This window comes from Deinococcus apachensis DSM 19763, assembly GCF_000381345.1.
Classification (GTDB): Bacteria; Deinococcota; Deinococci; order Deinococcales; family Deinococcaceae; genus Deinococcus; species Deinococcus apachensis.
The window spans coordinates 110526-221074 of record NZ_KB906401.1; the positions used below are offsets into that span (position 1 = coordinate 110526).

At 69.8% G+C, this 110549-nt stretch carries 108 protein-coding genes, 2 tRNA genes, 1 other RNA gene and 1 riboswitch (2 of these 112 cut by a window edge); of the genes, 57 read left to right on the plus strand and 54 right to left on the minus strand.

Going from position 1 to position 110549, the window contains the following annotated elements; translation table 11 throughout:
• Together F784_RS0108890 and F784_RS0108900 are read right to left on the minus strand one after the other, a co-directional pair.
• On the minus strand, positions 1 to 116 hold the start of the coding sequence (locus F784_RS0108890) for an adenylosuccinate synthase (protein ID WP_019586378.1). Its footprint begins 1099 nt before the window's first position; 116 of the gene's 1215 nt are visible here — the first part of the coding sequence; its start codon is at positions 114 to 116; its stop codon lies off the left edge, out of view.
• A 434-nt stretch (positions 117 to 550) separates the two neighbouring features.
• A complete protein-coding gene (locus tag F784_RS0108900) occupies positions 551 to 2059 on the minus strand; it encodes an E3 binding domain-containing protein (RefSeq protein ID WP_019586380.1) in 1509 nt (502 codons plus the stop codon).
• A 237-nt stretch (positions 2060 to 2296) separates the two neighbouring features.
• On the opposite strand from F784_RS0108900, the gene F784_RS0108905 reads away from it, so the two are divergent.
• The 4 genes from F784_RS0108905 to csaB all read left to right on the plus strand — a co-directional run bounded on the left by F784_RS0108905 (position 2297) and on the right by csaB (position 7004).
• Positions 2297 to 3331 carry a Glu/Leu/Phe/Val dehydrogenase family protein gene (locus F784_RS0108905; RefSeq protein ID WP_019586381.1) on the plus strand — a complete coding sequence of 345 codons (1035 nt, stop codon included), beginning with the start codon at positions 2297 to 2299 and terminating at the stop codon, positions 3329 to 3331.
• A 94-nt stretch (positions 3332 to 3425) separates the two neighbouring features.
• Complete coding sequence (gene udk, locus F784_RS0108910) at positions 3426 to 4040, plus strand: uridine kinase (protein ID WP_019586382.1); 615 nt, start codon at positions 3426 to 3428, stop codon at positions 4038 to 4040.
• Positions 4041 to 4131: 91 nt separating this feature from the next.
• A complete protein-coding gene (locus F784_RS22730; protein WP_245557801.1) occupies positions 4132 to 6036 on the plus strand; it encodes a DUF5693 family protein in 1905 nt (634 codons plus the stop codon).
• Positions 6033 to 7004, plus strand: a complete 972-nt coding sequence (gene csaB / locus F784_RS0108920) for a polysaccharide pyruvyl transferase CsaB (protein ID WP_019586384.1) — start codon at positions 6033 to 6035, stop codon at positions 7002 to 7004. Before F784_RS22730 ends, csaB begins: the two co-directional genes overlap by 4 nt.
• Positions 7005 to 7098: 94 nt before the next feature.
• On the opposite strand, the gene F784_RS0108925 is transcribed toward csaB, so the two are convergent.
• Positions 7099 to 7566 (minus strand): PaaI family thioesterase, encoded by a 468-nt coding sequence (locus tag F784_RS0108925; protein WP_019586385.1) that lies wholly within the window; start codon positions 7564 to 7566, stop codon positions 7099 to 7101.
• A gap of 21 nt (positions 7567 to 7587) precedes the next feature.
• Entirely contained in the window at positions 7588 to 8541 is a 954-nt protein-coding gene (locus F784_RS0108930) for a CobW family GTP-binding protein (RefSeq protein ID WP_019586386.1), read from the minus strand.
• Between the two features lie 61 nt (positions 8542 to 8602).
• Between F784_RS0108930 and F784_RS0108935 the strand changes: the two genes are divergently transcribed.
• Positions 8603 to 10435: an ABC transporter ATP-binding protein gene (locus F784_RS0108935; RefSeq protein WP_245557803.1), complete on the plus strand. Its 1833-nt coding sequence runs from the start codon at positions 8603 to 8605 to the stop codon at positions 10433 to 10435.
• Here F784_RS0108935 and F784_RS0108940 read toward each other — a convergent pair.
• The 4 genes from F784_RS0108940 to dnaX all read right to left on the minus strand — a co-directional run bounded on the left by F784_RS0108940 (position 10398) and on the right by dnaX (position 15504).
• Complete coding sequence (locus F784_RS0108940) at positions 10398 to 10667, minus strand: hypothetical protein (protein ID WP_019586388.1); 270 nt, start codon at positions 10665 to 10667, stop codon at positions 10398 to 10400. The genes F784_RS0108935 and F784_RS0108940 overlap by 38 nt on opposite strands.
• A gap of 18 nt (positions 10668 to 10685) precedes the next feature.
• On the minus strand, positions 10686 to 11174 hold the full coding sequence (locus tag F784_RS0108945) for a flavin reductase family protein (protein ID WP_019586389.1): 489 nt from the start codon (positions 11172 to 11174) through the stop codon (positions 10686 to 10688).
• 28 nt (positions 11175 to 11202) lie between these two features.
• Positions 11203 to 12882 (minus strand): family 10 glycosylhydrolase, encoded by a 1680-nt coding sequence (locus F784_RS0108950; protein WP_245557805.1) that lies wholly within the window; start codon positions 12880 to 12882, stop codon positions 11203 to 11205.
• A gap of 351 nt (positions 12883 to 13233) precedes the next feature.
• Positions 13234 to 15504, minus strand: a complete 2271-nt coding sequence (gene dnaX / locus F784_RS0108955) for a DNA polymerase III subunit gamma/tau (protein WP_019586391.1) — start codon at positions 15502 to 15504, stop codon at positions 13234 to 13236.
• A gap of 270 nt (positions 15505 to 15774) precedes the next feature.
• On the opposite strand from dnaX, the gene F784_RS0108960 reads away from it, so the two are divergent.
• From F784_RS0108960 to recA, 3 genes are read left to right on the plus strand one after another with little or no spacing between them, the layout of a single operon-like run.
• A complete protein-coding gene (locus F784_RS0108960; protein ID WP_019586392.1) occupies positions 15775 to 16980 on the plus strand; it encodes a CinA family nicotinamide mononucleotide deamidase-related protein in 1206 nt (401 codons plus the stop codon).
• Positions 16977 to 17714, plus strand: coding sequence for an RNA 2',3'-cyclic phosphodiesterase (gene thpR, locus F784_RS0108965; RefSeq protein WP_019586393.1), 738 nt, complete (start codon positions 16977 to 16979; stop codon positions 17712 to 17714). Before F784_RS0108960 ends, thpR begins: the two co-directional genes overlap by 4 nt.
• Positions 17711 to 18790 carry a recombinase RecA gene (recA, locus tag F784_RS0108970; protein ID WP_019586394.1) on the plus strand — a complete coding sequence of 360 codons (1080 nt, stop codon included), beginning with the start codon at positions 17711 to 17713 and terminating at the stop codon, positions 18788 to 18790. Before thpR ends, recA begins: the two co-directional genes overlap by 4 nt.
• 242 nt (positions 18791 to 19032) lie before the next feature.
• Here the strand turns inward: recA and F784_RS0108975 are convergent, their stop codons facing one another.
• Together F784_RS0108975 and F784_RS0108980 are read right to left on the minus strand one after the other, a co-directional pair.
• Complete coding sequence (locus F784_RS0108975; protein WP_019586395.1) at positions 19033 to 19611, minus strand: biotin transporter BioY; 579 nt, start codon at positions 19609 to 19611, stop codon at positions 19033 to 19035.
• Between the two features lie 11 nt (positions 19612 to 19622).
• Entirely contained in the window at positions 19623 to 20546 is a 924-nt protein-coding gene (locus F784_RS0108980; protein WP_019586396.1) for a biotin--[acetyl-CoA-carboxylase] ligase, read from the minus strand.
• Between the two features lie 135 nt (positions 20547 to 20681).
• On the opposite strand from F784_RS0108980, the gene F784_RS0108985 reads away from it, so the two are divergent.
• The 8 genes from F784_RS0108985 (at position 20682) to F784_RS0109020 (ending at position 29783) form a co-directional block, all read left to right on the plus strand.
• A complete protein-coding gene (locus F784_RS0108985) occupies positions 20682 to 21086 on the plus strand; it encodes a Fur family transcriptional regulator (RefSeq protein ID WP_026332378.1) in 405 nt (134 codons plus the stop codon).
• Positions 21087 to 21162: 76 nt separating this feature from the next.
• Positions 21163 to 21816 carry a hypothetical protein gene (locus tag F784_RS0108990; protein WP_019586398.1) on the plus strand — a complete coding sequence of 218 codons (654 nt, stop codon included), beginning with the start codon at positions 21163 to 21165 and terminating at the stop codon, positions 21814 to 21816.
• Positions 21817 to 21915: 99 nt separating this feature from the next.
• On the plus strand, positions 21916 to 25005 hold the full coding sequence (locus tag F784_RS0108995) for a tetratricopeptide repeat protein (protein WP_019586399.1): 3090 nt from the start codon (positions 21916 to 21918) through the stop codon (positions 25003 to 25005).
• Between the two features lie 260 nt (positions 25006 to 25265).
• A complete protein-coding gene (locus F784_RS0109000) occupies positions 25266 to 26894 on the plus strand; it encodes a C1 family peptidase (RefSeq protein WP_019586400.1) in 1629 nt (542 codons plus the stop codon).
• Positions 26895 to 27301: 407 nt separating this feature from the next.
• Entirely contained in the window at positions 27302 to 27952 is a 651-nt protein-coding gene (locus F784_RS0109005) for a MarC family protein (RefSeq protein ID WP_019586401.1), read from the plus strand.
• 115 nt (positions 27953 to 28067) lie between these two features.
• A complete protein-coding gene (locus tag F784_RS0109010) occupies positions 28068 to 28592 on the plus strand; it encodes an HNH endonuclease (RefSeq protein WP_019586402.1) in 525 nt (174 codons plus the stop codon).
• 76 nt (positions 28593 to 28668) lie between these two features.
• Positions 28669 to 29211, plus strand: coding sequence for an HD domain-containing protein (locus F784_RS0109015; RefSeq protein ID WP_019586403.1), 543 nt, complete (start codon positions 28669 to 28671; stop codon positions 29209 to 29211).
• A 125-nt stretch (positions 29212 to 29336) separates the two neighbouring features.
• A complete protein-coding gene (locus F784_RS0109020) occupies positions 29337 to 29783 on the plus strand; it encodes a WGxxGxxG-CTERM domain-containing protein (RefSeq protein WP_019586404.1) in 447 nt (148 codons plus the stop codon).
• 64 nt (positions 29784 to 29847) lie between these two features.
• Here F784_RS0109020 and F784_RS0109025 read toward each other — a convergent pair whose 3' ends face one another.
• Together F784_RS0109025 and F784_RS0109030 are read right to left on the minus strand one after the other, a co-directional pair.
• The gene (locus F784_RS0109025) at positions 29848 to 30303 is read right to left on the minus strand and encodes a response regulator (RefSeq protein WP_019586405.1); all 456 of its coding nucleotides are present in this window, start codon (positions 30301 to 30303) and stop codon (positions 29848 to 29850) included.
• A 235-nt stretch (positions 30304 to 30538) separates the two neighbouring features.
• Positions 30539 to 31204: a response regulator transcription factor gene (locus tag F784_RS0109030; protein WP_019586406.1), complete on the minus strand. Its 666-nt coding sequence runs from the start codon at positions 31202 to 31204 to the stop codon at positions 30539 to 30541.
• Between the two features lie 259 nt (positions 31205 to 31463).
• Between F784_RS0109030 and F784_RS0109035 the strand changes: the two genes are divergently transcribed.
• A complete protein-coding gene (locus F784_RS0109035) occupies positions 31464 to 33137 on the plus strand; it encodes a ribonuclease J (RefSeq protein ID WP_019586407.1) in 1674 nt (557 codons plus the stop codon).
• Between the two features lie 65 nt (positions 33138 to 33202).
• Here the strand turns inward: F784_RS0109035 and F784_RS0109040 are convergent, their stop codons facing one another.
• A complete protein-coding gene (locus F784_RS0109040; RefSeq protein ID WP_019586408.1) occupies positions 33203 to 33394 on the minus strand; it encodes a hypothetical protein in 192 nt (63 codons plus the stop codon).
• 507 nt (positions 33395 to 33901) lie between these two features.
• Here F784_RS0109040 and clpP point away from each other — a divergent pair.
• The 3 genes from clpP to lon all read left to right on the plus strand — a co-directional run bounded on the left by clpP (position 33902) and on the right by lon (position 38329).
• Positions 33902 to 34513 (plus strand): ATP-dependent Clp protease proteolytic subunit, encoded by a 612-nt coding sequence (gene clpP, locus F784_RS0109045; protein ID WP_157465140.1) that lies wholly within the window; start codon positions 33902 to 33904, stop codon positions 34511 to 34513.
• On the plus strand, positions 34510 to 35730 hold the full coding sequence (clpX, locus tag F784_RS0109050) for an ATP-dependent Clp protease ATP-binding subunit ClpX (RefSeq protein WP_019586410.1): 1221 nt from the start codon (positions 34510 to 34512) through the stop codon (positions 35728 to 35730). Before clpP ends, clpX begins: the two co-directional genes overlap by 4 nt.
• Positions 35731 to 35899: 169 nt before the next feature.
• On the plus strand, positions 35900 to 38329 hold the full coding sequence (lon, locus tag F784_RS0109055) for an endopeptidase La (RefSeq protein WP_019586411.1): 2430 nt from the start codon (positions 35900 to 35902) through the stop codon (positions 38327 to 38329).
• A gap of 59 nt (positions 38330 to 38388) precedes the next feature.
• Here lon and F784_RS0109060 read toward each other — a convergent pair whose 3' ends face one another.
• The 5 genes from F784_RS0109060 to F784_RS0109080 all read right to left on the minus strand — a co-directional run bounded on the left by F784_RS0109060 (position 38389) and on the right by F784_RS0109080 (position 43885).
• Positions 38389 to 40125, minus strand: coding sequence for an NAD-dependent malic enzyme (locus tag F784_RS0109060; protein WP_019586412.1), 1737 nt, complete (start codon positions 40123 to 40125; stop codon positions 38389 to 38391).
• Positions 40126 to 40191: 66 nt separating this feature from the next.
• The gene (locus F784_RS0109065; protein ID WP_019586413.1) at positions 40192 to 40578 is read right to left on the minus strand and encodes a hypothetical protein; all 387 of its coding nucleotides are present in this window, start codon (positions 40576 to 40578) and stop codon (positions 40192 to 40194) included.
• Between the two features lie 131 nt (positions 40579 to 40709).
• Positions 40710 to 42458 (minus strand): NAD-dependent malic enzyme, encoded by a 1749-nt coding sequence (locus F784_RS0109070; protein ID WP_019586414.1) that lies wholly within the window; start codon positions 42456 to 42458, stop codon positions 40710 to 40712.
• A gap of 78 nt (positions 42459 to 42536) precedes the next feature.
• Positions 42537 to 43361: a hypothetical protein gene (locus tag F784_RS24500; RefSeq protein ID WP_019586415.1), complete on the minus strand. Its 825-nt coding sequence runs from the start codon at positions 43359 to 43361 to the stop codon at positions 42537 to 42539.
• A 77-nt stretch (positions 43362 to 43438) separates the two neighbouring features.
• Positions 43439 to 43885, minus strand: a complete 447-nt coding sequence (locus F784_RS0109080) for a thioesterase family protein (protein ID WP_019586416.1) — start codon at positions 43883 to 43885, stop codon at positions 43439 to 43441.
• A 94-nt stretch (positions 43886 to 43979) separates the two neighbouring features.
• On the opposite strand from F784_RS0109080, the gene F784_RS0109085 reads away from it, so the two are divergent.
• Positions 43980 to 45176 (plus strand): YihY/virulence factor BrkB family protein, encoded by a 1197-nt coding sequence (locus F784_RS0109085; protein WP_040382876.1) that lies wholly within the window; start codon positions 43980 to 43982, stop codon positions 45174 to 45176.
• Between the two features lie 42 nt (positions 45177 to 45218).
• Here F784_RS0109085 and hisA read toward each other — a convergent pair whose 3' ends face one another.
• A complete protein-coding gene (gene hisA, locus F784_RS0109090) occupies positions 45219 to 45941 on the minus strand; it encodes a 1-(5-phosphoribosyl)-5-[(5-phosphoribosylamino)methylideneamino]imidazole-4-carboxamide isomerase (RefSeq protein ID WP_019586418.1) in 723 nt (240 codons plus the stop codon).
• Positions 45942 to 45980: 39 nt separating this feature from the next.
• On the opposite strand from hisA, the gene F784_RS0109095 reads away from it, so the two are divergent.
• Entirely contained in the window at positions 45981 to 47156 is a 1176-nt protein-coding gene (locus F784_RS0109095) for a glycosyltransferase family 4 protein (RefSeq protein WP_019586419.1), read from the plus strand.
• A gap of 302 nt (positions 47157 to 47458) precedes the next feature.
• Positions 47459 to 48361 (plus strand): phosphotransferase family protein, encoded by a 903-nt coding sequence (locus F784_RS0109100; RefSeq protein WP_019586420.1) that lies wholly within the window; start codon positions 47459 to 47461, stop codon positions 48359 to 48361.
• 48 nt (positions 48362 to 48409) lie between these two features.
• On the opposite strand, the gene F784_RS0109105 is transcribed toward F784_RS0109100, so the two are convergent.
• The 7 genes from F784_RS0109105 to F784_RS0109130 form a co-directional block, all read right to left on the minus strand.
• Positions 48410 to 48494, minus strand: a tRNA-Leu gene (locus F784_RS0109105).
• An 81-nt stretch (positions 48495 to 48575) separates the two neighbouring features.
• A complete protein-coding gene (locus F784_RS0109110; RefSeq protein ID WP_019586421.1) occupies positions 48576 to 50639 on the minus strand; it encodes a prolyl oligopeptidase family serine peptidase in 2064 nt (687 codons plus the stop codon).
• 68 nt (positions 50640 to 50707) lie between these two features.
• Positions 50708 to 50911, minus strand: a complete 204-nt coding sequence (locus F784_RS26095) for a hypothetical protein (RefSeq protein ID WP_157465141.1) — start codon at positions 50909 to 50911, stop codon at positions 50708 to 50710.
• A gap of 246 nt (positions 50912 to 51157) precedes the next feature.
• Complete coding sequence (locus F784_RS0109115; RefSeq protein WP_019586422.1) at positions 51158 to 52156, minus strand: malate dehydrogenase; 999 nt, start codon at positions 52154 to 52156, stop codon at positions 51158 to 51160.
• Positions 52157 to 52246: 90 nt separating this feature from the next.
• Entirely contained in the window at positions 52247 to 53143 is an 897-nt protein-coding gene (locus tag F784_RS22740; protein WP_083939177.1) for an aminoglycoside phosphotransferase family protein, read from the minus strand.
• Position 53144: 1 nt separating this feature from the next.
• Positions 53145 to 53966, minus strand: a complete 822-nt coding sequence (locus F784_RS0109125) for an enoyl-CoA hydratase/isomerase family protein (protein ID WP_019586424.1) — start codon at positions 53964 to 53966, stop codon at positions 53145 to 53147.
• A gap of 38 nt (positions 53967 to 54004) precedes the next feature.
• Positions 54005 to 54601 (minus strand): hypothetical protein, encoded by a 597-nt coding sequence (locus F784_RS0109130; RefSeq protein WP_019586425.1) that lies wholly within the window; start codon positions 54599 to 54601, stop codon positions 54005 to 54007.
• 43 nt (positions 54602 to 54644) lie between these two features.
• On the opposite strand from F784_RS0109130, the gene F784_RS0109135 reads away from it, so the two are divergent.
• Positions 54645 to 55163, plus strand: coding sequence for a DinB family protein (locus tag F784_RS0109135; RefSeq protein ID WP_019586426.1), 519 nt, complete (start codon positions 54645 to 54647; stop codon positions 55161 to 55163).
• A 6-nt stretch (positions 55164 to 55169) separates the two neighbouring features.
• On the opposite strand, the gene F784_RS0109140 is transcribed toward F784_RS0109135, so the two are convergent.
• The 3 genes from F784_RS0109140 to F784_RS0109150 form a co-directional block, all read right to left on the minus strand.
• On the minus strand, positions 55170 to 55781 hold the full coding sequence (locus F784_RS0109140) for a histidine phosphatase family protein (protein WP_026332380.1): 612 nt from the start codon (positions 55779 to 55781) through the stop codon (positions 55170 to 55172).
• On the minus strand, positions 55778 to 56221 hold the full coding sequence (locus tag F784_RS0109145) for an acyl-CoA thioesterase (protein WP_019586428.1): 444 nt from the start codon (positions 56219 to 56221) through the stop codon (positions 55778 to 55780). The genes F784_RS0109140 and F784_RS0109145 overlap by 4 nt, the downstream gene beginning before the upstream one ends.
• A 92-nt stretch (positions 56222 to 56313) precedes the next feature.
• Positions 56314 to 56622: a hypothetical protein gene (locus F784_RS0109150; RefSeq protein ID WP_019586429.1), complete on the minus strand. Its 309-nt coding sequence runs from the start codon at positions 56620 to 56622 to the stop codon at positions 56314 to 56316.
• Positions 56623 to 56945: 323 nt separating this feature from the next.
• On the opposite strand from F784_RS0109150, the gene F784_RS0109155 reads away from it, so the two are divergent.
• The 11 genes from F784_RS0109155 to F784_RS0109205 all read left to right on the plus strand — a co-directional run bounded on the left by F784_RS0109155 (position 56946) and on the right by F784_RS0109205 (position 68880).
• Entirely contained in the window at positions 56946 to 58085 is a 1140-nt protein-coding gene (locus F784_RS0109155; RefSeq protein WP_019586430.1) for an ABC transporter substrate-binding protein, read from the plus strand.
• A 126-nt stretch (positions 58086 to 58211) separates the two neighbouring features.
• Positions 58212 to 59072 carry a branched-chain amino acid ABC transporter permease gene (locus F784_RS0109160; RefSeq protein WP_019586431.1) on the plus strand — a complete coding sequence of 287 codons (861 nt, stop codon included), beginning with the start codon at positions 58212 to 58214 and terminating at the stop codon, positions 59070 to 59072.
• On the plus strand, positions 59069 to 60046 hold the full coding sequence (locus tag F784_RS0109165; RefSeq protein ID WP_019586432.1) for a branched-chain amino acid ABC transporter permease: 978 nt from the start codon (positions 59069 to 59071) through the stop codon (positions 60044 to 60046). Before F784_RS0109160 ends, F784_RS0109165 begins: the two co-directional genes overlap by 4 nt.
• A complete protein-coding gene (locus F784_RS0109170) occupies positions 60039 to 60842 on the plus strand; it encodes an ABC transporter ATP-binding protein (RefSeq protein ID WP_019586433.1) in 804 nt (267 codons plus the stop codon). Before F784_RS0109165 ends, F784_RS0109170 begins: the two co-directional genes overlap by 8 nt.
• Positions 60835 to 61542, plus strand: a complete 708-nt coding sequence (locus tag F784_RS0109175) for an ABC transporter ATP-binding protein (RefSeq protein WP_019586434.1) — start codon at positions 60835 to 60837, stop codon at positions 61540 to 61542. The genes F784_RS0109170 and F784_RS0109175 overlap by 8 nt, the downstream gene beginning before the upstream one ends.
• Before the next feature lie 97 nt (positions 61543 to 61639).
• Positions 61640 to 62128: a hypothetical protein gene (locus F784_RS0109180; protein WP_019586435.1), complete on the plus strand. Its 489-nt coding sequence runs from the start codon at positions 61640 to 61642 to the stop codon at positions 62126 to 62128.
• Entirely contained in the window at positions 62125 to 62658 is a 534-nt protein-coding gene (locus tag F784_RS0109185) for a hypothetical protein (protein WP_019586436.1), read from the plus strand. Before F784_RS0109180 ends, F784_RS0109185 begins: the two co-directional genes overlap by 4 nt.
• An 80-nt stretch (positions 62659 to 62738) precedes the next feature.
• A riboswitch (guanidine-III (ykkC-III) riboswitch) is annotated at positions 62739 to 62807 on the plus strand.
• A 9-nt stretch (positions 62808 to 62816) separates the two neighbouring features.
• Positions 62817 to 63137 carry a quaternary ammonium compound efflux SMR transporter SugE gene (gene sugE / locus F784_RS0109190; RefSeq protein ID WP_019586437.1) on the plus strand — a complete coding sequence of 107 codons (321 nt, stop codon included), beginning with the start codon at positions 62817 to 62819 and terminating at the stop codon, positions 63135 to 63137.
• 307 nt (positions 63138 to 63444) lie between these two features.
• Positions 63445 to 65973: a phosphoenolpyruvate--protein phosphotransferase gene (ptsP, locus tag F784_RS0109195; RefSeq protein WP_019586438.1), complete on the plus strand. Its 2529-nt coding sequence runs from the start codon at positions 63445 to 63447 to the stop codon at positions 65971 to 65973.
• Positions 65970 to 66947 carry a 1-phosphofructokinase gene (gene pfkB / locus F784_RS0109200; RefSeq protein ID WP_019586439.1) on the plus strand — a complete coding sequence of 326 codons (978 nt, stop codon included), beginning with the start codon at positions 65970 to 65972 and terminating at the stop codon, positions 66945 to 66947. Before ptsP ends, pfkB begins: the two co-directional genes overlap by 4 nt.
• A 76-nt stretch (positions 66948 to 67023) precedes the next feature.
• On the plus strand, positions 67024 to 68880 hold the full coding sequence (locus F784_RS0109205; protein WP_019586440.1) for a PTS fructose-like transporter subunit IIB: 1857 nt from the start codon (positions 67024 to 67026) through the stop codon (positions 68878 to 68880).
• Between the two features lie 72 nt (positions 68881 to 68952).
• Here F784_RS0109205 and F784_RS0109210 read toward each other — a convergent pair whose 3' ends face one another.
• From F784_RS0109210 to F784_RS22745, 8 genes are all read right to left on the minus strand, one after another.
• Complete coding sequence (locus F784_RS0109210) at positions 68953 to 70335, minus strand: flavin monoamine oxidase family protein (RefSeq protein ID WP_026332381.1); 1383 nt, start codon at positions 70333 to 70335, stop codon at positions 68953 to 68955.
• A 71-nt stretch (positions 70336 to 70406) separates the two neighbouring features.
• Positions 70407 to 71261 (minus strand): alpha/beta fold hydrolase, encoded by an 855-nt coding sequence (locus F784_RS0109215; protein ID WP_019586442.1) that lies wholly within the window; start codon positions 71259 to 71261, stop codon positions 70407 to 70409.
• A 438-nt stretch (positions 71262 to 71699) separates the two neighbouring features.
• On the minus strand, positions 71700 to 72641 hold the full coding sequence (locus F784_RS0109220; protein WP_019586443.1) for an acetyl-CoA carboxylase carboxyltransferase subunit alpha: 942 nt from the start codon (positions 72639 to 72641) through the stop codon (positions 71700 to 71702).
• Entirely contained in the window at positions 72638 to 73492 is an 855-nt protein-coding gene (gene accD / locus F784_RS0109225; protein WP_019586444.1) for an acetyl-CoA carboxylase, carboxyltransferase subunit beta, read from the minus strand. Before accD ends, F784_RS0109220 begins: the two co-directional genes overlap by 4 nt.
• A 108-nt stretch (positions 73493 to 73600) precedes the next feature.
• Positions 73601 to 74053: a hypothetical protein gene (locus F784_RS0109230; RefSeq protein ID WP_019586445.1), complete on the minus strand. Its 453-nt coding sequence runs from the start codon at positions 74051 to 74053 to the stop codon at positions 73601 to 73603.
• Positions 74054 to 74125: 72 nt separating this feature from the next.
• On the minus strand, positions 74126 to 75058 hold the full coding sequence (locus tag F784_RS0109235) for a phosphotransferase family protein (RefSeq protein WP_083939178.1): 933 nt from the start codon (positions 75056 to 75058) through the stop codon (positions 74126 to 74128).
• 7 nt (positions 75059 to 75065) lie between these two features.
• Entirely contained in the window at positions 75066 to 76373 is a 1308-nt protein-coding gene (locus F784_RS0109240) for a thymidine phosphorylase (protein ID WP_019586447.1), read from the minus strand.
• Between the two features lie 24 nt (positions 76374 to 76397).
• A complete protein-coding gene (locus tag F784_RS22745; RefSeq protein ID WP_019586448.1) occupies positions 76398 to 76925 on the minus strand; it encodes a (4Fe-4S)-binding protein in 528 nt (175 codons plus the stop codon).
• A gap of 77 nt (positions 76926 to 77002) precedes the next feature.
• Here F784_RS22745 and F784_RS0109250 point away from each other — a divergent pair, with 77 nt between their 5' ends.
• The 5 genes from F784_RS0109250 to F784_RS22755 all read left to right on the plus strand — a co-directional run bounded on the left by F784_RS0109250 (position 77003) and on the right by F784_RS22755 (position 79117).
• A complete protein-coding gene (locus F784_RS0109250; RefSeq protein ID WP_019586449.1) occupies positions 77003 to 77491 on the plus strand; it encodes a DinB family protein in 489 nt (162 codons plus the stop codon).
• 58 nt (positions 77492 to 77549) lie between these two features.
• Positions 77550 to 78071, plus strand: a complete 522-nt coding sequence (locus F784_RS0109255) for a DinB family protein (protein ID WP_019586450.1) — start codon at positions 77550 to 77552, stop codon at positions 78069 to 78071.
• Positions 78072 to 78204: 133 nt separating this feature from the next.
• Positions 78205 to 78423 carry a hypothetical protein gene (locus F784_RS26800; protein WP_211211887.1) on the plus strand — a complete coding sequence of 73 codons (219 nt, stop codon included), beginning with the start codon at positions 78205 to 78207 and terminating at the stop codon, positions 78421 to 78423.
• Complete coding sequence (locus F784_RS26100; RefSeq protein ID WP_019586452.1) at positions 78410 to 78577, plus strand: DinB family protein; 168 nt, start codon at positions 78410 to 78412, stop codon at positions 78575 to 78577. Before F784_RS26800 ends, F784_RS26100 begins: the two co-directional genes overlap by 14 nt.
• Positions 78578 to 79117, plus strand: a complete 540-nt coding sequence (locus tag F784_RS22755; RefSeq protein WP_019586453.1) for a DinB family protein — start codon at positions 78578 to 78580, stop codon at positions 79115 to 79117.
• 152 nt (positions 79118 to 79269) lie between these two features.
• On the opposite strand, the gene ftsH is transcribed toward F784_RS22755, so the two are convergent.
• On the minus strand, positions 79270 to 81129 hold the full coding sequence (ftsH, locus tag F784_RS0109270; RefSeq protein WP_019586454.1) for an ATP-dependent zinc metalloprotease FtsH: 1860 nt from the start codon (positions 81127 to 81129) through the stop codon (positions 79270 to 79272).
• A 336-nt stretch (positions 81130 to 81465) separates the two neighbouring features.
• Here ftsH and F784_RS0109275 point away from each other — a divergent pair, with 336 nt between their 5' ends.
• Entirely contained in the window at positions 81466 to 82860 is a 1395-nt protein-coding gene (locus F784_RS0109275) for a tetratricopeptide repeat protein (RefSeq protein WP_019586455.1), read from the plus strand.
• A gap of 52 nt (positions 82861 to 82912) precedes the next feature.
• Here F784_RS0109275 and F784_RS0109280 read toward each other — a convergent pair whose 3' ends face one another.
• Positions 82913 to 83659 carry a hypothetical protein gene (locus tag F784_RS0109280; RefSeq protein WP_157465142.1) on the minus strand — a complete coding sequence of 249 codons (747 nt, stop codon included), beginning with the start codon at positions 83657 to 83659 and terminating at the stop codon, positions 82913 to 82915.
• A 179-nt stretch (positions 83660 to 83838) separates the two neighbouring features.
• On the minus strand, positions 83839 to 86286 hold the full coding sequence (locus F784_RS0109285) for a glutamine--tRNA ligase/YqeY domain fusion protein (protein WP_019586457.1): 2448 nt from the start codon (positions 86284 to 86286) through the stop codon (positions 83839 to 83841).
• A gap of 71 nt (positions 86287 to 86357) precedes the next feature.
• Between F784_RS0109285 and F784_RS0109290 the strand changes: the two genes are divergently transcribed.
• Entirely contained in the window at positions 86358 to 87095 is a 738-nt protein-coding gene (locus F784_RS0109290; protein WP_019586458.1) for a GNAT family N-acetyltransferase, read from the plus strand.
• Positions 87096 to 87439: 344 nt separating this feature from the next.
• Here the strand turns inward: F784_RS0109290 and F784_RS0109295 are convergent, their stop codons facing one another.
• From F784_RS0109295 to F784_RS0109305, 3 genes are all read right to left on the minus strand, one after another.
• Complete coding sequence (locus F784_RS0109295) at positions 87440 to 87922, minus strand: hypothetical protein (protein ID WP_019586459.1); 483 nt, start codon at positions 87920 to 87922, stop codon at positions 87440 to 87442.
• Between the two features lie 147 nt (positions 87923 to 88069).
• The gene (locus tag F784_RS0109300) at positions 88070 to 89236 is read right to left on the minus strand and encodes a S1C family serine protease (protein ID WP_019586460.1); all 1167 of its coding nucleotides are present in this window, start codon (positions 89234 to 89236) and stop codon (positions 88070 to 88072) included.
• Complete coding sequence (locus F784_RS0109305; protein WP_019586461.1) at positions 89233 to 89616, minus strand: hypothetical protein; 384 nt, start codon at positions 89614 to 89616, stop codon at positions 89233 to 89235. The genes F784_RS0109300 and F784_RS0109305 overlap by 4 nt, the downstream gene beginning before the upstream one ends.
• Positions 89617 to 89764: 148 nt before the next feature.
• Between F784_RS0109305 and F784_RS0109310 the strand changes: the two genes are divergently transcribed.
• Together F784_RS0109310 and F784_RS0109315 are read left to right on the plus strand one after the other, a co-directional pair.
• Positions 89765 to 90463: an XRE family transcriptional regulator gene (locus tag F784_RS0109310; RefSeq protein WP_019586462.1), complete on the plus strand. Its 699-nt coding sequence runs from the start codon at positions 89765 to 89767 to the stop codon at positions 90461 to 90463.
• Positions 90464 to 90485: 22 nt separating this feature from the next.
• Positions 90486 to 90935, plus strand: coding sequence for a gamma-glutamylcyclotransferase family protein (locus tag F784_RS0109315; protein ID WP_019586463.1), 450 nt, complete (start codon positions 90486 to 90488; stop codon positions 90933 to 90935).
• A gap of 50 nt (positions 90936 to 90985) precedes the next feature.
• On the opposite strand, the gene rpsO is transcribed toward F784_RS0109315, so the two are convergent.
• Complete coding sequence (gene rpsO / locus F784_RS0109320) at positions 90986 to 91261, minus strand: 30S ribosomal protein S15 (protein ID WP_019586464.1); 276 nt, start codon at positions 91259 to 91261, stop codon at positions 90986 to 90988.
• A gap of 155 nt (positions 91262 to 91416) precedes the next feature.
• On the opposite strand from rpsO, the gene F784_RS0109325 reads away from it, so the two are divergent.
• From F784_RS0109325 to F784_RS0109330, 3 genes are all read left to right on the plus strand, one after another.
• Positions 91417 to 91500: transfer RNA gene (locus F784_RS0109325), tRNA-Leu, on the plus strand.
• 85 nt (positions 91501 to 91585) lie between these two features.
• Positions 91586 to 91684: signal recognition particle sRNA small type (ffs, locus tag F784_RS25235), an RNA gene on the plus strand.
• 31 nt (positions 91685 to 91715) lie between these two features.
• On the plus strand, positions 91716 to 92204 hold the full coding sequence (locus F784_RS0109330; protein ID WP_019586465.1) for an arsinothricin resistance N-acetyltransferase ArsN1 family A: 489 nt from the start codon (positions 91716 to 91718) through the stop codon (positions 92202 to 92204).
• Between the two features lie 14 nt (positions 92205 to 92218).
• Here F784_RS0109330 and F784_RS0109335 read toward each other — a convergent pair whose 3' ends face one another.
• Genes F784_RS0109335 through F784_RS22760 form a run of 3 tightly spaced genes read right to left on the minus strand, consistent with a single transcriptional unit; the run spans position 92219 to position 94034 of the window.
• On the minus strand, positions 92219 to 93151 hold the full coding sequence (locus F784_RS0109335) for an aminoglycoside phosphotransferase family protein (protein WP_019586466.1): 933 nt from the start codon (positions 93149 to 93151) through the stop codon (positions 92219 to 92221).
• Positions 93152 to 93191: 40 nt separating this feature from the next.
• Positions 93192 to 93572, minus strand: a complete 381-nt coding sequence (locus tag F784_RS0109340) for a hypothetical protein (protein WP_019586467.1) — start codon at positions 93570 to 93572, stop codon at positions 93192 to 93194.
• 54 nt (positions 93573 to 93626) lie between these two features.
• Positions 93627 to 94034, minus strand: coding sequence for a helix-turn-helix transcriptional regulator (locus F784_RS22760; RefSeq protein WP_019586468.1), 408 nt, complete (start codon positions 94032 to 94034; stop codon positions 93627 to 93629).
• Between the two features lie 114 nt (positions 94035 to 94148).
• On the opposite strand from F784_RS22760, the gene F784_RS0109350 reads away from it, so the two are divergent.
• The 4 genes from F784_RS0109350 (at position 94149) to F784_RS0109365 (ending at position 98401) form a co-directional block, all read left to right on the plus strand.
• On the plus strand, positions 94149 to 95636 hold the full coding sequence (locus tag F784_RS0109350; protein ID WP_019586469.1) for an NADP-dependent isocitrate dehydrogenase: 1488 nt from the start codon (positions 94149 to 94151) through the stop codon (positions 95634 to 95636).
• A gap of 324 nt (positions 95637 to 95960) precedes the next feature.
• Entirely contained in the window at positions 95961 to 96698 is a 738-nt protein-coding gene (locus tag F784_RS0109355; protein ID WP_019586470.1) for a carbonic anhydrase, read from the plus strand.
• Between the two features lie 25 nt (positions 96699 to 96723).
• Positions 96724 to 97305: a GNAT family N-acetyltransferase gene (locus F784_RS0109360; protein ID WP_019586471.1), complete on the plus strand. Its 582-nt coding sequence runs from the start codon at positions 96724 to 96726 to the stop codon at positions 97303 to 97305.
• Between the two features lie 361 nt (positions 97306 to 97666).
• Entirely contained in the window at positions 97667 to 98401 is a 735-nt protein-coding gene (locus tag F784_RS0109365) for a YebC/PmpR family DNA-binding transcriptional regulator (RefSeq protein WP_019586472.1), read from the plus strand.
• Positions 98402 to 98985: 584 nt separating this feature from the next.
• On the opposite strand, the gene F784_RS0109370 is transcribed toward F784_RS0109365, so the two are convergent.
• On the minus strand, positions 98986 to 100470 hold the full coding sequence (locus F784_RS0109370; protein WP_040382888.1) for an amidohydrolase: 1485 nt from the start codon (positions 100468 to 100470) through the stop codon (positions 98986 to 98988).
• 99 nt (positions 100471 to 100569) lie between these two features.
• Between F784_RS0109370 and F784_RS0109375 the strand changes: the two genes are divergently transcribed.
• The 3 genes from F784_RS0109375 (at position 100570) to alaS (ending at position 105096) form a co-directional block, all read left to right on the plus strand.
• Entirely contained in the window at positions 100570 to 101604 is a 1035-nt protein-coding gene (locus tag F784_RS0109375) for an AfsR/SARP family transcriptional regulator (protein WP_026332386.1), read from the plus strand.
• Between the two features lie 181 nt (positions 101605 to 101785).
• Positions 101786 to 102301, plus strand: coding sequence for a hypothetical protein (locus F784_RS0109380; protein WP_019586475.1), 516 nt, complete (start codon positions 101786 to 101788; stop codon positions 102299 to 102301).
• Between the two features lie 116 nt (positions 102302 to 102417).
• Entirely contained in the window at positions 102418 to 105096 is a 2679-nt protein-coding gene (gene alaS / locus F784_RS0109385) for an alanine--tRNA ligase (RefSeq protein ID WP_019586476.1), read from the plus strand.
• A gap of 70 nt (positions 105097 to 105166) precedes the next feature.
• Here the strand turns inward: alaS and F784_RS0109390 are convergent, their stop codons facing one another.
• Together F784_RS0109390 and F784_RS0109395 are read right to left on the minus strand one after the other, a co-directional pair.
• A complete protein-coding gene (locus tag F784_RS0109390; protein ID WP_019586477.1) occupies positions 105167 to 105526 on the minus strand; it encodes an MmcQ/YjbR family DNA-binding protein in 360 nt (119 codons plus the stop codon).
• A gap of 26 nt (positions 105527 to 105552) precedes the next feature.
• Entirely contained in the window at positions 105553 to 105813 is a 261-nt protein-coding gene (locus F784_RS0109395) for a hypothetical protein (protein WP_019586478.1), read from the minus strand.
• Between the two features lie 71 nt (positions 105814 to 105884).
• On the opposite strand from F784_RS0109395, the gene F784_RS0109400 reads away from it, so the two are divergent.
• The gene (locus tag F784_RS0109400) at positions 105885 to 106844 is read left to right on the plus strand and encodes a metallophosphoesterase family protein (RefSeq protein WP_019586479.1); all 960 of its coding nucleotides are present in this window, start codon (positions 105885 to 105887) and stop codon (positions 106842 to 106844) included.
• Positions 106845 to 106858: 14 nt separating this feature from the next.
• Here the strand turns inward: F784_RS0109400 and F784_RS0109405 are convergent, their stop codons facing one another.
• The 3 genes from F784_RS0109405 to F784_RS0109415 all read right to left on the minus strand — a co-directional run bounded on the left by F784_RS0109405 (position 106859) and on the right by F784_RS0109415 (position 108585).
• Entirely contained in the window at positions 106859 to 107107 is a 249-nt protein-coding gene (locus F784_RS0109405; RefSeq protein ID WP_019586480.1) for a hypothetical protein, read from the minus strand.
• A gap of 69 nt (positions 107108 to 107176) precedes the next feature.
• Positions 107177 to 107575: a hypothetical protein gene (locus tag F784_RS0109410; protein WP_019586481.1), complete on the minus strand. Its 399-nt coding sequence runs from the start codon at positions 107573 to 107575 to the stop codon at positions 107177 to 107179.
• 149 nt (positions 107576 to 107724) lie between these two features.
• Complete coding sequence (locus F784_RS0109415) at positions 107725 to 108585, minus strand: sulfurtransferase (protein WP_019586482.1); 861 nt, start codon at positions 108583 to 108585, stop codon at positions 107725 to 107727.
• A 118-nt stretch (positions 108586 to 108703) separates the two neighbouring features.
• Here F784_RS0109415 and F784_RS0109420 point away from each other — a divergent pair, with 118 nt between their 5' ends.
• The gene (locus tag F784_RS0109420; RefSeq protein ID WP_019586483.1) at positions 108704 to 109147 is read left to right on the plus strand and encodes a SufE family protein; all 444 of its coding nucleotides are present in this window, start codon (positions 108704 to 108706) and stop codon (positions 109145 to 109147) included.
• A 67-nt stretch (positions 109148 to 109214) separates the two neighbouring features.
• Here the strand turns inward: F784_RS0109420 and rdgB are convergent, their stop codons facing one another.
• Positions 109215 to 109802: an RdgB/HAM1 family non-canonical purine NTP pyrophosphatase gene (gene rdgB / locus F784_RS0109425; RefSeq protein WP_019586484.1), complete on the minus strand. Its 588-nt coding sequence runs from the start codon at positions 109800 to 109802 to the stop codon at positions 109215 to 109217.
• A 184-nt stretch (positions 109803 to 109986) separates the two neighbouring features.
• Between rdgB and F784_RS24510 the strand changes: the two genes are divergently transcribed.
• Positions 109987 to 110549, plus strand: the 5' portion of a protein-coding gene (locus F784_RS24510; protein ID WP_019586485.1) for a GGDEF domain-containing protein. It continues 511 nt past the right edge of the window; only the first 563 of its 1074 coding nucleotides appear in the window; its start codon is at positions 109987 to 109989; its stop codon lies off the right edge, out of view.

Here is a 110549-nt window from a genome sequence, read left to right on the forward strand (position 1 = left end):
GCGTTCGCGCCCCCCTGATAGCGCACCACGTAGTTCGCCTGCGGGGCGAGGAAATCGGTGATCTTCCCCTTGCCCTCGTCCCCCCACTGCGCGCCGATGATTGCAATTCCAGGCATCCGAGGCCTCCCGCCGCGCGCTCAGACTGGCTTCTTTTGCCCGATAGGACCAAAAAAAAGCACGGCGCGCGGCACCGTGCCTGAGTGTAACCCGGAGGCGGGGTGGCAGAGGCCCGCTGTCCAGAGGGCTATAGGCGATTGGCCTTGTTGCGCGGGGCGGATGCCCGGGACCGGCTGTCTCCTGAATGGGCCACGCCGAAGTGCGCCGCACTCCCCCACCTCGACTCCCCGCCAGGGCCGAGCGAAGCGCGGGAGTCTTTCACAAAGGAGACGTGTAGAACAACAAAAACGCCTCCCCCTGGAGGGGGAGGCTGGGACTCGCAGAGCTGCTTGCAGAGGGGTGAACGGGCCGGGCGTCGGGGACCAGGAGGAGGAATGAGGCCTCCTGCTCCGGCGACTGATTGAGGAGCCCCACTGGACTCCTCAATTAGTCTTCAAATCACCAGGATGATCGGCTCTTCCAGCGTCGCAGCCACACTCGCCAGGAACCGTGCCGCCCTGACCGCGTCCACGTCCCCGTTCAGGGTCAGCGCCGCGCGGCCGTCCTGCACGCGGCCCACGCTGAGGGTGACCGTGTGGCCCAGGTGCAGGTCGTCGAGGTCGAGGGCGCCCGCGTCGATCACGAGCAGGTCGGGCGTGCCGGAGTGTTCGCCCCTCAGGGCGGCGAGGGCGTCGCGCAGGCTGCCGGACTGCACCGGGCGGGCCTGATTCACGTCCGTGTCCTGCACAGCGACCGTACCCAGGTCCAGCCCCTCGGCGTGACGGGCGGCGGCGCGGGCCACGAGCAGTGCGAGCGGCACGTCCTGCCCGAGCGCCGCGGTGAGCTGGCGGCGCAGCTCGGCGGCAGGGGCGAGGTTGGCGTCGCGGCGCAGGTAGGCGCCGAACCAGACGGCCTCGCGGGGACGGGCCGCCTCGGGGACGGGCTGCACGGCGGGCGCTGCGGGTTCGGGGAGCGCCGCCTCGGGCTCCGCCGCCTGGGCCTCGGGCTGCTCCTCCATGGCCGGGACTGCGGGAACTTCGGGGGCCAGGGCGACCGCCTCGTCGGGCTCCACCTCGGCCACGTCGCGGACCCCGGGCTGGAGTTCGGGAGCTGGGGCGGGGACCTCGACCACGGGCGCCTCGACGACGGGCACCGCGGCCACGGGGGCCTCGACCTCGGGAAGCTGGGGGGTGGGGATGGGCCGAGCGGCGGCTGCCGGGATTTCGGGTAGCAGGGGTGCCGGGGTGGGCGGGGCGGGGGGAGCGGCAGGGGTGGGCTCGGGCTGGGCCGCGGGCTGCTGGTACAGCCGCGAGAGCAGGCCGCCCAGGCCACCGCGCAGGCCACCTGCGGGAGCCGCCGGGGGCGGGGTGGGCTCGGCGCGGGCCGCGACGGGCTCGGGCTGGGCCACGGCCGCCAGGCCGGGGGTGTGCCCTGCGGGGGCGGCTGGCCGCTCGCGACCCAGGACCGGGGCGGGGGGCACGAACTCCGGCGCGGGGGCCGCGAGCGGGGCCACCTCGGCGGCGGGGAAGGCGGGGGCCGCGAAGGCCGGGACCTCGGCGGGTCGGCGCTCCGGCTGCGGCACGGGCGGGAGCTGCTCGTCTTCCTCCAGCTCGAACTCCAGGGCCTCCTCCTCCAGGGTGGCAGGGGCGGGCGCGGTGGGCTGCGGCTGCGCGACGAGCGCGGCGAGGTCCTGGTCCACGCCCGCGCTGCTCAGCATGTCCATGGAGGGCATGCCGGGCGCGAGCAGGCCTCCGCCCGGGGGCAGCTCGGTGCCGTTCCACTCGGGCGGGGGCGCGTCCACCGGGGTGGACGGGGGTTCTTCCTCACCGCTCATGATGCGGGAGAGGTAATTCAGGATGTCCTGTTCGACGATCAGGCCGCCTTCGCCGCTGCCGTGCAGGTTCCGCCAGTCGATGCCGTTCGCTTCCGCCAGGATCTTGGCGAGCGGAGCAATCCGTTCCATTCATGTCCCCCTTTGCGCGCCCCTGGTCGGGGCCTGGTCGCCACCGGACTGCTGTGTCCGTCTGTGGCCGGTGCGCTGTCGCATGGGTGTCAGAGTGCCGCCTCGGCCCTGACAGGCTTCTTTCAGAGGAGGGAGCAGAATCGAACCTCTTTCCCTAACCCCTTCCCGCCAGATGCTAGGCTCGGGGAGTTGCCGCGCCGCCCGCGAGAGGGGGACCCCGCGCGGCCGGGAGTTTGAATGCAGATATTCGAGGAGATCCAGTCACGCGGGCACGAGGCCCTGACGTTACTCCACCACGCCCCCAGCGGCCTGAAGGCCGCGCTCGCGGTCCATTCGACAGTGCTGGGTCCGGCCATCGCGGGGGTCCGGCTGCGCCCGCTGGACGAGGAAAACGCCATCCGGGGCGCCCTGGCCCTCAGCGAGAGCCTGACCCTCAAGGCCGCGCTGGCAGGTCTGAACTACGGGGGCGGCGCCTGCGTCCTGCTGATGCCGGAGGCGGGGGTGGAGGACCCCCACGCCCGCGAGGCCCTGTTCCGGGCACTGGGCCGCAAGGTGCGGGCGCTGGAGTCCCAGGTCGTGCTGACCGAGGACATCGGCGTGACGGGCTCGGACATCGCCTTCGTGGCGCAGGAGACGCCCGCCACGCTGGGCGTGAACACCGATACGAGCAGCGTGACGGGCTACGGCGTGTACCGGGGCATGAAGGCCGCCGCCCGTTACGCGCTGGGGAGCGAGAGCATGCGGGGTGTGCGGGTGGCGATCCTGGGCCTGGGCGCGGTGGGCCGCAGCCTGGCCGGGCACCTGCACCGCGAGGGGGCGCGCCTGACGGTGGCCGACGCCCGGCCCGAGCGGGCGCAGGAACTCGCCGACGATCTCGACGGGATCACGGTCGTGGGGGCGAACGAGTTGCTGGACGTGCCCTGCGACATCCTCTCGCCGTGCGGGTACGGACACTCGGTTCGCAGCACGGACGTGCCCCGCCTGCAGTGCCGCCTGATCGCGGGGGGCGAGCATCACCCCCTCTCCCGCCGGGGCGAGGCCGCCGTGAAGGAGGCCGGGATCATGTACATGCCCGACTTCGCCATCAACGCGGCGGGCCTGATCGCCGCCGCCACCTCGCTGACCCCCGAGCAGGCCGCCGAGCGGGTGTACTCCACCGTCTCGCGCGTCGCCTCCGTCGCCGAGCAGTACGGCAAGGCCCCCCACGTCGTCGCCCGGCGCATGGCCGAGCGGCGCATCGACCTGATCGGGAGCCTCGGGAGGGGGGCGTGAGGAGAGCCATCCGCCGTCAGCTGTCAGCCGTCAGGGATGACTCTTTTTCTGAACGCTGTCTGCTGATCGCTGACCGCTGCCCTGGAGGCGCCCGATGACCTCCCCCTTCGTCATCGGCGTGGCGGGCGGTTCGGGAAGCGGCAAGACGACCGTGACCCGGCGGGTGATCGAGACGGTGGGGGCGCAGGGGGTGGCGGTCCTGAATCAGGACAACTACTACCGGGCGCAGGACGACATCCCCTTCGAGGCGCGGCTGAAGACCAATTACGACCACCCAGCGGCCTTCGACTGGACACTGCTGCGCGAGCAACTGGACGCGCTGCTCTCGGGCGTGCCCATCGATATGCCGGAATACGACTTCACCCAACACACCCGCTCGGCCCAGACGACCCGGATACTCCCCGCGCCCGTCGTGGTGTTGGAGGGCTTCTTCGCCCTGTACGACCCGGACCTGCGCGAGCGGATGCACCTCAAGGTCTTCGTGGACGCCGACGCCGACGTGCGCTTCATCCGCCGCCTGCTGCGCGACACCCAGGAGCGGGGGCGCACCCCGGAGAGCGTGATTCACCAGTACCTGGAGTTCGTGCGGCCCATGCACCTGAGCTTCGTGGAGCCGACCAAGCGGTACGCGGACGTGATCATCCCGCACGGGGGCATGAACGAGCCCGCGCTCGACATGCTCGCCGCCCGCATCCGCACGACGATCTGAGCCCTTCCCCCTTTTGGTGGATGACCGCCTGACCTATCCCCGGCAGGCTGGCCCCTCTCCTCCTCCCCCCAGGCCCCCTCCCCCTTCTAGGATGTCTCCCGTGACCGAGCCGAACCCGACCCGCCCGCCCCTGTCTGCCCGGCCCCCCTCCGGCCCGCTTGTGGCCCCCGCGACCCCCGCACCGCCGCCCACCCGCCACCGCCTGACCGTGCCGCTGCTCGCGGTGATCCTGCTGTCGCTGATCCCGGCGCTCGTGCTCGCGTGGCAGCGGGTGCAGTTCGAGCAGGCACAGAAGACGGTCGCGCTCGTGATGGACTACCCCGCGATGGCGGTACAGGCGCAGCGGGTGGGCCTGACGCCGCAGCAGCTCCTGGACCGCTACAAGGCGCTCGGCGTGAACGGCGCGGCGGTGTACGACGACGTGATCGGCAACCTGGTGCAGCGCGGCGAGATCTACGAGAAGCGGGGCGCCGACCTCGCCGCCGAGAACCCCGGCTCGGGTGCGAACCCGCAGTGGGTGTACCTGCGCTCCCTCAAGCCGGGCGTGGCCGAGGCCCTGCCGCAGCGCTACACCATCCCCACCCGCGAGGTCACGATTGCCGGGCAGAAGTGGGTGGGCTGGCCGACCGACCCCGACTTCCTGCCCGCCGGGCCGCCCCGGGACATCCTCGCCAGTCTGAAGGCGCAGGGCATGGTGATCGTCTACCGCCCCTACGACGACGAGGCGCTGCGCGAGCCGGGCGCCGACTGGCCCGCCGTGCCCTTCGTGGCCTTTACCGGCGACGAGGTGATCGGGGCCCGGACGCCGGAGCGCCTGGAGAAGATTGACGAGCGGCTGGGGAACCGCCTGCCCGCGATCATCGAGAACTCGGAGCAGCTCGGCCTGGACACGCTGGTCGAGACGCACGGCGGCGCGCGGATGTTCGCCCTCAACCCGAGCTGGCAAAATCGCATCGGGCCGGAGGCGACCGCGAGCAAGTACGCCCTGGCGGCCCGCGAGCGCGGCCAGCGCCTGCTGTACCTGCGCCCCTTCCCGACCGTGTACGAGACCGAGCAGTTCCTGAGGCGCACCTCCGACCTCCTCCAGCGCTCGGGGGTGAAGGTCGGCGACCCGGTGGTTCGGCCCTTCCAGCCCAACGACACGCTGCGCGTTCTGAGCCTTTTCGGCCCGCTCGCCGCGCTCGTGCTGCTGGGCCTGAGCTTTCCGCTGCCCCGGCTGGGGCTGGCGGTGGCGGGGCTGGCCGCCCTCGCCGCGGTGGGGCTCAACGGCGGACGGCCCTTCGAGAGTGCTGCGCTGATCGCCGCCATCACCTTCCCGGCGCTGGGCCTCGTGCTGCGCCGCTCGAAGGTCACCGACTGGTTCCTGGCGACGGGCCTCTCGCTGGTCGGCGTGCTGTTCGTCTCGGCGCTGGGGGCCAACCGGGACAGCGTGCTGGGGCTGGAGCCCTTCCGGGGCGTGGGCCTGACCCTCCTCGTGCCGCTGGTGTTCGTGGGCCTGAGCTTCCTGCCGCGTCAGGACATCCGTCAGACGGCGCGCGACCTCTACCACACGCCGCTGCGCCTGGGCGACATCGCGGTGATGGCGCTGGGGCTGGCCGTCTTCGCGCTGGTGTTCCTGCGGCGGGGGAACACCAGCTCGGTGGGCGTGAGCAGCACCGAGGCGCAGGTGCGGCAGGACCTCCAGGACACGATCATCCGCCCGCGCTTCAAGGAACTCGCCGGGCACCCGCTCGCCATCGTGGGCCTGAGCGGCGTGCTGCCCGGCTACTTCAGCCTGCTGCTGATCCTGGGCGGCGTGATCGGGCAGGCCAGCATCCTGAACACCTTCTCGCACTTCCACACCCCGCTGCTGATCAGCGCGGCCCGCTGCTTCATCGGGCTGGGGGTGGGCCTGCTGCTGGGCCTGATCGCCATTCCGGTCCTGAACTACGCCCTGCGCCTGTGGACCACCTTCGGCACCCGCCGCCCGGTCCGCGAGCGCGAGGTGCAGGCGTGAGGGTCGCCGTCAGCGGCTACTACGGCTTCGGCAACACGGGGGACGAGGCGATCGCGCTGGCAATCACCCGGCAATTGAAGAAACAGGGGGCCACACCCCTCCTCCTTTCCAATACACCTGAGGAAACCGCCCGCGCCTATGGCTGCGAGAGCGCCGCCCGGATGCGGCCTGCCGCGCTGCTGGGCGCGCTGGCCCGTTCGCAGGTCGTGCTGTCGGGCGGGGGCGGCCTGCTCCAGGACCGGACGAGTGGGCGCACCCTCACCTACTACCTGGGGGTGATCCGGGCGGCGCGGCTGCTCGGCAAGCGAGTAGTCGTGTTCAACCAGAGCGTCGGCCCACTCAGCGAGGAGGGAGGGCGGCGGGTGGCGGCGGCCTTGAAGGGCGTGCGGGTGATCGTGCGTGACCGGGGCAGCCTCGACACGCTGCGGGGACTGGGGATCGAGGGGGAACTCGGCGGCGATCCGGCCCTGCTCCTCTCCCCCACCCCGAATCTCACGCGCGACCCCGACCGGGTGATCGTGGCGCCGCGCGGGGACGTGACCGACGCGACCGAGGGGCTGCGAACGGTGGTGGGACGGCTGCGTGACCGGGGCCGCCGAGTGACCGCCCTGAGTTTCATGCCCGACCACGACGACGAGGCGGCGCGGAACCTGGGCGCCGACGACGTGTTGAGCACCCGGGACCCACAGGTGGCCCTCGACGCCATTGTGGAGGCGGGCTTCGTGGTCGGGGTGCGGCTGCACGCGGTCATCCTCGCCGCCGCCGCCGGGGTGCCCTTCCTGGGCATCGCCTACGACCCCAAGGTGGCGGGCTTTTGCGCGGACGCGGGCGCCCCCGCCCACCCGACGGCCCTCGACCCCGAGACGGTCTGCTTCCAGGCCCGCAGCCGCACGGCCCCAGACTGGACCGCCGTGGCCGAGATGAAGGCGCGGGCGGAGCGAAGCTTCACGCGGGCGCTGGAGCGGTAGGCGGGGACAGGCAGAGGGGGCAGAGACCAACCGAGTCCTCTGCCCCTCTGTTTTTGGCATCAGGGGACACGAGACAAGGAGGACCGTTTCCCCCTCAATCCCCCCCATGCGTCACCACATTGCAGGTGCAGCGCGCCAGGGTTGTCGTCCGGCCCCGCTCGTCGCGCACCTCGACCGTCCAGACCAGCACGCTGCGGCCCCGGTAGGCAAGGGTAGCCTCAGCCGTCACAAAGCCGCCCATCACGCCCCGAACGTGAGTGCCGTTGACATCCACCCCGACGGCAACCTGCCGCCGCGTGTCCAGATTGAGCCAACTGCCGATGCTCGCCAGTTCCTCCGCCAGGGCGAGGCTCGCGCCGCCGTGGAGCCTTCCGGCGGGCTGGCGGTTGCCCTCGACGGGCATGCGGGCGGTCAGGCGCTCACGGGTCGCCGTCAGCATCTGAATGCCCAACCGCTCCCTCAGCGTGCCCGAGAGGCTGACGAGCCGCGCGGCGAGTTCCTCCGGCGTCAGCAGGTCCAGTTCCTCGGGGGCGGGCAGGTTCAGGTCGGGGTGCAGGGTCATGGGGGGAGGATACCCGCCTCCTCAGGTCGCCACTTCCACCCCGCATCCGGCGAATGCCGCCGCGTACTCCGCCCGGTCCAGGCCCCGCCCGATGAAGACCAGTTCGGTCCTCCCGTCCGCCTCGTCCCAGGCGTCAGCGGTGAAGAGGTCGCGCACGGCCTGGAAGAGAATGCGCTGCGGGTAACCGTGCAGGCTCAGGAAGCCCTTCACGCGCAGCACCTCGGCGGGGCGCGAGAGGATGAAGTCGGTCATGAAGCGCTGCCAGCGGTAGGGATCGAGGGGCGAGCCCGCGCGCAGGGTGAAGGAGGTCAGGCCGGGGGTGTGCCGCACCGGCTCCGCGTCCTCCAGCATGCGCGGGTCGAAGTCGTCGCGGGCGAGGAGGGCCCCCGCGTCAATCTGCCCGCGCTCCACCCGCACGATCCGGGCGAGGGGATTCACGCCGCGCAACACCCCCTCGGCGTGCCCCTGGAGGGCCGGGTCGGCGAGGTCGGTCTTGTTCAGCACGATCACGTTCGCGTAGGCGAGTTGCCGCGCCGCCTCGGGATGGTCTTGCAGGGTCTGGAGGGCGTGCCGGGCATCCACCACGGCGACGAGGGTGGTCACGCGGAAGGCCGCGCGCACGGAGCGTTCCAGCAGCGTGGTCAGCACGGACGTCGGATCGGCCACCCCGCTGAGTTCGACGAGGACGGCGTCCGGCTTCTGCTCGCGCATACCGATGGTCACCAGCGAACGCAGCAGGTCGTCCCGTCCCGTGCAGCACAAGCAACCCGCGGTCAGCTCGGTCACGTCGTCCTGAAGCCGCTCAATCAGGCCGCCGTCCACGCCCGTAGCTCCAAACTCGTTCACGATCACGCCCAGCCGGTGAGGCAGCGAGCGGATCAGGTGGTTGACGAGCGTGGTCTTGCCCGCCCCCAGGAAGCCGCCGATCACCACGACGGGAATACGCTCATCGGGGGCGGGAAGGGAACCAGTCATGCGGGCAGGATAGGGCGCTCGCCCCCTCTCTGACTGCGAGGAGGGGGGGTAGCCTGCCCGGGTGACAGTCCCCGTGTCCCCGGCACCCCCTTCCCCCAGCGTCACCCGCCGCCTCTACGGCCTGCTCGTCCCCTACCGGCGGACCATTGCGCTGGGGCTGGTGCTGCTGGTGGGGAGCGTGGCGGCCGAGCTGTACCCGCCGCTGGTGTGGATCAAGGTGGTGGACAAGGGCCTGCCCGCGCGGGATTTTACCTACATTGCCTGGCAACTCGCGCTGCTGGTGGCGGTGTTCGGGCTTCAGCAACTTCTCTCCGCGTGGCGGGGCCTGCTGCTGGAGCGGGCCGGGCAGCAGCTCACGCTCGACCTGCGGCTCGCCGTGTACCGCAAGCTCCAGGGGCAGTCGGCGGCGTACTTCGAGTCGCAGCGCACCGGGGACCTGATCGCGCGGGTGACGGGCGACGTGGACGGCCTTCAGGACGTGCTCGTGCGCGGGACGGACACGGTCCTGGCGAATGCGCTCCGGCTCGTCGGGGTAGCGGCCATCTTCATCGCGCTGCAACCGCTGCTGGGTTTTCTCGTCATCCTGCCCATGCTCGCGGTCGGGCTGATGCTCTCGCGGTACGCGAAGACGGTGCGGCCCGCCTACCGGGCGGCGCGGACGCGGCTGGGGGACCTCAGCGCCCTGATCACCGACCGCCTTGCAGGCATCCGGGTGGTGCAGGGCTTCGCGCGGGAGGGGGCGGAGCTGCGGCGGGTGGAGGCCCTGGGTCGCGAGCTGTACGACGTGCAGGTGCGGGCGGTCGCCCTGCGAAACCAGGCCTTCCCCCTCGCGCGCTTCGTGGCGAACTTCGGCAACGTGATCATGCTGGGGGGCGGGGTGCTGTTCATCCTGGCGGGGCGCTTCACGCTGGGCGGGCTGCTCGCGTACCGGGGCTACGGGCGCTACTTCTACGGCCCCATCGACGACCTCGTGAACATCGGCGACCTCCTCCAGCGGGCGGAGGCGAGCGGGCGCCGGGTCTTCGAGGTGCTGGACGCCCCGGTGAGCGTCGCCGAGCGGCCCGGCGCGTGGCCCCTCCCCGAACCCGTGCGCGGCGAGGTGCGGTTCGAGGCCGTGACCTTCGGCTATGACCCCGCCCGCCCCGTGCTGGAGGACGTGATCCTGACCATCCCCGCTGGGCAGCGGGTGGCGGTCCTGGGCGAGTCCGGCGCGGGCAAGAGCACCCTGCTCAGCCTGGTAACCCGGGGATACGACCCCCTCTCCGGGCGGGTCCTGCTCGACGGGGTGGATGTACGCGACGTGACCCTGGAAAGCCTGCGGACGCACGCCGTCACCATGCCGCAGGACACCTTCCTCTTCCACGACGCGGTGCTGGAGAACGTGCGCTACGCCCGGCCGGAGGCTTCTCTGGAGGAGGTCGAGGACGCCCTGCGCGCCGCCCACGCCCTCGATTTCGTGCAGGCGCTGCCACAGGGGCTGAATACCGTCGTTGGTGAGCGCGGGGTGCGGCTCTCCGGTGGCCAGCGCCAACGCCTCGCCATCGCCCGGACGCTCCTCGCCCGGCCCGCCGTTCTGCTCCTCGACGAGCCGACGAGCGCCGTGGACGCCGAGAGCGAGGCGCTGGTGGTCGCCGCCCTGGGTGACCTGATGCGTGGGCGCACGGCCCTGATTGTGACCCACCGCCTCAGCCTGGCGCGCGGGGCTGACCGCGTCATCGTCATCGAGGGGGGGCGGGTGGTCGAGGACGGTCCTCCCGCTGTCCTGCGAACCCGAAACGGGGCCTACGCGGCGCTGGAACGCGCGGCGCAGCAACTCGACGGCACCCTTCCCGACACTTCCCCCGACGGAACCGCCCTCAACGCGGTGTCAACGCGCGGATCATCGCCCAGGTGACCAGCGCGGCCGTCAGCAGCCCCAGCACGACGAACCAAGTGGGCGCGCGGCCCCCGTTCACCTGATTCGCCGCCGCCCACCCGAGCCGCAGGTTCACGAGAGCGAACACCAGCAGGAAGGCGTCGAGCGCGTCTAGGCTCCCCCCACTTCCCAGCCTCAGCGGGTACGACACGAGGAACGTCAGGCCCGCCAACGCGAGTGCGATCAGGAGTTGCAGGGCGTAGGGGGGCATAGCGGGAGCCGTCTCCCCTCACCCCAGCTCGTGGTACTGGCCGCGGAAGTACAGGAGGGGATCGTCGTCGGTGTAGCGGGCGTACTCGACCAACCCCAGATAGAGGGTATGGTCGCCCGCCGGGGTGGCCTCCTGCTTGCGGCAGACGAGTTGCGCCACGCTGCCGCCGATCAGGGGCAGGCCCTCGTGGAGGAACCAGGGCACCGCCTCCTCGGGGCCGGGCTTGCCAGAGAAATGGTCGCTGAGGTGGCGCTGGGTGCTGCTCAGGATGCTGACGCCGAAGCGCGTCACGTCCTCCCGCGAGAGCAGGGCATGCATTCCGGCGCGGTGGTCCACGCTCACCAGGATCAGCGGCGGCGTGAGGCTGACCGACACGAAGGCGCTCGCCGTCATGCCCCGCCGCTCCTCGCCGTCCGTGGCCGTGACCACCGTCACACCGCTGGCGAAGCGGCCCAGCGTCTGCCGGAATTCATAGGGGGGAATACCTTCGGAAACGGGGGAGGTCATGGGGGGAGTGTAGCGAGTGACGCGGACCCTACGGCTTTCCGCTCGCCGCGGGCGCGGTGTCCCGCACGAGCAGGTCGGGATAGCGGATTACACCCACCTCCGGCACCGGCTCGGCCCAGCGCTGGCCGCTGACGCGCACCTCCACTGGGCCGGGGGCCAGGTTCAGGAAGCCGTAGTGGCCGCCGCCGTCCGTGACCGTACGGGCGATAACCTGCCCACCCCGCAGGGCCTCCACCGTCCGGCCGCCGGGTGTGGCGGTGCCCACCACGCGCCCCAGCAGGCCATGCATGTTGCGGGGCTGCCCATTCCAGGGCAGCGGCGTGGCGAGGGGAGCGCCGGGAGCCTTCAGGACGGTGCGGATGGCATTCAGCCCCTCCCCGGTGGTCTGGCGGGTGCCGTACACGTCCAGGGTGGGCGTGCGGTACGAGTACCCCACCCAGCCCAGGCCCGAGGCCACCGTACGGGTCGCCTGTGAGGCCGTCACGTCAGGTGGGTTGAGGTACAGGGCCGTGCCGCCCGCGACCTCCGCGTTGCCGCGCACGCTGGCGGCGAAGGCGTTCCAGCCGTCCAGCCAGCTTCCCTGGTCGCCCACCGCGTCGCGCTTGTAGTTCATCAGGACGTTGAGGTCCAGCAGGCCCTCGCGCATCCAGGTCGGCCAGTCCTGAAGCACATCAGCGTAGGTGCGGGTCTTGTGAAATGCCGCCAGGTCGCCGGGCAAGGGCGGGGGGCCGTAGGTAATCGTCGCCGCGCTCACCCAGGCGGTGGGACGCAGGGCCTTGACCTCCAGCGCCACCCGGCGCACCAGGGCCGTGACCTGCTCGCGCTTCCAGTCCTGCCAGCGGGGATCGGCGGGAGCAGGCGTGCCCCGCGTTCCCGTCTCGGCGCGGTAGCGGGCCAGCGTCTTGGGGTCGTAGCCCCACCCTCCCCCGTCGGGGTAGCGGATGCGGTCAAGCTGGATGCCGTCCACCGGGTAGTTCCGCACCAGGCTGACCACACCCGCCACCATGAAGTCGGCGGCGGCGGGGATTGCCGGGTCGAGCCAGCCGTCCAGCCCCTCCTGCCAGGAGCCGTCCGGGCGGCGCGAGAGCCACGACGCCGCGCCCGCGTTCGGCCCGTGCAGCCGTGCGACATGCTGGGGGTTCTTGTTGGGCACCTTCGCGTTGACGGCCCCCGTCACGCTGACCCACGCGATCACCCGCATCCCGCGGGCATGGGCCAGCCGCGTCACGATGGTCAGGGGATCGAAGTTCTTCTCGAAGTCGGCGTCGGTGACCGGCGGCAGGCTGGAGTGCAGGCACAGGCAGTCGCCCCGGCGAATCGCCTGCACAAACAGCGTGTTCACCCCCAGCGCGGCGGCCTCCTCGACCACCTGGGCCACCTGGGCGCGCGTCTTGAGCCCCGGCCCGAAGGCGTCCACCCACAACCCGCGCAGGGTGCTGATGGGCGGGGTGGGCACCACGACTGGGGCGGCCGGAGCCGGGACGGGAACCGCAGGAGGAGGAGCCGCCGTGACCGGAGCTGCGATGACGGGCGCCGTCGTGGCTGGAGTTGGCACAGCCGGAGCTGGCGCAACCGGGGTCGCCGGGGCGGGGACGACCGGAGTCGTCACCGGGGCGGTCACCTCCGCCGCTGCCAGGGGAGCGAGCGCCAGGACCGAGAGGGTGGGGGCCAGCAGCGTGACGAGGCGCGGGAGGGAGAAGGTCTTCACGGGCTGGAGGCAGGGTAGCGCAGCGGCGGGGGGAGAACGTGAAGCGCCGGGGTTCACGTATTGGGGGCGGGGATGAGGCGGCAAGGAGCGCTTATTGCGGAAAGTTCGGCAGCGAAAGCATCAACAACTCCTCCCCCTTGAGCTGCGAAGCAGAGGGAGGAGGCCGGGACCCGTAGAACTGCCTGCGGAGGAGGGGAGCGGGCACGACCCACGGCGTGACCGGAAGGGGAGGCAGGCCATCTTGGCGGCGTCCGAGGTGGTCACACGTCCCATCACCCCGACCCTCTTCCACAAGGGGAGGGGGAAATGTACGTCACCTCCCTCAGAGAACATCTGGCCCAGCGACGGGAACTACGCCCCCTCGTCCTCCTCCTCGCTCTCCTCGGCGGCAGCGGTGGCCGGGGAGGGGTTGCGGTTCTTGCCGATCTCGCGCACCCGGCCCGAGAAGCGGCTCTTGATCTCCTCGTACATCGGATGGGCGCGGATGTCACCGGGGCGGCTGGGGGCGGACGCGGCGGCCTGGGCCGTGGGGCGGGGCTGCGCCCGGGGAGGAGGGCTGGGCCGAGCGGGCACCACGTCCGCAAAGGGTGCATCCTCCAACGTCGGGGGCGGGCCTTCCACCGCGCCGCCAATGTCGCCCCAGTCGGGCTCCTCGGTGATCGCCTCGACAATGTAGAGGTCGCGCGCCGCGCCGGGGGGAGGAACACGGTCCCCGGCCTGCGCGTCGGCAGGTGGGGGGGGCGGGTCCGCCGCGTGGTCCTCCCAGGGGGCCGCACCCGTTTCAGGCAGGGGGGCAGGGGCCACGTCGTCCGGGCTGGGGGGTGGGGCTGGGCGCAGGGGCGCGGGCCCCGGCGTATCGAGGGTGGCCGTGGCGGCGCGGGGCTGGACCTGTGAGGCCTGTGCCCGGGGAGGGGCGAGGCGTTCGGCGGGCGTACGCTCGATGGGTTCAAAGGCCGGGCCGCGCGAGGTGCTTCCCGCCGTCCGGGGTCGCGGGGTGGGGTCGAAGGCGGGCACTTCCACCGCCTGCTGGGCACGGGCCGGAGAGGGTACCGGGCCAGAAGGCGGCGGTGGCGCCGGGGTTCCTCCTCCCCCTCCGCCATCCGGTCCGCGCCCGCCCAGGGTCACGCGGCGGCCCCCCTCGGGCGCGATCAGCTCGAAGGTCACGGGGCCGAAGACCTTCAGGACCAGCGCGGCAACCTCGTCGAACTTGGAGGCGACCTGCTTGGCATGAAAGGCATTCTTCTCGTCGTATGCGAGGCTGACGTAGCCGGGTTCGGCGTGCGTGCGGGCGGGCTTGAGGAAGGCGCGCAGTTGCATGCTCGCCTGCCGGGTCACGTCGGCCCAGGTGCCCTGTGTGGCGGGTGGAGTGGCAGGGGCTGGAGTTGGGACCGCCCGGGTGGATGTGGCCTCGGCGGCCGGGGCGGGAGCGCGGCGTCCCCCCGGCTCGAAGGCGGGAATGTCGCTGGCCGAAGCGGGGGCGGCACTCCCCCCACTCGCCCGCAGGCTTGCCAGTTCCTTTTCCAGCCGGTTCAGCCGCTGGGTCACGTCGGCGGGAACGGCGGCCGGGGCACCCGCTGCCACCCCTCCCCCGCTATCAGCGGCAAGCAGCGCGTGCGTCAGGGCGAGTTCCAGACTGAGCCCGTCCGCCGAGCGGGCGAAGCGGGCCTCCTGCTCGTCGAGCGCGGCCTGGAGCTTCAGCAACCGGGGCACGTCCGCCCCCTCCAGCGCCTCGCCCTCCAGGCCCAGCTCGGCGTGCAGGGCGGAGGCGAAGGCGGCGACCAGCCCCTCGACGATGGTGCGGGCCGCGAAGCCCTCCCGGTACAGGGCGGCGGCCCCGGTGATCGCCGTGCCCGCGTCCCCCAGCACGAGCGCCCCCGCGACTGTCCGCACCCGCTCGCCCGGCGGCAGGCCCAGCGCCTCCTCCACTCCGGCGCGGGTGACCGCCGTCCCTGCCGCCAGCATCCGTTCGAGCAGGCTCTCGCCGTCGCGCATCGCCCCGTCCGCCAGCCGCCCGATCAGGTGCAGTGCCTCGGGCTCGGCGGTCACGCCCTCGCGCCCGGCGATTCCCTCCAGCTTCCCCGCGATCTCCTCGGGCGTCAGGCGGCGGAAGCGGTAGTGCTGGCAGCGCGAGAGGATGGTCGGGATGATCTTTTCCGGCTCGGTCGTCGCCAGGATGAAGATGACGTGGGGGGGCGGCTCCTCCAGCGTCTTGAGGAGGGCGTTGAAGGCCGCCCGGCTCATCATGTGCGCCTCGTCGAGGATGTAGATCTTCTTGCCGCCGCGCATCGCTGCGAGGCCCACCTTCTCGCGCAGGTCGCGCACATCGTCCACGGAGTTGTTGCTCGCCGCGTCAATCTCCAGCACGTCGGGGTGTGAGCCGTTTCTCACCGCCAGGCAGCTCTCGCACTCCCCACAGGGCTTGGGCAGCGGCCCGGTGCAGTTGGCGGTCATGGCGATCAGGCGAGCAGTGGTCGTCTTGCCCACCCCGCGCGGCCCGGAGAAGAGGTAGGCGTGCCCCACCCTCCCCTGCTCCAGGGCGGCGCGCAGCACGTCCTTGACGTGTTCCTGGCCCACGACCTGATCCCAGCGGATCGGCCGGGCGCGCTGGTAGATGGCGCTCATGGGTGCGCTCCCAGTGCAGGAAGTGGGAAGGGGTCAGGAGTCAGTGGGAAAGACAGAAAAGACAACCCACCCACCACTGACTCCTCACCACTCACCGCAGACCTCTTCACCCGCCCAGTGTACCGGGGCCGCTCGGGGCACGGGGTGAGGGAAACTACCCGCCGCGACCAACGGAGAATGGGACCCGCCGCGCCGAGCATGGACATACACTTCTGGCATGTCCCCCCTGGCATCCTGTTTCGCTATCCCCTATACTCAGGCGAGGTTGTTATGCCCCTAGCAGAAATTATCAGCGTGGGAACGGAGCTGCTGCTCGGCGAGATCGTCGACAGCAACGCCGCTTTTCTCGCGCGTGAACTCGCGGCGCGCGGCGTGACCCTGCACCGCAAGACCGTGCTGGGCGACAACCTGAATCGCGTCTCCGAAGGCATCCGGCTGGCCCTCTCCCGCGCCGACCTCGTGATCGTGGGCGGAGGCCTGGGACCCACTGACGACGACCTCACGCGCGAGGCGATTGCCGCCGTGCTGGGCGAGACGCCAACGGAGGACCCCGACCTGCTCGCGTGGCTAGAAGGGCTCTACACCTCCCGGGGCCGCGTCATGCCGCAGGTCAACCGCAAGCAGGCGTGGCTGATCCCCTCCGCCGAGGCGCTGCCCAATCCGGTCGGCACCGCACCAGGCTGGTTCGTGCGGACGAAGGGGAAGTTCATCGTGGCCCTGCCCGGCCCGCCCCGCGAGATGCACCGGATGTGGCGCGAGCAGGTGCTTCCCCGCCTGCCGCTACCCGACCAGGCGCTGTATGCCGTCACCCTCCACACCCAGGGCATCGGCGAGAGCAATCTCGCGGAGCTGCTGGGCGACCTGACGAAGGCGGCCAACCCGAGCGTCGCCACCTACGCGCGCAAGACGGGTGTGGATGTGCGCGTGGCGGCGAGTGCCCCGACCGGGGAGCAGGCCCGCACCCTTGCCGCCCCCGTGTTGGAGACGGTGCGCGGGGCGCTGGCCCGCTGGACCTGGGGCGAGGACGGCGACACGCTGGCCGGGGCCGTCACCCGCAGGCTGGAGGGCCGCACCCTCGGGGTAGTCGAGGCCGGGAGCGGCGGCGCCCTGTCCCTCCTCCTCGCCGACGAGCCGGGCTTTCTGGACGCGGCCGTGACGGAGAATCATGCGCGGTTGATTACGCTGGGCCTCACGCCCGTCACCCTGCGTGACGAGGGCGTGGTCAGCGAGGCGGCGGCCCGTGAACTCGCGGCGGGCGCGCGGGAACACCTGGGCGCGGACGTGGGGCTGGCGGTCGTGACGGCGCCGAGCGGCGAGGGAGCTGGGCAGACTTACGTGGCCCTGAGCAGCCTGATTGTGGAGAAGGTCGCCACCGTGAACTGGCCCGGCGACGCCGCCCAGATCCGCGAGCGGGCCGCCGTCGCTGCCCTCGCGCTCGCCTACCGCGCCCTGCGTCCCGCCGAGGTGGAGGTATGACGCGCACGAAGATCAGAAAGACGCCCCGGCCCGCCGCGCCGCCTGTGGAGGAGGCTCCTCAGATCGAAACGCCCGAGGTGACCCCTTCCCCCGCGTCCCGCGCACCGCGTCCCGCCTCCCAGGAGCAGGACCGCACCCTCCGCCTCTTCTATGCCCTGAAAGTCCCGAGCGACGTGGCCGCCCCCCTCGCGGAAGGGCAGAAGCAACTACGCGGCAACTGGCGCCCGGTGCGCGCCGACCAGTTCCACATCACGCTCGCCTACCTGCCTGCCGTGCCGCCCGAGCGCGTGGACGACCTCAAGCGGCTGGGGGCGGCACTGACGAAGGACATGCCACCCCTGCCTATCCGCCTGCGCGGCACCGGCTACTTCCCCAACGAGGGCAGCCCCCGCGTCTGGTTCGTGAAGGTGGAGGCCGAGGGGCTGACGCACCTCGCCGTCGGGCTGCGGATGGGAATCAGGGAGCTGGGGCTGGAGACCGACGACCTCCCCTTCAAGGCGCACGTCACCCTGGCGCGGAAAAAAGGCCCCGCGCCCCGGCTCTCGCCCCTCACCTTCGACCTCGGCTGGCAGGCGGGGAACGCCGCGCTCATCCGCAGCACCCTCCGTAAGACCGGCCCGATTTACGACACCGTGAGCACCTTTCGCTTCCGGGGAACAGCCAGTGAAGAGGCCGTACCCCCAGCCACTTCCCCCTCACCACAGACCCCTTCCCCCACCCAGGAGACGCCATGAGCAAGGAAAGCACCAAGGATTTCGGCACCCCCGGCGACAGCAAGGAACGTACCAAGGCCATCGAGACGGCCATGAGCCAGATTGAGAAAGCGTTCGGCAAGGGCTCGATCATGCGCCTGGGCGCCGAGAGCAAGCTGGACGTGCAGGCCGTCTCCACCGGCAGCCTCAGCCTCGACCTCGCGCTCGGTGTGGGCGGCATTCCGCGCGGGCGCATCACCGAGATTTACGGCCCCGAGTCGGGCGGCAAGACAACGCTGGCGCTGGCGGTCATCGCGCAGGCTCAGAAGGCCGGGGGGACCTGCGCCTTTATCGACGCCGAGCACGCGCTTGACCCGGTGTACGCCCGTGCCCTGGGTGTGAACACCGACGAGCTGCTCGTGTCGCAGCCCGACAACGGCGAGCAGGCACTGGAGATCATGGAACTCCTCGTCCGCTCGGGCGCCATCGACTGCGTTGTGGTGGACTCGGTCGCCGCGCTGACCCCCCGCGCCGAGATCGAGGGCGAGATGGGTGACAGCCTCCCCGGTCTCCAGGCCCGCCTGATGAGCCAGGCCCTCCGCAAGCTGACCGCCATCCTGAGCAAGACGGGCACCGCCGCCATCTTCATCAACCAGGTGCGCGAGAAGATCGGCGTGATGTACGGCAACCCCGAGACGACCACGGGTGGCCGCGCGCTGAAGTTCTACGCCTCGGTGCGCCTCGACGTTCGCAAGATCGGCCAGCCGGTCAAGCTGGGCAACGACGCCGTGGGCAACACGGTGAAGGTCAAGACCGTCAAGAACAAGGTCGCGCCCCCCTTCAAGGAGGTCGAGCTGACGCTGATGTACGGCAAGGGCTTCGACCAGCTCTCCGATCTGGTGACGCTGGCCTCCGACATGGACATCATTAAGAAGGCGGGCTCCTTCTACTCGTACGGCGAGGAGCGCATCGGCCAGGGCAAGGAAAAGGCCATCGCCTACATCGCCGAGCGCCCCGAGATGGAGCAGGAAATCCGCGACCGCGTGCTGAGCGCTATCAAGGAAGGCCGCGCCACCGATGTGGGCGCCGTGGCCAGCGTGCCCGCCGTGGCGGAATAAGAGCAGCCAATCAAGGAGGCCCGGTCTGACTGACGACCGGGCCTCCTCCTTTTTCAACTCGTCCTGTCCCCGCCATTTCCCCTATCCCACCCCTCCTCCTTTCAGCGGATGCCGCCGTCCTGCGCTCCGGGCAAACTGAAGTCACGCTTCGGGTGGGGCTTCCGCACGGGACGCATCGACAACCCACCCGAAGACGGAGCCCCCACCCGAGTGAAGGTGGGGGCGTTCCAGTGGGGCGCCGATCAGCGTTTGCGCGCGAACGCCCACGCCCCCGGCAGCAGCAGCGCGGCCAGGGCGATCTTCAGGCTGTCGCCGAGCAGGAAGGGCGTCAGGCCCGCGTTCAGGAGGGCCTGCCCCTTCAGCCCCGTCACCAGGCCAAGCCACGTCAGGCCGAAGGCGTAGATAACAGCGCTGGCGACCAGCATGGCGAGCGCCGCGCCCACGGGCTTGCGGTCCAGGGCGTACCGCTGCACCAGCCAGCCGACGGCGGCGGCGGCGAAGATATAGCTCAGCAGGTAGCCGCCCGTGGGTCCCGCGAACTTGGCGAGGCCCGCGCTGCCGCCCGCGAAGACGGGCAGCCCGGCCGCCCCCGCGAGGAGGTACGTCGTCAGGCTGGCCGCGCCCCGCTTCCAGCCCAGCGCGGCGCCAATGAGCAGAACGGCGAGCGTCTGGAGGGTGACAGGCACGGGCTTCAGCGGGATCTCGACCTGCGCGACGAGGGCGACGAGGGCCGCGCCGCCGAGGACGAGCAGGGCGTCACGAAGGAGACTGGGCGTGGGGGCCAGGGTGCGGGCGAGGGTGGGGTGAGCAGCTTGGGTCATGTGATGTCCTCCTATGGACGGGGAGAGGCGGCGAGGGTGCCGACGAGGTGAACGTCGCCCGCGTGGGCGGTGACGATGGTGCCCGCAGGGGTGCGGATGAGGAGGCCGCCCTGGGGATCGAGGTCGAGGGCCGTGCCGGTCAGGTCGCCGCGCGGGGTGGTGACGCGGACCTCCCGCCCGAGGGTGACGCTCGCCGCGCGCCAGGCGTCGAGTACGGCGTCCGGTGAAGCGGCGAGCCAGCGTTCCAGCTCTGCCAGAATCCGGGCAAGGAGACCCGCGCGGGTGAGGCCGGGCACGAATTCGGAGAGGTGGGCGGCCCCCTCCGGCGCGGCGCTGACGTTCACGCCTATGCCAAGGACCGCCCGCCGCGCCTCCTCTCCCCGCAGGTCCGCTTCGAGGAGGATGCCCGCGAGCTTGCGGCCGTCCGGGGCGAGGAGGTCGTTGGGCCACTTCAGCCCGCCGACCTCGCAGGCAGCGTGCAGGGCGACCCCGGCGGCGAGCGGCATCAGCGCGAGATCCGGCAGGGCCAGGGGACCGGCGAGCAGGACGCTGAAGACCAGGGTGCCGCCCGTGGTGTCCCAAGCCCGCCCCCGCCGCCCGCGTCCAGCCGTTTGTCTTTCTGCGACGACGACCGCGCCGTGGGGGGCCGGGTCGTGTGGGTCGTCGGCCCACGCCCGCGCCTCGTCCTGGGTGCTGCCGACCGTGCCCGCGTAGCGCAAGGTCTGCCCGAATTCGCCCATGACTCGGACAAGCTGGGGAGCGGGTGTACCCGGGGCCAACGCGTACCCGCCCCGCGTGGTCACGATGGGCACGCCATCCTCCACGAGCCGACGCGCCAGGGTATTAACCGTGACGCGGTTCACCCCCAGCCGCGCGCCGAGAACGTCCCCGGACTGGGGCTCATCGGTCAGCAGCGGCAGGAGGCGGGCGGGCACGTTCAGTGTTTTAGCCCATCGGCTGAACGGGGGCAATGGACTGGGTTCAGAGGAGGGGACGAGGGGACCTTCCCCCGCGGCTCAACCGTGACGCCCGCGTCAGCCCTTCATCAGGCCTTTTGCTATCTTCGAATCATGACGATGGTGCGGCAAACCCGGCAGCGACAGGCCGTGATCGAGGTGCTGCGCGCGTCGCGGGCACACCCGGACGCGGCGTGGATCCATGGTCAGGTGCGGGGGAGCCTGCCCAACGTGAGCCTGGGGACCGTGTACCGCACGCTGGACGCCTTGGTGCGTGACGGCGTGGTCGTGACCATCGAGCGCGCGGGGCAGGCGACCCGTTACGACTACCGCCGCGAGGGCGAGGACCACCACCACGCGGTCTGCCGGGGCTGCGGCGCGATCTTCGACGTCGAGGCCGAGGCGATGCCCTGCGTTCCGGTGGCGGCCCTCCCGGCGGGTTTCCGGGTCACCGAGGTGCGGCTGGAGTTCATGGGGCTGTGCCCGAACTGCGCCGACACCCCCGCCGAACAGCCCTGAGCCCCCACCCCACCGGGTGGGTTTTTGCGGCCCATCCAGCCGTTTTGTCCTGCCCCCGCCGCGCTAGCCTGCGGACATGACCGCGCCCGCGCCCGCCGCCCCTCGCCCGTCCCCCCTGCCGCCGTTCCTGCTGGGGTGGGGGCTGGGGGCGCTGCTGTTCCTGCTCGTGCGGGGGCTGGAGTCGGCGCTGCTGCGTGACCCCTGCGAGGGCCGGACCACGCTGGCCCTGCTCGTGCCGCTGCTGCTGGGGCCGGGCGGCATCGCCTTCACCACGACGAACTGGGGGCGGCCCCGGCGGGTGGCGCTGGGGCTGGGGCTGGTGGTCGCCTCCTTCCTCCCGGCGCTGGCGGTGGGGGTGCGCGACATCGGCGTGCTGCGGACCACCGGCTGCGCGGGCGGGTACGTGGTGATCGCCCCGGAGGGCCGCCGCTCGGTCTCGGAGATCACCGTGCGGGAGGGCGAGTCGCTGGACCTCACCGCGCGGGTGAGCGGGTACACGCCGCAGTCGCATCCCGGCCCCTTCGCCCTGAGTGTCCGCAGCCCCTCGCCCGGCGTCACCCTCACCCTGGGGCAGGCGAGTGCCCCGGCGGGCACCGCCGTGCCGCTGCGGGTGACGGTCGCGCCCGGCACGGCGGCCAACGCCTATACCGTGACGGTGCAGGGCGTGCAGCGGCAGGGGGACCGGAGCTTTGCGGCCGAGGGGACGCTGACGGTCAACGTGCAGCCCTGAAGGCCAGGGCGGCCTCCACATCCCTTCCGGCGCCCGGCTTTTCTGTACCATCTAAACGAGAGGGCGTCCTCCTGGTGGAAACGGGGGTGTTTCCGCGGCATGACCGATTTCGAGGCCCGTCTCCGGTCGCTCCACCTGCGGCGCGCGGGCCTGGCGCTGGGGCTGTGGGGTGAACCGGGCGTTGGCAAGACGTTCACGGCCCGGGCATGGCTGCGGGGGGTGGCCTGCCGGACAGTCACGGTCCACGCCCGGACCCCGCTGGCCGACCTCGTGCGGGCCCTGCCCGTTTCCTCGCGGCTTCCCGCCTGGGCCGGGCCGACCCTGGAGCGCCTCACGCGGGGCGAGTACGTCGAGACGGCCCACGCCGCCGAGGCGGTCGCCGCCCAGCTGCGGGCCGCCGCGCCCCTGATCCTCCACGTCGAGGACCTGCACGAGGCGCCCCCGGAGCGGCTGGACTTCTTCAGCGCCCTGGCGCGCGGCACCCGCCGGTCACGGGGTGTGGGCCTGCTCGTGACGAGCCGCGCCCACCCCCCGGAGGCGTTCGAGGCCGGGCGCTGCGAGCCATTGGACGCCGAGCGCACCCGCCTGCTGATCGAGGGGGAGGTGGGGGGCACGCTGCCCGGGGAGGCCGCCGAGTGGGTCTTCCGGCGGGCCGCGGGCAATCCGCTGTTCACGCTGGCCTATGTCCGCGACCTCGCCCGGACCGGGCACCTGTGGAACGACACCCGGCACTGGCACTGGCGCGAGCCCGCGCGCGAGGTCGTGCCGCTGAGCGTCGAGGCCCTGATCGAGGGGGCGCTGCGGGAGGCCGCGGGGGTCCCCACGCTCGCCGCCGCGCTCGGCGCCCGCGCGACGTTGCCGCAGGGGGCGAGCCGGGTGCTCTGGGCACGGGTGGCAGGTGTCGGGCTGGACGAGCTGGAGGCCGCGCGGCTGGAACTGGAGCGGCGCAGCGTGTTCGTGGGGGACGGTTTCGCACATCCGCTGTACCGCGAGCTGTGCGGCCGGGTGCTGGACCCGGCAGGGCAACGCGAGCTGGCCCGGCGCGCCCTGGTCATGCTGCCCCCCGACGACCCGGCGGAGACGGCGGCGCTGATCGAGGCGGCGGGGCTGGAGGCGGCCGAGGCCCGCGCGCTCCTCGGGGCGGCGGCGCGGCGGGCCGGGACCGCGGGCAACGGGGTGATGGCGGCGCGGTTCCTCGCCCGAGCGGTGGGGCACACGCGGGGCGGGGAAGCCGCCCGGCTGGCCCTGGAGGCGGCCCGGAACCTGCGTGAGGTGGACGTGGGCGAGGCGACCCGGCTGGCCCGGCTCGCGGCGGGAGACCCGGCCACCCGGGAGGAGGCGTTGTGGCTCCAGGCCGAACTCCTCGCGGCGCAGGGACAGGGCCGCGAGGGCGAGCGGTTGCTTGAAAGCCTTCCGCCGGAGGCGCGCCAGGGCCCCGCCTTTCTCGCCCGGGTGCTGGGCCTGCGCGCCCAGGACAACCACGGGCTGATCGAGCTGCTGGACGCCCACCCCGGCCTGCTCGCCCACGCCGACCCGGGAACGCTGTGGCGGGCGGCCCGCGCGCTGGCCTACCAGGGCCGCAGCGAGGAGGCCGAGGCCATCGCGGCGGGGGTGCTCGCCCGGCCCGGCCTGAGCCCGGAGGGCCGGGCGCTCGCCCTCAAGGTGCAGTCGGTGGTCCAGCAGGTGCGGGGGGACTTCGGGGGCATGGAGCGGCTGGAGCACGAGGTGTTGGACTTCGCCCGCGCGAGCGGCAACCTGCGCCTGATCGACGCGGCGCTGTTCAACCGGGCGATGGCGCTGGGCACGCTGGGCCGCCTGCGCGAGCGCGACGCCTGCCTGGAGGAGGCGCTGCGGGTGTGCCGCGCCCTGGGGGACCCCACCGCCTACGTGATCGCCCAGGTGGCCTACGGCACGGCGCTCGCCGAGTCGGGCGAGTACGAGCGGGCCGAAACGCTGCTGCTGGAGGCCCGCGCCTTTCTAGAGGGCGTCGACGTGAGCGGCTACCTGGTGGACTGCGAATGCGCGCTGAGCGACCTGTACCGCTCCTGGCAGCCCGCCCACAGCCGCGTTCTCGCCATCAGGCATGCCCGGGCCGCCCTCGACCACGCCCGGCGGCTGGACGACCTGCGCTCCAGAGTCCAGAGCCTGTCCACCCTCTCCCTTGCCGAGGGCTGGGCGGGGGAGGCCGAGCGGGCCGCAGCCCTCGCCGGAGAGGCCCTCGACCTCCTGGGGACGCTCGACATGCCCGAGCTGCGGCTGACCGCCCTGGGGGCCCGGGGAACGGCCCTGGCCGCCCTCGGCCTGCCGGACGGGGCGCGGGCCGCCTTCGGGGAGGCCGAGGCCCTCGCCCGGCGAGTGGGCAACCTGCGTGAGGCGCACGCCGCCGGGCTGCACCTCGACCGCCTGGCGAACGACCTGTCGGGCGCCCGCGAGCGGCTGGCCTGGTTCGAGGCGCACGGCCTGCCGGGCCACGCCGCGCAGGCCCGGCGGCTCTTTCCCGAGCTGGAGACTGGCCCTGCCCCGGCGGCAGCCCCCACCCTGCGGCTGGATGTTCTGGGGGACATGTGCTTCAGCGACGGCGGCGGCACGCGGCCGGTGCGCGGGGGGCGGCGCCAGGAGTTGCTGGCCCTGCTCCTCCAGGCCCGGCTGCGCGGTCAGGCCGAGGTGTCGCGGCTCGACCTGCTGGAGGCGCTCTACCCCGGCGTGGGCGAGCGGCAGGCCGCGGTGTCCCTGAAGGAACTCGTCCACCTCACCCGTGGCGCCCTGGGCCGGGGCCTGATCCAGACCACGCCCGGCGGCTACGCGCTCGGCGAGGTGGGGTCCGACGCTGAGGCCTTCCTGCGAACCGGCGAGACCCGGCTGTGGCGCGGCCCCTACCTGGGGGGCCTCACCCTGGAGCTCGCCGACGACAGCATCCGGGAGGCGCTGCACCACGCGCTGCGGGGACGGATGGCCGCCCTGCTGGGTTCCGACCCGCTGGAAACGGCCCGCCTGGGCCGCCTGCTGCTGGAGGCCGAGCCCTACGACCGGGAGGCCCTGCTCCTCACCCTGCAGGCGTTGCGGGCGGGCGGCAACCACCGCGGCCTGAAGCGGCTCTACGAGGACGCTCGCGCCCGCTGGCGCGAGGTGGGCGAGCATCTTCCCCCCCACTGGGCCGACTTCATCGTGGAAACGGCGCCCAGCCGGTGACGGAAGAAAAAACAGAAGAAAAGCCGTCGCCCTGAGCGGGGCGAAGGGCCCCTGCCGTCACGCTCCGTGATGCTTGGCTTGCGCTCAGCAGGACAACTCTCCCGTCAACTGTCCTGACGCTCGCTGCGGCAAAACCCCGCCCTTCCCTGACCCGGGCATCACCGGGTCTCCCTCACGCTGAGCGGCGAAAGGAGACCTGCTGCCGTTCACCCCGTCCGGGATCACCCTTCCCCCCCCTCTCCCCGTCCCAGGAGTTCACCATGCTCAAGCCCCATACCCTGCTTCTCGGCCTGTCCATCAGCCTGATCGCCTGTGGTCAGTCGGGAAGTCCCGGGGGTGACCCCGCCCAGGACGCCTTCTTCGGGGGACAGCCCGAGTTCGGCGCCCCCCTGCCCGCCGGGGCGCAGGCCGTGACCCCGGCCGTGTTCATGGACCTCGTCAGGGACGGGGCCAGGGTCGTCACGGCGCAGGACCTCGCGGACGAGCGGGCCCGCCAGGCGCAGCAGGACGCCCAGGATGAGCAGGATGCCCGCGCCTACATCCAGGAGCATCCCGAGTTCAGCGCGCTGCTGGGTCCCAACCCGCCGGACGCGATCAACCCGGACGGTGACCGGCTCGTAAGCGTCCCGACGGCGGGCGGGCCGAAGCAGGTCGTGCTGATGGGACCCGCCTTCGGCCGCGCCAGCCTGGCCACCCACGCCCGCACCTTCCCGACCCAGGCGAACCAGGCCAACCTGTACGCCGAACTGTACCCGGACCTCGCCGCGGCCTTACGGAAGCTCGACATCAACATCACCCAATTCGGCCTGCCCACCCCGGGCGAGGCCCGCCAGCTCGACGCCCGGCACCTGCTGGACCTCAACCGCAGGGTCGGGAGCATCGCCCGGGAGTACGCGGGCCGGATTTCCGACCTGATCTTTACCCTCGACCCCATCGCCTCCGAGGTCGGCACGGCGGACCAACTGGACCGCACCCAGACGGGGGCCTGCGAGGCGCCCGCCAACCTGGGCCTGTACAAGAACTTCGACTGGCCGCTCAAGACCCTCACGACGAGCGTGAAGGATCAGGGCCAGCGGGGCACCTGCTGGGGCTTTGCGACCGTGGCGGCGTTGGAGGCCGAGATCGCCCGGCGCGACCACGTCCAGGTCAACCTCTCCGAGCAGGACTACGTGGGGCACCGCTTCCTGGACTGGGCGCCGCGTGATTTCGGCGACGGCGGCGACCCCCTCTTCATCGCCCAGAAGGCGAGCGCGGCGAACTACACCTTCGCGTACGAGAAGGGCTGGCAGTACAACAAGAGCCTGAGCCGGGTCGTGCCCACCGGCACCCAGACCTACACGAACTCCTGCGACGGCTACCAGGACGCCACCCACAACTACGGCGTCTGCTCGGACACCAACTACCAGGGCTACCTGACATACGTGCCCTACAAGGGCCGCGTCTACCTGCTGCGGAGCCTGCCCAACACCGGCAACAGCTCCGGCTACCGCATGCAGCCCCCCAGCGATTTCTGGGAGCAGGACAACAAGGACCGCAGCATGGTGATCCTGCTGCTGCGCTCGGTGCTGGGGCACGCGACCACCCTGACGCTGGACATGCGGTACGTGGCACCCGACGCCAACGGCTACGCCCCCCTCCAGACGATGAAGACCCTCCCGGACGGAACGCCGGACTTCCAGCTCACCCACGTGATGACGGTCACGGGCTTCATCAACAGTCAGAACCTCGCCAAGAAGGTGCCCGGCGCCCCGGTCGCCGACGACTACGGGTACTTCATCGTCAAGAATTCATGGGGCGACTGCTGGGGCGATCAGGGCTATGTGTACCTGCCCTGGACCTTCGTCAAGACCTTCACCGGCCAGGCCAGCACGGGCCTCCTGCCCGAGTAGGGCGCCGGGGAGAAGAAGCCCACCCTCCAGGACGCCCAATGTGCAATACAGAAAACGCGGTGCAGCACGAGGAGTTTTTCCTCCTCCCCTTGCGGGGGACTCGGAGAGCTGCTTACAGCGGGCCGGGGAGGGGGGTGACGAGCGCGGCTCGTCCTCGTGTGCGACGGCAAGAACTTACACTGCCCCACTTCGCATCCGGCGTCTTGGGAAGAGGGTTGGGTGAGGAGTCTTTTCAACCGGACGCTCTTCATATGTCCTCTGCTCCGGGCCCTGCCGGATGCGGCTGCACAGACTGCAACCCAGAAGCAGGAGGAGGGGCAGCCCCTCGCAGCGGATGGCACGTGACGGTCCGTGTCCCCTCACACACCGGGACGTTTCCGGTGGAGCCGACCCGGTAGGCTGGACGGGTGAACGTGGCCGAACTCTCCAGCATCAGTCTCCAGACCTTCCTGACCATGTTGGTGGTGATGGACCCCATCGGTCTGGCGCCGGTCTTTATCGGGCTGGCGGGCAGCCGCCCCAGTTTCGAGCGGCGGCGGGTGGCGGTCCGGGCGTCGCTGGTGGCGGGCGTCATCATCCTGCTGTTCGGCCTCTTCGGGCGGGCGCTGCTGGAACACCTGGGGATCAGCCTGAGCGCCTTCCGGGTGGCGGGCGGCATCCTGCTCTTTCTGATCGCGCTCGACATGGTGTTCGCCCGCCCCAGCGGCAGCAAGGAGACGCCCGAGGAGGAGCAGGAGGCCCACGAGCGTCAGGACATCAGCGTGTTTCCACTGGCGATTCCCCTCATCGCGGGACCGGGCACGCTGGCGAGCATCATGATCCTGGCGGGGGACGCGCACGGCAGTCCGGCGCTGCTGGCGGCGGTCTTCCTGGTCACCGCCCTCGTGCTGGGGCTGTGCTACCTCGCCCTGCGCCTGAGCGGGCAGATCGCGCGGGTGATCGGCCTGACGGGCGTCCACGTGGTCACGCGGGTACTCGGCGTGCTGCTGGGGGCGCTGGCCGTGCAGTACGTGGCCGACGGCGTGCTGGAGTTCCTGCGGGGTGCCGCCGAGGGCTGAAGCGCGCGGCTCAACGCTTCCCTAAGCCACCTGACGCAACATTCCCCAGACGCCCAACCTCTAGAATGGCCTCGTGAACCCGTTGGCGAGCGTGACGAGAGAGGAGGCGCGCGGGATGCGCGTGGCGCCGGACCTGAACGCGCCGCGTGTGCTGGTCCTGAATGCGTCGTACGAGCCCCTGCACGTGACGAGCGCCAAGCGCGCGATCACCCTGCTCCAGTACGGCGTGGCCGAGGTGCTGGAGGTCAGCGGCGACGTGGTGCGCTCGCCCAGCACGATCCTGCGGGTGCCCAGCGTGATCCGGCTGCGGCGCTATGTGCGGCGCCCGCGGGTGCATCCGGTGCCCTTCAACCGCCGCAACGTTCTGCGCCGGGACACCTTCGCCTGCCAGTACTGCGGGGCCGAAGCCGACCTCACCCTCGACCACGTGTTTCCGCGCTCGCGGGGGGGGCGCCACAACTGGGAGAACGTCGTCACGGCCTGCCGGGCCTGCAATCAGCGCAAGGGGAACCGCACCCCCGACGAGGCCGGGATGCCGCTGCGCTCCCGGCCTCGCGCCCCGACGTTCGGCGTGTATGCCCACGGCCAGTTCGCCCACTGGCAGCCCGAGTGGGCGCAGTACATCGGCGAGCGGGGATAAGGGCGAAAGAGGACGCGGACAGGAGAGGCGGCGACGTCTCTCTTCTTCTTTGACCACCTCCCCTACACTGCCCCCCATGAACCGCGACCAGGCCTATGCCCTGATGACCGAGCACACCCCCTCCGAGTCGCTGCGGCGCCATATGCTGAACGTCGAGGCCGCGATGCGCTGGTACGCCCGCCACTGGGGTGAGGACGAGGAGTTGTACGCCGTCACCGGCCTGCTGCACGACTTCGACTATGAACAGCACCCGGGGGAGCACCCGACCTGGGGCGTGAACTACCTGCGCGAACACACCGACACGCCGCCCGAAGTCCTCGACGCGATTCTGGGTCACGCCACGTATACCGGCGTCCCGCGCGAGACGCGGCTGGCCCGGACCCTCTTCGGGGTGGACGAGCTGACCGGGCTGGTGCAGGCCGCGGCGCTCATTCGCCCGGATAAGGACGTGCGGCAGGTCGAGCTTTCCAGCCTGAAAAAGCGCTTCAAGAACCGGGCCTTCGCGGCGGGGGTGAACCGGGAGGAGGTCGTGCAGGGGGCGCGGGAACTCGGGGTGGACCTGGACACGCATCTGAACAACGTGCTGAGCGCCATGCAAGCGGCGGTGCAGGAGGGGTGAGGCCCCCCGGGCACCGGCCAGCACGTGAAGGACTCATGGAGGCGCCTTTCAGCGGGGTGCCATTTGAGGCACGCACACTGTGCCTACTTCACCCGCCCTTCTCAGGCGAATTCCAAGGAGTCCACATGAACAAGACGCTGCTGACCCTGACCCTCATCCTCGCTGCGCCCGCCGCCCTCGCCACCGCGCCCAGCACGAACTACGTGCAGGTGCAGGACACCAGCTCCACCGGCACGGACGCCAACGACGGCACCGCCGAGCAGGCGGGCGCGGCAGTCGACCAGGCCGCGCAGAATACCGGTGATGCGGTGGGCAACGCGGCCGACGCCGCGGGCACTACGGTGGACAACGCCACCGACGCGGTGAACAACGCCGTGGACCCCAACGGCGACGGCGTGGTGGACCAGAACAACAACGGGACGGCGGACACCCGCGAGTTTCCCTGGGGGCTGCTGGGCCTGATCGGCCTGGCCGGTCTCGCGGGCCGCGGTCGCCGCGAGCCGGTCGTCCACACCCAGACGACGACCACCGGCACGACCACGGGTGCCACGTACTCCAGCGACCGCCGCTGAGCCGCTTCATCAAGAAAGGCCCCGCACCTGCTGGCCGGGGCCTTTCTGCTGCCTTCGGGGAACGCTATACCCGCGGCGGAAAGCGCACGTAAGTCATCCAGAAGTCCTCAAAGGCGCGGATGGCCTGGAGGAAGTTGTCGAAACCGACGGGCTTGACCACGTACCCGCTGGCGTGGTGGGCGTACGAGCCGCGCACGTCGTCGTCCGACTGGCTGGTGGTCAGCATCACGACGGGGATGGTCATCAGGTCGGGGTCGGCCTTGATCTCGGCGAGCACCTCCAGGCCGTTCTTGCGCGGCATGTTGATGTCGAGCAGGATCACGTCCGGACGCGGCGCCGAGCGGTGCTCGCCCTCGCGGCGCAGGAAGCGCAGCGCCTCCACCCCGTCCCCGACCACGTGGACACGGTTGGGCACCCGGGCATCGGCGAACGCCTCCTGGGTGAGCAGCACGTCCGGCTCGCTGTCCTCGACGAGCAGGATTTCGATGTGGGGACTGGGCAGGGGGTCAGCGGGCGTCATGGGTGGGTGGGCTGGGAAGTTGGAAAGGAGGCGGGGATTGGACCGGCGTGGGCGTGAGCGGCGGGGCGGAGGCGGGTGGCCCGTCTCATGCCGTCGCCGGAGGGACTTCCCGGCAGCTCAGGCCCTGAAACACCCGCCCATGGTACTCGTCCGCCGTGCCGAGGCCATAATCCCGCGTCCGGCTCACAGATTCGTCACAACCGGCCCGCGGGGAGGCAGCCGGGCGTGGGCGTCCTCAGCCGCGCAGGGCGTACCCGACGCCGCGCACCGTCCGCAGCAGGCCGTAGCCGTCGAGGTCGCGCAGCTTGGCACGCAGGTTCGCCATGTGCACGTCGACCACGTTGCTGCCCTCGGGAAGTCGACCCTGCCAGATCTCCTGCCCGATCTCGTGGCGGGAGTACACCCGGCCCGGCTGCCGGATCAGCAGCGCCAGGATGTCGAACTCCTTGGGCGAGAGGCGCAGTTCCTCGGTCTTGTAGGTCACCAGCCGTTTTTGCGGGTCGAGGGTGAGGTCCCCCATGCTCAGGCTCTCGGAGACACGCTGCCGGAGCTGCACCTTGACCCGGGCGACCAGTTCGTCGGGGTGAAAGGGCTTGATGAGGTAGTCGTCGGCCCCCAGACCCAGCAGCCGGACCTTCTCGTCCACCGTGTCGCGGGCGGTCAGGACGATGATGGGCACGGCGCTGTTCTTGCGAAGACGCTGCACCACGTCGCCGCCGTCGAAGTCTGGCAGGCCGAGGTCGAGCAGGATCAGGTCGGGGTGGTCCTCGCGCGCGCGGATCAGGCCGTTCATCGCGGAGTCGGCGTGTTCGACGGCGTACCCCGCGTCGGTCAGGTCCATCCGCAGCACGTTGGCGATATCGAGGTCGTCCTCGATCACGAGAATTCTCTGGGCGCTCACATCGACATGATACCCGCCTTCACGCGGGCTTCACACGTTGTCGCCCGTGCGGGTGGGGGCCGCCCTGCCCCCGCCGGGGCCTGTGCTACCTTGGGTCAACCGCGCTCCGGGCCGCACGCGACCGGGCGACACAATCCGCTTTTCCTGGGCCGCGCCCCTTTCGCGTGGCCGCATCATTCAAAGCGTACGGCCCCCATTCACCGCCTGATTCGGACAGACCAGCGCAGGAAGCGGGCCGCGTGCGACCGGAGAAAGACCCATGACCAATCCAGGCAAGGCAGCCCCGGGCGGGCAGGCCGCACCCCACCTCGAAGTCATTCCGCTGGGCGGGATGGGCGAGATCGGCAAGAACATCACCGCGTACCGCCTCGACGACGAGATCATGGTCGTCGACGGCGGCCTCGCCTTTCCCGACGCGCACCAGATGGGGATCGACCTGATCATCCCGCGCATCGACTACCTCCAGCAGAACGCCGGACTCATCAAGGGCTGGATTCTGACCCACGGCCACGAGGACCACATCGGCGGTCTGCCCTACATCCTGCCGCGGCTGCCCAAGGTGCCGGTCTACGGCGGCGCCCTGACGCTGGGGCTGGTACGCGAGAAGCTCGCCGAGTTCGGCATCAAGGACAGCGACGTGGATCTGCGCGAGGTGGAGCTGAACGCCAAAGTGCGCCTCGGCAAGAACTTCCAGGTCGAGTTCTTCCGTATGACCCACTCCATCCCCGACAACGCGGGTTACATCCTGAGCACGCCGGTCGGGCAGGTCATCCACACGGGCGACTTCAAGCTCGACGAGCATCCCAGCGACGGCAAGCTCTCGGACCTCGCTCGCATCGAGCAGGCGGGGAAGGAGGGCGTTCTGCTGCTCATCAGCGATTCCACGAACGCCGAGCGCCCGGGCCGCACGCCCAGCGAGGCGGAGGTGGCGCGGAACCTGGAGGACGTGATCTCGAAGTGCCGGGGCCGCGTCTTCATGACGACCTTCGCGTCGAACGTCCACCGCATCGGGAACGTCATCCAGATCGCGCACCGTCAGGGCCGCCGGGTCGTGATGGAGGGCCGCTCGATGCTGAAGTACGCGCAGGTCGCGCAGGGGCTGGGCTACATGGAGCTGCCCGAGCCGCTGCTGACGAACGAGGAGGTCGGCGACCTGCAGGACCAGCAGGTGCTGTACGTCTGCACCGGCTCGCAGGGCCAGCCCATGAGCGTGCTCAGCCGCCTCGCCTTCGGCACCCACGCCAAGATCGCGCTGCGGCGGGGCGATTCGGTGATCCTGTCGAGCAACCCGATTCCCGGCAACGAGGACGCCGTGAACCTCGTCATCAACCGGCTGTACGAGATCGGGGTGGACGTGTACTACCCGCCCGCCTACCGGGTCCATGCCTCGGGGCACGCCTCGCAGGAGGAACTCGCCACGGTGCTCAATCTCGCGCGGCCCAAGTTCTTCCTGCCCTGGCACGGCGAGCCCCGCCACCAGATCAACCACGCCCGCCTGGCCCAGACGCTGCCGCGCCCGCCGCGCCGCACGCTGATTGCCAAGAACGGCGACGTCGTGCGCCTCTCGCCCGACGAGTTCAAGGTGACGGGCACCGTGCCCGCCGGGGCGGTGTACGTGGACGGCCTGGGCGTGGGCGACATCGGCGACGACGTGCTGCTCGACCGGGCGAACATGAGCCAGGAGGGCATCCTGATCATGACGGCGGTGCTGCACCCCACCCCCCACGTCGAGATCGTCTCGCGCGGCTTTGTGCGCGCCAACCGCGACCTCGACGGCCAGATCCGCAAGGTGGCGCTCGACGCCGTCGAGGGCGGCCTGCGCGAGAAGAAGCGGCTGGAAGACGTGCGCGACGACATGTACGGGGCCGTGCGCCGCTTCATCCGCAAGGTGACGGGGCGCAACCCGGTGCTGATTCCGCTGATCGTGGACTGAACAGATGAAAAGTAGAGGGCCGGGGCTGATGCTTCCGGCCCTTGCTCATTGCGGCGCTTCGGGCGTCACTCCTCGATGATGGTCGTGGTCGTCGTAGTGGTCTCGACCACCGGCCGGGCCTCCTCGTGGACCTCGTGCGTCTCGGTATGGCGCCTGGTTTCCGTCTCGGTTCCTTCCGCATTGGTAACTTCGGTCGTCTCCGAGCGCGTCGTTTCGGACTTGGAGACAGTGGTGTCGGGGCGGGTGTCGTCTGTCATGCTGAACCTCCTTGGGCTTGGAGCTTTCAGCGTAAGCGGGTCAGGCCCGGCGAGCGATTAGAGGCCAGGCGGGGGGAAACTTAAGGCAATGGGGAGGAAGCTGTTCTCCCTCTCTCCTCGTGGGAGGGGGTCGGGGTGAGGGGGCAACCGCCGACGCGGGCACCTCACCGCGCCGCGGGGCGTGCCTGTTCACCCCCTCCCACTCTCCCCCTCAAAGGAGAGGGGCTTTTTTGCCGATCTGTACGGCTTCCTCGTTCAAGAGAGACTGCGTGCATTACTCAGCCTCTCGAAGGTGAGGAGTTCTGGGGCCACCCCTTCCCCCACTAAGCCAAAAAGGTTAGTCCAGATGCCCGCAACGACTGAGGGGCCAGGCAGGAAAGGCGTTTAGTCCTCCCAGCACAGCTTTTTCCCCACCCGCCCCGCCTGTTGCACCTCCGCCCCCAGCCGCCCACCACCAATGTGCCCAGCGCAGCTTTGCCCACCTTCCTTCCGGGGACCCGTGCGATAATGCGCCGCATGAGCGTGATTCCCTACGTGATTGAGCAGACCGGTCGGGGCGAGCGGATGTACGACATCTACTCGCGCCTGCTCAAGGACCGGATCATCTTTGTGGGCACGCCTGTGGAGCCGCAGATGGCGAACACCATCGTGGCGCAGTTGCTGCTGCTGGACTCGCAGAACCCCGAGCAGGAAATCCAGATGTACATCAACTGCCCGGGCGGCGACGTGTATTCGGGCCTGGCGATCTACGACACCATGCGCTACATCAAGGCGCCTGTCAGCACCATCTGCGTCGGCATTGCGATGAGCATGGGCAGCGTGTTCCTGATGGCGGGGGACAAGGGCAAGCGGCTCGCGCTGCCCAACAGCCGCATCATGATTCACCAGGGCTCGGCGGGCTTCCGGGGGAACACGCCCGACGTGGAGGTGCAGGCCAAGGAGGTGCTGCACCTGCGCGACAAGATGGTGGAGCTGTACCATAAGCACACCGACCTGCCCCACGACAAGCTGCTGCGCGACATGGAGCGCGACCGCTTCATGTCCCCGCAGGAGGCCATGCAGTATGGCCTGATCGACTCGGTGATTGAGAACACCCGCCAGATTGAGGCCGCCCTGTGACCGGCCGGGGGGCCAACATCGGCGGCGACCGCTGCTCCTTCTGCGGGCGGCAGCATCCCCAGATCGCGCAACTGATTGAGGCGCCGGGCCGGGCGGCTTTTATCTGCAACGAATGCACCGACCGGGCGCATGAACTCGTCAAGCAGAACAAGGCCAAGGGCAGCGAGTTCAACCTGGAGGAGCTGCCCAGCCCCAAGGAGATCAAGGCCTACCTCGACGAGTTCGTGATCGGGCAGGACGAGGCCAAGAAAGCGCTCGCGGTCGCGGTCGTCAGCCACTACCAGCGCCTCGCGCACCCCGACGTGAACCTGCAAAAGAGCAACATTCTGCTCATCGGGCCGACCGGGACGGGCAAGACGCTGCTGGCGTCGAGCCTCGCCGAGATGCTGGAGGTGCCCTTCGCCATCGCGGACGCGACCACGCTGACCGAGGCGGGGTACGTCGGGGATGACGTGGAGAACGTGATCGTGCGCCTGCTGCAAGCCGCCGAGTACGACGTGGCCGCCGCCGAGCGCGGGATCATCTACATCGACGAGATCGACAAGATCGCGCGCAAGTCGGAGGGCACGAGCATCACCCGCGACGTGAGCGGCGAGGGCGTGCAGCAGGCCCTGCTGAAGATCATCGAGGGCACGGTCGCGCAGGTGCCGCCGCAGGGGGGCCGCAAGCACCCGCAGCAGGAACTCGTGCAGGTGAACACCAAGAACATCCTGTTCATCGTGGGCGGCGCCTTCGAGAGCATGAGCGAGATCGCCCGCGCCCGCACGAACGTCCGCGCGGTGGGCTTCGGTGCCGAGCACAAGGGCGAGGAGAAAGAAGAACTGCGCTTCCTCCCCGAAGACCTCGTGAAGTTCGGCCTGATCCCCGAGTTTGTGGGCCGTCTGCCGCTTGTCGTGCAGCTTCAGGACCTCGACGAGGACGCGCTCGTCCGCATCCTCACCGAGCCGCAGGGGGCCATCGTCAAGCAGTACCAGGCGCTGTTCGGCTTTCAGGACGTGGACCTCACCTTCACCGACACGGCGCTGCGCGAGGTGGCGCACCGGGCCAAGGAGCGCAAGACCGGGGCGCGCGGGCTGCGGGCCGTGCTGGAAAAGGCGATGACTGACCTGCTGTTCGAGCTGCCCGTTGAGGGCCTGCGGGAACTGCGCTTCGACGCCGGGAACATTGACCACCCGCTGGAGTTGCTTGAGTCAAAGGGACTCAAGAAGTCTGCGTAAAAGCGATATAGATTACAGCCCTTCCCCGCCCACGTCCTTAGAATCTGGGGACATCGTGGGCGGGGTGTTTATTCTCCGGGAGGGTGCTCCAGGGAGTACGCTCAGGGGAAGGCTCCCCGCATAGGACTCATCTCTTCCCGGGCCAGGTGCCCGGTGCCAAGGAGCAAGCATGATCTGGGAACTTCCCGTCGTCGCCCTCAGAAATATCGTGATCCTGCCCGGCATCACCATGAACGTCGATGTCGGTCGTCCCAAGAGCAAGCGTGCCGTGGACGAGGCGCAGGCCTCTGACCGCCGCGTGCTGCTGCTGACCCAGCGTGACCCCCGCACCGACGACCCCACCCGCGCCGAGCTGTACGACATGGGCGTGCTGGCCGTCGTCAAGCAGGTCGTGCGGATGCCCGACAACACCTATCAGGTCCTGGTGGAGGCGCAGGAGCGCGCCCAGGTGCTGGACGAGGTGCCCTCGGCCTACCTGCGAGTGCGAGCCGAAACGCAGGCTGCCCCGGCGGACGACAGCCGCGAGGTGCAGGTCATGGCCGGGGAGGTCAAGACCGCCTTCGAGGAGTACCAGCGCCAGAACAAGAACCTGCGGCTGGATAACTACCAGCTTGAGGGCCTCAAGAACCTGACCGACCCCGGCGCCCTGGCCGACCAGGTCGCGCACCACGCCACCTGGACGCCCGAGGAGAAGCAGGAGGTCCTGAGCGCCGTCTCGCCCCGTGCTCGCCTGGAGGCCGTGCTGAAGTTCCTGATGCGCGACACCGAGCGCTTCAACATGGACAAGAAGATCGCGGGCCGCGTCAAGGAGCAGATGGACGCGAACCAACGCGAGTACTACCTGCGCGAGCAGATGAAGGCCATCTCCAAGGAGCTGGGCGGCGGCGAGGACGGCCCCGCCGAGGTCGAGGCCCTGCGCGAGAAGATCGAGGCCGCCGGGATGCCCGAGTCGGTCAAGGACAAGGCCCTCAAGGAGTTGCAGCGCCTGGAGCGCACCCCTGGCGGCAGCCCCGAGAGCACCGTCGTCCGCAACTACATCGACTGGCTCACCGACGTGCCGTGGAGCAAGCGGGACGAGGAAATCCTCGACATCACCCGCACCCGCGACATCCTGGACGCCGACCACTACGCGCTGGGCGACGTGAAGGACCGCATCCTGGAATTCCTGGCCGTGCGCCAGCTCACCCACAAGCCTGAGGAGGGCGAGGCCCGCGAGCGCACCGCCGAGGAGCGCATCGAGGACGGCGAGTTGCGCGCCCCGATCCTCTGCCTGGTCGGCCCTCCCGGCGTCGGCAAGACCTCGCTGGGCAAGAGTATCGCCCGCAGCCTCAACCGCAAGTTCGTCCGCATGGCGCTGGGCGGCGTGCGTGACGAGGCCGAGATTCGCGGCCACCGCCGCACCTACATCGGCTCCATGCCCGGCCGCATCATCCAGGCGATGAAGAGCGCGGGCGTGACCAACCCCATCATCCTGCTCGACGAGATCGACAAGATGAGCAGCGACTGGCGCGGCGACCCCTCCAGCGCAATGCTGGAAGTCCTCGACCCCGAGCAGAACCACACCTTCCAGGACCACTACCTGGAGGTACCCTACGACCTCTCGCAGGTCATGTTCATCACGACGGCGAACACCCTGCAGACCATCCCCCGGCCGCTGCTCGACCGCATGGAAGTCATTCAGATTCCCGGCTACACCCAGCCCGAGAAGGTGGAGATCGCCAAGCGCTACCGGGTGCCGCGCCAACTCAAGGCGCACGGCCTGGTCGGTCGGCTGGAAATTACCGACGCGGCGCTCAACCGCATCGTGGAGGAGTACACCGCCGAGAGTGGCGTGCGTAACCTTGACCGCCAGATCAGCAAGCTGGCCCGCAAGGCGGCCCGCGAGCTGCTGGAGCAGCCCTGGGAGGGTGTGCGGGTGATCGACGCCGCCGACATCCCCGCGTACCTGGGCGTGCCGCTGCACCGCCCGGACAAGATGGAGAAGGAACCGCAGGTCGGCGTCGCGCAGGGCCTCGCCTGGACGAGCGTGGGCGGCACGATGCTGGTCGTGGAAGCCCTCGCCACCCCCGGCAGCGGCAAGATCAGCATGACCGGCTCTCTCGGTGACGTGATGAAGGAGAGTGTGGGGGCGGCTGTCGCCTACCTGCGCGCCCACGCGCACAAGTACGGTGCGGACCCCGAGTTCCACAAGAAGCTCGACCTGCACGTGCACTTCCCCGACGGCGCCACGCCGAAGGACGGCCCCAGCGCGGGCATCACGATTGCCACCGCGGTCATCAGCGCTGTGACGGGCCGCCCGGTCCGCATGGACGTGGCGATGACGGGCGAGATCAGCCTGCGCGGCCGGGTCCTGCCCATCGGCGGCGTCAAGGAGAAGCTGCTCGCGGCGCACCAGGGCGGCATCCGCGAGATCATCATCCCGAAGGACAACGAGCCCAACCTCCAGGAAGTGCCCGACTCGATCCGCGGTGACCTGCGTGTCCATGCCGTCGAGCGGGTGGGCGAGGTGCTCGACCTGGTCCTCCTGCCCGCGCCCGAGGAGCAGCCCGCCACGATTCCGCCCGCTCAGGGCCGGGACGTGACGCAGCCCGGGGCGTAAGCCGCCCTCAGCCATCAGGAACGCCTCCGAGAGATCGGAGGCGTTTCTCTTTGCCGGGCTCAGGTCAGGTCGGGGCTGGCGCCTTCTGCCGTCCGGTAGGGGAGGTACTTCGGGAGCCAGAAGCGGCGCTCGATAAAGGCGTCGAGTTCAGCGTCATCGAGACTCTGCACCCGCTCCTCTCGCGCCACCCTTTCCGTGATCGCCTGTCGGGCAACGCGGAGGGCGACGGCGCGGCTGGCGTCGCGCAGCGCGCGGGTGGGCGGGTAGGTGCGCTCCGGGTACTCGCGGGCGGTGAAGTCGGCAAGGGCGTAGGCGGCCTCCGCGACCATCCCGTCCGTGATCTCCCGCGCCCGGGTCAGCACGGCGGCGAAGCCCAGCCCCGGGAAGATGAAGGCGTTGTTCCCCTGCCCGATCTGGTATGTCTGCCCCTCCAGGGTCACGTCGGGGAAGGGACTGCCGGTGGCGACGATGGCCTGCCCGTCCGCCCAGCGCAGGATGTCCTCGGGCAGGGCCTCGGTGTTCGCCGTGGGATTCGACAGCGGGAAGATGATGGGCCGCGACGTATTGCCACGAACCGCCCGCACGATGGGCTCGTTGAAGATGCCTCCCTGCCCGCTGAGACCGAGCAGCACCGTCGCGCCTACTTCACGGACCACGCTCAGGAGGTCGGTGCCCGCCCACCCCTGGGTGACGTCCTTCGGTGTGGCGAGGGGCCGCTTGTAATCCTCCATGTGGCGGTCGTCAGTGAGCAGGCCGCGCGAGTCGAGGACGAAGACCCGGCGGCCAATATCGCCTTCGGACAGCCCCTCGTATCCCATCCCCTCTCGAATGGCGGCGGCGACCCCTGCTCCTCCTGCCCCAGCGCCGTGAATCACAACCACTTGATCCCTCAGCCGCTCGCCCTTCAATGCACAGGCCCGCAGCACGCCCGCCAGCGTCACTGCCCCCGTCCCCTGAATATCGTCGTTGAAACTGGGCACGACCTTCCTGTACCGCTCCAGCACCCGGAAGGCCGTGTCCTTGGAGAAGTCCTCCCACTGGATGATCGCCTTGGGATAGCGGTCCTGCACCGCCCGCACGAAGGCGTCGATAAAGGCGTTGTATGTCTCCCCCGTCAAGCGGGGATGACGGGCCCCCAGGTAAAGGGGGTCCTCGATCAAATCCTGCCGCCCTGTTCCCACGTCCAGCTCGACGGGGAGCGTCTTGTCGGGGCCGACGCCGCCCGCCACCGTGTACAGGCTCAGCTTGCCGATGGAGATCGCCATCCCACCGAAGCCCTGATCCCCGATGCCCAGAATCGCGCTGGAATCGGTCGCCACGACCATCCGCACGTCTTGCAGGTGGACGTTATCGAGCAGTTCGCGGGCCCGCTCCACGTGCGCTGTACTCATCGCAAAACCGCGCGGGTAGCGGTACAGGCGGGAGAACTGCTGCACGGCCTCCCCCACGGTGGGCGTGTAGATGATGGGCAGCATCTCCTCGACGTGGTCTTCGAGCAGGGCGAAGAACAGCACCTCGTTGTGATCCTGAAGGTTTCGGAGGTAGGCGTGCTTCTCCAGAGGTGTTCCCTGCTGGCGAAAGCGCAGGTACGCCCGCTCCTTCTGCTCCTCCAGCGAGGAGACGCCCGGGGGAAGCAGCCCGTCCAGGCCGAGCAGACGGCGCTCCTCCTCGGTGAAGGCCGTGCTCTTGTTCAGCAGCGGGAGGTGCAGGAGGGGAAAGCCCGTCACCCGCACCTCCAGAAAGCGGTGCCCCTGCTCGTCACGCTTCACGTCGTAGTAGCGGGAGATGTGGGCCATGTCCCAGGGTAATCGGTGAACAGGCTGGAGTGGCGGGAAAAGCCTCGCCAGAAAGACCCGCGTACCTCAGCGGGGGTGAGCAGGGATGGAGGGAACCGCCCTGGGGCGCAGGGTCCAGAGCCAGGCCGCCAGCGCCGTGTTGATCACGATGTTGAAGATCGCCGTTTGCAGGGCGTAGTGCCCGACGGCCCACCAGTAGGCGTTGACTGCGGCGTTGAGCAACATGCCCAGGACGACCAGGCCCGTCAGGGGAGCATACCGCTCGTCATCCCGGGCGAAGACCCAGTACATCACCCCCGTAATCAGCAGCACCCCGCCATACTCGGACGCCAGGCCCCAGTTCGTGAGATTGAGCGCGAACACGCGGTCGGCGAGGACGGGAAACAACAGGGTGATGCCCGCGAGGATGAGCCAGACAGACGCGACGCGGAATGCCAACGGCCGGGAGTGCATGGTTGGACCTGCCTTTCCTGGGGGGACGAACGGCCAGACCAACGGCAAGAAGACGCAGAGTTGTTGAATGCCGTCCCCATCGTAACCCGCCGTGGCTGGCCGGGGGCAACCCGTCACACAGGGGCGCCACCTCAGTCCCGCGCGTCCGCCGCCTTTCTCAGCGGCAGGTACTTCGGCACCCACTGGCGGCGGCGCACGAAAGCTTCCAGCTCCTCGTCGGTGAGGTTGCGGATGCGGCGCTCGGCACAGACACCCTCGCTGATCGCGCGGCGGGCGACCCGCACGGCCACCTTCAGGCTGAGTTCGCGCAGGGCACTCACGGGCGGGTAGACGCGCTCACCACACTGGGCCGTCTCGTCCGCCAGGGTCTGCGCGGCCTCCATCACCATGCCGTCGGTGATCTCGCGGGCACGGCTGATGACGGCGCCGAAGCCCAGACCGGGAAAGATAAAGGCGTTGTTGCCCTGCCCCACCAGGTAGGTTTGCCCGCCGTACTCGACATCGGGGAAGGGACTGCCCGAGGCGATGATCGCCGCGCCCTGCGTCCAGCGGATGAGGTCCGCGGGCTGGGCCTCCACATTGCTGGTGGGATTGGAAAGCGGGAAGACGATGGGGCGGGCGGTGTGGGCGAGCATCGCCTCGACCGTCGGCTGCCGGAAGAGACCCGGGACGCCGGTCAGGCCGAGCAGCGCCGTCGCCCGCGTGTTCACCACCGTCTCGTGCAGGGTGGGCCACTCGCCCTCGTACGTCCAGCCGGTCAGGTCGGCGGCGTGGCGGGCGAAGGAGAGCTGGTAGGACTCCAGGCCGGGCTGGTCGTGCATCAGCAGGCCGTGACGGTCCACCACGTACACGCGGGCGTTCGCCTCGGCGTAGCTCAGGCCCGCGTGCATCAGGCCCTGGCGGATGCTCATCGCCACGCCGATCCCGCCCGCCCCAGCGCCGACGACCACGAAGGTCTGGTCCTGAAGACGCTCGCCCTTCAGCCGACTCGCGCTGATCAGCCCGGCGAGGGCCATCGCCCCAGTGCCCTGGATGTCGTCGTTGAAGCTCGGCACGACCTTGCGGTAGCGCTCCAGCACCCGGAAGGCCGTGCCCCGCGCGAAGTCCTCCCACTGGATGATCGCCTTGGGGTACCGCGCGGCGGTCGCCTCCACGAAGCGGTCGAGGAACTCGTCGTACTCGGGACCCGTCAGGCGGCGGTGGTGGACCCCCAGATACAGGGGGTCGTCGATCAGGTCCTGACGGTCGGTGCCCACGTCCAGCTCGACCGGGAGTGTCTTGTCCGGCCCCACGCCGCCCCCCGCCGTGTAGAGGCTCAGCTTGCCGATAGAGATCGCCATGCCGCCAAAGCCCTGGTCGCCGATCCCCAGGATCGCGCTGGAGTCGGTCGCCACAATCATCCGCACGTCATTGAGAGGCACGTTTTCCAGCAGTTCCTCCACCCGGTCGATGTCCTCGGTGCTCACCGACAGGCCCCGCGGGTAGCGGTAGATGTGGGAGAAGACCCGCACCGCCTCGCCCACGGTCGGCGTGTAGAGGATGGGGAGCATCTCCTCCAGATGATCTGCGAAGATCGCGTAGAACAGCACCTCGTTGCGGTCTTGCAGGGCGCGCAGGAACTCGTGCTTCTCCAGGTCGGTCGTCTGCTGGAGGTAGCGCAGGTAGGTGCGCTCCTTTTGCTCCTCCAGGGTGCTCGTGTGGGGCGGGACCAGGCCCTCGATCCCCAGCACGCGGCGTTCCTCGCGGGTGAAGCCGGTCGACTTGTTCAGCAGGGGGATATGCAGCAGCGAGAAGCCGGTCACGTTCACGTCGAGGTAACGGTGGCCGTCCTCGTCGCGCTTCACGTCGTAGTAGCGGGAGACGCGCGGAGCTTCGGGCATAACCGGAGAAGTCTAGCTCGGCCGCGCTGAACGCGGTTCAGGCACACAACGCACGAAAGGCCGGGCGTGAACAGGTGGCTAGGAAGTGAACGCGCCTCCCCGAGTGCGCCGCCGTGCCCACCATGTTGTTCCGGCCACAGCGAGGGCGGCCAGGCCCGCCGCGACCCCTACCGGCGGATTCGGTTCGACCACTGCGTTCTGCACCGCTACCCCGATCAATCCCCAGATCGCCGCCGCACCGTAGGCAAGGGGTCCACCCGTGCGCCGGGCAACGAAGGAGGCGAGGCCCCCGGCTGCCGCCAGCATGAGCACGGCCCAGGGCGTCACACCCAGTCCCAGTGGCGTGTTGACCCCCGACGCTTTCAGGCTGGCGGCCGTGTTGGCGACTGTCGCCAGCGTCACGTACCCCGCGTAGAGGGCCAGCGGGCTGACGGTGAGCAGGTGGTCCGCCCGCGTCCGGGCCAGGCGGCTCGCCCTCAGGAGGGCCACGAGCAGGCTGCCGAACATGGCAAAGATCATGGCCACCGTTCCCCAGGTGACCCAGGGCGGGGGAAAGCCAGCGGCGAGCGCCCACAGGGTCGAGGCTCCGAAGGCAGCCGCCGCATATGGCCCGACCCGGCGGTGCAGTTCCCGCCCACGCTGCCCGGGCAGGAGCCCGTACACGGCGTAGGCCAGACTGGAGACATAGATCGGACCCCAGATCGCGAAGGTGTACAGGGCGGGCACGACGGGGGGATCATCCCCACGCTGCGAGAGGTCGGCCCCCCCGCCGCTGAAGGAAAACTGCCAGACGATGGCCCCCACCTGGGCGGCGGCCAGCCCCAGCGTCAGCCCCGGCAGGACGCGGCCGGGGGGCCGCGGGAGATCTCGGGACGGGGTGGGCAGCGCGGCCTGGGTGGACATGGGGAGTCTCCGGGGCAGGAGCAGTCCTGGCCTGCCCCCAGTGTGCGCCTTCCCCCGTGGGCCACCCGCACCCTTTCCTACAGAGTGACGTGGTCCCCGGAATTTCCACCCGTCCGCGCCGCCCACCGCTGCCGCAGCCGCTCGAAGTTCGCGTCGATCCTCGCCTGCGGCAGCGCCATCTGCCCGGTCGTGCCGTGCCCGATCTCATCGCCAAGTTCCGAAACCGCGCGCAGAGAGCAGAGAAGGCGGCGGCCCTCCATCCGCTCGAAGGTGGCGGTCACGGTGACGGTCATGCCGGGCAGCGCCGAGGCCGTATGCGTGACCTGCACCTCGGTGCCGATGCCGCCCTCGCCGTCCTCCAGGAAGGGGAGGATGATCTTGCGGCCCGCCTCCTCGAAGTGGCGGGCCATCCAGTACGTCGCGTACACGGGATGCACCGCGCCGAGTTCCCCGAAATTCACGGTCATCTCGTCGGTGACCAAGACGGTGAGGGTCTGGGTGAAGCCGGGCGGGATGGGGCGCATGGGGGCAAGGTAGCAGGCCGCCCTCTTCATCCGTGAAGGAAACACCGGGCCGGGCTGGGCCGGAGCTGTGGTCAGGCCCTCCTACACTGACCGCATGAAGTTCGCCGACCTGTTCACCCTGATCCGGGAAGCGGCGCTCGCCTTCGGGCAGGACAAGGCCCCCCGGCTGGCGGCGGCCATCGCCTACTACGCCATGTTCTCCATCGCGCCGCTGCTGCTCTTCGCGGTGGCGGTGGCGGGCTTTTTCCTCACCAATGACGCGGTGATCAACAACCTGTTCGGCGCGAACGGGCTGGTCGCCCAGAACCTGGGGGATCAGGCGGCGAACTTCCTGAGGGAGCTGGTGACCAGCCAGGAGGGCATCCAGCGCGGCTCCATTCTGGCGACGGTCATCGGCTTCGTGACCCTCTTTCTGGGGGCCACCGGCCTCTTCGTGCAGCTTCAGGACGCCCTGAGCAGCATGTGGGGGGCCGACCCGCCGCCGCCCCAGGGCCTCGTGAAGATCGTGCAGACGCGGGTGATCTCGTTCCTGCTGATCCTGGGGATCGGGCTGATCCTGCTCGCCTTCCTGGGCCTGAACACCTACCTCTCGGCCATCGCGCAGCGCCTGGGGGATCTGATCGGGGCGGGGGCCTTTTTCGTGCGGGCGGGCACCGCGCTGCTCAGCGTCGGGCTGCTGACCCCGGTGTTCGCGCTGATCTACAAGTTCCTGCCCGCCGTGAAGCTCCAGTGGCACGAGGTCTGGGTCGGCAGCGCCGTGACCGCCCTGCTGTTCACGCTGGGGCAGCTCGCTATCGGCCTGTACTTCGGGCGGGCCGCACCGGGCAGCCTGTTCGGCGCGGCCGGAACGCTCGTGGTGTTGCTGCTGTGGATCTACTACAGCGCGATGATCTTCTTTTTCGGGGCCGAGGTGACCTGGGTGTACTCGCAGAAGTACGGCACCCACGCGGGCGGCGCCGTCAACACCGGCAAGAAGCAGGCACTGGCCGCCAAGGGCGCGGGGATCGACACTGCTCCCAGCGAGCAGGAGGCCAAGGCCCAGGCGAACGCCGACCCCGGGGACGCCCGCGCCGACGCGCGTGGCCGGGTGCAGATGCCGGGAGCGCAGGGGGCTCCTGCCGGGGGCGGGGCCAGGGGGACCTTCCGGGTGCGGACCTTCACCCCCCGGGATACGGTGCCGGGGGTCGGCCGGGCCCTCTGGAACGCGGTCACGGCGGTGATGGCCGTTCCGGCGGTCCTGGTGCTTCGCCTGCTGGGCTGGAAGGGGACGCGGCAGGTGCGGCGCAAATAGGGGCAGGACGCGGGCCTCACAACCTCCCGCGCCCCGCGCGCCCTACAGCCCCGTCACCGGGTAGGGCAGCGTCCCCTCGTAGATCGCGCGGCCCACGATGGCGCCGTGAATGCCCTCCTCGGCCAGCAGGCGCACGTCATCCAGGTTCGCCACGCCGCCGCCCACGATCAGGGTGTTCGTCCAGAGCTGGCGCACCTGCCGCATCAATTCGCGGTTCAGGCCCTTCAGGGTGCCGTCGCGGGTCACGTCCGTAAAGATCAAGGTTTCCAGCCCCGCCTCGGCCAGCGTGGGGGTGAGTTCGGCCACGCTGACGCCGCTGCCCTCGGCCCAGCCGTGCGTGGCGACCTCCAGGCCGCGCGCGTCGAGGCTCACGACCACCCGCTCGGAACTGTGGGCGGCGATCAGGTCCTGCACCAGCTCCGGGCTTTTCACGGCGGCGGTGCCGATCACCACCCGCTCCACCCCCGCCTGGAGCAGTTCTTCCGCCGCGGCCCGGTCCCGGATGCCGCCTCCGACCTCGACTGGGACCTCCAGCTCGGCGGTGATCCGGCGGATGACTTCCCGGTTCTGCCCTCGCCTCGTCGCGGCGTCGAGGTCCACCAGGTGGATCAGCCCGGCGCCCAGCCGGACCCAGTGTCGGGCGGCTTCCAGCGGGGACTCGAAGTACACCGTCTCGCGGTCGGGGTCCCCCTCGTACAGCCGGACGGCGCGGCCCGACTGGATGTCCACGCAGGGGATGATCTGGGGGAGGGGGGCGGCAGTCATGCGGGCAGGATAACGGCCAGCGGGTACACTCCGGGGGTCGTGCGTATCGGGATCGTTACCGCCACCTACCTCCCGTCCCGGAACGGCGTCGCCACGAGTACCGCGCTGTACGCCCGCGGCCTGCGCGAGCGGGGCCACGAGGTCCGCATCTTCGCCCCGCGCCACCCCCTGGCCCCGGAGCAGGAGGAGGGCGTGTACCGCCTCAACTCGTCCTTCGCGGGGGCGCGGGCGCTCGGGGCTCCCGCTGACTACCCGGTGATGCTGGCCCCCGGGCCGCTCCTGACCGCGCGGCTGCCGCTGCGGGACCTCGACGTCCTGCACACCATGCACCCCTTCCTGGCAGGGAGGCTGGCGCTGACCTGGTCGCGGCTGGCGAACGCCCCGGTGGTGTTCACCGCACACACCCAGTACGACCAGTACCTGCACTACACCCCGATGCCCAGACGGGTGGGCCGCGCGATGCTGCGCCCGCACATCTCGGCCTTCGCCCGGCGGGTGGACACCGTGCTGGCCCCCGGCCACGCGATGGAGATGATGCTGCGAGAGTACGGCTTCGGCGGCGAGGTGGGGCTGTTTCCGAACCCGGTGGACCTGGCCGCGTTTCGGAACGTACGGGGGGAGGACGTCCGCGCCGAGTACGGCGTGCCGCAGGACGTGCCCCTCGTGATGTACCTGGGCCGCCTGGCGCCCGAGAAGAATCTGGACGTGCTGCTGCGCGCCTTTGCCCAGGCGCAGGCCTCGCGCCCGGAGCTGCGCCTGCTGGTGGTCGGGGACGGCCCCAGCCGGTTGGAGGCACAGGAGGGGGCGCCGCGGGGCGTCACCTTCACCGGCCCGGTCCCCTACGCCCGGGTGCCGGAAGCCCTGGCCGCCGCCGACGCCTTTCTCACCGCCAGCACCTCGGAAGTGCTTCCCATGAGCATGATCGAGGCGCTGGCCGCCGGTGCGCCCCTGGTCGCCGCCCGCAGCCCCGCCGCCCTCGATCTGGTGCAGGAGGGCGTGAACGGCACGGTAACGGACACCTCGCCGGAGGGTCTGGCCGCCGGACTGCTGGATGTGCTGGACCCCGCGCGCCTGCCCGCTTTCCAGGCCGGGGCACGGGCCAGCGCCGTGCAGTACGACCTGTCCACCCGGGCCGCCGCGCTGGAGGAGGTTTACGTGCGGACGGTGGCGCGGGGCCGGACGCGGAGTCGCTTCTGGACGGGGAGGATCCTGTGATGTCGGGGCAGGTCGCTCACCGGGCCTGAGCCGCCGCGCCGTTCCGGATGCGGGGGCAAAGAACAACCCGGGGGACCACACAAGGAAAATGTTCCAGAGAGGCACCTATGTCGGGGGATCGAAAACAGGCACTCGCCGCCCGACCGGCAAGGAGGGCTTCCCCTTGCCCAGCGCCCAGACCTCCGTCACAATGGCAGTATTTCCAGGGAGCCTCTTCGCGTGATTCGTTAACCCCTCCATCGCCGTCAACCTGGCCCTCCCCGCCTGGAGGGGCGTTTTGACCTGTGAATGGAGGGGACGTCATGTCGTCACCGGCTCTGCCCCAGCGCTATCTGGACCGTATTCAGGCCCATTTTCCCGAGCTGGCCCCGCGCCAACTGGAGTTCAACCAGGACGGGCTCGTCAACGACGTGATCATCGTCAATGGCGATCTCGTCTGCCGCTTTCCCAAACATGACTGGGCGCTCGCCCTGCTGCGCCAGGAGGCCCGGGTGCTGGACCTGGCCCGGCACCACGTGACCGTGCCGGTCCCCCGGTTCGAGGTGCTGGAGGAGGATTTCGCGGCCTACCGCTTCCTGCCCGGCGAGCCGCTGACCCGAACACGGCTGTTCCGTCTCCCCGGGCCAGTGCGGCGAGCCGTCCTGTCCGAACTGCTGACCTTTCTGCGGCAGCTTCACGGTCTTCCCCGGCACGAGGTGGAGGCGGCGGGGATCGGCCCCTCGGACGCCGAGCGCACCCGGGAGGACTGGCTGGCCTTTGCCGAGCAGGTGGAAGACTGCCTCTTTCCCCTGCTGATGCGTCACCAGCGCGGGGCATTCCTTGACCTCTTCGAGCCGGTGCGGGAGGGCAGTCTCGACCTGGAGTACACGCCCCGGCTGATTCACGGGGACCTGGGGGTGTATCACGCGCTGCTCGACCCCCATGCGGGGCGGCTTTCCGGCATCATCGACTTCGGCACGGCCGGGCTGGGCGATCCCGCCACCGACCTGGCCGTGCTTCTCGGCAACTACGGCGAGACCCCGGTGACCGAAGGGCTGGTCACCTATCCCGAACTGGGGGAACACCTCGACCGCGCCCGCTTCTGGCTGGGCACCCTGGAGTGGCAGTGGGCGCTAACGGGCGTGGCGGGTGGCCGCGCCGAGTTCGCCCTGGCCCACCTCGGTGGTGCGCGCGACGTCCTTCCCATCGGCTTCCCCCGGAGCTGACCCCAGGCCATGAGAAAACCCCCGCTGACTTGCGGGGGCCTTTTCCTGTGGTGCCGAGGATGGGATTTGAACCCACACGCCTCGCGGCGCTAGTCCCTGAAACTAGTGCGTCTACCAATTCCGCCACCTCGGCATTCCTTGGTCCGCCCGGGCATGGGCGCGTTTCAGGCTCGCTTACTTTAGCGGCGAGTCGGGGGGCTGTCAACAGGCGGGCTCAGGCGGGGCGCGGACCTCCCAGCACCTGCTCCAGAAAGGCCCACACGTCGGCGGCCTCCTCGATCACCAGGGCGGTCGGCTTGCCCGCCCCGTGCCCGGCCCGCGTCTGGATTCGCAGCAGGGTGGGAGCGTCGCCCGACTGGCAGCGTTGCAGCTCGGCCCCGAACTTGAAGGAGTGGGCGGGCACCACCCGGTCGTCGTGGTCACCCGTGGTGATGAGGGTCGCCGGGTAAGCGGTGCCTTCCCTGAGGTTGTGCAGCGGCGAGTAGGCGTGGAGCGTGGAGAACATCTCCGGGTCGTCGGCGCGGCCGTAGTCGGAGGCCCACGCCCAGCCGATGGTGAAGTGCTGGTAGCGCAGCATGTCCAGCACGCCGACCTGGGGAATGGCCGCCGCGAAGAGGTCGGGCCGCTGGGTCATACAGGCGCCCACGAGCAGCCCGCCGTTGCTGCCCCCCTGGATGCCCAGGTGCGCCGGGGAGGCCACACCCGTGGCGATCAGATGCTCCGCGCAGGCGATAAAATCATCGAACACGTTCTGCTTGCGCTCCAGAGTGCCCGCCTGGTGCCACTCCTCGCCGTACTCGCCGCCGCCGCGCAGGTTGGCCTGCACGTACACGCCGCCGCGCTCCAGCCAGCTCAAACGCGAGGGGCTGAAGGCGGGTGTCAGGCTGATGTTGAAACCGCCGTAGCCGTAGAGCAGGGTGGGATTTTGGCCGCCCCGCACGAGCCCCTTGCGCGCCACGATAAACATCGGCACCCGCGTCCCGTCGCGGCTGGTGGCGAACTCCTGGGTGACCTCGTAAGCAGAGGCGTCGAAGGTGAGGGGCGGGTCGGCGAGCGGTTCGAGGTCCCCGTCCGGCAGCAGCAGGCGGTAGGGCGTGGCAGGGGTCAGGAAGGAAGTGAAGCCCAGGAACACCTCGGGATCGTCCTCACGGGTTTCCAGGCCGCTGAGCGACCCCAGGCCGGGCAGCGTCACCTCGCGCTGGAGGGTGCCGTCCCGCCCGTGCAGCCGGACGCGGTGGGTGGCGTCCTCCAGCGTGACGACGAGCAGGCCGTCCGGGACTGCGGCCACGTAATCCAGCTTGTGCGCCCCCTCGGGAATCAGGTCGCGGCGCTCACCGGTGCCCAGGTTCCAGGCGATCACCTTGCCGCGCGGGGCGTCCTCATCGGTCCTGACGAGCAGCGCGTCCCCCTCGCTCCCGATCAGGTCGAAGCTCCCCCGGAAGTCGGGGACGAGTTCGGTCCAGGGGCCGTCCGAGCTGAGGGGGCGGACCCACAGCAGATTTTTCGGGCTGGTGCCCTTCCAGACGTGCAACACCAGGTAGCGCCCATCGTGGGTGACCCGGGGGGAGAAGCCCCAGTCGGGTTCGTCGGGCCGGGCGACGATCAGCGTGTCCTCGGGCTGGGGCGTACCGACCCGGTGGAACATCAGGCGCTGGTTCCGGTTGGCACCGGTCAGCGCCTCGCCCTCGACGGGGGCGTCGTAGGCGCTGTAATAGAAGCCGCTGCCATCGGGAAGCCACTCGGCGCCGCCGAACTTGCTCCACTCCAGCCGCTCGGGGTGGTCCTCGCCGCCCTCCACCTCGCGCACCTGCCAGGTCACCCAGTCGCTGCCGCCCGCCTGGGTGCCGTAGGCGAGCCGGGTGCCATCCTCGCTCAGCGAAGCGCCCGCCAGCGCCACGGTGCCGTCCGTGCTGAGCGCGTTGGGGTCGAGCAGGGTGCGCCACGGTCCGCGCGGGCTCTCCGCCACCTGCAACACGGGCTGGTTGAGGAGCCCCGGGTTGTGCTGGCGGAAGTACCGCGCCCCACGTTTCCAGGGGGTACCCTCACGCGGGAAGTCCCACAGGGCGGTCAGGCGCTCAAGGTAGGCGGCGCGGGCGGGCAGGGTGTCCAGGTGGGCCTGCGTCACCCGGTTCTGCGCCTCCACCCAGGCGCGCGTCTGGGGCGAGTCGGGGTCCTCCAGCCAGCGGTAGGGGTCGGGCACCCGCACCTCGGCGCCCTGGGCATCGGTGTAGACGTCCGCGTGGTCGCCACGCGGGGACTCGGGGTAGGGGGAGGTCACGGGGCGCATTCTGTCACGCGGGGAAACGTCGGGACGCCGACCCCCAGGGCCGCGTTCCGCCCGGTGGGTCAGGTGTCCAGGGCCACGAGCAGGTCTTCGCGGGAAGTGACCTGATACCCCACCCGTGCCCGCCAGAACTGCCCGAGAGCATGGAGACAGGCGTCCTCGCGTGCGGGCAGGTCGGGGGCCTCCTGGGCCAGCGCAAGGGCGAAGGCCAGCTTGGCCGCAAGTGACCGGCGGTGCCGCCTGGATTCGGAAACACGTCTGCCCAATCAGCGGAAAGGTGCGCCCGGAGTCGCCGATCGACCCTCGCCCCATGTCGGGCGAGGAGGCAGGGTCAAGCTCCAACGCCCAGGGACGGACATCCCGGCCCACCAACGACCTGAACCGGTCCTCGATCCACGAGCGCGCCTCCTGGTGGGTCAGCATATTTCCGAAACCTACCATTCAGGACCATCTCGCCAGGCCACAAAAGAGGGCGAGGCCCGAAGACCCCGCCCCCTCCCCTGCTCCTGGCTTTACTTCACCAGGCCGAGCTTGCGGACCTCGTCGCGCTCCTCGGTGAGTTCCTGAGCGGTGGCGTCCATCTTGCCGCGGCTGAAGTCGCTGATCTCCAGGCCCTGCACGATCTCGTACTGGCCGTTCTGTGTACGGACGGGGAAGCCGTAGATCAGCCCCTCGGGCACGCCGTAGGAGCCGTCACTGGGGATGCCCATGCTCACCCACTCTCCCTCGGGGGTGCCCAGCGCCCAGTCGCGCATGTGGTCGATGGCCGCCGACGCCGCCGACGCCGCGCTGCTCGCCCCGCGCGCCTCGATGATCGCCGCGCCGCGCTTGGCGACGGTGGGGATGTAGGTCGTCTCGTACCACTCGCGGTCCACGAGGTCGAGGGCAGGCTGGCCGTTCACCGTCGCCTGTGACAGGTCGGGGTACTGGGTCGAGGAGTGGTTGCCCCAGATCGTGATGTTCCTGATCGCGCTGACGGGCTGGCCCGTCTTCTCGGCGAGCTGCGAGATCGCGCGGTTGTGGTCGAGGCGCACCATCGCGGTGAACTGCCTCGGGTCGAGATCGGGCGCGTTCTGCTGGGCGATCAGGGCGTTCGTGTTCGCGGGGTTGCCCACCACGAGGATCTTCACGTCGCGGCTCGCCACGGCGTTGAGCGCCTCGCCCTGCGGCTTGAAGATGCCGCCGTTGGCGCCCAGCAGGTCGCCACGCTCCATCCCGGCCTTGCGCGGCATCGCGCCCACGAGGAGGGCGTAATCGGCGTCCTTGAACGCCACCATCGGGTCATCCGTGGTCACGATGTCGGCGAGCAGCGGGAAGGCGCAGTCGCGAAGCTCCATCACGACGCCGTTGAGGGCCTTGAGCGCGGGCGTGATCTCCAGCAGTTGCAGGATCACGGGCTGGTCCTTGCCCAGCATGTCGCCCGAGGCGATGCGGAAGAGCAGGCTGTAGCCGATCTGCCCGGCGGCGCCGGTCACAGCCACGCGGACGGGTTGCTTGGTGGTGGTTGTCATGGTGGAGCCCTCCCGAAAGGTGAAGTTTTCGGCCCATCCTAACGTGAGGGCGCGGGGAGGGGTGGGGGGCGTTCCTCGGGGGGAGACAGGTCATCCCACCTGCTCCAGCCTCTCAATCACCCGTGCACACCGGGGCGGATCAATCGTCAATCCCGCCTCCTGCCCGGAGAGCCAGTAATCCACGGTGCGGACGTAGGTCCAGGCACGGGTCAGCGCCGCGTCCAGCCCCGCCGAATTCACAACCTGGTCGAGCGCCCACTCCACCCCGCCGCGCGTCTCGATCTCCTCTAGCCGCCACCACAGCAGTTGGGCCACGCCGTATTCCGGGTCCCCCGCCACGACTTGCGGGTCAATCACCAGCCACGGTTCGCGCTCGGCCCTCAGCACGTTCCCGTCATGGATGTCCCAGTTGACCGTCAGGCTTCCCACCGAGGGGGCGAGGTGGCGGGCCAGGTCGGCTGCGCGCTCAACGACCTGTGGGGGCAGCGGGCGGCCCTGCCGTTCCCAGCGCCTAGGCAAGGAGGAGGAAATCTGCCGCGCCACAGCCCCCAGCGAGGGAAACTCCGCGGGGGCCGGAACGGCGAGGCGCCTGAGCAGCGCCCCGGCGACATGCAGAGCTTCCTCCACCCCGACCCGGCTCAGGTCCGCAGCGCTGTCGAGTCGTTCGAGGAGAAGTGCCTGTCGCCCGACGTCCGCCCGCACCAGCCGAACCGCGCCCCGCCCATTCCACAAGGTCAGGGCCATCACCGCCCGCTCCAGGGTACCGTCCTCGTCCGGCCAGGTGACCTTGAGAATAGCGGGTAAGTTAGGACCGCGAACAGCGAAAACCAGGCCCCATTCCCCGTACATGGCCGGGCCCTCCACCTCCAGATCCCACGCGGTACACAGCTCAGTAACCCGCCCAGGCAACGACTCGATCCAGCGGCGTCCCGCCTCACCCGAACGGGCAATGGTCCTTGCAGCGAAAGCTTCGGGAATGGCGATCATCTCAGATCGGCGCGTCTTCCTGAAACCTCGGCTCGCGTTTCTCGCGCAGGCTGGCGAGCCCCTCGCGCACGTCGGGGCCGGCGAACCCCAGGAATTCGAGGGCGAGGCTGGTATCGAAGGTCGGCCCCACCTGCCGCAGCCAGTTGTTCAGGGCGTACTTCGTCCAGCGGACGGCGGTGGGGCTGCCGGTGGCGAGCCTGCGGGCGACGGCCCACGCCCGGTCCAGCAATTCCTCGTCGGGCACGCAGAGGCTGACCAGGCCTATGCGCTCGGCCTCCTCGCCGGAGACGGGCTCGCCGGTCAGGAGGTGGTACTTGGCCTTGTTCAGCCCGCACAGCAGGGGCCAGATGATCGCGGCGTGGTCACCCGCCGCGACGCCCAGCCGGACGTGCCCGTCGAGAAGCCGCGCCGTCTTCGCCGCCACGCTTACATCGGCGAGCAGGGCGACCGCGAGCCCCGCGCCGACGCAGGGGCCGTGGATGGCGCTCACGATGGGCTTGCCGCAGTTGATCACGTTGTATACGAGGTCGCGCGCCTCCCGCCACACCCGGGCGAGGGCGGTGAAGTCGCCCGCCATCTCCTCGATCAAGGTGAAGTCTCCGCCCGAGGAAAACCCTCGCCCCTCCCCCCGGATCAGGACGCAACGGACCCCGGAGGCAGCATCGATGTCGCGCCAGACGTAGGTCAGGGCGCGGTGGGCCTCCGCGTTCACCGAGTTCAGCGTCTTCTCGCTGCGGATGACGATTTCGAGGATGCCGGGGTCGTGCAGGGTGAGGGACAGGCCGGGATAGGCGCCCGGGACGAGAAGCTGGTCTGGGGTCATGGGCGGAGGGTAACACCCGTCAGGCCAGGGGCGGGGGCTCAGGGCAGCCCGACCAGCCCCAGCCCATTCACGAGCGCCGTCCCCACTCCGAGGTCGGCGGCGACCCGCGCGTCGGGCACCCCGGGCGGTCCGGCGAGCAGCAGCGTCGGGCGGGCCTCCAGACCGATGCGCCCGGTGTCGTCCAGCCGGGTCAGCAGCGCCCCGAAGGTCCAGTCGCGCGCCCACAGCCGTTTGACGGCGTGAAGGGCGGCGGTGCCGGGGGGCACGACACGCGCCGCCTCGACCTCCCGCTCGCCAGGGCGCCGGGCGTGGAGTTCACCCGCGTTCAGGCCCGCGTTGCCCAGCGCCCGGTAGAAGACCTGCACCGCGTCGTCGAGGAGCGAACTCGTGCGGACGAGGGCCTGGGCCTGTTCCGCCAGGGTCTCCAGCAGGTCCTCGTCCAGCCGGGCGGGGTTGACCGGCGCGAGCAGGCGGGAGAGCTGTTCGGGGAGGTTGGCCGTGCGGTAAAAGGCCTCCTCGAAGGCGGCGGGCACGAGCATGGCGGTGGGCACGCGGTCAGGGTGGGCGGCCAGCCGGTGCGTCTCCGTGTCCACCTGCGCTTCCGGGAACCGGGCCGCCTCTGCGAGCGTCAGCATGGGGCAGAGCTTAGCGCGGCGGGGAGCGGGCCATACTGCGCTCATGACGCTCGACCCCCGGCGGTACCCTCTCGGCCCGATTCAGGACCTGCTCGGCCAGGACGCGGCCACGCTTGCGGAGGTCGCCACGCGGATGGAGGGCGCGGCCCGCGAGTGGCGGGAAGTGCTGGCGGACCTGGACCCAGAGGCGCTGGCCCGTACCTTCCGTCCCGGCAGTTGGACAGTCGGGCAACTCGCCCACCATACCGCGGACGCTCATCTGCATGGCCTGAACCGCCTGCGCTACGCCCTGACGACCGAGGAGTACGTGATCCAGCCCTTCGACCAGGAGGCGTGGCTGACGCTGCCCGATGCGGCCCTGCCCGTCGCGGTGGCGCTCGACCTGCTGGACGCTGTGAACGCACACTGGATAGCTTTGCTGCGCGGCCTCCGACCCGAGCAGCTCGCGCGCCGCGTCACCCATCCGCAGGAGGGCGAGCAGGACCTGTGGCGCCTCGTCGCCAAGCACGACTGGCACCTGCGCCATCACCTCGCCCAGGTGCGGCTGGCGCTCGGGAGGTAGCCTCCCTCAGACTTCCAGATGGGCGTGGTCGTTGTAGGTCAGCAGGAGCCACTGGCCGTCCTCCCGCAGCAGGCGGGTCAGGCCGGTGTGGGCCAGGCGGTAGGGAAAGGGCAGGACGTAGCCGGGCTGCGGCGGGGCGGGCCAGCCGAAGAGGTCGCACAGCAGGGCGCGGATGGCGGCCCCGTGGGTGACGGCGGTGACCGTTCCGGCGGGCAGTTCCTCGGCCCAGCCCCGCAGCCGGGCGGCCACCTCCCGCAGGCTCTCGCCGCCCCCGGGAGCGGGAAGGGTCCAGGGGTCACGCTGCCAGGCGGCGTACTCGGGGTCGTGCCGCACCTCATCGGTCGTGGCGCCCTCGTAGCGGCCGAAGTGCAGCTCGCGCAGCCGCCCGTCGAGGATCAGGGGCTGACCGGGCAGGGCGAGGCGAGCGGTGTCCACGGCCCGCTGAAGGTCGCTCGCGTACACCGTTCCGGGATCGGTTTCGGAGAGCCGCCGCGCAAGCCGTTCGGCCTGCCTCTCCCCCACCTCGCCCAGCGGCGTGTCGGTCCAGCCCTGCCAGCGGCCCTCGCCGTTCCAGACCGTCGCGCCGTGGCGGATCAGGGTGAGGTGCAGGGCGCTCAGGGCCGGGCCTCCGGGTCGAAGCCCTCAGCCTCCGGCCCGGGCTCTACAGCCAGGGGGGGCACCTGCCGGGGCCGTCCCTCCTCGTCCACGGCCACGAACACGAAGAAGCCGGTGGTGGCGAGTTGCTGCTCGCCCGAGGCCATATTCTCGCGGTACACGTCCACCCGCACCCGCATCGACGTGCGGCCCACCCGCACCACTCGGGCGTCGAGGGCCACCGCGTCCCCCACCCGGATGGGCACGTGGAAGTCCACCCCGTCCATGCGCGCCGTCACGACTGCGCCGCCCGCGTGCCGCACCGCCGCGACCGAGGCCGCCTTGTCCATCAGCGACAGCACGAAGCCGCCGAAGGCCGTGCCCAGATAATTCGTGTCTTTGGGAAACACCAGTTCCAGCATCCGCGCCCGGCTGCGGGGCGCCTTATTCACGACTTCCGCCATCCTCTGACCTCTCTCCCACCGCTCCAGACCGACCTGCGGACCGTGCGCGTCCGTGAGTGTACAGGGACGGAGGGGAGAGAGGCCCCGCCCCGCTAGCCCACCTCGGGCAGCCTGTTCTGTAGGCAGGACGCGAGCCCCGCCAGCATTCCGCGCAGCACCTCGGCGTGTCTGCGGAGGGTCCGAACGTCCTGCCGCAGATGGGGCAGGAGGCCAGGGTTGAGCTCGAAGACCCGGTCCCCGGTGTGCCAGGCCTTTTGCAGCGTGGTCAGCACCTGCTCGTACTCCGGGGACGCGAGGCGGCAGTAGGGATAGCGGCTTAACTGCTCGACCAGGTCCGTGAGTTCGAGCAGCAGGCGCCGCCGCAGCGCCAGCAGCGCGGTGAGTTCCTCCGGGGTGGCCATGAGGCACCCTACCGCCCGGCCCTCAAAAGATTCACAAACGGCCCCCGCCGCCCCTGGCCGTTTCTGCACAACTCCTTGACACGGGGCCGCTACGCTCAGCCCACTGCCCAGCACAAGGCCGACCGGGTGAAGTCGGCGGGCCGCCCCGTCCCCGCGCGGGGCTTTTTGCCGCGGGTACCCCCGGCGAATGCAAGGGAAACAATTGACACCTCCTCGCCCCCATGCCAGCATGTCGGGCACACCCAACTTGGACCGCGTTCAGGGCTTCACGGCCCCGTGCTTCTCCCCCGGCCGTGCCTGGCCCTGCCCGCCGGAGGTTTCCTATGACTAGGCGCACGCTGGTTTCCCTCGCCCTTACCCTGGCCTTTGGCACGGCCCTGGCGGACAAAGTCGTGAACATCGGGTACAGCGGCCCCCTCTCGGGCGGCGCGGCCTTTTACGGCAAGGACGTGCAGAGCGGGATCGAGATGGCAATTAACGAACTGAACAAGGCGGGCGGCGTCACGGTCGGGGGCGAGAAGGTGACCTTCAAGCTCGTCTCGCTGGACGACCGCTACCTGCCCAACGAGACGGCCACGAACGTGCGCCGCTTGACCTCGCAGGGCATCGACGTGATCTTCGTGCCGCACGCGGGCGGCATCCTGACCGTGCAGCCGCTGGCAACGCGCGACCCCAACTTCCTGCTCGTGGCGTACTCCAGCGAGCCGAAGATTCTGGAGGCGAACAACCCGCTGACCTTCATGCTGCCGCCGCGCTACGACAACTATCTGCAACCCTTCGTCGCCACGCAGATGAAGGCGTTCGGGAAGAAACTCGGCATGGTGGGCACCACGAGCGCGTACGGCAAGCAGTGGGCCGAGGCGGTCACCGGTGAGTGGAAGAAGCAGGGCGGCACCGTCGGCACGAACAACGGGGTGGACTACGCCACGACGGTGGACTACTCCAGCGCGGTCACCAAGGCGCTCGCCGAAAAACCCGACGTGCTGTTCGTGGGCGGGCCGTCGCAGCCCACCGCGCTCGTGATCAAGGCGGCGCGCGAGCAGGGCTTCAAGGGCGGCTTCATCGTGATGGACCAGGCGAAGTTCGAGCAGATGGACACCGTCGTGCCCCGCGCCTACCTCAACGGCTCGGTGGGCGTGCTCCCCACCCGCGAGTTTCCCGGCACGCAGGTCTTCGTGGCGCAGTATCAGCGCGCCTACCGCAAGATTCCCACCAGCGAGGCGGCCCTGAACTACATGGGCATGAACGTGCTCGCCAAGGCGATGGAACTCGCCGGGAAGACCGACGACCCGCAGGCCATCCGCGCGCAGCTCAATGCCGCCGCCAAGGCCCTGCCGCAGAGCAAGACGGTCTACAAGCTCGCGGGCGTGACGGCCAACGGGCATGTGGACGCCGAATTCGTGATCGCCAGCGTGAGGGACGGCAAGTACACCCGGCTGCGCGTCGCCAAGGTCTACAAGTAAGCCGGGGCCGCGCCGTGGCGGACTGAGCCCCAACGCCCGCCGTTGCGGCTGATCGGCACCCTCCCCGCCCGCACCGCACCCCGTCTCCACGAGGGGCGCGGTCTTTTTCTCCCCGGAGACCCTGCCTTGACCCTACTGCTGCAACAACTCTTCAACGCGCTCGCCCTGGGCGGCGTGTACGCGCTCGTGGCGCTGGGGCTGACCCTGGTGTACGGCGTGATGCGGGTGCCCAACTTCGCTCACGGCGGCCTGTACATGCTGGGGGCGTATTTCACCTACGCGGTGCTGAACGGCCTGGGTGTGGGATACGTCCCCGCGCTGCTGCTCGCGGCGGTGGGAGTCGCCCTGCTCGCCGCGCTGCTCGAACGGGTCGTGTTCTACCCCCTGCGAAACGCCCCGCACGTCCACTCCATGATCGCCGCCATCGGGGTGCTGTTCTTTCTGGAGGCCGCCGTGCAACTGATCTGGGGGCCGGACTTCAAGCAGATCACCGAGCCGGTGCCGGGCATCCTGAACGTGGGCGGCGTGGTCATCACCTGGCAGCGCCTGATCGTGATCCTCGCCTCGCTGCTGGTGATGCTGGGGCTGAATTACTTCCTGAAACGCACGCTGACGGGTGCCACTATCGAGGCGATGTCCCAGAACCGCGAGGGCGCGCGGCTGGTCGGCATCAACGTGAACAGGGTCGGGATGCTCACCTTCGCCATCTCGGGGGCGCTCGCCGCGGCCGCCGCCGCCCTTATCGCGCCCATCATCTCAGTCGCGCCGGGCATGGGCGAGGTGATGAACCTCAAGGTCTTCGCCATCATCATCCTGGGCGGGATGGGGAGCGTGCCGGGGGCCATCGTGGGCGCCTTTCTGCTGGCGTTTGCCGAGGTCTTCGGGGGCTTTTACATCAACCTCGACTTCGCGGACGTGATCGGCTTCGCGGCGCTCGTGATCGTGCTGGCGATCCGGCCCGAGGGCCTGTTCAGGAGGGGGACGTGAACCGCTTCAAACCGGCCTTTCTGGGCTGGCTCGCCGTCTTCGCGCTGGCGGCACTGCTGCCGCTGCTACGCCCCGGTGGCTACGTCCTCGACGTGGCGATCAACACCATGATCTGGGCGATGCTCGCCTACGGGCTGAACGTGATGCTGGGGTACACCGGGCAACTGCCGCTCGCCCACGCCGGATTCTTCGGCATCGGCGCCTACGCGGTCGGCATCCTGACCCTCAAGGCGGGCTGGAACTTCTGGCTCGCCTGGCCCGCCGCGGTCGTGATCTGCGCGCTGGGTGGGCTGCTGCTGGGGTTGGTCGCCTTCCGCACGAAGGGGGACGCCTTCGCCATCTTCACGCTGGGCGTGGGTGTCATCATCTCGCTGATCATCAACAAGTGGGACAAACTCACGGGTGGGAACGACGGCCTGAACGGGGTGCCATCCGCCTCCTCCTTCCTGGGCATCGACTTCTCGAGGGCGGCGAACTTCTACTACGTGGCGCTGGCGGCGCTGGCCCTCACCGTGCTGATCGTGGCGCGCACGAGGAGTAGCGTCTTCGGGCGCTCACTCGTCGCCATCCGGGGCGGGGAGGACCTGGCCCGCAGCGCAGGAATCGACGTGTTCTCCCACAAGCTGCGCGCGCTGATGCTCTCGACGGCGCTGGCGGGACTGGCGGGCGGCGTGTATGCGGCGTACGTGGGCTTTCTGGGCTCGGGCGTAACGGGGCCGACGACGACCTTCACCGTGCTGCTGTACCTGCTCGTCGGCGGGGTGGGGACGCTGGCAGGCCCGCTTCTCGGCACGGCGCTGATCTTCGTGGCGCTGCAATTCATGAAGGGCCTCCAGGACTACCAGTACATCGTGTTCGGGCCGCTGCTCGTGCTGCTGGTGCTGTTCGCGCCGCAGGGGCTGGCGGGGCTGTGGGACCGCTGGAGTATTCGCCGGGCGGGTACGAGGACCGAGAGGGCGGTGGACCATGCTTGAGGTCGAGGGGCTGGGCATCCACTTCGGCGGGTTGCACGCCGTCCGGGACGTGACGGCCACCATTTCGGCAGGGCAGATCACCGCGATCATCGGGCCGAACGGGGCGGGCAAGAGCACCTTTTTCAACCTGATCTCGGGCTTCTACCAGCCGACCTCGGGGCGCATCCGTTTTCTGGGCGAGGACATCACCCGGCTGAGGACCCATCAGGTCGTCTCGCGCGGCATCGCCCGCACCTTCCAGACGACGACGATCTACCGGGAACTCAGCGTGCTGGACAACGCGATGATCGGGCACCGGGTCCGCACGCACGCCGGGCTGTTCGACGCCCTGCTGCGGACGGGGCGCGAGCGGCGGGACGAGGCGGAAAGCCGGGGCGGGGCGATGCGGGCGCTGGAACGGGTGGGCCTCGCCGCGCAGGCCGGGCGTCCCGCCGGGGCGCTGACCCAGGAGGGCCAGAAGCGCGTCGGGATAGCGATGGCCCTCGCCAGCGACCCCAAACTGCTGCTGCTGGACGAGCCCGCCGCCGGGATGAACCCCGAGGAGACGGTGAGCCTGATGGGCCTGATCCGCGAACTCGTGGCCGGTGGCCTGACGGTCGCCCTCGTCGAGCACAAGATGAACCTCGTGATGGGCCTGGCCGACGGGATCGTGGTTCTGCACCACGGCCAGAAGATCGCGCAGGGTACTCCGGCCGAGGTCAGCCGCGACCCCGCCGTGATCGAGGCGTACCTGGGCGGGCACGCGCACGGCGGGCAGATGGGGCAAACCACCAGTCGGGAGGCTCCCCATGCTTGAGGTCCGCAACCTCAGCGTGAGCTACGGCTCCTTCCGGGCATTGCACGACGTGAACCTGACCGTGAACCCCGGCGAGATCGTGGTGCTGCTCGGCGCGAACGGGGCGGGCAAGAGTACCCTTTTCCGCACGCTGAGCGGGCTCGGGCGGCCCTCGGGGGGCACGGCGACCTGGAACGGCACGCCACTCACCGGGGGGCGCCCCGAGTACAACGTGGCGCACGGGGTCGCGCAGTGCCCGGAGGGCCGTCTCCTCTTCCCCGACCTCAGCGTGGAGAAGAACCTGCGGCTGGGGGCCTTCGTCCACCGCCGGGACGCCGCCGGGACCCCCCGGGAGTTGGAGCGGGTGTATGCCCTCTTCCCCATCCTGGTCGAGAAACGCCATGACGCCGCCGGGAGCCTCAGCGGCGGGCAGCAGCAGATGGTCGCCATCGCCCGTTCGCTGATGGCCCGTCCGCAACTCCTGCTGCTCGACGAGCCCTCGCTGGGCCTGGCCCCGCTGGTCGTCGAGCAGGTGTTCGAAGCGGTGGGGCGGGTAAACCAGGCGGGCGTGAGCGTCCTGCTGGCCGAACAGAACGCCTTCGCCGCGCTCGGGATCGCGCACCGCGGCTATGTGCTGGAGGGTGGGCGCGTCTCGCTGCAGGGCACCCAGGGCGAGTTGCTGGGCGACGACCGGGTGCGGAGCGCATATCTGGGCGTGTAGTCAGGAGCGGCAGGGGCGGAGGATCGGCGGTGACTGGTCCTCCGCCTCCCTCTTTGGGCGGACGACCACCTGAGATGAGCCTGTCACTCTCGTGAGTATGTTGAGTGATGAGGAGCGGCGGCGGATTGAGACTGAGGAGCTGGCCGCCGCCCGCGCCCGTCAGGACCGGGAGAAACGCGCCCGTCACCAACTCGCCCTGCACGCCTACCGTCAGGAAATCCGGGCTGGCCTACGCCCGCAGGCCTGGTGGTGGCCGCTGCGCTGGCTGCTGCCGCTTGTGCCCATCCTGGTGGCTGTGCTCCTGCTACGTCCCGCCTCAGCCGTGCCCGACGACACTTCGGGCGGCATCGCCAACTCGGCCCTGATGGAGCGGTGCAAAGCGGAGGTGGGGGCACGGCTGGGGCAGGCGGGGCTGCGGTTCCCCAACGCCCGCGAAGCAGCCGGGCAGTTCTCGTCCAACATGGACGGCAAACGCTGGGACAGCTGGGTCGCTTTACCAGGCGGCACCCGCACCGATTTCAGTTGCAGCTTCACCGCCGCCGACGGGTCGGTGGAGGCCGAACTCATTCAGGAGGAGACCCCATGAAGCGCATCCTGGCTCTGCTGGCGCTCGGCACGCTTGCCCTCGCGGACGCACAGGCCCCCCGCACCGTCACGGTGCCGCGCCAGCGGGTCAATCTAACCTGCGCCGACACGTACTGGGGGGCGCCGCGCAAGGACTTCCTGCTGGCCGACGAGACCTACCCGAATTGCGTCCTGCGCCTGCCGCTCGCTCTGCGCGAACGCTGGCCGGGCCCGCGCACCTTCTACTTCATTCCGCGCGTCTCGGCGACCCTGTACACCAAGGACGGCAAGGGGAACGGCCACTGGCTGCCGCTGGCACCCCTGGTGAATCCGGGGGATGACCCGCTGCACCGGGCAGTCAGTGCCCAGACCTACAAGACGGTCGAACTGGGTGGGCAATTCCGCAAACTCAGCGACGTGGCCGGTGGGGACAAGTCGGACACTGTCGGCGTCGGGGGCAAACTCACGGTGTGCGTCGCCCCGGTGTGGCCCGGTGAGGACCCCTGCGTGACCTTCGACATCACGGCCCGGTACCGCGTGTACACCCACTGATCCTGCTCAGGGAGCGGAGTGTAAGCGGGCGTTTACACTCCGCTCCCGCTTTGCTGACACAGCTTCGCTACACTGCTCCTCAGTCGCCCCAGGGGGCTGAACTCCGGACGAGAGCACCGCCGTACCCGGTCACGATAAGACGGCGCGGGAGGTCTGGTATGGCGTGGTTTCTGCTCGTGATCGCGGGGCTGCTGGAAGTCGGCTGGGCCATCGGCCTGAAGTACACGGAGGGCTTTACCCGGCCCCTCCCCACCGCCTTGACCCTGGTCAGCATGATCGGCAGCATGGGGCTGCTGGGGCTGGCGGCCAAGACGCTGCCCATCGGCACGGCGTACGGGGTGTGGGTGGGCATCGGGGCGGTCGGCGCGGCCATCCTGGGAATCGTGCTGTTCCGGGAACCCGTCACGGCCGCGCGGATCGTCTTCCTCGTCCTGATGATCGTCGCCATCGTGGGGCTGAAGGCGACGAGCGGGCACTGAACCCCTCGGCAGCTTCGGGGCACGTCTGGTCCCACCGGCAAAGGGGGCCGGGCTTGCCCCACCGGGACTGAAGATGCCTGAGCACCGGGGGCAACCCCTTTAAGAAGGCTCAAGGAAACGTCCGCTCCGGGCTCAGTTAGCCGGAGGTGGGGGGCGTACAGTGAAATCCTGTTCAGGGTCTGCACGATCCTTGCCAGGAGCGTCTGGGTCAGGTCCGACTCCACATGCTCAACACCCGTCCTGATTCTTGCAGGAGTCAGCAGCTTGAGGCTCCGGGCCACGGAGCCCGCACGGGAGGCACGAGAGGATGATCGATCTTCCGCAGGAACTCATCCGGCTGGGCGCGCGGGCGAACAGCAAGGACGACGCCATCGCCCAGGTCGCCGCGCTCCTGACAGCGGCGGGGAACGTGGAGCCGGGGTACGTGGAGGGCATGCGCGCCCGCGAGGGGCAGGCGAACACCTACCTGGGCAGCGGCATCGCCATCCCGCACGGCACGCCCGAGACCCGGCACCTGATCCGCAAGACGGGCATCGCGGTGCTGCAACTTCCCGGCGGTGTCCCCTGGGGCGCGGGCGGCGAGACGGTGCGCCTGGTCGTCGGCATCGCCGCCGCGAGTGACGAGCACCTGAACATCCTGCGCCGCCTGACCCGCGTGCTGTCGGACGACGCGCTGGTGGAAAAGCTTTCCACCACCACCGACCCCGGCGACGTGCAGGAGGCGCTGACGGGCGAGCGGTCCACGCCAGCTCAGGCCGGGACCGTCACCGTCACCGCCGCACCGGCGCCCTCCCCATCCTCCGACCTTCCCTATTCCGCGCAGGTCACGCTGCCCAATCCCCTGGGGATGCACGCGCGGCCCGCCACCCTGCTCGCCAACCTCGTGCGGTCGCGGGGCGGGCGGGTGCGGCTGAGCCGTGACAATGGGGAGAGCGCGGACGCCACCCGGTTGATGGAGGTGCTGAGCCTGGGCCTGACGCGCGGCACGCCGGTTACCGTCAGCGCGGACAGCCCGGAAACTCTCAGCGCCGTCACGGACGCCATCCGCTCGGGGTTGGGGGACGATCTGAGTGTTGCGCCCGCGAGTGCGGCCCCCACCCGCCGCGAGCCCGAATGGGCACCGACTCAGGCCAGGGCCACCATCGAGGGCGTACCCGCCGCCGACGGCCTGGTGGTCGGCGTGACCCGGCAGCACGCACCCCGACCCCTCGACGTGCGCGACGAACCCGGCGACCCGGTGGCGGAGAGTGACCGCCTCGACACCGCGCTCGCCGCCGCCCGCGCCGAACTCGACACCGTCATCTCGGACGTGGGCGCCCGCTTCGGCGCGGACAAGGCCGCCATCTTCCAGGCGCACCAGGAACTGCTCGGGGACGAGAGCGTGGTGCAGGACACGGTGGCCCGCATCCTCGACGGGCACGGGGTGGCGTGGGCGTATCAGGCGGTGACGGAGGGGCGCGTCGCGGCCCTTCAGAAGCTCGACGACCCCACCCTCGCCGCCCGGGCGGTGGACCTCAGCGACGTGCAGCGGCGGGTGCTGCGTCACCTCCTCGGGATTCGGGAGACGGACGTGGCGGCGAGCGGGCCGGTGATCCTCCTCGCGCCCGACCTCACGCCCAGCGACACGGCGCGGCTGGGGCCGGACACGCTGCTGGGCTTCGTGACCGCGCAGGGCGGGCCGACGAGCCACACGGCGATCATCGCCCGCGGCCTGGGCCTGCCCGCCGTGGTCGCCGCCGGGAACGGGGTGCTGGAGGTGCCCGACGGCACGCCCGCGATCCTGGACGGGGGGGCGGGGCGGCTGTACCTCCAGCCCTCGGACGCCGACGTGCAGGCGGCGCGCGAGCGGCAGGGCGTCCTCGCCCGCGAGCACGAACTCGCCCGGGCCGCCCGCCATCAGCCGGGGGTCACCCGCGACGGCGTGAGGATCGAAGTCGCCGCGAATATCAACCGTGCGGCCGATGCCGCGGCCGCCCTCGACGCTGGGGCCGAGGGTGTGGGCCTGATGCGGACCGAGTTTCTGTTCCTGGAGCGCGACTCGGCGCCCACCGAGGACGAGCAGGAGCGCGAGTACCGGGCGATGGCGCAGGCGCTGGGGGACCGCACCCTGATCATCCGCACGCTCGACATCGGCGGGGACAAAGAGGTGCCGTACCTGGGCCTGGCGCACGAGGACAACTCGTTCCTGGGCATCCGCGGCATCCGGCTGTGCTTCGAGCGCCCCGACCTCTTCCTGCCGCAACTGCGGGCGGTGGCCCGGGTGGCGCGCGACCACCCCAATGTCCACCTGATGTTCCCGATGATCTCCACGCTGGAGGACTTCCACCGCGCCCAGGCCATCTTCGACACGGTACGCGACGAACTGGGCGCTCCCCGCGTGCCCCTGGGCGTGATGATCGAGGTGCCCTCGGCCGCGTTGATCGCTGGCGCGCTCGCGCGGGAGGTGGACTTCTTCAGCGTGGGCACGAACGACCTGACCCAGTACACGCTGGCGATGGACCGCCTTCACCCGCAGCTCGCCCGGCAGACGGACGCGATGCACCCCGCCGTGCTGCAACTGATCGGCCTCACTGTGCAGGCCGCCAACCGCCACGGCAAGTGGGTTGGCGTCTGCGGCGGCGCGGCGGGCGACGAGGTGGGCGCGCTCGTCCTGACCGGCCTGGGCGTGAAGGAGCTGTCGGTGAGCACCCCGCAGATCGCCACCGTGAAGGCTGCCCTGCGCCAGCGCACCCTCGGCGAGTTGCAGGCGCTCGCCCATGAGGCCCTCTCGCAGCCCAACGCCGAGGCCGTGCGCGCCCTGGTCCGCCCGCCCGCGCCGGAGGGGGCGACGGCATGACCCCCTTCCGGGTCGCCACCCTGACCCTCAACCCGGCGCTGGACCTGACCGTGCGGGCGGACGGCTGGAGGAAGGGCGGGGTGAACCTCGGGCAGTCGCTGCAATTCGACGCGGGCGGCAAGGGCGTGAACGTGGCCTCCTTCCTCGCGGACTGGGGGCTGACGGTGACGGCGACCGGCCTTCTGGGCGACGAGAATACCGAGCGGTTCGAGGCGCTGTTCCAGGAAAAGGGGGTGCGGGATGAGTTCGTGCGCGTGCCCGGCCCCACCCGCGTGGGCGTGAAGGTGGTGGACGGGGCGGCGCAGGAGACGACCGACATCAACCTGCCGGGTCTGGCCGCGACACCGGGGGCGCTGGCAGAGCTGGAGTCTCGCCTGGACGCTCTCGCCGCCGACCACGACGCCTTCGTACTCGCAGGAAGCGTGCCGCCCGGAGTGGGCGCCGATTTCTATGCCCGGATGGTGTCCCGGCTGCGCGGGGCTGGACGCTTCGTGGCCCTCGACACCAGCGGCACCGCCCTACAAACCGCATTAACGGCAGACGTGCTCCCCAACCTGCTCAAGCCGAACATCCACGAGCTGGAGGCGGCGCTGGGCCGGTCGCTGACGAGTGAGGAGGACGTGCTGGCGGCAGCTCATGAACTGTTAGCGCGCGGGGCCGAACTCGTCGCCGTGTCGCAGGGGGAACGGGGCGCTCTGCTGGTCACGGGGAATGAGGCCGTCCGCGCCCGTCCTCCACAGGTCGATGTCGTCAGCACCGTGGGCGCGGGGGACGCGATGGTCTCGGGCCTGGTCTCCGCCCGGGCCGAGGGACTGCCCCTCGCGGAGGCCGCCCGCCGGGCCACCGCCTTCAGCCTGGGGGCGATCACCCGGCTGGGCGCGCACCTGCCGCCCCGGTCCGAACTGGACACCTTCGCCGCGCAGGTAGCGGTGGAGGCGGTGGAGTGGAGGGAGCCCATGAGGCAGAAAACCTGAACCCCACACTCCGGCTCTCCTTCCCCGTCCCGAACAGGTTGTCCAAGCCTCACCGCTCCCCAGAGGAGGCCCACAGATGGCAAGACTCGTGGCCGTCACGGCGTGCCCCACCGGCATCGCCCACACCTTCATGGCCGCCGAGGCGCTGCGGCGCGCGGCGCAGGCGGCCGGACACACCCTGCGCGCCGAGACCCAGGGCAGCGTGGGCGCGCAGGACGCCCTGACGCCCCAGGACATCGCAGATGCGGACGCAGTCATCCTGGCCGTGGACGTGAACGTGGACGAGTCCCGCTTCGCCGGGAAACGGATTGTCCGCGCCAGCACGGGGGAGGCGATTCGCAACGCGGCGGGCGTGATCTCGCAGGCGGTGGGCCAGCCGGACACGGCAAACGCCACCCCCGCAACGACAACCCCGGCCTCCCCCACTCCGGCAGCGCCCACCCCCCCAGCCACCGACACGGGCCGTCCCCTCAGCATCGTGGGCATCACCGCCTGCCCGACCGGCATCGCACACACCTTCATGGCCGCCGAGGGGCTGGAGAACGGGGCAAAGGCGCTGGGCTACCGGGCCAAGGTCGAGACGCAGGGCAGCGTGGGCGCCGGCAACCAGCTCACCCCGCAGGACATCGCGGAGGCCGACCTGGTGGTGATCGCGGCGGACACGAACGTGGACCTGTCGCGCTTCCGGGGCAAGCGGGTGTTCCAGACCGGGACCAAGCCCGCCATCCAGAACGGGCAGGCCCTGGTCCAGCGCGCCCTGGCCGAGGCGCCCGTGTACGGGACGGCGGCGGGGGTGGCGGTCGCGGGTGCCGAGGGCGGCACTGACTTCGTGGCGCAGGCGAGCGCGGCGAAGGCCGCCAAGAACGCGGGCGTCCCGAGTGCCTACAAGCACCTGATGACGGGCGTATCGCACATGCTGCCCTTCGTGGTGGCGGGCGGACTGCTGATCGCGCTGTCCTTCGCCTTCGGGGGCATCAATCCGGCGCCCGGTACCTTCGGGGCGGCACTGAGTCAGATCGGGGGCGGCACGGGCGCCTTCGGCCTCTTCATCCCGGTGCTGGCCGGGTACATCGCCTACTCCATCGCCGACCGCCCCGGTCTGGCACCGGGGATGATCGGCGGCCTGCTGGCGCTGAACGGCGGCAGCGGCTTCCTGGGCGGCCTGGTCGCGGGCTTCCTGGCGGGATACGTCACCCGCTGGCTCAACCGGGGCATCCGGCTGCCACGCACGCTGGAGGGCCTCAAGCCCACCCTGATCCTGCCGCTGCTGGGCACGGCGATCACCGGCCTGCTGATGATCTACGTGGTGGGCCGTCCGGTCGCCGCCGCGCTCACCGCCGCCACGAACTGGCTCCAGGGGCTGGGCAACACCTCGGCGGGCGTGCTGGGCGCGGTGATCGGCGCCATGATGGCCTTCGACATGGGCGGGCCGATCAACAAGGCTGCGTACACCTTCTCGACCGGCCTCCTGGGCTCTCAGGTGTACGGCCCCATCGCCGCCGCGATGGCCGCGGGCATGACGCCGCCGCTGGCCCTCTTCCTCGCCACCCTGGTCTTCCGAAACCGCTTCACCCACGACGAGCGCGAGGCCGGGAAGGCCGCCGGGGTGCTGGGCCTCTCCTTCATCACGGAAGGCGCGATCCCCTTCGCCGCCCGCGACCCCCTGCGCGTGATCCCCTCCTTGATGGTGGGCTCGGCGGTCGCCGGGGCGATCAGCATGGCGACCGGATGCCTGCTGCGCGCCCCGCACGGTGGCGTCTTCGTGCTGTTCATCCCCAACGCCGTGACCAACCTGCCCATGTACATCGTCGCCATCGTGGCGGGCACCCTCGTCAGCACCCTCCTGCTCGGCCTCCTGAAAAAGCCAGTGGTAGAGGCGGGCGTGCCCAGCACGTCGAACACGCCGACGGTGGCAGGGGCAGCGGACGACTGAGGCAGGGTCCGGGGAGCGGGACAGGAGGGGGCGGCTCCGAAGGGATCACCTCCTCGCCGCCGCAGGGAGGAGTCAGGCGGGCAGGCTGACCTCTTGGGCGCTCGTCCGCCCCAGCACCTCGGCCGCCGCGCGCTCGCCGCTCTCGACGGCGCCGTCCATGTAGTTCATCCACACACGGGCCGTCTCCGCTCCTGCCCAGTGCAGGCGGCCCACGGGTTCGCGGAGCGCCTCGCCGTAGCCGGTCCACACGCCGGGGCCGAAGAGCGCACCGTAACAACCGCCGCTGTGGGGCTCGGCGGTCCAGTCACGCTCAGCGGTCTCCAACGGGTGCAGGGCCCGCGAGCCGAAGAGCCGGGCGATGCTGGCGAGGGCGGCCTCACGGCGCTCCTCAACACTGACTCCCATCAGCGCCCGGGCGTCACGCCCCTCGATAAAGCCCAGCAGCACACCCGGCGTGCCCTGCGGGGGGCTGTTGTCGAAGGTGATGGTCACGGGACCCCGGTCGCTGATCGCCATGCCGCTCAGGCCCTCCTCTCTCCAGAAGGGGCGCCCGTACACCGCCAGGAACTTGACCACCGCGCCCATGGGCAGCCTTTGCTGAAGCTGTGCCCGTCGGGGGGGCAGCGGAGGCTCGAAGGGAACACCGGAGAGCAGGGCCGGGGGGACGGCGAGGATGGCGGACCCGGCGCGGTGTGGACCGTCCGGCGTGTGGAGCGTGACCCCCGCCCCGTCCTGCTCGACCCGGGTGACGGGGCTGTTCAGCCACACGTCGTCCAGCCCGTCCGCCAGCCGCTGCGCGATGGACTGCGCCCCGCCCAGCACCCGGTCCTGCAGGGCGTGCCCGCGGGTGAGGGTGTGGCCGTTGACGCCTCCACCGTGCGCGGTGTACGCCAGCGCGTGCAGCAGGCTGATCTCGGCGGCGTCCGCGCTGAACACCGCCTCGGCGTAGAGCCGCATCAAGGCGCGCGTCTGGGGGGTGCGGGCATTGCGGGTGATCCAGGTGTCGAAGGTCTGCGCGTCGAGCGACTCCGCCTTCCGGGCGGTCCAGGGAGCATCTTTTGGAATACGCCGGGCCAACGCCTCGAACCGCCCGGAGAGCAGCGCGTAGTCGGCGAGCACGTGCGGCGGAAGCGGCGGGATCAGGCCCCGGTAGCGCAGCGTCTGCCCCAGCAGGTGCGCGAGGTTGTGGCCCTCGTCATGGGTTGGAAAGACCTCGAGCCCGAGTTCGCGGATCAGGCCCATGACGTGCGGCTGGTTTGGCCCCACCCATTGCCCACCCAGATCCACGCTCACGCCCGTGATCGGAAGGCGAACTGTCTGGGTGCGCCCACCCACCCGGTCCCGCGCCTCCAGCACCCGCACCCGCCGCCCCGCCTGTGAGAGCCGCCTCGCCGCGGTCAGCCCCGCGAGTCCAGCACCGACGACGATCACGTCTCCCGCCCTGGTTGTGGTCATGCATGAGCGTACCGCATGGGTCTTCGAAGTGAGGTGATTTACGGGCAGTGCCGGAAATGCCCGGGCTTGCCTCAACCTGCACCAGCGTGCTCCCGGAGCCAGTTCAGGGCCGCCGCGCCGGAGTTCAGGATGGAGATGTGCCCGTCGCCCGCGCTGAGCCGCAGCTCAGCCGGGGGACAGTGGCGGGCGAGCCACCGGCTGTGCGAACAGGGCACCACCCGGTCCTGTTCGCCATGCAGCAGGAGAACCGGCCGGGTCATCTGCCCGGGATCGAAGCCCCACGGGGCGACGTAGGCCAGGTCGTCGGCGATCGGCCCGCCCGGCCCGCCTTCCATCGCTGGGCCGACGACGCTGTTCAGCCAGGACCATCTCCCCGAGAGGGCCGCGTGATCCGCCGGGGTGAACATCTCCGGGTCGAACTCGGGATTCGATGCCTCGTAGCGCTCCTTGGCGTCCCGGCCCTCGGCAGCGGCACGGAGGGAGGCGATGCCGGATGGAGTCATGCCCCCGAACCAGTCCAGCCCCGGCATACCGTAAGGGGCGAGCCCGGCCACACTCACCACGGCCAGAACCCGTTCGGGCAGCAGCGCCCCGCAGGCCAGGGCGTGCGGACCACCGCCCGAATGGCCCATCACGGCGAACTGCCCAATACCCAGCGCGTCGGCGATGCTGGCGACATCCGCGGCGGCGCAGGCCACGTCCCTGCCGGGTCGGGCGGTGGAGCCGCCGTAGCCGGGCCGGTCATACGACACCCAGCGAAGGCCGAGCTCGGCGGCAGTAGCGAAGAGAGGTTCGGGAGGAGCACCGATGTTTGGCGTCCCGTGGTGCCAGAACACGGCGAGTCGTTCATCCGCTCCTTCCGCCGCCGTGTCATAGACATGAAGCGTGCGGTCGTCGCCCAGCTTCAGACTCGTCTCCGTGATCATTCCTTCTCCTTTCGTTATTCAACGATCTTACTCGATGAATTACGGTGTGAAGCGAATGGCTGTTTGGTAGGCGGGCTTTTCACTTGACGTGGCACCGCTTCTCGCCGGGCAGAGACCACGGGCTCGGCTTCTGCGGCCCATGACACAACCGCGATGTTGGGCCGCAGGCGAAATCTCTCCTGCCGCGCGTCCTGGGACCCTTTGCTGGCGCTCAGGGTGACAACACTGCCTGGGAAGTCGGATGTATTGAGGTCTGTCCGGCAGTCGGGGGCGACGACCTGGACCGGTCGACCGTTGCCCGAGAGTGATACGGGGGGCCGACTCAGCATGAGGGATACGGGCTTTTCGCCCGCCACCTTCGAGCCGTTGGTGCAACCTCGGCAGGAGGAGGGGACCACGCTCATACAATCGAACGTGATCCCCCGGCGAGTCTCCGGCTCAACTCTCCGTATAGGCTCCCAGCGCCCGGAATCGGGCGGCCCGACCCGCCCGCAGCGCCTCCCCGTCCAGCCCCATGAGGTCGGCGAGGTGGCGGCTGACGGCCTCGCCGAGGGCCTGGGCCGCCGCGTCGGGATCGCGGTGCGCGCCGCCCACCGGCTCGGGAATCACCTCCTCCACGATGCCCAACTCCAGCAGGTCGGGGGCGGTGAGTTTCAGGGCCTCGGCGGCCTCGGGGGCCTTGGCCGCGTCCTTCCAGATGATGGAGGCGGCGCCCTCGGGCGAGATCACCGAGTACCAGGCGTTCTCCTGAATCAGCACCCGGTTTCCCACCCCGATGGCGAGCGCGCCGCCCGAGCCACCCTCGCCGATCACGGCGCAGACGGCGGGCACCCGGAGGCGCACCATTCGCTGGATGCTCTCGGCGATGGCCCAGCCCTGGCCGCGCTCCTCGGCCTCGATGCCGGGGTAGGCACCCTGGGTGTCGATCAGCGACACGACGGGCAGCCCGAAGCGGTCGGCGAGGTCCATCAGGCGCACGGCCTTGCGGTAGCCCTCGGGGTTGGCCGAGCCGAAGCGGCGCTTGATCTTGCCCTTGGTGTCGCGGCCCTTCTGCTGCATCAGGAGCATGACGGGCGTGCCCAGCCAGCGCGCGGGGCCGCCGATCAGGGCGGGGTCGTCGCCATAGGCGCGGTCGCCGTGCAGCTCGGTGAAGTCGGTGCACAGCCGCTCAATGTAGTCGAGCGCGGTGGGCCGCCCCGGCGTGCGGGCGAGCCCCACCCGGTCCCAGCGCGAGAGGTTGGCGCTCCGCTCGGCGCGCAGCCTCTGGACCTCCGCGCGCAGGGGGGTGAGGGCCGCGCCCAGGTCCTCCCCGGTTTCGCGGGCGGTCGCCTCCAGGTCGCGCACCTGGGCCTCAAGCTTACTCAGGGTGTCGGTGGTCAAGCGCCCACCTCCCGCCGGGTCAGCACGCCGAGCAGCCGGGTGAGGTACGCGCGGTGCTCCCGGCGGTCCACCACATCGTCCACCATGCCGTGCTCCAGCAGGAATTCGGCGCGCTGGAACCCCTCGGGGAGGTGCTGGCGGATGGTCTGCTGAATCACGCGCGGGCCTGCGAAGCCGATCAGCGCTCCGGGCTCGGCCATGATCACGTCCGCGATGGTGGCGAAGCTGGCCGTCACGCCCCCGGTCGTCGGATCGGTCAGGATGGTGACGTACGGCAGGCCGCGCGCGGTGAGTTCCTCCAGCGCCACGGTCGTCTTCGCCATCTGCATCAGCGAAAGCGCACTCTCCTGCATCCGGGCGCCGCCGCTCGCCGCGACGAGCACGAGGGGGGTGTCCTCCCGGGCCGCATATTCGGCCGCCCGCGCGATCTCCTCGCCCACCACGCTGCCCATGCTGCCGCCACTGAAGGCGAAGTCCATCACGGCGACGGTGACGGGGATGCCGCCGATGGTCCCGGTGCCGGTCAGAATCGCGTCGGGCTGGCCGGTCTTTGCCTGGGCGCGGGCCAGCCGCTCCGGGTAGGACTCGGTGTCACGGAAGCCCAGCGGGTCGGTGGGGTGGACGCGGCCCGAGCGCTGCTGAAAGGTGCCCTCGTCGAGCAGCACGGCCAGGCGCTGGCGGGCATCCAGGCGAAAGTGGTGCCCGCAGCGGGGGCAGACGAAGCTGTTCGCCTCAAGTTCACGGTTATACAGCCCCGCCTTGCACTGGGGGCACTGGGTCCACAGGTCCGGCAGCTCGCCCGTGCCCTGCGGCTGGGGGCGGCGCCTGCGGAAAAAACGGTCGAGCGCCATACGCTTCACTCCTCCTGGGGAAAAATGGCTTCCCGGGGCATTCTAGTGGCCCCGGCCCCGCCGCATAGCCCGGCGGACCCTGAACCGGGTGCAAGCAGGAGGGACGGCTCAGCGCAGGCGCCGCTTGAGGTAGTCGTCGATCTGCGCGAGCTGGACGTTCAGGTCGCGCTGGAGGGCGTCGATGCGGGCCTCCAGCGCCTCCAGCTCGGGACCGCTCGTCGCCCCCGTCCCCGGCCCCAGCGCCCGGAAGCGTTCGTCGATGTACGTCTGGAGCTGGGCGAAGCGACTGCCCTCCTGGTTGTCCAGGCTCACCCGCAGAGCCTCCATGTCGCGCAGCAGCCGGGCGCTGTCCGCCTGGGCACGCAGCCGTGAGACGCCCGCCCAGAAGTAGAAGATCAGGGCGAGCAGCAGCGCCGTCAGCAGCAGGATCAGGCCCAGCGGCACGCCCGTGTACGTCACGAAGCCCAGGCTCAGCGTGTGCCCGAACATCAGGGCGTGCCGGTTCAGCACCGCGAAGATGACGGCGAGAACGACGATGATGATCAGCACGACCGTCCGCATGGGGTGAGCGTAACCCAAGCTCGGCCGCTCATGAGAGAGCCCGGGTTAGGGCGGGTTAAGGAACGTTCCTGTTCAGGCTTCCGGCGAAGTTTCCAGCAGGGCGTGCAATCGCCGCCGCAGCCCCTCCCCTCTTGCCGGGTCGCCGTGCTCGGCCGCCCAGAGCAGCCGCAGGAGGGTGTGCCACACGTGCAGGAAGTGCAGCTCCCGCAGGGTGTCCTCCAGGGGCAGCCGCCCGTACTCCCGCAGCAGGTCCGTCACGAACTCGCGCCCGTACTGCTCGTAGAGGTACAGGAAGTCCCGAGCCGGACGCCCCACCACCATGCCGTTCCAGTCGATGATGCCCGTGACCCTCCCCGTCCGCGAATCATGCAGGACGTGATCGCCCGACACCTCGCCGTGGAGCAGGACCAGGGGCTGGGCCGATTTAACAATGGCCTCCAGGTGACGGGCCAGAGCGTCTTTCAAGCGGCTGAGCAGGGCGGCGTGCTCACCGGGCCATGCGGCGAGCGCCTCCAGGTCACGCCGGTACAGTTCCTCCGGCGGGCCCTGAAGCAATTCCGCCTCCCGCATGGCGAAGGGATACTCGCGGACCGGAACGCCCAACCCGGCGGCCCTGGCCGGGTCGAAGGCGTGCAGATGCCCGAAGAACGCTGCCAGGGCCATAACCAGACTGCGACGCGCGTCGGGAGGTAAACCCTCGAACTGCCCCGCCGTGAGTTCTGTGCCGGGGAGGCAGCGGTAGCCGACGTAGGCGAGGCCCGCGAGGTGGCCGTGGTACTCCACCGCCGGGATGGATAGAGGGCTGTCCTCCGCCAGCAGCGGCAGCACGCGCGCCACCCGGTCCAGACACTCCGAGGCCAGGGAGTGCCTGGCGAACAGGAAGAGCCAGGTGTGATCGACAAGAAAGGCCCGGCAATAGTCGCCCTCTCCAGCCGGAGCCACGTCGGGGTGCGGCCCATGCGGAAAGCAGGCCCGCCACACGTCGGAGAGGGAAGAGGACGGCACGGCCCCCTCAGTTCACCCGGTCGAGGATGAGCGGCTGGGCCTCGGGAGCCCTCGCCGTCACACTCAACCCCTCCTCCAGCAAGGCCCGGGCCGTCTCCAGCCCCCGCCCGTCCCGGTGGTAGAGGCGCAGCACGGCCTCCCCCGCCGCTACCGCCTCGCCGGGTTTTTTCAGCAGTTCCACCCCGACCCCGTGGTCGATGGCCTCGCCCTTGCGCTCGCGCCCGCCGCCCAGCACCAGGACGGCCCGGCCCACCGAGAGGGCGTCGATGCGCTCCACGAAGCCGGAAGCCGGGGCCACGACCTCCGCCCGTCCAGGCGCCACGTCCAGCCGCTCGGGGTGGTCCACCAGCGTCCCCTCTCCCCCCTGGGCGACGATGAAGGCGCGGAACCGCTCCAGCGCCGAGCTGTCCCGCAACGTCGCGCGGGCGCGGGTCTCCGCCTGGGCCTCGTCCTCACCGTAGGCGGCCAGGGCCTCCACCGCGAGGGCCACGCACAGCTCGGTCAGGTCCTCCGGCCCCTCGCCGCGCAGGGTGGCGATGGCCTCCTGCACCTCCAGGCTGTTTCCGGCCATCCGGCCTAGGGGCGCGTCCATATCCGTGAGGACGGCGCGCACCAGTCGAGACGCCCGCGTGCCGATGTCCACCATCGCCCGCGCCAGTGCCCGCCCATCCTCCAGCGTCCGCATAAAGGCCCCCGCCCCCACCTTCACGTCGAGGACGACCGTATGAGCGCCCGACGCGAGCTTCTTGCTCATGATCGAGGAGGCGATCAGCGGCAGGCAGTCCACCGTGGCGGTCACGTCGCGCAGGGCGTACAGCTTGCCGTCGGCGGGCGCGAGGTCCTTCGACTGCCCCACAAGCGCGAGCCCGATCCCGCGGGCCTGCGCCAGAAAGCGTTCCTCGGGCAGTTCGGGGGTCCAGCCGGGAAAGCTTTCCAGCTTGTCGATGGTGCCGCCCGTGTGCGCCAGGCCGCGCCCGCTCATCTTGGCGACCGTCAGGCCGAGAGCGGCCAGCATGGGCGTCAGGATCAGGCTGGTCTTGTCCCCCACGCCGCCGGTCGAGTGTTTGTCCACCGTGCGGGGCAGGTCCCCCAGGTTCAGCTCGTCGCCCGACCCGGCCATCACCAGCGTCAGGTCAGCGGTCTCCCGAGGGGTCATGCCGCGCAGGTACACCGCCATCAGCCACGCGCTGATCTGGTAGTCGGGTACCTCGCCGCGCGTGTAGCCCAGCACGAGCCCTTCGAGTTCGGCCCGGGAATGCTCGGCACCGTCGCGCTTCTTGCGGATGAGGTCGGGAATGTTGAAGGCAGAGGTCATACGGCAGTCTAGGCCGCGGGGGAGCTATTTCTCATCCGACTCCCGAGCCCCGTCGGCCCGCTGCCCCGGCTCGGGATGGTCGTCGCCCCGCTGGCTGGCCGGGGCTTCTCCCCCACTCCTCCAGCCGATCTTCGCGTGCGTGCCGTCACAGAAGGGCCTGTTGCCGCTCCCCCCACAGCGGCAGAGCGCCGCCCGCACTTCACGCACCTCCCCGCCCGGCGTCTGGATCACGAGGTCACCGCGAATTGCCAGCGGGCCGTCGGCCACCGGGGTGATCGTGGTGGGCCGGTCGGGCGCCTCGGGGGGACCGCCCTCCAGCACGTAATGCAGCGCGCCGGTCGGGCAGGTGCGGACGACCTGCGCGATGCGCTCCGCCGCCGCGTTGCCCGCCTGAATCCAGGGACGCCCGCGGGGGCGGAACACCTCCGGCAGCCCCCTCACGCAGTTGGCGACATGGACACAGCGGGGCATGTCGTAGTACACGGTCACGCCCTGGCCCGTGTAGGCCTTGCCGCGGGCTGGAATGTCCTCCGGGGGGGTCGTCTGCGTCATGGGACAGTGTATGCCCGGCGCTCCCAACACGTCAGGTCCTGACGGGAATGGCGTTTACGCTGCGAATGGAGGTCCCCATGACCCAGACGACCACTGTCATGTCCACGTTCCTCACTCCTGCCGACTTCCTGACGTACTGGCTGAGCCACCGCCACCTGACGCGCCGGGTGATCGAGGCGTTCCCGGAGGACCAGCTCTTCACCTTCACCGCCGCGCCGCCCATGCGCCCCTTCGCGGAGATGGCGTGGGAGATTCACGGCGTCACGGCGTACACACTAAACGGGCTGGTGACGGGCGACTGGGGAGAGCCCGTCTGGGACGCGCAGCCCGCCCAGACCCGGGAGGCGCTGCTGGCCGCCTGGGACGAGCTGAGCCGCCGCATCGAGGCCGAGCTGCCGGGCGTGTCCCCCACCCGCTACGCGGAGGAACAGCCGCTCGCCTGGGGTCCGATGACGGGCTGGTTCGCCGCCATCGGGGTGGTGGACAACGAGATTCACCACCGGGGGCAGGGCTACGTGTACCTGCGGGCGCTGGGGATCACTCCGCCGGACTTCTGGGCGCGGTGAACCCGCCGCCCCAGCGACCCATCCCCTTCTCGCCCACTTTCCAACAGGAGAACAGTCCATGCCCTATGCCGCCCTGCCCGACCTGACCCTCGAAGCCTTCCGCCGCAACGGGCGCGTGAACGCCGCTGTGCTGGAGGCCCTGACGGATGCTGACCTCGATCTTTCGGACGGGCGGGGCGGGTGGACAGTCGGGCAGCACCTGGGGCATATGGCACATTTCCGCCTGGACTGGCTGTCCAACATCTCGCCCGCCCATGCCGAGGGCCTGCCGGTCACCATCGCGCGCGATGGCGAGAGCTTTCGCCTGCACCTCCGTGACCCCGCCGAACTGAGCCGCGCCTTTGCCATCGGGGACGATGCGGCGCTGGGGGCTGTTCAGGACGCCATCACCTCGGGCCAGCCCTTCGCCGATCCCTGGAACGAGGGGACGTACCCGTCGCATCCAGCACATTTTCTCCAACACATCGTCGTCCACGACAGCCACCACCGGGGTCAAGTCATGGCCCTGCTGCGCCTGGGCGGACGCCCGAAAGAGGAGTTGGACGGCCTGGAGGAACACTGGGCGATCTGGCGGGCGTAATTCTAATGACGAACCAGAGCATCCTCGCGGCCCTGCTGGACTCGTGGACCCGCAACAACGTCATTCTGCTGGGCCTGCTCCGCGCCGTACCAGAAGGCGGGCTGGGCATCAGGCGATGGTCGGCGGTCCCACCGTGGCCCAACAGTTCACCCACGTGCATTCCGTCCGGCTGTCCCTGATCGCCGAGAACGCTCCGGAGTTGGCCCCAGACCTCTCACCCGTTCTGATGCCGGAAGAGGAATGGGCTGATGTGCATGACCCTGCCCGGATCGAGCGGATGCTGACGGCGAGCGCCGAAGTCGTTTCTGAGGCTCTCCAGGGCCGGATCAGGACAGGCCATGAACCTTCATGACGATCACCCAATTCTGCTGCTTCAACACCTGATCTGGCACGAGGGCTACCACCACGGCCAGATCAAACTGGCTCTCAAGCTCAGGGGCCACCCCATTCCGGATGAGGACGCCGGGCCGGGGACATGGGGCGTCTGGATGCGTAAGGAACTCTGAATGAACATCCCCGAAACCTATGACTACCTCGCCCGAGCCCGCCGGGACCTGTGGGCGACGCTGGAAGCCGTCCCGGATCACGTGCTGTCCAAGCCGCTACTGAGTGGCGACCGCTTCCGCTGCATCAAGGACCTGGTGTGGCACACAGCGGAGGTTGAGGACGGCTGGTTACACGGCGACATCCAGCGCGTGCCCCCGGTGCAGGATCGCCTGCCCGAAGTGCAGGACCTTCGGGGCCGTCCCTTCTACGACGATGTGCCGCTGGCCTCCATCCTGGACTATTGGCGGGCGGTCGAGGAAAGCACGCGGGCCTACCTCACCGGACTCGACGAAGCCGAGCTGGGGCGCGTGGTGACCGTCGAGGACTGGCCGCCGGAGCACCAGCGCTTCACATTGGACGGCTTGCTGTGGCACGTCCTGATGCACGAGGTCCGGCACACCGCGCAGATCGCCGTGCTGTTGCGGACGCAGGAGATCAAGCCACCTTCCCTCGACTTGCTGTTCTACCTACCGTCCGTCCCATCAACCCGCAGCGGTTGACGGAACAGGGGATGTCACTTTGAGCGGCGCGAGGGGTCCCCAACGACACGGGCAAATGCTTCGCTGCGCTCAGCAGGACAACACTCTCTCGCCCCGCCCTGACACAAAGGCAAACCCCCCGTCTCCGGGGGGCATCGTCTTTCAGGCTGGGCTTACGCGGTGGGCTGCGGCGTGGGCTGTCCCTGCCCGCTTACCCGGGCCACGGCATCACGCACCACATCGCCCGTGATCAGTTCCTGGGTCAGCAGCGCGTCGGCGACCTCGTGCATGGCGGCGGCGTACTCGCTCACCAGGCTCTTGGCCCGCTCGTAGGCGCGGCCCAAGATGCGCTTGACGTCCTCGTCCACGAGTTGCGAGGTGTGCTCGCTGAAGGCCTTGGGCTTCGCCATGTCCTCACCCAGGAAGACCGGGCCGGAATCGGTGGTGAGCGCCATGTTCTTGAAGTTCTCGCCCATGCCCCACTCCAGCACCATCTTGCGGGCGATGTTCGTCGCCTTGCGGAAGTCGTCGGCGGCACCGCTCGTCACGCTGCCCATGAACACTTCCTCGGCGGCGCGGCCCCCCAGCGAGACGACGAGCTGGTTTTCCAACTTCTCCTTGCTCATGAGGACCTGCTCCTCCGGCAGGTAGAAGGCGGCGCCGAGCGCGCGGCCACGCGGGATGATGGAGACCTTCTGGAGCTTGTCGCTGCCGGGGATGACCGCGGCGGTGACGGCGTGCCCCGCCTCGTGGTAGGCGATGGCCTTTTTCTCGTCGGGGCTGATCGTCAGCGAGGAATTCTCCAGGCCGAGCGTGATCTTGTCGAGCGCCCGGTAGAAGTCGCTCATGTCGATCTGGGTCTTGCCGAGCCTTGCGGCCTCCAGCGCGGCCTCGTTCGTTACGTTCTTGAGGTCGGCGCCCGAGAAGTACGGAGTGCTCTTGGCGACCTCCGGCACGTCCACGCCGGTCGCCAGCGGCTTGTTCCGCAGGTGGACCTTCAGGATCGCCTCGCGCTCCTTGAGGTTAGGCAGGTCGATGGTCACCTGACGGTCGAAGCGGCCGGGGCGCAGCAGCGCCGGGTCGAGCACGTCCGGGCGGTTCGTCGCGCCCAGCACGATCACGCTGCTCGTCTTGTCGAAACCGTCCATCTCCGAGAGGATCTGGTTCAGCGTCTGCTCGCGCTCGTCGTGCCCGCCGCCGATGCCCGCTCCACGCTTGCGGCCGATGGAGTCGATCTCGTCGATGAACATGATGGCGGGCGCGCTCTTGCGGGCGTCCTCGAAGAGGGTCCGCACGCGGCTGGCACCGACGCCCACGAACATCTCCATGAACTCGGACGCGCTGACGCTGAAGAAGGGCACATCCGCCTCGCCCGCGATGGCCCGCGCGAGGAGCGTCTTACCGGTGCCGGGAGGGCCCACGAGCAGCACACCCTTGGGAATCTCGGCGCCGATCTGGTGGTACTTGCCGGGGTTTTTCAGGAAGTCGACGACCTCGATGAGTTCGCGCTTGGCCTCCTCGTGCCCGGCCACGTCGGTGAACTTGGTCTGGACGCGGTTTTCCTTGCCGTACTTCTTGGCGCGGGACTGTCCGAACTGCATCACGCCGTTCTGGCCGCCCTGGGCGCGCATGAAGAAGAAGTACATCATGCCGAACAGCAGGATGATGGGCAGGAAGTTCAGCAGGATGCCCAGCCACTGACTCGCCTGCTCGAAGCGGTAGTTGACGCCCTGCGCCTCAAGCTGGTTGATCAGCCCGCTGTCGGGCGTGGCCTGGTTGCTGGGCAGCCGGACGGTGAAATTCGGCACCTCGCGGGGCTGGGCCGAGCCATTCACGGCTACGGCGGTGGGCTCCTTTAACGTGACACGCGCCACGTTTTCCTGTACGACGACCTGCTCGATCTTGCCCTGTTCGAGCAGGTTCTTGAACACGTTGTAATTGACACTGGCCCGCCCGCTCATGGGTGCCTGAGAGAACATCAGGAACAGCGCCAGAACGAACAGGACGATCAGCCAGGGATTGAGCCGCCTCAAGTGGTCCTCCGGGGAGAAAGAAAGGGATTGGGACGGGAGCCGTCCCACCGGACTTGAGTGTACCAGACTCAAGTCCGGCGTGCGTATTCGCCGTCACACCTTGGGCTTTAATGTCGCCCAACTTTGAACAGGGACGGTCATGGGGCCGGGGGGGTCGGCGCCTGACTAGCACGGCCAGTGGGGCGGTCAGGATGTTGAACACAAGGGTGGGTCCAGGCGGCCTGAGCCGGTAGTTTCCCGGCAACCGCTGAAAGGGGGAGGTGGGCGGTAAAGGCGGCCCGTCTTCGTGCGGCACACCTGACGCCCCTTCTCCTGCCCGCGCTATTCTGAGGGGTGATGATCGACGTCGCCACCACCTGGCAGCAGGCTTGCACGGCGCTCGCGGGGGGCGACTATGACGTGGCATTCGGCGTGTTGGAAGGCGCCATGCACGAGGCCCGCAAGCCCGAGCAGGCGCGGATTGCGCTGTACCTCGCCAGCGTCCACGCCCTGTACGGGGACACCGCCGAGATCGGCGCGGCCCTGCGCGAGGCCCGCACCCTGAACTCCGGCCTACGCGAGGACCCGCTGTACCTCGCCCTGAGTGCCGAACTCGACGCCCGCACCCGCGGCCCCGATGCCGCGCCTCCCCCGCCCGCCGTGCGCGAGGCCGCCGACCCCCTGACCCGCTACCACGCCGTCGCGGCCCTCGCCCTGGCCGAGCAGCCCCAGGCCGCGCTCGACGTTCACCTGCCCGTGGCCGAGCTGCCCGAACACCTGCGCTGGCGGCTCAGGAGCTGGCAGGCCGACTGCGAGGAGCAACTTGGGCACCTCCAGGAGGCCGCGCACCTGTACGCGGAGGCAGCGCACCACGCGGGCGGACTGAACCGCGCGATCATGCTGCAAGAGGGCGCCGCGCTGCTGCTGCAACTCGGCCAGCCGCAGGAGGCGAAGGCGGCACTCGACCAGGCCCGCCCCCTCTACACCGGCCACGACCCGGAGGAGGGGCTAAACCTCGCCACCTGGCATTACCTCCAGGCGCAGGCTCTCCTCAACCTCGGCAAGCCCGAGGAGGCGCTCTCCAGCATCCGTGAGGCCGACCGGCTGGAACGCGCCCACGGCGACCCGAGCTACGGCGTGGCCCTCGTCTGGGGCCAGGTCATGACGCACCTCGGCCAGCACGAAGAGGCCCTGCAGCACTTCGAGCGGGCCCTGACGCTCGCCACCGACGCCGACCGCCCCTACGCGCTGCACGAACTCGGGGTAGCCCTGCTCGACCTCGACCGCCCGGTGGAGGCCCGCGAGCGGCTGGAAGCCGTCCTCGCCGATCCCGACTACCCCTACGCGCCCGAGGTCCTGGCCGATCTTGCCGAGTGCGATTACCGGCTGGGGCGCTTGCAGGAGGCGCAGACCGCCGCCGAGCAGGCGCTCGCGCAGGGGGCGGTCGTACCCGCCAGCCTGGTGCTGGGCAGCGTGGCGCTCGACTACTACCACCTTGACGAGGCGCTGGACCACTACGAGCGGGTGGTGCGCGAGGCGGCCCCGCACAGCCGCGACTGGATCACCGGGCACCAGATGGCCGCCGACGTGATGGCCCAGCAGGGCTTCCGCGACCCCGCCGCCGCCTATGCCCACGCCCAGCAGGCGCTGGAATACACCCCCGAGAGTGACGACTGGTACGGCACCCTGCAGGATTATCTGAATAAGGCGCAGACGCTGATGGGCGAGAAGAGCGGGCGGATGCTGAACTGAGGAAAAGGGGAGGCCAGGCATTCCACCGCCTGGCCTTCTCCATTGTCCGGCCTTAGTCCAGAAAGGCCACGAAAGGTGCACCGGGCGCTTCGCCCTCGGTGTTCATCAGGACGCGGTGCCAGCCAGGTAGCCAGAGGGTCGCGTGGTCGGGATGGCGGACCTCGCCGCGTACGTACAGCTCCGGGTTCCGCACCCGTGTCTGCCAGTTCCAGGTCCGGGTGTTGGGGTTGCGCCAGATCAGGTGCTCGTACTGAGCGGACGTGAGGGGCTGGCGGTGGCGGCGCGAGACGTACACCATCTCACCACCAAGACGGGCCGCCTCCGCGCAGGCGCTCGGCGGGGATGACCACCTCGGGGGCGGGCACGAAGAACCACTCGCCCTGCCGCAGCGAGGCGGCGTTGTGGCGGCGCAGGCGATGGCGGGGCCGCACAGGCAGTCCTCCTCGGCGCGGACGGCGGGGGGCTTGAGGGCGCGCATGGCGGTGACCACATCGCGCACCCCCTCGCCGGGCACGGCGGCGGTGAAGAGGTGGCGCTCGTCGAAGCCGCACAGGAACTTGTCCTTGCGCCCCGGCGTGCGGGCCAACAGCAGGAGTTGCCGCAGCCCCGGCTGCACGTCGAGGACGCTCAGCTCGGGGGCGCCGTCCTCCGGCAACCGCACCAGGAAGTGCTCGCCATGACGGTCACGCGCCACATTGATGTCGAAAGTCGGGAGCGGAAAGCCCCGGCGGGAGAGGGCCGGAACGACCTTCACACGCTGCTCAAGCCGCGCGAAGGACCGCTCCAGGCCGAGGAACATGCCCATAAGAACCTCGGGAAGACAGGGAGAGGGCGAAAGCTGGGGCCGACTCGGAACTGGCTTTTCGGGACATGAGGACACCTCCAGGCTGGATTTCCTACCCGCCCAGGGTAAAAGGAAGCCCGCCGCCCCACATGCGCTACCTGGCAGGGTGGCGGGCTGGTGAAATGGCGGAGAGATTAGCCCTTCAGCGCCGCTCCCAGCCGCTCGGCGACCACCTTCGGGTCCGCCTTGCCCCCGGTCGCCCGCATCACCTGGCCGGTGAAGAAGCCCATCAACCCCGTCTTGCCGCCCCGGTACGCCTCCACCTTGTCGGGGTTGGCGCTCATGACCTCGCGGATGGCGGCCTCAATCGCTCCCGTATCCGTCACCACGCGCAGGCCCTCGCGCTCCACGATGGCGGCAGGCGCCTCGCCAGATTCGGCGGCGCGGGCGAGGACTTCCTTGGCGATGCGGGTGCTGATCTGTCCCCCCGCCAGGAGAGCGGCGAGCGCGGGCAGGTCGGCGGCGGCAAGGCGGCTCTCGCCCGAACGCAGGCCGGGGGCGAGGTCGTTCACGATCCAGGCCGCGACCTGTGCGGCGTGCTTACCAGCATTGGCCCCCACAAAGAATTCCCCCAGGACCGCGTCCCGCGCGAGCGTGCGCGCGTCCGCCTCCGCGACGCCCTGAGCTGTCAGGCGAGCGACCTCTGCATCCTGCTCGGGGGTGAGGGAGACAGCGTGGGGCTTGGGACCCGCCGCCTGCGGGGCTTCAACCTTCGGCGCCTCGGCTTTCGGCCTCGCGCCTTCCGCCTTCCCCACCTCCTTCGCCCAGGTATCCTTGAGGGTCATGATCCGGCCGAAGACGAGCGCTCCCTCCCGGCTGTCCACCGGATCGCGCCAGAAGTAGCCCTGCCGCTCGAACTGGTAGCGGGTATTCGCCGGGTCATCCGCCACGCTGGGCTCCACAACGCCGCGCATCACCCGCAGGCTGTGGGGGTTGAGGTAGCGCAGGAAGCCCACGTCTACCGGGGCCGCCTCGTTCTCGTGGCTCATGCGCTCGGGGTCGAAGGGCGGGAGGATATCGTCGGGGTTCTCGCCCTCGGGATGCGCCACGCGGAAGAGGCGGTCGTACAGGCGGAACTCGGCGGGAACGGCCTGACCGGCGCTCACCCAGTGGATCACCCCAGCGGCCTTCGCGTCCTCGCCGAGCAGGGTGGCGTGGATCGCCGTGACGTTCCCCTGCGCGTCCGTCTCCACCTCGTCCGCCCGGATGATCCCCGCGCCGCGCAGCCGCACCGTACCGCCCCTCGTCAGCCGCTTGTAGCCCTTCGGAGGATCGAGAGAGAAGTCCTCGCGCTCGATGTACAGCTCGCGGGTGAGGGGGACGCCCCGCACGGCCTGCTCCGGCGCCACCCGCTCGCCGGTCGGCAGGGCCACCAGACCGTCCGGCGAGTCGCGAATTACGTCGTGGGGCCAGTACGGGAGGGAGAGGAGGCGCGTCTCCCCTTCCGGGAGGTTGCCAATCATCACCCGCACGGGGTCAAGGACGGCCATCACGCGCGGCGCCCTGTGGTTCAGGTCGTCGCGCACGGCGTGCTCGTACAGGGCGATGTCCACCGTGCGGTTCGTGCGGCTCACCCCGATCTGCGAGGCGAAGGCGCGGATGGCCTCGGCGGTCACGCCCCGCCGCCGCTGCGCCGCGATGGTCGGCATGCGCGGATCGTCCCAGCCGGTCACGAAGCCTTCCTCGACGAGGCGGCGCAGCTTGCGCTTGCTCACGATGGTGTATTCCAGGCTGCGGCGCCCGAACTCGTACTGGTGCGGGCGGGGCTTTCCGGCGAAGAGCTGCTCCATCAGCCAGTCGTAGATCGCGCGGTTGTCCACGTACTCCAGGCTGCACAGGCTGTGCGTCACGCCCTCCATCGCGTCCTGGAGGGGATGCTGGAAGTCGTACATCGGGTAGATGCACCAGTCGTTCCCCGTGCGGTAGTGCTCGGCGTACATGATGCGGTACAGCACCGGGTCGCGCAGCTTCATGTTGGGGCTGGCGAGGTCAATCTTGGCCCTAAGGACGTGCTCGCCCTCCCGGAACTCTCCCGCACGCATCCGGCGGAACAGGTCGAGGTTCTCCTCCGGCGTGCGGTCGCGGTAGGGGCTCGGCGTGCCCGGGGTATCCACCGTGCCGCGCAGCCGCGACATCTCCTCCTGGCTCACGCTGTCGACGTAGGCCAGCCCGCGCCCGATGAGTTCCTCGGCGTACCCGTAGTAGCGCTCGTAGTCGTCCGAAGCGAAGTAGAGGTGATCCCCCCAGTCCCACCCCAGCCAGCGCACGTCCCGCATCAGCCCCTCAGCGAACTCCATGCTCTCGGCCTCGGGGTTGGTGTCGTCTAGGCGCAGGTGACAGCGCCCGCCGAAGTCGAGCGCCGTGCCGAAGTCGAGCGAGCATGCGAAGGCGTGGCCCAGGTGCATGTAGCCGTTGGGCTCGGGCGGAAAGCGGGTCACGATCTGCGGGTATTTCCCGCTGCCCAGGTCGCGCTCCATGATCTCAGTGATGAAGTTGGGGGCCACGTGGGAGCCGGAAGCCCCCTCACCCCTGCCCACGTCGCTGGGCAGGGCCGTGCTGGAGGAAGAATCGGGGGCCGTCATGGGGCCAGGATAGCGTTCCCCCTGCCGCCGCCCTCACGGTCTGCATGAGGCCCGGGCGCTACGGTGGCTCCATGACCCTGCCCGTCACCGTCCGCCGCGTGACCGACCCCGACGACCCGGCGCTGGCCGCGTTCGGCCGGATACAGGAACAGAGCTACTACGCGCCCGACATGCTGATCCCCCCCGCCGCCTTTCCGCACCTCGTGGCGGGCGGGGGCCGGGGAGAGCGGCGCGACCGAATTCTGGTCGCCGAGAACGCCGCGGGGCAGGTGCTGGGCGGCACCGTCTACCACCTGCTGCCCGAGGCGGGCTTCAGCTCTTTCGTCGCCGTGGCGAGGGACGCGCGGGGCCGGGGCGTCAGCCGCGCCCTGCACGAGGCACGGCTGGAGGACATCCGCGCCCACGGCCTGAAGGGCCTCTTCGCCGACAGCGTCTTTCCCGGACGCGAGGACGCCGCCGACCGCGAGGCCGAAGCCCGGGTGGGCACCGACCCGGTCGCGCGACGACGCGCCCTGCACGCCCTGGGTTACCGAACCGTGGACGTGCCCTACTGGCAACCCGTGGGCGGCCCAAATGGCGGCCCCCTGACCGACCTTGACCTGATCTACGACCCGCTGGATGGCGCGAGTACCGTACCCACCCGCCTGGTAACCTCCACCCTCCGCGCCTACTGGTCCGGCTGGCTGGGCCAGAGCCGCGCCCGGAGAGAAGCCGAAGCCCTGGCCGAGCGCGCTGGAAGCGACACCCTGGCCCTCCTGCCCGCGACCGAGACGCCGAGGTACTGGCAGGGGAAGGGGGTGGAGCAGTAAACCTCCCCCGCAAGGGGGAGGAGTGACAGCGCCAAAGCTTCAGCTCTTTAAAAACCGTCTCTTGTGGACGGCCAATCGCCACAAGTCGCTGGTTCTCGCACGGCCTTCACCCGCCTTGCTCTCGCAGTGAGACGGTGGGCACGCGGCTGGGTACACAGCAGGGTCAAACCTTCGTCAGGAGAAACGACCCCAGGCGGGGCGGGCGAGCCCTTTGCCGAGCGCAGCGGGAAGCTCCCCTGCCCCCTCTGAGGGTAGGGACTGGGGGTGGGGCAAACGAGGGCAAGATGCCCGGCCCCAAAAAAACATCACGCCCCCAACCGGAAGCGTGATGCGAAAGTAGACCTTTACGCCGCAGGCTGCTCGTTCCCCGCCTCCGCCTCAGCCCCACGCCGACCACGGGCCGGACGCTCCGGCGCCGCCTCCGCAGCCGCAGCACCCGCGACGGCAGGAACGCCGATCCGCACCAGCGTGTCCCCAAACGCCCGCATCGCGTCACTCGCCTCCAGCTCTGCGACGGCCCGGGCGTTGAGCGCCTTGAGTTCCTCCCGCGTGACGGCATACTCGGGCGCGTCGTGACCCTTGAGCGTCCGCAGCACGCTGTAGGCATTGCCCGCCTCGATGGTCGCCCCCTTGCTGGTGGTGACGCTGGGGTCGGTGGTCATGTCGCTACCCACCAGCGTGATCGCCTCGGGCGAGATCAGCGTGACCCGGTCGCCCCGTTCCTCCATGTGGGCAGCGAGTTGCAGCAGCCCCCGCAGGTGCAGCATGTGCGTGAACAGGTCGAGGTGCGCGAGCATCGCCCCCGCTTTCTTCAGCAGTGTATCCATAACCCGTATTGTTCTGTTTTTGGCAGAATTGTCAAGCCCTCTTAGGCTTAAGGCTTGAAGAGCTTTCGAGCGGGAACAGAACGACGCCCGTCAGAAAGGCAGAAGGAGGGGGAAAACCCCCTCCTCCCTGGCCGAGCGGAACACTCCTCAGTTGCGAACTTCAGTGCGCGCCGCCAGGGTCAGCTTGACCTCGATCTTCTTGCCGCCCCGCAGCACTGTGAGGGTGACCGTCTGACCGGGCTGGTAGCGGCGGACGGCGTACTGGAAGTCGGAGAAGTTGGCGATGGCGCGGCCATTGACGGCGGTCACGATGTCACCCGAGGTGCGCTTGCCGTTCTGATCGAAGGCGAGGGGTTGCAGACCTGCGCGGGAGGCGGGGCTGCCCTGCGAGACCGAAGTGAAGAAAGCGCCCGGCGTAGTCCCCAGGTCGAGGTCGAAGGCGTCGCTGAACTCCTTGAAGTTCTCGGCGGGCAATGCAAAGGCGAAGTCCAGGCGGTTGTCGAGGCCGATACCAATCACGGGGGCGTCCCGCTTCACCCCTTTACGGAGATCGGCGAGGGCCTGACTCGTGCGCGTGACGGGGACAGCATAGGCGGTGATGTTCCCCGCCCCGCCACTGGGAGCACCGATTCCCCGTCTGGACCCGCCCACGCTGATGTAGCTCACCACGCCCATCACCTCGCCGCGGGCGTTGATGATCGGCCCGCCGCTGTCTCCCGGGATAAGCTGCGCGTTCAGCTCCAGCGTGCCGGGTGGGAAGTCCGCGCGTCCGGCGTCGCTGTCCAGACCGGTCAGGCGCCCGGTCTTGGGGGTCAGGAAGGCGCCGCCCCCATTCCCGATGGCGAGCGCCGGATCACCCACGGCGGGGCGAGCGGCGGCAAGCGGCATGGAGGGTGTGCCAGCAGGCACGTTCACCTTCAACAGGGCGAGGTCGGCCTGGTCGTCGTAGCCGATCACCTGCACGGTATAGCGCTTCTTGTCGAGTGTCACGGCGCTCAGGCGCTGGGCCTCGAAGACCACGTGGTAGGCGGTCAGGGCGTACCCGTCACCGATCAGGAAGGCGGTGCCCACGCCGTCGGGCTCGGTACAGTCATTCGGAGGGCAGTCCTCAATCCGCAGGGTCGCGGGGCGCAGCTTCTGGTACAGGGCGCGCAGGCTCGCGGTCTCGCTGGCACTGAGGGGAGCGGGAGTGTTCGCCTGCCGCTGGGCAGGGGTCGTGGGGGCGGCGGTCTGGGCGGAAACGGTGGCGCCGCTGAGCAGCAGCGCCAGCGACAGGGTCAGACCGCGCGTGGCGGCCCTCCAGGCTGCGTTCATGCCTCAGTGTGATCGCTGGGGCGGGACACGTATGTGCCGCGAGTTCCGTTCCTGAACCAACGGTGCCGGGGGACGGAGGGCAGCCCCAGTTTGCGCTCGATCAGGGCGCTCAGCCGCGTCAGGATGCCGGGGCCACTCCAGCCGATCACGCAGGCCGCCGCCAGCAGCAGCGCCGGGGCGGGCGCGGGCCGCATGAACACTGTCAGCAGCGCCGTCACCGTCAGGGCCGCGATGCCCGCCGCCATGGAGAGGGCCGCTACCTGCCGCAACCGGGGCAGGGTGACGCGGGCGAGCTGCCGCGCGAGTTGCGTCACAGCGCCCGCGGCAAAGGCGACGCCCAGCAGCGGCGCGATGCCGGAAAGGGGGGTGGGGTCGGTCATGGAAACCTCCTCTGGCAAAGGGGACGGAAAGGCGGAACGGGAGGAGAAAAACCCAGGTCGAATACGTCAAAAGCATAATATGACGGGAGTCATAGAGTCAAGGTCTGGAATTCCAGTTGTGCGAATCCTCACACCGTAGACTGGTCCCATGACTTCCTCTTCTCCCCTTGCCGATCTGTCCGCCTGGCTGCGCGAGCGGCGGGGCGCGCTGGGGCTGCGGCAGGACGAGGTGGCGCGGCGCACGGCGCTCCACGGCGGCGAGGCGGGCACAGTCACGCAGCCCTACCTCAGCCGCCTGGAACGGGGAGTGCGGCCCCTGGACGCCCTCACGCCCGCCCGGCAGGACGCGCTGCGGCGGGCGCTGGAGATCAGCGCGGGCGAGTGGGTGGCGCGGACCGGGCTGCCGCTCCTCTCGCGGGAAAGCAGCGACGACGCACTCACCGCCCTCGAACTGTTCCGCGTGCCGGTGCGTGCCCTCGCCACGGCGGGTCTGCCGCTGACGGAGGATTCCAGCAGCGTCATCGACATCGAACTCGTCCCCGCGCGCGAGCACCGCCCCGGCATGCTGGTGCTGGAGGTCCAGGGCGACTCCATGACCGAGCCGGGGGGCGGCGGTATCCGCCCGGGCGACCGCGTCTACGTGGACCCCGGCGACCTCGACCTGCGCGAGGGCCGGGTGTATGTGCTGCACGTGACCGGCCTGGGCCTGACCGTCAAGCGGCTGCGGCGCTACGGCGATCACGTCTGGCTCACCAGCGACAACCCCGATCATCCCCCGGTGCGCCCGGAGGAGGCGACCATCGTGGGCCGGGTGTACTTCCACCAGCCGCGCGGAACGCGCCTGTAGACGGGGAGTTACCCTGGGGCGCATGGCCGACCCCCTGACCCGCGTCTTCGTGTACGGCACCCTGATGCCCGGCGAGCGCAACGCCGGTGTGGCCGCGCGGGGTGGTCCGTTCGAGGCTGCCCCCGCCCGCCTGCCCGGCTTCCGGCTGCTGCATCTCCTTCCCGAAGCGTATCCCGTCATCGTGCCGGGACAACCCGGGGAGCAGGTGCGCGGCTACGTCCTGACCTACCCCCAGGACGGCTGGGACCGCGCCCTACCTTTCCTGGACGCGCTGGAGGGGGTCCACGAGACACCGCCGCTGTACACCCGCGAGTGCGTGACGGTCAGGCTGGACGGGGGTGGAAGTGTCCCAGTCTGGGTGTACGTGTATGCCGCTGCTGGACGCCTGGACCAGCCGGGGGTGGTTCCCGTCCCGGGGGGTGACTGGCGCCATCTACCGGACCGAACGAGGCCCCGTCCGGGTGACCGCTAGCCAAGAAAAAACCACCCCGGAAGGTCCAGGGTGGCGTGGGAGAGCGGGTCTCAGCGGATGACGCGCTGGCCGCGGCGGATGTTCAGGCGATCCGTCAGGGCGATGTACTCGTCGTAGCTGGTGCGCTCCAGGTACTTCAGGAGGCGGCGGCGCTGGCCGTTCAGGAGTTGCAGGCCGCGCTGGCCGTGCTTGTCCTTCTGGTTTTCGGTCAGGTGGCGCGACAGGTTGTTGATGCGCTCGGTCAGGAGCGCCACCTGCACGGCGGTGCTGCCGGTGTCGTTGCTGCTCTTGGCGTAGGTCTGAATGGTCTGCTTTTTGTCGATCACGTGGTACCTCTCTTGTTATGAAGTCCCGCTCGCGGCAGCCGGGGCAAAAAGACAGCCGGGCCCCACCGCTCGCGGCGGCAGAGGGGAGCTTAGCACGAATCTGGGCCTTGACAAGAGGCGCCCTCCCCCCTAGTATCTCTTTCGCCCTTCACCCTGCTCGGGTGGCGGAATTGGTAGACGCGCACGTTTGAGGGGCGTGTAGGTTTCCTGTGTGGGTTCAAGTCCCATCCCGAGCACCATAAGCACCGCCGGAGTTCACCGCTCCGGCGGTTTGCTTTGGCTGCCCTGTCCACCCCGCCGCCGTGTGCTACACTCCGCGTCGCATTGCTGGCGCAGCGCAGCGGGAACGCCTGAACCTGGTCAGGGCCGGAAGGCAGCAGCCATAAGGGATGATTTCCGGGTGCCGCTGCTCACCGGCAATGCTTTTTTGTGCCCTGACGTGCCACCATCGGGCATGACCCGTACCCGGGCGGCCACGCCGGACGACGCTCCCGCCATCACCCGCATCTACAACCAGGGCATCCGGGACCGGGTGGCGACCTTCGAGACGCGGGAGCGCGGCGAGGCGGAGGTGCGCGAGAGGCTGGTCGGTCCGCAGCCCGCCGTCGTCGTGATGGATGATGCCGGGAACGTCGTGGCCTTTGCCTGGAGCAGCCCCTACAGCACCCGCCCGGCCTACGCGACCATCGGGGATCACGGCGTCTATGTCGCGCGGGAGGCCCGGGGACAGGGGTACGGCGAGGCGGCCCTGCGTGCCCTGATGGTTGCTGCACGGCAGGCCGGGCTCCACAAGCTCACCAGCCGCATCTTCGCGGACAACGAACCCAGCCGCCGACTGCACCTGCGCTGCGGCTTCCGCGAGGTCGGCCTTCAGTACCGCCACGCCCGGCTGGACGGTGAGTGGCGCGATGTGGTGGTCGTGGAGGCCTTGCTGGACGGGTGAAGGAATATTCCTCCTCAGACGGGGAGAAGTCGGCGCGCCACCTCCAGGAAGGGAGCGCCCACCCGGGTGAGGCCGTGACGCTTCAAAAAGAGCCCGGTCGAGACCCGCTCCAGGTAGGCCCACTGCCAGACGGCCTCGGCCTCCGTCCCCGTCGCCCGCGCCACCGCCCCGCACCAGGCGCGCACCTCCGAGTGGGGGTCGGCCGAGGCCAGAAGACGCCCGTTCCAGCCTCTCAAAGCGACCCCGAGGTCGTACTCCGGTTCGCACAGAAAGCCCTCCGGGTCCACGAACACGTGGCCGGTCTCGGCGCCCGGACGGCTGGCCTCGACGGGCAGCAGATTCCCCACGTGGGGGTCGCCGTGAACCAGAACCTGCCGGGCAGGATCATGGGCCGCCAGGCGTTCCCGGGCATAGCGCACCGCCTGATCGGCCACGGCGTGCAGGGCGGGGTCCTCCTCCTGCCGCACCGAGTCACGCACCAGGGCGAGCAGCCCGGCGGCCTTGTGCTCGGACGGCTCCGGCAGGGACCGGGCGAGTTCGGCCGTTCCCCGCCAGGCCTGCATCAGCGTCCCGACCAGAACGGGCAGCACGGCGGGCACATCGTCCAGCGATTCCTCAATCGGCGGCCCGAGGGCTTCCATCAGGAGCGCACCCCGGCCAGGGTCATGGGCGAGTACCTGCACGTAGCCTTGTCCCCGCGCGGCCACCAGCGTTGCTATCTGCGTGTTCAGGATGGGTTCCGGCAGGGCCAGTTTGAGGACGGCCCGCCCGCCGTCCGCAGTGGTCACCCGGCAGACGTAGGAACGGCTTCCTCCGGGGAGCGCCTCGCCCAGCCGTAAGCCCCACTCGCGGCATTGCTGCTGGACGGCACGGGGCAGTGAATCGAGCCAGCGGCGGCCGGGAGCGCCCAGGCTTTCCGCATAGGCCCGCACGACGGGTTGTGCCATGACAGGACCAGCGCCTTCCAGGTTCACAACTCCCCCGGTCTCAGCGCGTCTTCGGAATCAGGACCAGCGACTGCGTCTCCTTCACCACCGCCAGTTCGCGCAGCCGCTCGGGGTCGAGGTCGCCCGATTTCGCCAGTGTCTCCGCCTTCTTGCGGTCGATCACGGCGACTTCCAGGGCAGCGGCGTCGCCGAACACGTCCCGGAAGTGATCGACCGGATACTCGACCCGGCGCGAGACCTTCAGTTCCGCGCGGTACAGGTCGGTCTCGGCGCGGGCCCCCGAGGTGAGCGCGGCCTTGATCTGAGCGGCCAGGGCGTCCCGTTCCAGCTCCAGCCCCTGCAAGGTGTCGCGCAGGGTGGCGTAGCGCTCCAGCAGGTCGTGCAGCGTGGGTTCCTCGGTGGGATGCAGCGGCGCCGTCATGAGCTCAGCCTAAAGCAAGAAGAGCCCGCGGGACTGGGCGCACCCCACCCTCCTTTAGGCGGGCTGCGGAAGGGGCGCAGCCTGGGCCTCCTCCAACAATGCCAGCAGGTGTCCGACCGTCCGGTGCGCCTCCAACGGGTGACGCAGGTGGAAGCCGGGGTCTACCGTGTACCTGTTGCGGCGGCCCTCACGGGTGCGCGTGAGAACGCCCGCCTGCTCCAGTTCCCGCACAATGCGCTGCACGGCGCGTTCGGTGATCCCGACCAAGTCGGCGACCTGCCGCAGGGTGGCGTCGGGCTCCCGCACCAGGCACAGCAGCACGTGGCTGTGGTTGGTCAGGAAGGTCCACTGGCTGTCGGGGGCAGGGTCAGTCATGGGTGGGGTAGGAATCGGCGAGGTCAGTTCGGCGCGGATCAGCAGTCTATGCCGGTCCTCCCGCCGGGGGATGGACGAGCTGAGCAACTCCTCCTCCCAGGACTGTACACGGTATAAAGGGCGAAATCAAATACACGAAACATTTTTCGCTATTATCTCCTTAGCTGCGGGGAGTCGCCCCGAACTGCACAAGGAGAACCCATGAACACGACTGCCTCCCATCCCCAGAACGCCGACGCGCCCCAGTCCACCCTCACTCCCATCGCCGTCGCGCCCGGTGACGGCATCGGTCCCGAAATCATGGGGGCCACGCTGCGGGTGTTGGAGGCGGCGGGGGCGCGCATCGAGCCCCATCCGGTCGAGGTGGGCCAGGAGGTCTACCTGCGCGGCGTGAGCTCCGGGGTCGCGCCGGAGGCCTGGGAGGTTCTGCGGCGCACCGGGGTGCTGCTCAAGGGGCCGATCACCACCCCCCAGGGCGGCGGGTACAAGAGCGTGAACGTGACGCTCCGCAAGGCGATGGGGCTGTACGCCAACGTGCGCCCGGCCCGCGCCTATGCGCCCTTCGTCGCCACCCACCACCCCGGCATGGACCTGGTGATCGTGCGGGAGAACGAGGAGGACCTGTACGCGGGGATCGAGCACCGCCAGACCGACGAGGTGTACCAGTGCCTGAAGCTGGTGACCCGGGACGGCTGCGAGCGGGTCATCCGTTACGCCTTTGAGTACGCCCGCGCGCATGGCCGCCGCAAGGTCACGGCCATGAGCAAGGACAACATCATGAAGCTCACCGACGGCCTGTTCCACCGGGTCTTCGACGAGGTGGCCCGGGAGTACCCGGACCTGGGCGCTGACCACATGATCGTGGACATCGGGGCGGCGCGGCTGGGGGCCCGGCCCGAAGCTTTCGACGTGATCGTGACCCTCAACCTCTACGGTGACATCCTCTCCGACATCGCCTCGGAGGTGGCGGGCTCGGTGGGTCTGGGCGGCAGCGCGAATATCGGGCAGAGCGTGGCGCTCTTCGAGGCGGTTCACGGCAGTGCCCCCGACATCGCCGGGCAGGACAAGGCCAACCCCAGCGGCCTGCTGAACGCGGCGGCCCTGATGCTGACCCACATCGGGCAGGGGGACGTGGCTGCGCGGGTGCTCAACGCCTGGCTGCGGACGCTGGAAGACGGCATTCACACCGGGGACATTGCGGGGGAACACACGACCCAGCGGGTGGGCACCCAGGCGTTCGCGCAGGCCATCATCGACCGCCTGGGGCAGATGCCGCAGCGCCTGCCCGCCGTGAGTGGCGAGGCAGCCTCCCAGATTCAGGTGCAGGTCAAACCCCGTCCCCGCGCCCAGAAGGTGCTCGTGGGCGTGGACGTATTCCTGGAGTGGTGGGAGGCCGACCGTCAGCCAGACGTGCTGGGCACCCAACTTCAGAGGGCAGCCAATACCGACTGGAAACTCGACATGATCTCCAACCGGGGCGTGAAGGTCTGGCCGCAGGGTCTGCCCGAGACGACCTGCTCGGACCACTGGCGCTGCCGCTTCCTGTGGCAGGGGGCGCGGCCCCTCACCCACGCGGACGTGCTGGCGCTGCTCGCCCGCGTCTCGGACGTGGGGCTGGACTTCGTGAAGACCGAGCACCTGTACACCTTCGACGGCCAGCCGGGGTACACCGCCGGGCAGGGGCAGTAGGGCCGCGGAGGCGGGCAAGGGCAACGTCGTCAGGTTGGCACCGCCGCCGGTTGGCTCCCCTGTAAACAGCTCGGTGAGTCCGGCCCTGTGAGCCACCTCCGGGGCAGCGGCCCCGGGTTCCTGGAGGGCAGCGGCTGTGGCTCCCCCTCAGTGGGGCTGTCCGCAAAGTTGAGTGGGGGTTGACCGGGGTATCCCCTGCCAGAACCGGACTTCAGGCTTGCCCTGGGGGCGAAGGCCCTGACCACCCCCAGGCCGCAGGCTGTCACCCGGACGGGGAACAGACAGGACGGGGCATTCTCAGGACAGCCGTTCTAGGATGGCCGGGTGAACGACCCGGCGTCCGACCTGCTGCCCGCCCCCCTGGCCCCCGACCTCGAACGGCGGATTCTGAACGCCATTCGTCGCGGCGCCAGCATGCAGGACATCGCGGAGTTGCGCCCAGGCCGCATGGCCTCGCCGGAGGACGCCATCCAGGCCCTGCAAGACGGCAACGCCCGCTTCTTCTCCGGCAGGGCAACCCGGCCCGAGGCCGACGCCAACCAGCGGCGCGCGCAGATCATGGAGCAGTCGCCCTTCGCAGCGGTGCTGGCGTGCAGTGACAGCCGGGTGCCCGTGGAGATCGTGTTCGACCAGGGCCTGGGCGACCTCTTCGTGGTGCGGGTGGCGGGGAACGTGGTGGCTGAAACAGGTCTGGGCACGCTGGAGTACGCGACCGAACACCTCGACGTGCGCCTGATTGTGGTCATGGGCCACGAGGGCTGCGGGGCCGTCGCCGCCGCGCTGCTCCCCGAGGAGCAGGTCGCCCGGGAGCCCGAGAACTTGCGCCGCCTGATCGAGCGGATTCAGCCCTGCGTGCGGGACATGCCCCCCATCCGCGACAGGAAGGCCCGGATGCGCGAGGCGGTGCTGAACAATGTCCGCTGGCAGGTCGCCAGCCTGCGCGAACAACCCGTCATCCAGGCGGCCGAGGCGCGTGGGCAGATTCGGGTGATCGGCGCCTACTACGAGATTGGCTCGGGGGCGGTGGACTTTTTGATCGAGGAAGAGGACCTGCGGCCCTAAGCCGACGGGCAGGTAGAGTGGCCCCATGCCGTCCCCCCTTCCTGTCCTGACGGGCGAACAGGTCGTCCTGGCCCGATTGCGCCGCGAGGACGTGCCCGAACTCGCCCATTACTTCCACAACCTGGAGCTGACCACGTACCTGGGCGGCTCCGGCACGTCGTATAGCCTGGAGGACGAGCAGGCGTATTTCGAGGTGGTCAGCCGCAACAACCCATCGCAGGTCACCTTCGGCATTTACGAGCGCAGCTCCGGGCGGCTGATCGGCGGCGTGGACCTGCGCGACATCAACCACCGCCACGGTACGGCCGAACTGGGCATCAGCATTCACGACCCCGATGCCTGGGGAGGCGGCTCCGGCTCCGAGGCGACGCGGTTGATGGTGGGGTACGGCGTCTTCCACCTGGGGCTGCACAACATCCTGCTCAAGGTGTTTTCCTTCAACACCCGCGCGATCCGCGCCTACGAGAAGGTCGGTTTCGTGGTCTGCGGACGGCGGACGGGGACGGTGCGGCTGGGCGGGGAGCGGTACGACACGGTCTTTATGGAGATCACGGCGGAGCGGGTGGACACATCCGCCCTGCGCGCCCAGATCAGGCTTCTGGAATAAAAAACCCGCCTGGAGGGGGCAGTCGGCGCTTCGGACAAGGGGGCGCGAGGCCGGAACTATCCCACCGCGCCCAGGGTTATCCTTCGACTTGCGCTTCTTCTGGGCGTGCTTTTCAGCAGACTTATGTGGGTGCATAAGGACCACCGAGCTGGACACATCCCCACATTCAGGGCGTCCAGCCATTGCCTTTTCCTGTGAGAGGTGAGGTCGTGGGCGGACGGGTGCCTCGGTCGTTTCCTCAGACTGTCATGCGTCCTGCCCGTCACCGGACTTCCAAAATGCACCGGACGGGCCGCGCTAGAATGCCCCTTGTTACGCGCCCCGGTATCGAGGAGGCGCGTCTTTCAAGGAGACACTGAACATGGCCGGTCACAGCAAGTGGGCGCAGATTAAGCGCAAGAAGGGTGCGAACGACAAGAAACGCAGCGCGATGTACTCCAAGCACATCCGCGCCATTCAGGCGGCGGTCCGGTCGGGCGGCAGCGGCGATCCGGCGGGCAACCTTAGCCTGAAGAACGCCATCGCGGCGGCCAAGGCCGACACGGTGCCCGCCGACAACATCGAGAACGCGATCAAGCGCGCGGCGGGCGCGGCGGAGGGTGCAGCCGAGTATAAGGAGGTCACGTACGAGGGCTACGGCCCCGGCGGCACAGCGATCTTCATCGAGACGCTGACCGACAACGTGAACCGCACGGTCGCCGACATCCGCGCGGTGTTCAACAAGCGCGGCGGCTCGCTGGGCACGAACGGCAGCGTCGCCTGGCAGTTCGAGAAGAAGGGCGTGATCCTGCTCCCCGACACCTCGGAGGCCGCGCAGGAGGCCGCCATCGAGAACGGCGCCGAGGACATCCAGGAGTCGGAGGACGGCCTGGAGATCAGCACCGCGCCCAACGACCTGTACACCGTGCAGGACGGGCTGGCGGCGGCGGGATTCAAGCCCGAGAGCGGGCAGATCACGATGATTCCCACGAACACGGTCGCTGTGAGCGGTGACGACGTTCGCAAGCTCATGACCCTAATCGATTCGCTCGAAGACCTCGACGATGTGCAGAACGTCTATTCCAATGCCGAACTGCCGGAGGACGTGGAGGCGTAGGAGTAAGCGGAGGACAGGAAGATCAAAGGCGGAAGGCCCTCAACAGGCCTTCCGCCTTCTTGCAGTTCAACGCTGGAGTGGATTGATCCACCAGGCTGCGGCCCGGATAGTGTCTTCCCGGCAGTCCTCAAGACAGAGCAGCCTCATGAACGACCAACCCAATGTCATGAAGCTGAGCGGGGAAGAGCCTATGGCATCGTGAGCTACTACGTTCAGGGACAGGATGCCGGAAGGAAATTTTCCTTCACGAGTTAGTCCGTCCTTCAGTGGCGCTAAGAGGTCGGCTGGCAATCCCCCGCGAAATCCGGTCGTCGCCTCTGGAAGGGGCATGTCAGGAGCGAACTGGGCAGGAAAACGGACGGCGAACGAGGACGTGTCGTCCGGGGGGAACTCACCGCCGATCAGAGCCGCCTGATTGTTATTGAGTGGGAACCACTGGGAGATTGCCAACCTTCGGGAAGAAATGCGGCAATTGGCGGGAGCCAGCCGGAGTAGCTCTCCAACCTCCTGGATCAACGGGGCAGGAAGCTCATCCACCCAAACGCCCACCTCCTGACCCCGTGGTCGCCACCGGAGTTCATACTTCACAGCACCAGTGCCCTCGCGTTCCCACCAATCCGGTCCCAGAGCGTAAAGGCTGCCCTTGCCCCGGGGCGGATGATTCCCTCGTCCTCCCAACCGGCGGCGAGGGCGGGGCCGCGGGTGTGCGCCCACAGCACGTCCTCCTGGGTCAGGGCCTCCCCGGGCGCCAGAAGCTCCCCCTCGTCGTCGCGGCGGGTGACGGCGGCGGCGAAGTTGGCGCGGTACTCGGGCGGGGCGACCGGGGCGTCGGACCCGAAGGCGAGCAGGGCCCCCGCGTCCCGCAACGAGCGGAAGGCGTAGCTCGTCTCCGTGAGGTGTGGCAGGAGGTGGCGAATCATCGCCCCGTCAGCCTGTAAGTGGATGGGCTGGACGCTCGCGGTGAGGCCACGGAAACGGGGAATGTCCTCCGGCCGTAGGTGCTGCGCGTGCTCGATCCGAAGCCGCACGCCCTTCTCGGCGGCGAGGGGGCGCAGGGCGTCGTAGGCATCCAGCACCTCGGTGTTCGCCCGGTCCCCGATGGCGTGGGTGACGGGGGTGAGGCCCAGCCGCAACGCCTCGGCCCCCAGTTCGCGGATCAGGTCGGGGGAGTCGAGGGCGATGCCGGTGCCGCTGCCGTCCGCAAAGCCCGGCGCGTGCAGCCAGGCGGTGCGGCTGCCCAGCGCCCCGTCGGCGAAGAACTTGACCCCGCCCCACTGGAAGAGGCCGCCGGGGTTGAGGCCTACTCCTAATTCCCGGGCATGCCCCAAGCGTCCATGGGGCAGGGTTGCCCAGATCCGCAGCGGCAGTTCCCCCCGAGTGGCGAGCGTCTGGAGGGCCCGCGGCGCCTCGGGGGGCTCGAAGGCCATCGTGTGCGCGCTGACGTATCCACGGCTCGCCAGATCGTCCGCCCCCGCCTTCGCCGCCGCCAGGTACTCCGCCTCGCTGGGGATGGGCCGGGCGCGGGCGACGAGTTCGCTGGCGCTTTCGAGCAGCGTCCCCAGTGGCCGGACGATCCTCCCGCCCTCAGGATCGGGGGTGGTCTCGGTCACCCCGCTCAAACGCAGCGCGAGCGAATTCGCCCAGCTCAGGTGCAGGTCCCGCGAGTAGAGCAGGACCGGGTGGTGCGGGCTGACCTCGTCCAGGACCGCGGCGGCTGGGTACTCGTTCAGACCCAGCTCGCTGAGCAGGAAGCCGCCGCCGCGAATCCAGGTGCCCGCCGGGGTGTTCATCGCCCGCTGCGCCACCCGGGCTTGTACCTCCGACACGCTGCGGGCACCGTGCAGGTTCAGCTCCGAGAGCGAGAAGCCGTAGGAGACGAGGTGGATATGCGCCTCCGCCAGTCCCGGCGTGAGGATCAAGTCGCGGTGATCGATCACGCGCGCCCGTGGGGCGAGGGCGGCGACCTCCTCACGGGTCCCCACAGCCAGGATCCGGCTGCCCCCGACGAGGACTGCCCCAGCCTGTGGCCGCCCAGGGTCGAGGGTCAGGGTGCGCGCGTGAAGGACCATCAAGTCAGCGTCGGGAAGGGTCACGCCCCTCAGCCTAACCTATGAAGGCAAAGTGAAGTTTTATATCTCCCTTTCTCACCTGGCCGTTAAAATAACTTCATGCCTCGGATCATGGTCGTGGATGACGACGCCGCCATCCTCAAACTCATCAGCGTGATCCTGACGCGTGCAGGACACGAAGTCCGCACCACCCATCAACCCCTGGAAGCCCTCGATCTGCTGAAGGTCTTCACCCCTGACCTCCTGATCAGCGACGTAGTGATGCCGTACATGACCGGCCTGGAGTTCCTGGAGCAGGTGCGCGCTCATGAAAAGCTCAGCAACCTGCCCTTCGTGCTGCTTTCCAGCCATGCCGAGCGCGACGACGTGCGCCGGGGCATGAATCTGGGGGCGGACGACTACCTGCCCAAGCCCTTCACCCCGCAGGACCTGCTCACCGCGGTCGACGCCCGGTTGCGCCGGGCGGGCCTGAGCCGCCAGGGCGAGAGCGGCATGTCGGCGCGTGGCCTGGGGACCGCACAGGTCGTCTGGCAGGGTGCCCCCGTCTCTTGGGTCTCGCGCAAGGCGCTGGAACTGTTCTTCTACCTGCTGGAGCACAAGGAGGTGACCTCCTGGGAGGCCGCCGAGGCCCTGTGGCCCGAGAAGGACGAGGCGCGGGCGAGCAGTCTCTTTCACACCACCCTGCACCGGTTGCGCCGCAGCCTGAGCAACGAGGCCGTAGTGAGCACCAACCGCCGCTACGCCCTCGCGCAGGACCTGCGCGCCGACTACGATGTCCACCGCTTCGAGCTGCTCGCCGCCCAGGCCGAGCAGGGCGCCCTGGGCCTGGAGGAGCTGCGCGAGCTGACCGGCATGTACGGCCACTTCCTGCCCGGCGCCGACAGCCCCTGGGTGGACGACGTGCGCGCCCGGTTGGAGCAGAAGCAGTTCAGCGTGCTGGGCCTGGCTGCCCAGGCCGCTAGCGCCGCGGGCCGGGCCAAGGACGCCGCCCTCTTCCACCAACGCGCCCTCGCCATCGACCCCATGAGCGAGTCCGACTGGCAGGGCCTGACCCGCGCCCTCGACTCCCTGGGCGACCCCCGCGCCCGCCTCGCCGCCCAGCGGGAAGCCTGGTGGGCGATGGACCTGAATTGACGATGCATTGATTGAATAAACGTGGTTGTTCCCCTCCCGGCGTCCTGGTCGGGAGGGGATTTTGCTGCCAGGTCCGGCAGGATGAGGCGCCCGTCCCTGCGCCCCATCCGCACCCCGAACCGCAACTCCAATTGGTAGTCCTCTCACGTCACCCCGGGAGGCCGACTTCAAACTGCCAGACATGCGACACCTCATCTTTCCCAGCAAGGAACAGGCGGACGCTTTTATCGAGGACCTGCGCGCCCAGGGCGTGATTCAGCCGGAAGTCGGGCAGACGACCCTGAACCGCCGCATGGCTGAAACACAGACCACTCAGACGACCACCACAGTTGACGGGCAGACTGCCGCCGAGGAGGCGGGCGAGGGGGCCATTGAGGGGACGGGGGTCGGCGCGGCTGTCGGCACCGTGGCTGGGGTGGCCAGCGCGGCGGCCGCTCTGGCGACGGGTGGCCTCGCCGTTCCCGTCATCCTGGGCATGGCGGCCCTGGGCTCGGGGGTGGGCGCTGCGGTGGGCGCGATTGGCGGCGCGGCGGAGGCCAACGCGGACGGCGCCTCCGACGGCTCCTATGTCGAGGATCACCGCTACGACCAGATCAATGAAGGTGTCGGCGGCGGCCGCGCAGTGGCTGTAGAGGACAACATTCCGTCCGATGTCGTCGAAGCGGCGGCGTCCCGGCACGGCGGACAGTTCGTCTAACGCGAATTCCACAGGTCGGGGAGGTGAAGCGGAAGCTCACCTCCCCGGCTTTCGTTTCCGTCCCACCGTGCATCCGGCGGATTCGCCCCCTGAGCCCCGCTGATAGACTCTGCCCCATGACCGGGCCGCTGACCACCTCTGAAATTCGGGAGAAGTACCTGCAATTCTTCGAGAGCAAGGGGCACCTGCGCCTGCCCAGCCACTCGCTGATCGCGCCCGACCCGACCACCCTGTTCACGGTCGCGGGGATGCAGCCCTTCAAGCCGCAGTTCATGGGCGCCCCGGCCAGGTTCCCCGGCTACGGCGAGAACCGGCGGGTCACGACCGCACAGAAGTGCCTGCGGGTGGGCGACATCGAGAACGTGGGGCGCACCCTGCGGCACTGCTCGCTGCTGGAGATGCTGGGCAACTTCTCCTTCGGCGACTACTTCAAACGTGAGGCGCTGACCTGGGCGTGGGAGTTCCTGACGAGCCCGGAATGGATGGGCCTGGACGCCTCCAAACTCTATGCGACCGTGTACGAGGAGGACGAGGAGGCCTTCGGCATCTGGACGCGGGAGATCGGGCTGCCCGAGGACCACATCCTGCGCTTCGGGGCCGACGAGAACTTCTGGCCCGCCGACGCGCCGAAGGAGGGTCCGAACGGGCCGTGCGGGCCGTGCTCGGAGATTTTCTATGACCGGGGGCCGAAGTACGGCGACGACACCTGGGCGGACTACGCCCAGACCCGCGAGAGCGCCCGCTTCCTGGAAATCTGGAACTGCGTCTTCCCGCAGTACGACCGCCAGGACCCCCTTCCCGACGGCACGCCCGTGCTGGCCGACCTGCCCTTCAAGAATATCGACACCGGCATGGGGCTGGAGCGCATCGCCACCGTCGTGCAGGACGTGTACGACTTCTACTCCAACGACGTGTTCGCTCCGGTCATCGCGCGGATCGCGGAACTCAGCGGCAGGCCCTACGAGGGGCCGCAGAGCCTGTCGCACCGGGTCGTGGCCGAGCACATCCGCAGCGTGAGCATGACGATTGCGGACGGGGTGGCGCTGTCGAACACGGGGCGCGGCTACACGGTCCGCAAGATTCTGCGCCGGGCGAGCCGCCACGCCTACCTGCTGGGCCTGCGCGAGCCGACCCTCTACAAACTCGTGCCCCTCGTCGTGGAGAAGATGGGCGGCGCGTACCCGGAACTCATGGCGGAGGAGGAGCGCGTCACGGCGGCCATCCGGGCGGAGGAGGAACGCTTCCTCAAGACGCTGGAGGGGGGAACGCAGCGCATCACGTCGCTGCTGAGCGGGCTGGACCGCGGCGCGACCCTCTCCGGCGAGGAGGCCTTCGTCCTGTACGACACCTACGGCTTTCCCCTCGACCTGACGAAGGAGATTGCCGAGGAATACGGCATCACGGTGGACGAGGCCGAGTACGCCGAGAGCCTGGAAAAGGCGCAGGAACTCGCCCGCGCGGGCAGCAAGTACGGCAAGTCGGAACTCTTCGGCGGCAACCAGGAGGCGCTTGAGGGCCTCTCCCCCACCCGTTTCGTCGGCTACGAGGAGCTGGAGGCGCAGGGTGAGGTCGTGGCCCTGGTCGGCGCGGGCGAGCGGCTTTCGCACCTGCCTGCGGGCAGCGAGGCGACCGTGGTGCTCTCCCGCACGCCCTTCTACGCCGAGGGCGGCGGCGAGGTGGGCGACACCGGGCGGCTGGAGTGGGACGGCGGCTCCGGCCTGGTGCGCGACACCCGCAAGACCCCGGCGGGCGTGTTCCTGCACGACGTGCTCGTGGAGGAGGGAGAGCTGCGACCCGGCGTTGCGGTGCGCGGGATCGTGTCGGGCGAGCGCCAGGCCATCCAGCGCCACCACACCGCCACCCACCTGCTGCACGCGGCGCTGCGGGCGGTGCTGGGCTCGGGCGTGCGGCAGGCGGGCTCGCTCGTGGCGGCCGAGCGGCTGCGCTTCGACTACACGCACGGGGCGGCCCTGAGCACGGACGAGGTCGCCGGGATCGAGCGCCTGGTGAGCCGCTGGGTGAGCGCCAACTTCCCGGTGACCTGGCGCGAGATGCCGCTGGAGGAGGCGCGGGCGGCGGGCGCCACGGCCCTCTTCGGCGAGAAGTACGGCGACACCGTGCGCGTGGTGAGCGTGGAGGGCGGCGTGCCCTTCGAGGGACGGACGGTGACGAGCATGGAGCTGTGCGGTGGCGCGCACGTTCGCCGCACCGGGGACATCGGCGCCTTCGTGATTATGTCCGACGAGAACGTGGCTGCCGGGGTGCGCCGCATTGAGGCGCTGGCGGGCGAGGCGGCGACCGCCTGGATGCGCGAGCGGCTGCAGACGGCGGGCCGGGTGGCGGGTCTGCTCAACACCGGCCTGGACGGGCTGGAGGCGCGTGTGGCGGGGTTGCAGGCGGGGCTCAAGGCCGCGCAACAGGAGACGGCGCAGGTCCGCCGTCAGCTCGCGGAGGCTCAGATGGGCGGCGGGGCTGGAGCGGGGCAGCAGGTGCGCGATCTGGGTGGCTTCCGGGTCGCGGCGCTGCGGCTTTCCGGCATCGAGGGGAACGAGTTGCGGGGCGCCGCTGACAAGCTGCTCGACCAGAGCGGCGCGGACCTCGCCGTGATCGCCAGCGACCGGGGCCTGGTGGTGAAGGCGACGAAGGACGCCGTCGGGCGTGGGGCGCACGCGGGGCAACTCGTGGGCAAGCTCGCGGCGGCAGCGGGCGGCAAGGGTGGCGGGCGGCCCGACATGGCGCAGGCGGGCATCCAGAACCCGGAGGCGGCGCTGGGGGCGCTGGAAACGGCGCTGTAAACCAGGGTGGGACATGTTTAGGGCCGGGGCGCAAGTTCTCCGGCCCTTTTCCGTCACGCCCGCTCGTTCCTCACCCCAGCCCCAGTTCCGCCCGCTGGGCCCGCGTCAGGCTGGCGACGACCATGGCGTGGCTCCCGGTCAGCAGGTCGTTCAATAACTTGTCCGGCAGCGTTCCGTCCAGCGTGGCCGTGATCCAGTGGCGCTTGTTGAGGTGGTAGCCGGGTTGGATGGCCGGGTGGGCCGCGCGCAGTTCCTCGCTGTCCTCGGGCCGGACTTTCAGGCTCAGTGTCACCGGGTCAGCCGTGATGTCCGTCAGGGCGTACATCTTGCCGCCGACCTTGAACACCAGGGCCGTGGGGCCGAAGGGAAACGTCTCGGACGAACCCGGCAGGGCCGCGCAGGCCGCGCGCACGTCGGCGATGGAACGCATGGGGAGAGTATGGGGGACCTGGGTCCTCAACTCTCGGTGTCCGGGCTCAGGCCCTCCGCCCCTTCGAGGGCACGGTTCGCCTCCACCTCCTCGCTGCCGTCGCCCAGCAGGGCGGTGACCTCCTCGGCCCCCAGGTGCTTGCCGGAAGGGGCGGGGATGGGAGGTGCCTCGCGGGTGGCAAAGTCTGCGGGCGCGGGACCCTGTTCGGTGGAGGTCTGCTCCGTCTCCTGGGGGCGCACGGCGAGGCCGGGGATCACGGGCAGGGGGTCACGGTCGTCCTGGGTCATGCCCCAGCGTGGCGCCGGGATGTCAGGGCTATCCAACCTTTCGCTCAAGGTTTCGTGATGAACTGCCGGGGATGCGCCGCCCCCTCCTGCCGCTGGTCCTGGCTCCGCTGCTGCTCTCGGGCACGCCCCGCCCTGCCCCGGACGTGCTGCGGGTGGCGGTGCTGAGCGATTTCAACGGCCCCTACGGCAGCACGGTCTACCCGGCGGCCCTGCACCGCAGCGTTGCGCGGATTATGCGGGAGTGGAGGCCGGACGCGGTGCTGTCGGCGGGCGACCTGATCGCCGGGCAGCGGGCCGCTCTCACGGACGCGCGGGTGCGGGCGATGTGGGCGGCCTTCGAGCGCGACGTTCACGCGCCGCTGCGGGCCGCCGAAATTCCCTTCGGCTTCACCCTGGGCAACCACGACGCCTCCCTGACGCGCGACCGACGCGAGGCGGCGGCGTACTGGACGGCCCATCCACCCACGCTGAATTTCGCCGACCGGGCGCATTTCCCCTTCCGGTACAGCTTCACTTTGGGGGCGTCGGGCAAGTCGCTGTTCGTGGCCGCGCTCGACGCGAGCGGGCCGAACGTCGGCTCGGAGCAGCGGGCATGGCTGGCCCGGCAACTCGCCTCGGCCCCAGCGCGGGCGGCGGGGGCCACGATCGTGCTGGGGCACCTGCCTCTGGCGGGGGTCAGCGCGGACAAGAACCGACCGGGCGAGGTCATCCGGGACGCCGCGTCACTGCGGGAGGTGATGGAGCGGGGCGGGGTCCTCGCCTACCTCAGCGGGCACCACGCCGCCTTCTACCCGGGCCGCCTGGGGCGGCTGAACGTCTTCGCCTCGGGCGGCATCGGCGGGCGCGACTACGCGGGCCGCCCTGACACGGCCCGCAGCACCCTCAGCCTGCTCACCTTCGACCTCGCCTCGGGGAGTGCCACCTTCCTCACGGTGGATGCCGAAACGGGCGCGGAGGTGCCGGTGTCGTCCCTCCCCGCACGGCTGAACGGTCTGGGCGGACCGGTCACGCGGGTGGAGAGTCTGCGGTAGGGCCACAGGCCGCCTCATGGTCCCCGCAGGCCCATCAGTTCCAGTTCCCACAGGAGGGGCTCGTACAACTCCCCGTCAGGGGGAAGCTTCGCTGCCACGAGCAGGGGCAGCTCCTCCAGCACGTTGCAGAACGAGTCATAGGTGCCCCGCGGGGACGTGAGACGCCAGTGCACCTGGCTGCCCTCCACGATGTCTACCTGCAGGCAGCGACCCCCCACATCCTGGCTGCTGAAGACAGCCCGCTCGATCGCTCCGCTGTCCATCCGGCTCCTTTTGTGGGGAGGACGCCAAGTGAGGCGCCCAACTTTACTCCTCCGCCGCCCGCACCCCGTTTAACTCTTCTCCCCGAAGCTGAAGATTTCGAGGTCGTCCACCGCCCTACCCGCCCCCCGAAGCTGCGCGAGGTCTTCCGGGCGGGCCTGCTCCCGGGGCGTCCCCTTGCCAGTTCCCAAGGCGGCGGCCATCACGTCCTCCGGGACGGCGGCGAACAGATGGGCCAGTTGCTTCGGCGTCGCGTCCAGCAGGGCGTCGGACAGCACCTCGTCAGGGACGACCTCCGAGACGCGGGCACGTGCGGCCGCGACCGAGGCGGCGTCGACCTCGGGGCGGGCGGCTGTTTCCTCGTCCAGCCCGGCGGTTCCGGGGGGCTTGGGGCTGCCGCCCCGGCTTTTTCTCAGGACCAGGACCGCGCCCGCCACCGCGGCGAGGAGAACCAGCAGCATCACGAACATCACCCATCCACCCTAGTGAGTGGCGACCCCCCCGCGCTTCCCCTGACCGGAGGGGGTGGCGTGAAAAAAGGCACCAAAACGCAGTTTTCCCCGGAGAATGAAGAAAGGGCCGGGGTGGATGAGTGCCCCCGGCCCTTCCCACCCTTTGCTCAGGCCTCGGTGTACGTCTTCTCGATGGGCAGGCCGACCGCGTTGCCCCACTCGGTCCACGAGCCGTCGTAGTTGCGGACCTTCGGGTAACCGAGAAGTTCGCGCAGCACGAACCAGGAGTGGCTGCTCCGCTCGGCGATGCGGCAGTAGGCGATCACGTCCTTGTCAGGGGTCACGCCCTCGCCCGCGTACAGGGCGCTCAGCTCGTCGGCGGTCTTGAAGGTGCCGTCCTCATTCGTGGCCCGCGCCCAGGGGATGTTCCGCGCGCCGGGGATGTGGCCGCCGCGCAGCACGCCCTCCTGCGGATAGTTGGGCATGTGGGTGACCTTGCCCGAGAACTCGTCGGGGCTGCGGACGTCCACCATCGCGCCCTGGCCCGACCGCACGGCCTCGATGTGCGCCCTCACCTCGTCGCGGTAGGCACGCAGGCTCTCGTCCCGGCGCAGGGTGGGATACGTGGTGGGTTCGTAGGAGGGCGCCTCGGTCGTCAGCTCGCGGCCCTCGGCGACCCACTTCTGGCGACCACCGTTCATCAGCCGCAGGTTCTGAACGCCGTTGTAGCTGAGGAACCAGTAGGCGTAGGCGGCCCACCAGTTGCTCTTATCGCCGTACAGGATGATCTGGTCGCCTTGTCTCAGGCCCAGGCGACCGAGCAGCGCCGACAACTCCTCCGGCCCGATGAACTCGCGCATGACGGGGTCCCAGAAGTCCTGCTGCCAGTCGACCTTCACGGCGCCGGGGACATGCCCAGTGTCGTAGAGCAGGATGTCCTCGTCCACCTCGATCAGGCGGATACCGGGGGTGTTCAGGTTCTGGGCCACCCAGTCGGTGCTTACCAGCACGTCTTTCGCGTATTCCATGTCTGCCTCCTCTGGCTCGTCGGAACCGATTCTACCCACCCGCGTCATTCATTGACCAAAAAGGTCAACTGGACAGGCCTTACCATAGCCCGCCCGGCGCCGGGGGTACAGTGGCCGCATGACCCAGCCCGCTCCCCTGCCCGAAAAGCTCCAGAACATCGTGAACGTGTTCCGGTCGGCCCCCAAGCCGCTGCGCCTCCAGGCCCTGCTGGAATACAGCCGCAAGCTGCCCCCGCTGCCCGAGAAGTACGTTGAGCATCCCGAGTTCCTGCAACCCGTGCCCGAGTGCGCCAGCCCCTTTTTCCTGGTCACCGAGCGGGACGAACAGGGCGGCGTGAACATGTACTTCAAGGTGCCGGAGGAGGCGCCCACTGTCCGCGGCTATGCGGGCATCCTGCACGAGGCCTTGCAGGGCGAGAAGCCCGAGACGATCCTGAACATCCCGGATCAGTTCTATATGGACATGGGCCTGACCGAACTCATCACGCCCATGCGCCTGCGGGGGATGGGCGCCATCCTGATGCGGCTGAAGAACGACGTGCGGGAACACACGGGGGCGTAGGAAGACCCCTTTCAACCACTAGCGGCCAGCCGAGATTCACCCGGACTGGCCGCTGTATCTTTTACTTTCAGCTCGACGGCGTCAGTCGACCGTCCGCGTGGGCCTGCATCAAGGCCGCCAGCGCCCGGCCCCGGTGGCTGATCGCGCGCTTCTCGGCCACCGTCATCTCGGCCAGGGTGCGGGTCTCGCCGTCGGGGACGAAGAGGGGGTCGTAGCCGAACCCGTTCTCGCCGCGGGGGCCTTCGAGCAGGGTGCCGGTCAGCTCCCCGCGGTACGTCTCGATCTGGCCGTCGGGATGGGCCAGGATGACCACGGAGACGAACCGCGCGCGGCGATTCGCCATGTACCGCATCCGTTCGAGCAGGTAGAGGTTCCGCTCGGTGTCGGTCGCGCGGTTCCCGAAGCGGGCGCTGTACACGCCGGGCTGCCCGCCCAGCACCTCGACCTCCAGGCCGGAATCGTCCGCCAGGGCGGGCAGGCCCGTGGTCAGGGCCGCCGCGCAGGCCTTGAGTGCGGCGTTCTCCTCGTAAGTGGTGCCCGTCTCCTCGGGCAGCGGCAGGCCATTCAGGCCCTCCAGCCGCCAGCCCAGGCTGCCCAGGGCCTCCTCGATCTCGCGCACCTTTCCGGCGTTCCCCGTCGCCACGACCACCCGCATCCCGTCGCCACTCCTGCCTGCATCACTCGTCACCCGCTGAGTGTAGGGGAGGGACGGGGGTGGGCGCGTGAGGTTTTTTCGCCGTGACGCTTGACAGCAACCTGTGAGAGCGGCAGTGGCAGAGTGGGGGCGCGGGTCCCAGATTTGTCGCCCCTCCCCCTCGCCCCGGAGTGTCCCCTTCCCAATGTCGGCCGAAGCCCAACTCAGGCGGTATCACCAGCTCGTGCAGATGCTGGCCGCCCTCGCGCGCAGCAGTGGGCAGGTGGACGCGGTGGTGCAGACCGTCCACCGCCAGGCGGGCGCGCTCTTTCCCGCCCAGGTCACGCTGCTGGCCCTGCTGGAGCCCGGCGGCGACTGGCGGTGGGAACTGTACGAGGGCGAGCAGCGGTACACCCAGCGTCTCCCCTTCTACCCCGAGGGGATTCTGGAGACGGTGCTGCGGGGGGACCCGCTTTCCATCCCCGACATCGCGGCCTACCTGGCCCGGCATCCCGTGCGCGTCCGGCGGCTGGTGGACCACGACGAGGTTCTGCTGGAGGTCGGGGAGGAGGAACCCGGAGAACCCACCCTCTCCATGCTGTTCGTGCCGCTGGAGGTCCGGGGCGCCCGCGTCGGCGTGCTCTCGGTGCAGAGCTACGCCCTCGCCGCCTTCGACGACACCGACCTGCAATTCCTGGACCTGCTGGGCCAGCACGTGTCCATCGCCCTGGAAAATGCCGGGCTGCGCGAGGAGCTGGAGCGGGCGAC

Excerpts from the sequence above, each read along its gene's own strand:
- F784_RS0108900 (WP_019586380.1), bottom strand. The coding sequence starts at position 2,059 with ATGGAACGGATTGCTCCGCTCGCCAAGATCCTGGCGGAAGCGAACGGC.
- F784_RS0108905 (WP_019586381.1), top strand. The coding sequence starts at position 2,297 with ATGCAGATATTCGAGGAGATCCAGTCACGCGGGCACGAGGCCCTGACG.
- udk (WP_019586382.1), top strand. The coding sequence starts at position 3,426 with ATGACCTCCCCCTTCGTCATCGGCGTGGCGGGCGGTTCGGGAAGCGGC.
- F784_RS22730 (WP_245557801.1), top strand. The coding sequence starts at position 4,132 with ATGTCTCCCGTGACCGAGCCGAACCCGACCCGCCCGCCCCTGTCTGCC.
- F784_RS0108925 (WP_019586385.1), bottom strand. The coding sequence starts at position 7,566 with ATGACCCTGCACCCCGACCTGAACCTGCCCGCCCCCGAGGAACTGGAC.
- F784_RS0108930 (WP_019586386.1), bottom strand. The coding sequence starts at position 8,541 with ATGACTGGTTCCCTTCCCGCCCCCGATGAGCGTATTCCCGTCGTGGTG.
- F784_RS0108940 (WP_019586388.1), bottom strand. The coding sequence starts at position 10,667 with ATGCCCCCCTACGCCCTGCAACTCCTGATCGCACTCGCGTTGGCGGGC.
- F784_RS0108945 (WP_019586389.1), bottom strand. The coding sequence starts at position 11,174 with ATGACCTCCCCCGTTTCCGAAGGTATTCCCCCCTATGAATTCCGGCAG.
- dnaX (WP_019586391.1), bottom strand. The coding sequence starts at position 15,504 with ATGAGCGCCATCTACCAGCGCGCCCGGCCGATCCGCTGGGATCAGGTC.
- F784_RS0108960 (WP_019586392.1), top strand. The coding sequence starts at position 15,775 with ATGCCCCTAGCAGAAATTATCAGCGTGGGAACGGAGCTGCTGCTCGGC.
- thpR (WP_019586393.1), top strand. The coding sequence starts at position 16,977 with ATGACGCGCACGAAGATCAGAAAGACGCCCCGGCCCGCCGCGCCGCCT.
- recA (WP_019586394.1), top strand. The coding sequence starts at position 17,711 with ATGAGCAAGGAAAGCACCAAGGATTTCGGCACCCCCGGCGACAGCAAG.
- F784_RS0108975 (WP_019586395.1), bottom strand. The coding sequence starts at position 19,611 with ATGACCCAAGCTGCTCACCCCACCCTCGCCCGCACCCTGGCCCCCACG.
- F784_RS0108985 (WP_026332378.1), top strand. The coding sequence starts at position 20,682 with ATGACGATGGTGCGGCAAACCCGGCAGCGACAGGCCGTGATCGAGGTG.
- F784_RS0108990 (WP_019586398.1), top strand. The coding sequence starts at position 21,163 with ATGACCGCGCCCGCGCCCGCCGCCCCTCGCCCGTCCCCCCTGCCGCCG.
- F784_RS0108995 (WP_019586399.1), top strand. The coding sequence starts at position 21,916 with ATGACCGATTTCGAGGCCCGTCTCCGGTCGCTCCACCTGCGGCGCGCG.
- F784_RS0109000 (WP_019586400.1), top strand. The coding sequence starts at position 25,266 with ATGCTCAAGCCCCATACCCTGCTTCTCGGCCTGTCCATCAGCCTGATC.
- F784_RS0109010 (WP_019586402.1), top strand. The coding sequence starts at position 28,068 with ATGCGCGTGGCGCCGGACCTGAACGCGCCGCGTGTGCTGGTCCTGAAT.
- F784_RS0109015 (WP_019586403.1), top strand. The coding sequence starts at position 28,669 with ATGAACCGCGACCAGGCCTATGCCCTGATGACCGAGCACACCCCCTCC.
- F784_RS0109020 (WP_019586404.1), top strand. The coding sequence starts at position 29,337 with ATGAACAAGACGCTGCTGACCCTGACCCTCATCCTCGCTGCGCCCGCC.
- F784_RS0109025 (WP_019586405.1), bottom strand. The coding sequence starts at position 30,303 with ATGACGCCCGCTGACCCCCTGCCCAGTCCCCACATCGAAATCCTGCTC.
- F784_RS0109035 (WP_019586407.1), top strand. The coding sequence starts at position 31,464 with ATGACCAATCCAGGCAAGGCAGCCCCGGGCGGGCAGGCCGCACCCCAC.
- F784_RS0109040 (WP_019586408.1), bottom strand. The coding sequence starts at position 33,394 with ATGACAGACGACACCCGCCCCGACACCACTGTCTCCAAGTCCGAAACG.
- clpP (WP_157465140.1), top strand. The coding sequence starts at position 33,902 with ATGCGCCGCATGAGCGTGATTCCCTACGTGATTGAGCAGACCGGTCGG.
- lon (WP_019586411.1), top strand. The coding sequence starts at position 35,900 with ATGATCTGGGAACTTCCCGTCGTCGCCCTCAGAAATATCGTGATCCTG.
- F784_RS0109060 (WP_019586412.1), bottom strand. The coding sequence starts at position 40,125 with ATGGCCCACATCTCCCGCTACTACGACGTGAAGCGTGACGAGCAGGGG.
- F784_RS0109065 (WP_019586413.1), bottom strand. The coding sequence starts at position 40,578 with ATGCACTCCCGGCCGTTGGCATTCCGCGTCGCGTCTGTCTGGCTCATC.
- F784_RS0109070 (WP_019586414.1), bottom strand. The coding sequence starts at position 42,458 with ATGCCCGAAGCTCCGCGCGTCTCCCGCTACTACGACGTGAAGCGCGAC.
- F784_RS24500 (WP_019586415.1), bottom strand. The coding sequence starts at position 43,361 with ATGTCCACCCAGGCCGCGCTGCCCACCCCGTCCCGAGATCTCCCGCGG.
- F784_RS0109080 (WP_019586416.1), bottom strand. The coding sequence starts at position 43,885 with ATGCGCCCCATCCCGCCCGGCTTCACCCAGACCCTCACCGTCTTGGTC.
- F784_RS0109085 (WP_040382876.1), top strand. The coding sequence starts at position 43,980 with ATGAAGTTCGCCGACCTGTTCACCCTGATCCGGGAAGCGGCGCTCGCC.
- hisA (WP_019586418.1), bottom strand. The coding sequence starts at position 45,941 with ATGACTGCCGCCCCCCTCCCCCAGATCATCCCCTGCGTGGACATCCAG.
- F784_RS0109100 (WP_019586420.1), top strand. The coding sequence starts at position 47,459 with ATGTCGTCACCGGCTCTGCCCCAGCGCTATCTGGACCGTATTCAGGCC.
- F784_RS0109115 (WP_019586422.1), bottom strand. The coding sequence starts at position 52,156 with ATGACAACCACCACCAAGCAACCCGTCCGCGTGGCTGTGACCGGCGCC.
- F784_RS22740 (WP_083939177.1), bottom strand. The coding sequence starts at position 53,143 with ATGATCGCCATTCCCGAAGCTTTCGCTGCAAGGACCATTGCCCGTTCG.
- F784_RS0109125 (WP_019586424.1), bottom strand. The coding sequence starts at position 53,966 with ATGACCCCAGACCAGCTTCTCGTCCCGGGCGCCTATCCCGGCCTGTCC.
- F784_RS0109130 (WP_019586425.1), bottom strand. The coding sequence starts at position 54,601 with ATGCTGACGCTCGCAGAGGCGGCCCGGTTCCCGGAAGCGCAGGTGGAC.
- F784_RS0109135 (WP_019586426.1), top strand. The coding sequence starts at position 54,645 with ATGACGCTCGACCCCCGGCGGTACCCTCTCGGCCCGATTCAGGACCTG.
- F784_RS0109145 (WP_019586428.1), bottom strand. The coding sequence starts at position 56,221 with ATGGCGGAAGTCGTGAATAAGGCGCCCCGCAGCCGGGCGCGGATGCTG.
- F784_RS0109150 (WP_019586429.1), bottom strand. The coding sequence starts at position 56,622 with ATGGCCACCCCGGAGGAACTCACCGCGCTGCTGGCGCTGCGGCGGCGC.
- F784_RS0109155 (WP_019586430.1), top strand. The coding sequence starts at position 56,946 with ATGACTAGGCGCACGCTGGTTTCCCTCGCCCTTACCCTGGCCTTTGGC.
- F784_RS0109170 (WP_019586433.1), top strand. The coding sequence starts at position 60,039 with ATGCTTGAGGTCGAGGGGCTGGGCATCCACTTCGGCGGGTTGCACGCC.
- F784_RS0109175 (WP_019586434.1), top strand. The coding sequence starts at position 60,835 with ATGCTTGAGGTCCGCAACCTCAGCGTGAGCTACGGCTCCTTCCGGGCA.
- F784_RS0109180 (WP_019586435.1), top strand. The coding sequence starts at position 61,640 with ATGTTGAGTGATGAGGAGCGGCGGCGGATTGAGACTGAGGAGCTGGCC.
- F784_RS0109185 (WP_019586436.1), top strand. The coding sequence starts at position 62,125 with ATGAAGCGCATCCTGGCTCTGCTGGCGCTCGGCACGCTTGCCCTCGCG.
- sugE (WP_019586437.1), top strand. The coding sequence starts at position 62,817 with ATGGCGTGGTTTCTGCTCGTGATCGCGGGGCTGCTGGAAGTCGGCTGG.
- ptsP (WP_019586438.1), top strand. The coding sequence starts at position 63,445 with ATGATCGATCTTCCGCAGGAACTCATCCGGCTGGGCGCGCGGGCGAAC.
- pfkB (WP_019586439.1), top strand. The coding sequence starts at position 65,970 with ATGACCCCCTTCCGGGTCGCCACCCTGACCCTCAACCCGGCGCTGGAC.
- F784_RS0109205 (WP_019586440.1), top strand. The coding sequence starts at position 67,024 with ATGGCAAGACTCGTGGCCGTCACGGCGTGCCCCACCGGCATCGCCCAC.
- F784_RS0109210 (WP_026332381.1), bottom strand. The coding sequence starts at position 70,335 with ATGACCACAACCAGGGCGGGAGACGTGATCGTCGTCGGTGCTGGACTC.
- F784_RS0109215 (WP_019586442.1), bottom strand. The coding sequence starts at position 71,261 with ATGATCACGGAGACGAGTCTGAAGCTGGGCGACGACCGCACGCTTCAT.
- accD (WP_019586444.1), bottom strand. The coding sequence starts at position 73,492 with ATGGCGCTCGACCGTTTTTTCCGCAGGCGCCGCCCCCAGCCGCAGGGC.
- F784_RS0109230 (WP_019586445.1), bottom strand. The coding sequence starts at position 74,053 with ATGCGGACGGTCGTGCTGATCATCATCGTCGTTCTCGCCGTCATCTTC.
- F784_RS0109240 (WP_019586447.1), bottom strand. The coding sequence starts at position 76,373 with ATGACCTCTGCCTTCAACATTCCCGACCTCATCCGCAAGAAGCGCGAC.
- F784_RS22745 (WP_019586448.1), bottom strand. The coding sequence starts at position 76,925 with ATGACGCAGACGACCCCCCCGGAGGACATTCCAGCCCGCGGCAAGGCC.
- F784_RS0109250 (WP_019586449.1), top strand. The coding sequence starts at position 77,003 with ATGACCCAGACGACCACTGTCATGTCCACGTTCCTCACTCCTGCCGAC.
- F784_RS0109255 (WP_019586450.1), top strand. The coding sequence starts at position 77,550 with ATGCCCTATGCCGCCCTGCCCGACCTGACCCTCGAAGCCTTCCGCCGC.
- F784_RS26100 (WP_019586452.1), top strand. The coding sequence starts at position 78,410 with ATGAACCTTCATGACGATCACCCAATTCTGCTGCTTCAACACCTGATC.
- F784_RS22755 (WP_019586453.1), top strand. The coding sequence starts at position 78,578 with ATGAACATCCCCGAAACCTATGACTACCTCGCCCGAGCCCGCCGGGAC.
- F784_RS0109275 (WP_019586455.1), top strand. The coding sequence starts at position 81,466 with ATGATCGACGTCGCCACCACCTGGCAGCAGGCTTGCACGGCGCTCGCG.
- F784_RS0109280 (WP_157465142.1), bottom strand. The coding sequence starts at position 83,659 with ATGTTCCTCGGCCTGGAGCGGTCCTTCGCGCGGCTTGAGCAGCGTGTG.
- F784_RS0109285 (WP_019586457.1), bottom strand. The coding sequence starts at position 86,286 with ATGACGGCCCCCGATTCTTCCTCCAGCACGGCCCTGCCCAGCGACGTG.
- F784_RS0109290 (WP_019586458.1), top strand. The coding sequence starts at position 86,358 with ATGACCCTGCCCGTCACCGTCCGCCGCGTGACCGACCCCGACGACCCG.
- F784_RS0109295 (WP_019586459.1), bottom strand. The coding sequence starts at position 87,922 with ATGGATACACTGCTGAAGAAAGCGGGGGCGATGCTCGCGCACCTCGAC.
- F784_RS0109300 (WP_019586460.1), bottom strand. The coding sequence starts at position 89,236 with ATGAACGCAGCCTGGAGGGCCGCCACGCGCGGTCTGACCCTGTCGCTG.
- F784_RS0109305 (WP_019586461.1), bottom strand. The coding sequence starts at position 89,616 with ATGACCGACCCCACCCCCCTTTCCGGCATCGCGCCGCTGCTGGGCGTC.
- F784_RS0109310 (WP_019586462.1), top strand. The coding sequence starts at position 89,765 with ATGACTTCCTCTTCTCCCCTTGCCGATCTGTCCGCCTGGCTGCGCGAG.
- F784_RS0109315 (WP_019586463.1), top strand. The coding sequence starts at position 90,486 with ATGGCCGACCCCCTGACCCGCGTCTTCGTGTACGGCACCCTGATGCCC.
- F784_RS0109330 (WP_019586465.1), top strand. The coding sequence starts at position 91,716 with ATGACCCGTACCCGGGCGGCCACGCCGGACGACGCTCCCGCCATCACC.
- F784_RS0109335 (WP_019586466.1), bottom strand. The coding sequence starts at position 93,151 with ATGGCACAACCCGTCGTGCGGGCCTATGCGGAAAGCCTGGGCGCTCCC.
- F784_RS0109340 (WP_019586467.1), bottom strand. The coding sequence starts at position 93,572 with ATGACGGCGCCGCTGCATCCCACCGAGGAACCCACGCTGCACGACCTG.
- F784_RS0109350 (WP_019586469.1), top strand. The coding sequence starts at position 94,149 with ATGAACACGACTGCCTCCCATCCCCAGAACGCCGACGCGCCCCAGTCC.
- F784_RS0109360 (WP_019586471.1), top strand. The coding sequence starts at position 96,724 with ATGCCGTCCCCCCTTCCTGTCCTGACGGGCGAACAGGTCGTCCTGGCC.
- F784_RS0109365 (WP_019586472.1), top strand. The coding sequence starts at position 97,667 with ATGGCCGGTCACAGCAAGTGGGCGCAGATTAAGCGCAAGAAGGGTGCG.
- F784_RS0109370 (WP_040382888.1), bottom strand. The coding sequence starts at position 100,470 with ATGGTCCTTCACGCGCGCACCCTGACCCTCGACCCTGGGCGGCCACAG.
- F784_RS0109375 (WP_026332386.1), top strand. The coding sequence starts at position 100,570 with ATGCCTCGGATCATGGTCGTGGATGACGACGCCGCCATCCTCAAACTC.
- F784_RS0109380 (WP_019586475.1), top strand. The coding sequence starts at position 101,786 with ATGCGACACCTCATCTTTCCCAGCAAGGAACAGGCGGACGCTTTTATC.
- alaS (WP_019586476.1), top strand. The coding sequence starts at position 102,418 with ATGACCGGGCCGCTGACCACCTCTGAAATTCGGGAGAAGTACCTGCAA.
- F784_RS0109390 (WP_019586477.1), bottom strand. The coding sequence starts at position 105,526 with ATGCGTTCCATCGCCGACGTGCGCGCGGCCTGCGCGGCCCTGCCGGGT.
- F784_RS0109395 (WP_019586478.1), bottom strand. The coding sequence starts at position 105,813 with ATGACCCAGGACGACCGTGACCCCCTGCCCGTGATCCCCGGCCTCGCC.
- F784_RS0109400 (WP_019586479.1), top strand. The coding sequence starts at position 105,885 with ATGCGCCGCCCCCTCCTGCCGCTGGTCCTGGCTCCGCTGCTGCTCTCG.
- F784_RS0109405 (WP_019586480.1), bottom strand. The coding sequence starts at position 107,107 with ATGGACAGCGGAGCGATCGAGCGGGCTGTCTTCAGCAGCCAGGATGTG.
- F784_RS0109410 (WP_019586481.1), bottom strand. The coding sequence starts at position 107,575 with ATGTTCGTGATGCTGCTGGTTCTCCTCGCCGCGGTGGCGGGCGCGGTC.
- F784_RS0109415 (WP_019586482.1), bottom strand. The coding sequence starts at position 108,585 with ATGGAATACGCGAAAGACGTGCTGGTAAGCACCGACTGGGTGGCCCAG.
- F784_RS0109420 (WP_019586483.1), top strand. The coding sequence starts at position 108,704 with ATGACCCAGCCCGCTCCCCTGCCCGAAAAGCTCCAGAACATCGTGAAC.
- rdgB (WP_019586484.1), bottom strand. The coding sequence starts at position 109,802 with ATGCGGGTGGTCGTGGCGACGGGGAACGCCGGAAAGGTGCGCGAGATC.